At 70.8% G+C, this 113,876-nt stretch carries 100 protein-coding genes and 3 pseudogenes (2 of these 103 only partly in view); 58 read left to right on the top strand and 45 right to left on the bottom strand.

Annotated elements, in window-relative coordinates:
* From ACFW9O_RS00265 to ACFW9O_RS00300, 8 genes are all read left to right on the top strand, one after another.
* Positions 1-112: the 3' end of an amino acid ABC transporter permease gene (locus tag ACFW9O_RS00265; RefSeq protein WP_384603375.1), read on the top strand. 785 nt of this gene lie to the left of the window's left edge; the window shows 112 of its 897 coding nt (coding positions 786-897); its start codon lies beyond the left edge, outside the window; its stop codon occupies positions 110-112.
* Positions 113-153: 41 nt separating this feature from the next.
* Positions 154-906: an amino acid ABC transporter ATP-binding protein gene (locus ACFW9O_RS00270; RefSeq protein ID WP_384605186.1), complete on the top strand. Its 753-nt coding sequence runs from the start codon at positions 154-156 to the stop codon at positions 904-906.
* A gap of 105 nt (positions 907-1,011) precedes the next feature.
* Positions 1,012-1,986: an ABC transporter substrate-binding protein gene (locus tag ACFW9O_RS00275; RefSeq protein WP_384603378.1), complete on the top strand. Its 975-nt coding sequence runs from the start codon at positions 1,012-1,014 to the stop codon at positions 1,984-1,986.
* An 18-nt stretch (positions 1,987-2,004) separates the two neighbouring features.
* Positions 2,005-3,081, top strand: a complete 1,077-nt coding sequence (locus ACFW9O_RS00280; RefSeq protein WP_384603380.1) for an LLM class flavin-dependent oxidoreductase — start codon at positions 2,005-2,007, stop codon at positions 3,079-3,081.
* On the top strand, positions 3,078-4,367 hold the full coding sequence (locus tag ACFW9O_RS00285) for an NtaA/DmoA family FMN-dependent monooxygenase (protein WP_384603383.1): 1,290 nt from the start codon (positions 3,078-3,080) through the stop codon (positions 4,365-4,367). Before ACFW9O_RS00280 ends, ACFW9O_RS00285 begins: the two co-directional genes overlap by 4 nt.
* A gap of 4 nt (positions 4,368-4,371) precedes the next feature.
* Positions 4,372-5,178, top strand: coding sequence for a DUF1684 domain-containing protein (locus ACFW9O_RS00290; RefSeq protein WP_384603386.1), 807 nt, complete (start codon positions 4,372-4,374; stop codon positions 5,176-5,178).
* A 267-nt stretch (positions 5,179-5,445) separates the two neighbouring features.
* Positions 5,446-6,345, top strand: coding sequence for a S1 family peptidase (locus ACFW9O_RS00295; protein WP_384603388.1), 900 nt, complete (start codon positions 5,446-5,448; stop codon positions 6,343-6,345).
* Positions 6,346-6,530: 185 nt separating this feature from the next.
* Positions 6,531-7,010 (top strand): hypothetical protein, encoded by a 480-nt coding sequence (locus tag ACFW9O_RS00300; RefSeq protein WP_351171282.1) that lies wholly within the window; start codon positions 6,531-6,533, stop codon positions 7,008-7,010.
* A 12-nt stretch (positions 7,011-7,022) separates the two neighbouring features.
* Here ACFW9O_RS00300 and ACFW9O_RS00305 read toward each other — a convergent pair whose 3' ends face one another.
* Entirely contained in the window at positions 7,023-7,952 is a 930-nt protein-coding gene (locus tag ACFW9O_RS00305) for a DUF4231 domain-containing protein (protein WP_384603390.1), read from the bottom strand.
* 287 nt (positions 7,953-8,239) lie between these two features.
* Between ACFW9O_RS00305 and ACFW9O_RS00310 the strand changes: the two genes are divergently transcribed.
* The 5 genes from ACFW9O_RS00310 to fxsT all read left to right on the top strand — a co-directional run bounded on the left by ACFW9O_RS00310 (position 8,240) and on the right by fxsT (position 17,268).
* Positions 8,240-8,950 carry a hypothetical protein gene (locus ACFW9O_RS00310; RefSeq protein WP_384603392.1) on the top strand — a complete coding sequence of 237 codons (711 nt, stop codon included), beginning with the start codon at positions 8,240-8,242 and terminating at the stop codon, positions 8,948-8,950.
* Between the two features lie 412 nt (positions 8,951-9,362).
* Entirely contained in the window at positions 9,363-9,536 is a 174-nt protein-coding gene (locus ACFW9O_RS00315) for an FXSXX-COOH protein (RefSeq protein ID WP_351171290.1), read from the top strand.
* 55 nt (positions 9,537-9,591) lie between these two features.
* On the top strand, positions 9,592-11,841 hold the full coding sequence (gene fxsBH, locus ACFW9O_RS00320; RefSeq protein WP_384603395.1) for a radical SAM/SPASM protein FxsBH, inactivated beta-hydroxylase extension form: 2,250 nt from the start codon (positions 9,592-9,594) through the stop codon (positions 11,839-11,841).
* A gap of 148 nt (positions 11,842-11,989) precedes the next feature.
* Positions 11,990-13,336, top strand: a complete 1,347-nt coding sequence (gene fsxC, locus ACFW9O_RS00325; RefSeq protein ID WP_351171294.1) for an FxsC protein — start codon at positions 11,990-11,992, stop codon at positions 13,334-13,336.
* Positions 13,333-17,268: an FxSxx-COOH system tetratricopeptide repeat protein gene (gene fxsT / locus ACFW9O_RS00330; protein WP_384603397.1), complete on the top strand. Its 3,936-nt coding sequence runs from the start codon at positions 13,333-13,335 to the stop codon at positions 17,266-17,268. Before fsxC ends, fxsT begins: the two co-directional genes overlap by 4 nt.
* Positions 17,269-17,328: 60 nt before the next feature.
* Here fxsT and ACFW9O_RS00335 read toward each other — a convergent pair whose 3' ends face one another.
* On the bottom strand, positions 17,329-18,213 hold the full coding sequence (locus ACFW9O_RS00335) for an alpha/beta fold hydrolase (RefSeq protein WP_351171299.1): 885 nt from the start codon (positions 18,211-18,213) through the stop codon (positions 17,329-17,331).
* Between the two features lie 427 nt (positions 18,214-18,640).
* Between ACFW9O_RS00335 and ACFW9O_RS00340 the strand changes: the two genes are divergently transcribed.
* Positions 18,641-19,726, top strand: a complete 1,086-nt coding sequence (locus tag ACFW9O_RS00340) for a S1 family peptidase (protein ID WP_384603400.1) — start codon at positions 18,641-18,643, stop codon at positions 19,724-19,726.
* Positions 19,727-19,875: 149 nt separating this feature from the next.
* Here ACFW9O_RS00340 and ACFW9O_RS00345 read toward each other — a convergent pair whose 3' ends face one another.
* The 5 genes from ACFW9O_RS00345 to ACFW9O_RS00365 all read right to left on the bottom strand — a co-directional run bounded on the left by ACFW9O_RS00345 (position 19,876) and on the right by ACFW9O_RS00365 (position 24,560).
* Complete coding sequence (locus tag ACFW9O_RS00345; RefSeq protein WP_384603402.1) at positions 19,876-21,285, bottom strand: hypothetical protein; 1,410 nt, start codon at positions 21,283-21,285, stop codon at positions 19,876-19,878.
* Positions 21,282-21,635, bottom strand: coding sequence for a hypothetical protein (locus tag ACFW9O_RS00350; protein WP_384603403.1), 354 nt, complete (start codon positions 21,633-21,635; stop codon positions 21,282-21,284). The genes ACFW9O_RS00345 and ACFW9O_RS00350 overlap by 4 nt, the downstream gene beginning before the upstream one ends.
* 161 nt (positions 21,636-21,796) lie before the next feature.
* Complete coding sequence (locus ACFW9O_RS00355; protein WP_384603406.1) at positions 21,797-22,303, bottom strand: hypothetical protein; 507 nt, start codon at positions 22,301-22,303, stop codon at positions 21,797-21,799.
* Between the two features lie 469 nt (positions 22,304-22,772).
* Positions 22,773-23,267 (bottom strand): phospholipase, encoded by a 495-nt coding sequence (locus ACFW9O_RS00360; protein ID WP_384603408.1) that lies wholly within the window; start codon positions 23,265-23,267, stop codon positions 22,773-22,775.
* 252 nt (positions 23,268-23,519) lie between these two features.
* Positions 23,520-24,560, bottom strand: a complete 1,041-nt coding sequence (locus ACFW9O_RS00365; protein ID WP_384603411.1) for a DUF3533 domain-containing protein — start codon at positions 24,558-24,560, stop codon at positions 23,520-23,522.
* Positions 24,561-24,895: 335 nt separating this feature from the next.
* Here ACFW9O_RS00365 and ACFW9O_RS00370 point away from each other — a divergent pair, with 335 nt between their 5' ends.
* The 3 genes from ACFW9O_RS00370 to ACFW9O_RS00380 all read left to right on the top strand — a co-directional run bounded on the left by ACFW9O_RS00370 (position 24,896) and on the right by ACFW9O_RS00380 (position 30,400).
* Positions 24,896-28,351, top strand: coding sequence for a DNA polymerase III subunit alpha (locus ACFW9O_RS00370; protein ID WP_384603413.1), 3,456 nt, complete (start codon positions 24,896-24,898; stop codon positions 28,349-28,351).
* Positions 28,348-29,328: an ImpB/MucB/SamB family protein gene (locus ACFW9O_RS00375; protein WP_384603416.1), complete on the top strand. Its 981-nt coding sequence runs from the start codon at positions 28,348-28,350 to the stop codon at positions 29,326-29,328. The genes ACFW9O_RS00370 and ACFW9O_RS00375 overlap by 4 nt, the downstream gene beginning before the upstream one ends.
* A gap of 166 nt (positions 29,329-29,494) precedes the next feature.
* On the top strand, positions 29,495-30,400 hold the full coding sequence (locus ACFW9O_RS00380; RefSeq protein WP_351171328.1) for an alpha/beta fold hydrolase: 906 nt from the start codon (positions 29,495-29,497) through the stop codon (positions 30,398-30,400).
* 52 nt (positions 30,401-30,452) lie between these two features.
* Here ACFW9O_RS00380 and ACFW9O_RS00385 read toward each other — a convergent pair whose 3' ends face one another.
* The 4 genes from ACFW9O_RS00385 to ACFW9O_RS00400 all read right to left on the bottom strand — a co-directional run bounded on the left by ACFW9O_RS00385 (position 30,453) and on the right by ACFW9O_RS00400 (position 34,512).
* Entirely contained in the window at positions 30,453-31,490 is a 1,038-nt protein-coding gene (locus ACFW9O_RS00385; protein ID WP_384603419.1) for a lytic polysaccharide monooxygenase, read from the bottom strand.
* 356 nt (positions 31,491-31,846) lie between these two features.
* A complete protein-coding gene (locus ACFW9O_RS00390; RefSeq protein ID WP_384603422.1) occupies positions 31,847-32,008 on the bottom strand; it encodes a hypothetical protein in 162 nt (53 codons plus the stop codon).
* A 105-nt stretch (positions 32,009-32,113) separates the two neighbouring features.
* Positions 32,114-33,688, bottom strand: coding sequence for an alkaline phosphatase D family protein (locus ACFW9O_RS00395; RefSeq protein ID WP_384603424.1), 1,575 nt, complete (start codon positions 33,686-33,688; stop codon positions 32,114-32,116).
* Between the two features lie 125 nt (positions 33,689-33,813).
* Positions 33,814-34,512 carry a response regulator gene (locus ACFW9O_RS00400; protein ID WP_351179329.1) on the bottom strand — a complete coding sequence of 233 codons (699 nt, stop codon included), beginning with the start codon at positions 34,510-34,512 and terminating at the stop codon, positions 33,814-33,816.
* A 133-nt stretch (positions 34,513-34,645) separates the two neighbouring features.
* On the opposite strand from ACFW9O_RS00400, the gene ACFW9O_RS00405 reads away from it, so the two are divergent.
* From ACFW9O_RS00405 to ACFW9O_RS00420, 4 genes are read left to right on the top strand one after another with little or no spacing between them, the layout of a single operon-like run.
* Entirely contained in the window at positions 34,646-35,629 is a 984-nt protein-coding gene (locus ACFW9O_RS00405; protein WP_384603427.1) for a Bug family tripartite tricarboxylate transporter substrate binding protein, read from the top strand.
* A complete protein-coding gene (locus ACFW9O_RS00410; RefSeq protein WP_384603429.1) occupies positions 35,626-36,144 on the top strand; it encodes a tripartite tricarboxylate transporter TctB family protein in 519 nt (172 codons plus the stop codon). The genes ACFW9O_RS00405 and ACFW9O_RS00410 overlap by 4 nt, the downstream gene beginning before the upstream one ends.
* 3 nt (positions 36,145-36,147) lie before the next feature.
* Positions 36,148-37,656 carry a tripartite tricarboxylate transporter permease gene (locus ACFW9O_RS00415; RefSeq protein ID WP_384603432.1) on the top strand — a complete coding sequence of 503 codons (1,509 nt, stop codon included), beginning with the start codon at positions 36,148-36,150 and terminating at the stop codon, positions 37,654-37,656.
* 36 nt (positions 37,657-37,692) lie between these two features.
* Complete coding sequence (locus ACFW9O_RS00420; protein ID WP_384603435.1) at positions 37,693-39,171, top strand: trifunctional class I SAM-dependent methyltransferase/NUDIX hydrolase/VOC family protein; 1,479 nt, start codon at positions 37,693-37,695, stop codon at positions 39,169-39,171.
* A gap of 26 nt (positions 39,172-39,197) precedes the next feature.
* On the opposite strand, the gene ACFW9O_RS00425 is transcribed toward ACFW9O_RS00420, so the two are convergent.
* Positions 39,198-39,692 (bottom strand): DUF402 domain-containing protein, encoded by a 495-nt coding sequence (locus ACFW9O_RS00425; RefSeq protein ID WP_351179314.1) that lies wholly within the window; start codon positions 39,690-39,692, stop codon positions 39,198-39,200.
* On the bottom strand, positions 39,673-40,593 hold the full coding sequence (locus tag ACFW9O_RS00430; protein ID WP_384603439.1) for a GNAT family N-acetyltransferase: 921 nt from the start codon (positions 40,591-40,593) through the stop codon (positions 39,673-39,675). Before ACFW9O_RS00430 ends, ACFW9O_RS00425 begins: the two co-directional genes overlap by 20 nt.
* 68 nt (positions 40,594-40,661) lie before the next feature.
* On the opposite strand from ACFW9O_RS00430, the gene ACFW9O_RS00435 reads away from it, so the two are divergent.
* Positions 40,662-41,036 carry a GntR family transcriptional regulator gene (locus ACFW9O_RS00435; protein ID WP_351179308.1) on the top strand — a complete coding sequence of 125 codons (375 nt, stop codon included), beginning with the start codon at positions 40,662-40,664 and terminating at the stop codon, positions 41,034-41,036.
* 76 nt (positions 41,037-41,112) lie between these two features.
* On the opposite strand, the gene ACFW9O_RS00440 is transcribed toward ACFW9O_RS00435, so the two are convergent.
* From ACFW9O_RS00440 to ACFW9O_RS00465, 6 genes are all read right to left on the bottom strand, one after another.
* Complete coding sequence (locus tag ACFW9O_RS00440; RefSeq protein WP_384603442.1) at positions 41,113-42,207, bottom strand: DUF5925 domain-containing protein; 1,095 nt, start codon at positions 42,205-42,207, stop codon at positions 41,113-41,115.
* Positions 42,208-42,330: 123 nt separating this feature from the next.
* Entirely contained in the window at positions 42,331-44,175 is a 1,845-nt protein-coding gene (locus ACFW9O_RS00445) for a hypothetical protein (protein WP_384603444.1), read from the bottom strand.
* Positions 44,176-44,314: 139 nt separating this feature from the next.
* Positions 44,315-45,115 (bottom strand): polysaccharide deacetylase family protein, encoded by an 801-nt coding sequence (locus ACFW9O_RS00450; RefSeq protein ID WP_384605190.1) that lies wholly within the window; start codon positions 45,113-45,115, stop codon positions 44,315-44,317.
* A 20-nt stretch (positions 45,116-45,135) separates the two neighbouring features.
* The gene (locus ACFW9O_RS00455; protein ID WP_384603446.1) at positions 45,136-46,179 is read right to left on the bottom strand and encodes a glycosyltransferase; all 1,044 of its coding nucleotides are present in this window, start codon (positions 46,177-46,179) and stop codon (positions 45,136-45,138) included.
* Positions 46,176-46,946: a glycosyltransferase family 2 protein gene (locus ACFW9O_RS00460; protein WP_351177378.1), complete on the bottom strand. Its 771-nt coding sequence runs from the start codon at positions 46,944-46,946 to the stop codon at positions 46,176-46,178. The genes ACFW9O_RS00455 and ACFW9O_RS00460 overlap by 4 nt, the downstream gene beginning before the upstream one ends.
* A gap of 408 nt (positions 46,947-47,354) precedes the next feature.
* Positions 47,355-47,840 (bottom strand): hypothetical protein, encoded by a 486-nt coding sequence (locus ACFW9O_RS00465; protein WP_384603449.1) that lies wholly within the window; start codon positions 47,838-47,840, stop codon positions 47,355-47,357.
* Positions 47,841-47,929: 89 nt separating this feature from the next.
* Between ACFW9O_RS00465 and ACFW9O_RS00470 the strand changes: the two genes are divergently transcribed.
* Positions 47,930-48,739: an SGNH/GDSL hydrolase family protein gene (locus tag ACFW9O_RS00470; protein ID WP_384603452.1), complete on the top strand. Its 810-nt coding sequence runs from the start codon at positions 47,930-47,932 to the stop codon at positions 48,737-48,739.
* A gap of 213 nt (positions 48,740-48,952) precedes the next feature.
* Complete coding sequence (locus tag ACFW9O_RS00475) at positions 48,953-49,216, top strand: hypothetical protein (RefSeq protein WP_329212691.1); 264 nt, start codon at positions 48,953-48,955, stop codon at positions 49,214-49,216.
* An 11-nt stretch (positions 49,217-49,227) separates the two neighbouring features.
* Here the strand turns inward: ACFW9O_RS00475 and ACFW9O_RS00480 are convergent.
* The 3 genes and pseudogenes from ACFW9O_RS00480 to ACFW9O_RS00490 form a co-directional block, all read right to left on the bottom strand.
* A pseudogene (locus ACFW9O_RS00480) lies at positions 49,228-49,510 on the bottom strand (hypothetical protein); the annotation flags it as partial.
* 35 nt (positions 49,511-49,545) lie between these two features.
* Positions 49,546-50,376 (bottom strand): ABC transporter permease, encoded by an 831-nt coding sequence (locus ACFW9O_RS00485; RefSeq protein WP_384603455.1) that lies wholly within the window; start codon positions 50,374-50,376, stop codon positions 49,546-49,548.
* The gene (locus ACFW9O_RS00490; protein ID WP_351177363.1) at positions 50,373-51,341 is read right to left on the bottom strand and encodes an ATP-binding cassette domain-containing protein; all 969 of its coding nucleotides are present in this window, start codon (positions 51,339-51,341) and stop codon (positions 50,373-50,375) included. The genes ACFW9O_RS00485 and ACFW9O_RS00490 overlap by 4 nt, the downstream gene beginning before the upstream one ends.
* Before the next feature lie 63 nt (positions 51,342-51,404).
* On the opposite strand from ACFW9O_RS00490, the gene ACFW9O_RS00495 reads away from it, so the two are divergent.
* Positions 51,405-52,115, top strand: a complete 711-nt coding sequence (locus tag ACFW9O_RS00495) for a TetR/AcrR family transcriptional regulator C-terminal domain-containing protein (RefSeq protein WP_384603458.1) — start codon at positions 51,405-51,407, stop codon at positions 52,113-52,115.
* A gap of 40 nt (positions 52,116-52,155) precedes the next feature.
* Here the strand turns inward: ACFW9O_RS00495 and ACFW9O_RS00500 are convergent, their stop codons facing one another.
* From ACFW9O_RS00500 to hmgA, 3 genes are all read right to left on the bottom strand, one after another.
* Entirely contained in the window at positions 52,156-53,397 is a 1,242-nt protein-coding gene (locus tag ACFW9O_RS00500; protein ID WP_384603460.1) for a type ISP restriction/modification enzyme, read from the bottom strand.
* A gap of 70 nt (positions 53,398-53,467) precedes the next feature.
* Positions 53,468-54,244: a GntR family transcriptional regulator gene (locus tag ACFW9O_RS00505; RefSeq protein ID WP_384603462.1), complete on the bottom strand. Its 777-nt coding sequence runs from the start codon at positions 54,242-54,244 to the stop codon at positions 53,468-53,470.
* 43 nt (positions 54,245-54,287) lie between these two features.
* On the bottom strand, positions 54,288-55,607 hold the full coding sequence (hmgA, locus tag ACFW9O_RS00510; protein WP_384603465.1) for a homogentisate 1,2-dioxygenase: 1,320 nt from the start codon (positions 55,605-55,607) through the stop codon (positions 54,288-54,290).
* A 217-nt stretch (positions 55,608-55,824) separates the two neighbouring features.
* Between hmgA and ACFW9O_RS00515 the strand changes: the two genes are divergently transcribed.
* The 7 genes from ACFW9O_RS00515 to ACFW9O_RS00545 all read left to right on the top strand — a co-directional run bounded on the left by ACFW9O_RS00515 (position 55,825) and on the right by ACFW9O_RS00545 (position 65,713).
* The gene (locus ACFW9O_RS00515) at positions 55,825-56,472 is read left to right on the top strand and encodes a TetR/AcrR family transcriptional regulator (protein ID WP_384603468.1); all 648 of its coding nucleotides are present in this window, start codon (positions 55,825-55,827) and stop codon (positions 56,470-56,472) included.
* A gap of 138 nt (positions 56,473-56,610) precedes the next feature.
* Complete coding sequence (locus ACFW9O_RS00520; RefSeq protein WP_384603470.1) at positions 56,611-58,791, top strand: molybdopterin oxidoreductase family protein; 2,181 nt, start codon at positions 56,611-56,613, stop codon at positions 58,789-58,791.
* Positions 58,792-58,912: 121 nt separating this feature from the next.
* Positions 58,913-60,325 carry a CitMHS family transporter gene (locus ACFW9O_RS00525; protein ID WP_384603473.1) on the top strand — a complete coding sequence of 471 codons (1,413 nt, stop codon included), beginning with the start codon at positions 58,913-58,915 and terminating at the stop codon, positions 60,323-60,325.
* A complete protein-coding gene (locus ACFW9O_RS00530; RefSeq protein ID WP_384603475.1) occupies positions 60,325-61,584 on the top strand; it encodes an MFS transporter in 1,260 nt (419 codons plus the stop codon). Before ACFW9O_RS00525 ends, ACFW9O_RS00530 begins: the two co-directional genes overlap by 1 nt.
* 140 nt (positions 61,585-61,724) lie before the next feature.
* A complete protein-coding gene (locus ACFW9O_RS00535; RefSeq protein WP_384603477.1) occupies positions 61,725-63,062 on the top strand; it encodes an ABC transporter ATP-binding protein in 1,338 nt (445 codons plus the stop codon).
* A 146-nt stretch (positions 63,063-63,208) separates the two neighbouring features.
* Positions 63,209-64,603 (top strand): aldehyde dehydrogenase family protein, encoded by a 1,395-nt coding sequence (locus ACFW9O_RS00540; RefSeq protein ID WP_384603479.1) that lies wholly within the window; start codon positions 63,209-63,211, stop codon positions 64,601-64,603.
* Positions 64,604-64,633: 30 nt separating this feature from the next.
* A complete protein-coding gene (locus ACFW9O_RS00545) occupies positions 64,634-65,713 on the top strand; it encodes a zinc-binding dehydrogenase (protein ID WP_384603482.1) in 1,080 nt (359 codons plus the stop codon).
* Between the two features lie 22 nt (positions 65,714-65,735).
* Here ACFW9O_RS00545 and ACFW9O_RS00550 read toward each other — a convergent pair whose 3' ends face one another.
* The 3 genes from ACFW9O_RS00550 to ACFW9O_RS00560 are packed head-to-tail and all read right to left on the bottom strand — an operon-like array spanning position 65,736 to position 68,129.
* On the bottom strand, positions 65,736-66,683 hold the full coding sequence (locus ACFW9O_RS00550) for a DMT family transporter (protein WP_384603485.1): 948 nt from the start codon (positions 66,681-66,683) through the stop codon (positions 65,736-65,738).
* Positions 66,684-66,716: 33 nt separating this feature from the next.
* A complete protein-coding gene (locus ACFW9O_RS00555; RefSeq protein ID WP_384603488.1) occupies positions 66,717-67,439 on the bottom strand; it encodes an ArsR/SmtB family transcription factor in 723 nt (240 codons plus the stop codon).
* Positions 67,440-67,454: 15 nt separating this feature from the next.
* The gene (locus tag ACFW9O_RS00560; protein WP_384603491.1) at positions 67,455-68,129 is read right to left on the bottom strand and encodes a TetR/AcrR family transcriptional regulator; all 675 of its coding nucleotides are present in this window, start codon (positions 68,127-68,129) and stop codon (positions 67,455-67,457) included.
* A 65-nt stretch (positions 68,130-68,194) separates the two neighbouring features.
* On the opposite strand from ACFW9O_RS00560, the gene ACFW9O_RS00565 reads away from it, so the two are divergent.
* The 3 genes from ACFW9O_RS00565 to ACFW9O_RS00575 all read left to right on the top strand — a co-directional run bounded on the left by ACFW9O_RS00565 (position 68,195) and on the right by ACFW9O_RS00575 (position 70,406).
* Complete coding sequence (locus ACFW9O_RS00565; protein WP_384603494.1) at positions 68,195-69,346, top strand: acyl-CoA dehydrogenase family protein; 1,152 nt, start codon at positions 68,195-68,197, stop codon at positions 69,344-69,346.
* Positions 69,347-69,406: 60 nt separating this feature from the next.
* Positions 69,407-69,697 carry a YiaA/YiaB family inner membrane protein gene (locus ACFW9O_RS00570; RefSeq protein ID WP_329212709.1) on the top strand — a complete coding sequence of 97 codons (291 nt, stop codon included), beginning with the start codon at positions 69,407-69,409 and terminating at the stop codon, positions 69,695-69,697.
* An 85-nt stretch (positions 69,698-69,782) separates the two neighbouring features.
* Positions 69,783-70,406: a TetR/AcrR family transcriptional regulator gene (locus ACFW9O_RS00575; RefSeq protein ID WP_351168102.1), complete on the top strand. Its 624-nt coding sequence runs from the start codon at positions 69,783-69,785 to the stop codon at positions 70,404-70,406.
* A gap of 50 nt (positions 70,407-70,456) precedes the next feature.
* On the opposite strand, the gene ACFW9O_RS00580 is transcribed toward ACFW9O_RS00575, so the two are convergent.
* Positions 70,457-70,918, bottom strand: a complete 462-nt coding sequence (locus ACFW9O_RS00580) for a MaoC family dehydratase (protein ID WP_351168084.1) — start codon at positions 70,916-70,918, stop codon at positions 70,457-70,459.
* Between the two features lie 159 nt (positions 70,919-71,077).
* On the opposite strand from ACFW9O_RS00580, the gene soxR reads away from it, so the two are divergent.
* Positions 71,078-71,551, top strand: a complete 474-nt coding sequence (gene soxR, locus ACFW9O_RS00585; protein WP_384603498.1) for a redox-sensitive transcriptional activator SoxR — start codon at positions 71,078-71,080, stop codon at positions 71,549-71,551.
* Positions 71,552-71,612: 61 nt separating this feature from the next.
* On the opposite strand, the gene ACFW9O_RS00590 is transcribed toward soxR, so the two are convergent.
* Positions 71,613-72,224 carry a hypothetical protein gene (locus ACFW9O_RS00590; RefSeq protein ID WP_384603500.1) on the bottom strand — a complete coding sequence of 204 codons (612 nt, stop codon included), beginning with the start codon at positions 72,222-72,224 and terminating at the stop codon, positions 71,613-71,615.
* Positions 72,225-72,446: 222 nt separating this feature from the next.
* On the opposite strand from ACFW9O_RS00590, the gene ACFW9O_RS00595 reads away from it, so the two are divergent.
* Positions 72,447-75,275: a penicillin acylase family protein gene (locus ACFW9O_RS00595; RefSeq protein WP_384603503.1), complete on the top strand. Its 2,829-nt coding sequence runs from the start codon at positions 72,447-72,449 to the stop codon at positions 75,273-75,275.
* 74 nt (positions 75,276-75,349) lie between these two features.
* On the opposite strand, the gene ACFW9O_RS00600 is transcribed toward ACFW9O_RS00595, so the two are convergent.
* Positions 75,350-76,618 carry an exo-beta-N-acetylmuramidase NamZ domain-containing protein gene (locus tag ACFW9O_RS00600; RefSeq protein ID WP_384603506.1) on the bottom strand — a complete coding sequence of 423 codons (1,269 nt, stop codon included), beginning with the start codon at positions 76,616-76,618 and terminating at the stop codon, positions 75,350-75,352.
* Between the two features lie 172 nt (positions 76,619-76,790).
* Here ACFW9O_RS00600 and ACFW9O_RS00605 point away from each other — a divergent pair, with 172 nt between their 5' ends.
* The 3 genes from ACFW9O_RS00605 to ACFW9O_RS00615 are packed head-to-tail and all read left to right on the top strand — an operon-like array spanning position 76,791 to position 79,850.
* On the top strand, positions 76,791-77,555 hold the full coding sequence (locus ACFW9O_RS00605; RefSeq protein WP_384603509.1) for an SDR family oxidoreductase: 765 nt from the start codon (positions 76,791-76,793) through the stop codon (positions 77,553-77,555).
* The gene (locus ACFW9O_RS00610) at positions 77,552-79,219 is read left to right on the top strand and encodes an AMP-binding protein (protein ID WP_384603511.1); all 1,668 of its coding nucleotides are present in this window, start codon (positions 77,552-77,554) and stop codon (positions 79,217-79,219) included. Before ACFW9O_RS00605 ends, ACFW9O_RS00610 begins: the two co-directional genes overlap by 4 nt.
* Positions 79,220-79,256: 37 nt before the next feature.
* Complete coding sequence (locus tag ACFW9O_RS00615) at positions 79,257-79,850, top strand: TetR/AcrR family transcriptional regulator (RefSeq protein ID WP_351168070.1); 594 nt, start codon at positions 79,257-79,259, stop codon at positions 79,848-79,850.
* Between the two features lie 54 nt (positions 79,851-79,904).
* Here ACFW9O_RS00615 and ACFW9O_RS00620 read toward each other — a convergent pair whose 3' ends face one another.
* The gene (locus ACFW9O_RS00620; protein WP_384603514.1) at positions 79,905-80,615 is read right to left on the bottom strand and encodes a DUF6215 domain-containing protein; all 711 of its coding nucleotides are present in this window, start codon (positions 80,613-80,615) and stop codon (positions 79,905-79,907) included.
* 360 nt (positions 80,616-80,975) lie between these two features.
* Between ACFW9O_RS00620 and ACFW9O_RS00625 the strand changes: the two genes are divergently transcribed.
* Positions 80,976-82,310: a M28 family metallopeptidase gene (locus ACFW9O_RS00625; protein WP_351168066.1), complete on the top strand. Its 1,335-nt coding sequence runs from the start codon at positions 80,976-80,978 to the stop codon at positions 82,308-82,310.
* A gap of 82 nt (positions 82,311-82,392) precedes the next feature.
* On the opposite strand, the gene ACFW9O_RS00630 is transcribed toward ACFW9O_RS00625, so the two are convergent.
* Together ACFW9O_RS00630 and ACFW9O_RS00635 are read right to left on the bottom strand one after the other, a co-directional pair.
* Positions 82,393-83,607 carry an acyl-CoA dehydrogenase family protein gene (locus tag ACFW9O_RS00630; protein WP_351168064.1) on the bottom strand — a complete coding sequence of 405 codons (1,215 nt, stop codon included), beginning with the start codon at positions 83,605-83,607 and terminating at the stop codon, positions 82,393-82,395.
* 6 nt (positions 83,608-83,613) lie between these two features.
* Positions 83,614-84,636 (bottom strand): phosphotransferase family protein, encoded by a 1,023-nt coding sequence (locus ACFW9O_RS00635; protein WP_351168062.1) that lies wholly within the window; start codon positions 84,634-84,636, stop codon positions 83,614-83,616.
* Between the two features lie 140 nt (positions 84,637-84,776).
* Here ACFW9O_RS00635 and ACFW9O_RS00640 point away from each other — a divergent pair, with 140 nt between their 5' ends.
* On the top strand, positions 84,777-86,066 hold the full coding sequence (locus tag ACFW9O_RS00640; RefSeq protein ID WP_384603519.1) for a glucarate dehydratase family protein: 1,290 nt from the start codon (positions 84,777-84,779) through the stop codon (positions 86,064-86,066).
* Positions 86,067-86,094: 28 nt separating this feature from the next.
* On the opposite strand, the gene ACFW9O_RS00645 is transcribed toward ACFW9O_RS00640, so the two are convergent.
* Positions 86,095-86,436 carry a winged helix-turn-helix transcriptional regulator gene (locus tag ACFW9O_RS00645; RefSeq protein WP_384603521.1) on the bottom strand — a complete coding sequence of 114 codons (342 nt, stop codon included), beginning with the start codon at positions 86,434-86,436 and terminating at the stop codon, positions 86,095-86,097.
* Between the two features lie 102 nt (positions 86,437-86,538).
* Between ACFW9O_RS00645 and ACFW9O_RS00650 the strand changes: the two genes are divergently transcribed.
* Together ACFW9O_RS00650 and ACFW9O_RS00655 are read left to right on the top strand one after the other, a co-directional pair.
* Positions 86,539-87,177: an NADPH-dependent F420 reductase gene (locus ACFW9O_RS00650; protein WP_384603523.1), complete on the top strand. Its 639-nt coding sequence runs from the start codon at positions 86,539-86,541 to the stop codon at positions 87,175-87,177.
* A gap of 36 nt (positions 87,178-87,213) precedes the next feature.
* On the top strand, positions 87,214-88,149 hold the full coding sequence (locus tag ACFW9O_RS00655; RefSeq protein WP_384603526.1) for an NADP-dependent oxidoreductase: 936 nt from the start codon (positions 87,214-87,216) through the stop codon (positions 88,147-88,149).
* 59 nt (positions 88,150-88,208) lie between these two features.
* Here the strand turns inward: ACFW9O_RS00655 and ACFW9O_RS00660 are convergent, their stop codons facing one another.
* From ACFW9O_RS00660 to ACFW9O_RS00675, 4 genes and pseudogenes are all read right to left on the bottom strand, one after another.
* Positions 88,209-88,520, bottom strand: coding sequence for a DUF202 domain-containing protein (locus tag ACFW9O_RS00660; protein ID WP_384603528.1), 312 nt, complete (start codon positions 88,518-88,520; stop codon positions 88,209-88,211).
* Positions 88,517-88,900: a DUF202 domain-containing protein gene (locus ACFW9O_RS00665; RefSeq protein WP_351168100.1), complete on the bottom strand. Its 384-nt coding sequence runs from the start codon at positions 88,898-88,900 to the stop codon at positions 88,517-88,519. The genes ACFW9O_RS00660 and ACFW9O_RS00665 overlap by 4 nt, the downstream gene beginning before the upstream one ends.
* A gap of 17 nt (positions 88,901-88,917) precedes the next feature.
* Positions 88,918-89,444 (bottom strand): annotated as a pseudogene (locus ACFW9O_RS00670) (NUDIX hydrolase).
* The gene (locus tag ACFW9O_RS00675) at positions 89,431-90,348 is read right to left on the bottom strand and encodes a DMT family transporter (protein ID WP_384603529.1); all 918 of its coding nucleotides are present in this window, start codon (positions 90,346-90,348) and stop codon (positions 89,431-89,433) included. Before ACFW9O_RS00675 ends, ACFW9O_RS00670 begins: the two are co-directional and overlap by 14 nt.
* Before the next feature lie 142 nt (positions 90,349-90,490).
* On the opposite strand from ACFW9O_RS00675, the gene ACFW9O_RS00680 reads away from it, so the two are divergent.
* Entirely contained in the window at positions 90,491-92,146 is a 1,656-nt protein-coding gene (locus ACFW9O_RS00680; protein WP_384603531.1) for an FAD-binding dehydrogenase, read from the top strand.
* Positions 92,147-92,341: 195 nt separating this feature from the next.
* On the top strand, positions 92,342-93,574 hold the full coding sequence (locus tag ACFW9O_RS00685; protein WP_384603533.1) for a PQQ-binding-like beta-propeller repeat protein: 1,233 nt from the start codon (positions 92,342-92,344) through the stop codon (positions 93,572-93,574).
* Between the two features lie 78 nt (positions 93,575-93,652).
* Here the strand turns inward: ACFW9O_RS00685 and ACFW9O_RS00690 are convergent, their stop codons facing one another.
* Entirely contained in the window at positions 93,653-94,078 is a 426-nt protein-coding gene (locus tag ACFW9O_RS00690; protein ID WP_384603535.1) for an ASCH domain-containing protein, read from the bottom strand.
* A gap of 237 nt (positions 94,079-94,315) precedes the next feature.
* Between ACFW9O_RS00690 and ACFW9O_RS00695 the strand changes: the two genes are divergently transcribed.
* The 4 genes from ACFW9O_RS00695 to ACFW9O_RS00710 all read left to right on the top strand — a co-directional run bounded on the left by ACFW9O_RS00695 (position 94,316) and on the right by ACFW9O_RS00710 (position 98,335).
* On the top strand, positions 94,316-95,281 hold the full coding sequence (locus ACFW9O_RS00695; RefSeq protein ID WP_384603538.1) for a hypothetical protein: 966 nt from the start codon (positions 94,316-94,318) through the stop codon (positions 95,279-95,281).
* A 35-nt stretch (positions 95,282-95,316) separates the two neighbouring features.
* Entirely contained in the window at positions 95,317-96,888 is a 1,572-nt protein-coding gene (locus ACFW9O_RS00700) for an APC family permease (protein WP_384603540.1), read from the top strand.
* A 69-nt stretch (positions 96,889-96,957) separates the two neighbouring features.
* Positions 96,958-97,728 (top strand): molybdopterin-dependent oxidoreductase, encoded by a 771-nt coding sequence (locus ACFW9O_RS00705; protein ID WP_384603543.1) that lies wholly within the window; start codon positions 96,958-96,960, stop codon positions 97,726-97,728.
* Complete coding sequence (locus ACFW9O_RS00710) at positions 97,670-98,335, top strand: cytochrome b/b6 domain-containing protein (RefSeq protein WP_351168034.1); 666 nt, start codon at positions 97,670-97,672, stop codon at positions 98,333-98,335. The genes ACFW9O_RS00705 and ACFW9O_RS00710 overlap by 59 nt, the downstream gene beginning before the upstream one ends.
* Here ACFW9O_RS00710 and ACFW9O_RS00715 read toward each other — a convergent pair whose 3' ends face one another.
* Positions 98,336-99,733, bottom strand: coding sequence for a GntP family permease (locus tag ACFW9O_RS00715; protein WP_384603546.1), 1,398 nt, complete (start codon positions 99,731-99,733; stop codon positions 98,336-98,338).
* 8 nt (positions 99,734-99,741) lie between these two features.
* Positions 99,742-100,251 carry a gluconokinase gene (locus ACFW9O_RS00720; RefSeq protein ID WP_351168030.1) on the bottom strand — a complete coding sequence of 170 codons (510 nt, stop codon included), beginning with the start codon at positions 100,249-100,251 and terminating at the stop codon, positions 99,742-99,744.
* A 131-nt stretch (positions 100,252-100,382) separates the two neighbouring features.
* Between ACFW9O_RS00720 and ACFW9O_RS00725 the strand changes: the two genes are divergently transcribed.
* On the top strand, positions 100,383-101,084 hold the full coding sequence (locus ACFW9O_RS00725; RefSeq protein WP_384603548.1) for a FadR/GntR family transcriptional regulator: 702 nt from the start codon (positions 100,383-100,385) through the stop codon (positions 101,082-101,084).
* 9 nt (positions 101,085-101,093) lie between these two features.
* On the opposite strand, the gene ACFW9O_RS00730 is transcribed toward ACFW9O_RS00725, so the two are convergent.
* Positions 101,094-101,828: a TetR/AcrR family transcriptional regulator gene (locus ACFW9O_RS00730; RefSeq protein WP_351168026.1), complete on the bottom strand. Its 735-nt coding sequence runs from the start codon at positions 101,826-101,828 to the stop codon at positions 101,094-101,096.
* 52 nt (positions 101,829-101,880) lie between these two features.
* Between ACFW9O_RS00730 and ACFW9O_RS00735 the strand changes: the two genes are divergently transcribed.
* From ACFW9O_RS00735 to ACFW9O_RS00750, 4 genes are all read left to right on the top strand, one after another.
* A complete protein-coding gene (locus ACFW9O_RS00735) occupies positions 101,881-103,434 on the top strand; it encodes an APC family permease (RefSeq protein WP_384603552.1) in 1,554 nt (517 codons plus the stop codon).
* 49 nt (positions 103,435-103,483) lie between these two features.
* A complete protein-coding gene (locus ACFW9O_RS00740) occupies positions 103,484-105,127 on the top strand; it encodes an amidohydrolase (RefSeq protein ID WP_384603554.1) in 1,644 nt (547 codons plus the stop codon).
* A gap of 121 nt (positions 105,128-105,248) precedes the next feature.
* Positions 105,249-106,334, top strand: coding sequence for an S-(hydroxymethyl)mycothiol dehydrogenase (locus ACFW9O_RS00745; RefSeq protein ID WP_384603556.1), 1,086 nt, complete (start codon positions 105,249-105,251; stop codon positions 106,332-106,334).
* On the top strand, positions 106,334-106,963 hold the full coding sequence (locus ACFW9O_RS00750; RefSeq protein ID WP_384603558.1) for an MBL fold metallo-hydrolase: 630 nt from the start codon (positions 106,334-106,336) through the stop codon (positions 106,961-106,963). The genes ACFW9O_RS00745 and ACFW9O_RS00750 overlap by 1 nt, the downstream gene beginning before the upstream one ends.
* A 12-nt stretch (positions 106,964-106,975) precedes the next feature.
* Here ACFW9O_RS00750 and ACFW9O_RS00755 read toward each other — a convergent pair whose 3' ends face one another.
* Both ACFW9O_RS00755 and ACFW9O_RS00760 read right to left on the bottom strand, forming a co-directional pair.
* On the bottom strand, positions 106,976-107,914 hold the full coding sequence (locus tag ACFW9O_RS00755; protein ID WP_384603561.1) for an RluA family pseudouridine synthase: 939 nt from the start codon (positions 107,912-107,914) through the stop codon (positions 106,976-106,978).
* A gap of 91 nt (positions 107,915-108,005) precedes the next feature.
* Positions 108,006-109,217: pseudogene (locus tag ACFW9O_RS00760) on the bottom strand (immunoglobulin-like domain-containing protein); the annotation flags it as partial.
* A gap of 372 nt (positions 109,218-109,589) precedes the next feature.
* Here ACFW9O_RS00760 and ACFW9O_RS00765 point away from each other — a divergent pair.
* The 3 genes from ACFW9O_RS00765 to ACFW9O_RS00775 form a co-directional block, all read left to right on the top strand.
* Entirely contained in the window at positions 109,590-110,648 is a 1,059-nt protein-coding gene (locus ACFW9O_RS00765; RefSeq protein ID WP_384603564.1) for a rhamnogalacturonan acetylesterase, read from the top strand.
* A gap of 61 nt (positions 110,649-110,709) precedes the next feature.
* Entirely contained in the window at positions 110,710-111,720 is a 1,011-nt protein-coding gene (locus tag ACFW9O_RS00770) for a family 43 glycosylhydrolase (protein ID WP_384605193.1), read from the top strand.
* Positions 111,721-111,853: 133 nt separating this feature from the next.
* A protein-coding gene (locus ACFW9O_RS00775) for an alpha-L-arabinofuranosidase C-terminal domain-containing protein (RefSeq protein WP_384603567.1) crosses the window boundary here: on the top strand, positions 111,854-113,876 show its 5' portion. The gene runs 530 nt beyond the window's last position; 2,023 of the gene's 2,553 nt are visible here — the first part of the coding sequence; its start codon is at positions 111,854-111,856; its stop codon lies off the right edge, out of view.

Genomic DNA, 113,876 nt, shown 5'->3' on the forward strand with positions numbered 1-113,876 from the left:
GGTCGTGCCCCTGCTGATGGTCGCCACGGTCTGGTACATCCTCCTGACCACCGTGCTCTCCGTCCTCCAGCACTACGTCGAACGTCACTACGCCAAGGGGGCCGTGCGATGAGCGCACCCACAGATGTATCCACCGATGTACCCGCGGACGCCATGGTCGAGATCCGCGCCGTGCACAAGAGCTTCGGCTCACTCGAAGTGCTCCGCGGTATCGACCTGTCCGTACGGGCGGGAGAGGTGACCGTCGTCCTCGGTCCCTCCGGCTCGGGGAAGTCCACCCTGCTGCGCACCATCAACCATCTGGAGAAGGTCGACCAGGGCTGGATCAGCGTCGACGGCACCCTCGTCGGCTACCGCCGGTCCGGCAACAAGCTGTACGAGCTCCGCGAACGCGATGTCCTGCGCCAGCGCACCCAGATCGGCTTCGTCTTCCAGAACTTCAACCTCTTCCCGCACCTGACCGTCCTGGAGAACATCATCGAGGCCCCGGTCGCTGCACTCGGCCGCACCCGCAAGGACGCCGTCGCCGCTGCGGAGACCCTCCTCGCCCGGGTCGGGCTCGCCGACAAGTCGGGGGCGTACCCCAAGCAGCTCTCCGGCGGCCAGCAGCAGCGCGTCGCCATCGCCCGCGCGCTCGCTCTCGAACCGAAGCTGCTGCTCTTCGACGAGCCGACCTCCGCGCTCGACCCCGAACTCGTCGGCGAGGTCCTCGACGTCATCAAGGACCTGGCGCACCAGGGCACCACGATGATCGTCGTCACCCACGAGATCGGCTTCGCCCGTGAGGTCGCCGACACCGTCGTTTTCATGGACGAGGGGCGGATCGTCGAGCAGGGGAAGCCCGCCGACGTACTCGACCGCCCCGTCCAGGAGCGCACCCGCGCCTTCCTCTCCAAGGTCCTCTGAGCCATGTCCCGGCAGTCCCCGTCCCCGAAGTCCCTGTCCCCCCGGCCCCCGTCCCCGAAGTCCCTGGTTCCGCAGTCCGTGTCCCCGCAGTCAAGGAGCAGTCACGTGTCCGTCCGCCGCACCCTCGCCGTCGCCCTCGCCACTCTCACAGCCGCCGGTCTGCTCACCGCCTGCGGCAGCAGCGACGCCGCCACCGACGTGGTCCGTCCCGAGGGGGAGAAGGACACAGGGATCAACATCGGGCCCGACCAGAAGCGGATCAGGGGCGAGAAGGTCGACGCCATCGCCGCCAAGGTGCCCGCCGCCGTCCGTGAGCGCGGCACGCTCCGGCTCGGTGCGAGCGCCGACGCCTCACCCCCGCTCGGCTTCTACGCGACCGACGACAAGACCCGGATCGGCAGCGAGATCGACATAGCGACCCTGATCGCCGACACGCTCGGACTGAAGCCGCAGTTCGACGAGGTCTCCTGGGAGAACCTCTTCGTCGGCCTCGACAGCTCCAAGTTCGACGGCGTCCTGTCCAACGTCACCGTGACCGAGGAGCGCAAGGAGAAGTACGACTTCGCCACCTACCGGCTCGACAACATCGCCTTCGAGGCCAAGAAGGGCTCCGGCTGGAAGGTGAAGGGCCCCGAGGACGTGGCGGGGAAGACGATCTCCGTCGCCTCGGGCACCAACCAGGAGAAGATCCTCGTCGACTGGAGCGAGCAGAACGTCCGGGCCGGCCGGAAGCCGGTGGAGATCAAGTACTTCCAGAAGGACACCGACTACTACCTGGCCCTGCAGTCGGGCCGCATCGACGCCTACCTCGGCCCGAGCCCCTCGGCCAACTACCACGTCGCGGCGGCCGGCCAGTCCGAGATCGTCGGCACGCTCTCCGGCGGCGGCGACGGCGTCCAGGGGAAGATCGCCGTCACCACGAAGAAGGACAGCGGCCTGGTCGAGGCCTACGGCGCGGCGATCGACCACATCGTCCAGGACGGCTCCTACGCCCAGGTGCTGAAGCGCTGGGGGCTGTCCAACGAGGCCGTCGAGAAGTCGGAGATCAACCCGCCCGGCCTTCCCAAGACCAAGAACTGACCCCGAGAGGTCCCCGCAATGTCTGCCACCAGGCCACTCCATCTGGCCGCCGAGATCGGCGGTCCGCCGCGCTACGACGCCGCCTCCCACGTCGCGCTCGCCCGGCTCGCCGAGCAGGGCGCGCTCGACTTCGTCACCCTCGGCGACTCCTTCGCCCGGCCGGGCCCGGACGCGCTCGCCGTGCTCGCCCGGGTCGCCCCGGCCACCGCCCGGATCGGTCTCGTACCGACCGTCACCACCACACACACCGAGCCCTTCCACGTCTCGTCCGCCGTCGCCACTCTCGACTGGGTCAGCAAAGGCCGGGCCGGCTGGCACGCCGACGTGTCGACGACCGAGGCCGAGGCCCGGCTGTTCGGCCGCCGCGGTGCCGCACCCGCCGCCGCCCTGTGGCAGGAGGCCGGGGAGACGGCCGATGTCGGAGCCCGGCTGTGGGACAGCTGGGAGGACGACGCGGAGATCCGGGACGTCGCCACCGGCCGTTTCATCGACCGCGACAAGCTGCACTACGTCGACTTCGAGGGCAGCACCTTCTCCGTACGGGGCCCGGCCATCGTGCCCCGGCCGCCGCAGGGCAGGCCCGTCACCGTCTTCGACGGCACGGGCGGCCCGGCCCGGGAGTCCGCCGCGCGGTACGCCGACGTCGTGTACGTACGGGCCACCTCGCCCGAGCAGGCCGCTTCCCTTCGCACGGATGTGCGCCGCATCGCCGCGGCGCACGGCCGCGATCCCGACACCCTGCGGGTGCTGGTCGCCCTCACCGTCGACCTCGGGGACGCGGAGACGGCACCGGAACCGGGGCTGGAGAACGGTCCGCAGCTCGCCGGGCGGGGCACCTACTTCCGGGGCGGCCCGGTCGACCTCGCCGAACTCATCACCCAGTGGTACCGGGTCGGAGCCGTCGACGGTTTCCACCTCACCCCCATCACCCCCGAGCGCGACCTCGAAAGGATCGTCAACGGCACCGTGGCCCTGCTCCAGCACCGCAGCCTCTTCCGCACCTTCTACCCGGGGGGCACACTGCGCGAGCACCTCGGCCTGGCCCGCCCGGCCAACCGCTACGCGCACGCCAGGACTTCGGGGGCGACCTCATGAAGCAGATGCACCTCGCCGCCCACTTCCCCGGCGTCAACAGCACCACCGTGTGGACGGACCCCCGCTCCCGCAGTCAGATCGACTTCGCCTCCTTCGAGCACCTGGCCAGAACCGCGGAACGCGGCCGGTTCGACTTCTTCTTCCTCGCCGAAGGGCTGCGGCTGCGCGAGCACAACGGCCGGATCCACGACCTGGACGTGGTCGGCCGCCCGGAGTCCCTCACCGTCCTGAACGCCCTGGCCGCCGTCACCGACCGTCTGGGGCTCGCGGCCACGGTCAACGCCACCTTCAACGAGCCGTACGAACTCGCCCGCCGAATCGCCACGCTCGACCACCTCAGTGACGGGCGCGCCGCCTGGAACGTCGTGACCTCCTCCGACGCCTTCACCGGGGAGAACTTCCGCCGCGGCGGCTACCTCGACCGCGCGGACCGCTACACCCGCGCCGCCGAATTCGTCGCCACCGCCCGAGAGTTGTGGGACTCCTGGACCCCGGACGGGACCTCCCGTCCGTTCGCGCACTCCGGACAGCACTTCGAGGTCTCCGGAGAGTTCACCGTCCCGCGCTCCCCACAGGGACACCCGGTGGTCATCCAGGCCGGGGACTCCGACGAAGGCCGGGAGTTCGCCGCATCGGCCGCCGATGTCATCTTCACCCGGCACGGCACCCTGGAAGCGGGACGGATCTTCTACGCCGATGTCAAGGAACGGCTCGCGAAGTACGGCAGGCAGCCCGAAGACCTGAAGATCATGCCCGGAGTCACCGTCGTCCTCGGCGACACCGACGCCGAGGCGCAGCAGAACGCCGCCGAGATCCGCCGGCAGCAGGTCTCCCCGCAGAACGCCATTCTCGCCCTCGAACAGGTCTGGGGCCGCGACCTCTCCTCGTACGACCCGGACGGCCCCCTGCCCGACATCGAGCCGGATCCCGAGTCCGGGCTGGTGCAGGGCAGGGTCCGGGTCGCCGATCCGTCGGCCGTGGCCGCCAGGTGGCGTGCCCTGTCGGCAGCCAAGGGGCTGTCCATCCGCCAGACGGTCATCGAGTCCACGGCCCACCAGTCCTTCATCGGCTCACCGCGGTCGGTGGCCGCCGAACTGGAGAGGTTCGTCTCCACCGACGCGGCCGACGGCTTCATCCTCGTACCGCAACTCACACCGGGCGGCCTCGACGACTTCGTCGACCGGGTCGTCCCGCTCCTCCAGGAACGCGGAGCCTTTCGCTCCGAATACACCGGCTCCACCCTGCGGTCGCACCTCGGTCTGGCCGAGCCGGTATGGAAAGGTTGATCACATGAGTACGGACGTACAGCAGGGCAGCCAGGACTTCCAGGAGTGGCAGCGGTGGCACGAGGGGCGCATCGTCGCGGTGGCGGCACCGCACGGCCCGCTCTCCCTCACGGGCACCCACTGGCTCTCCGAACACCCCAACGGTCGAATTCCGGCCGTGCCGGGGGAGTGGCGTGAGGACGGCGACGAGGTGGTGCTCACCGCCGCCGCCGAGGACGGGCTGACCGTCGACGGAAAGCCGCTGGCCGGCGAGGTCCGTCTGGGCGCCGACCACGGGCCCATCGACGACTCCCGGGTGGCACAGGGCGAGCGCCGGCTGGTCGTCCTCAGCCGCGAAGGCCTTTGGGCGGTACGGGACTTCGACCCGCTGTCACCCGCACGGCAGGCCTTCCGCACCATCGACGCCACCCCGTACGACGCGCGCTGGTCGCTGGAGGGCACCTTCCGCCCGTACGGATCCGACCGGACCGTCCGGGTGGAGAACGCCGACGGGCGCGAGCGGGGGCTGGGGCTCGGCGGCGAGATCGCCTTCCGGCTGGACGGCGCGGAGCACACACTCCAGGTCGCGGTCGAGCCCGACGGCTCGCTCTGGGCCGTCTTCGCCGATGCCACCAGCGGAGACAGCAGCTACCGCTTCCGCTTCCTGCGGCCCGAGGCCCCGGACGCGGCCGGCAAGGTCAGGGTCGACCTCAACCGCGCGCTGCTGCCGCCCTGCGCCTTCGCCGACCACTTCATCTGCCCCTTCCCGCCGCCCGGCAACACGCTCGCGGTCGCGGTCCCGGCGGGGGAGCGGAACCGCATCGACGCCTGATCCGTCCCACCGGCGACGCAGCGCCCGGCCATCCGGCCCCGTCAGTCACAGAGCCGACGGGGCCGTCCCGGCGCGCGTCCGGCCGCGGCCGAAAGGCGCCCTTGCGCGGCGAGTTGACGCGCCCAATACTCCCGAGCAGCGCTTGTCAGGGGCACGGGGCATCCGGAATTCGAACGCCTTCGGGATGCGGACGCACCCGCTGACTGCGCCTCACGGGTCCGGCCACCCCACAGGCGGGCCCCCGATTCCCCTCGGGAGGAACGACAAGTGAGGATCAAGCGCACCACCCCCCGCAGCGGCACAGCGAGACGCAGCAGGATCATCGCCGTCTCCGCAGGCCTCGTCGCCGTCGCTGCACTCGCCGTCCCCGCGGCCAACGCCAACTCGACCGGGACGTTCAGCGCCAACCAGCTCACCGCCGCCCAGGACGCCGTACTCGGCGCCGACATCGCCGGTACCGCCTGGAACATCGACCCCGCGACCAAGCGCCTCGTCGTCACGGTGGACAGCACCGTCTCGCAGGCGGAGATCAACCGGATCAAGGAGTCCGCCGGAGCCAACGCGGGCGCCCTGGACATCGAACGCACCCCCGGAACGTTCAGCAAGCTGATCTCCGGCGGCGACGCCATCTACGCATCCAGCTGGCGCTGCTCCCTCGGCTTCAACGTCCGCAGTGGCAGTACCTACTACTTCCTGACGGCCGGGCACTGCACCGACGGCGCCGGGACCTGGTGGTCCAACTCGGGGCGCACCACCGTCCTCGGTACCACCTCGGGCTCCAGCTTCCCGACCAACGACTACGGCATCGTGCGGTACACCAACACCTCGGTCACCAAGTCGGGCACCGTGGGCAGCCAGGACATCACCAGTGCCGCCAACGCCACGGTCGGCATGTCCGTCACCCGCCGCGGCTCCACCACCGGCACCCACAGCGGTTCCGTCACCGGCCTCAACGCCACGGTCAACTACGGCGGCGGGGACATCGTCTACGGCATGATCCGCACCAACGTGTGCGCCGAGCCCGGCGACTCCGGCGGCCCGCTCTACTCGGGAACCCGGGCGATCGGTCTCACCTCGGGCGGCAGCGGCAACTGCAGCTCCGGCGGAACGACCTTCTTCCAGCCGGTCACCGAGGCGCTGAGCGCCTACGGCGTCAGCGTGTTCTGACAAGGCCCGGCACGGCCGTACCCCTGTGAGCCCCCGCCGATTCCCGGCGGGGGCTCCCCTTCGGTCCGCGGCTTTTGAGAGGATGTCAGGACGGTCGGTCGCAGAGGCACCACGGGGGCGGACGCTGCACCTGTCCGGAGGGATGCCCTCCGGGCCCCCACAGACTCCCAGGGGGTTCCAGGTCCGTGAAACGCATCGGAGTGACCGGTCACCGATCCATCCCCCAGGAGGCCTACGCGCACGTCCTGGAAGGGATGCGGGCGGCACTGTGCGGCCTCGAAGGCTCCACGGAGGCCCTCTCCAGCCTGGCGGTCGGAGCCGACCAGCTCTTCGCCGACCTCGCACTGGCCTGCGGTGCGGAGCTGACCGTGGTGATCCCCAGCGGGGACTACGAGGCGGGCTTCGCCGACGAGGCCGACCTCGCGCGCTACCGGATGCTCAAGGCCCGGGCGGCCCGCGAGGTCCGGCTGGACTACCCGCACTCCACCGACGAGGCCTACTACGCGGCGGGCGCCTACATCGCCGACCACTGCGACCGGCTGCTCGCGGTGTGGGACGGCCGTCCCGCACGCGGCCTGGGCGGCACCGGCGACATCGTGACGTACGCCCGGAGCCTCGGCCGGCCGGTCACGGTCATCTGGCGCGACGGCGTGGAGCGGGCCTGACCCGACGCGCGCTCACATCCGGTGGCGGACCAGCCAGTCCGTGTGCTCGGGGGAGACGATCCGCTCGGTCTCGAACACGGCGGCCGCCCACTGCCGCTCCGTCAGAGTGGTCTCCATCGCCGCCTGCATGTTCTCCAGATCGTCCTCCACCAGCGAGTGCGCGGAGACCAGCGGGTGGTGGCGGCGCATCTCGTTCCAGGCGAGACAGGCGGCAGCGGCGGCGGAGAGCGATCCCGTCAGCGCGAAGGACCCGGCCGTGCCGAACGCCTGCAGCAGGGCGAGGACCAGGGCGGGCAGTGTCAGTGCGGCGATCGTGCTCGACCAGACGAACGCACCGCGCCGGGAGACCAGCCGGCGCCTGCGGTACCAGCGCCGCTGCTCGATCAGCCGGTCCCGGATGTACGTCTCCTTGCGGACCGTGAACGCCTTGTCCCGTAACTCGCGCATGGACTCGGTGATGAGTCCGCCGCCCGCGTCCGTCATCTCCTCCCGGGGGTCGTCCCACCCCACCTTCCTCAGCTCCTGGAGGCCGTCCTCCAGCCGGTTGGCGAACACGGCCTCCGGATGGTGGGTGCCGGTGTCGAACGGCGAGCCGTGAACGGCGTAGCGCCAGCAGTTGGACTTGATGTACTCCGCTGCCGACCGGTTGAGCTGCCAGTGCGACTTGGCCTTGCGCCGTGAGGCGAGATACGTGGTGACCAGGACGCCCAGGTACGCCAGTACGGCCACGGAGTCGAGGAGCTGGAACGAGTCGCCGACCTCGACGTGCCAGGGCAGAGCGCCCGGGACGGTGCCGAGGACGAGCAGGATCAGCTGCCCGCGGGTGGTGTTGACCGCCTCCCGCTGGCGTGCGATGGCGATGGCGTCCGTGTGGTGGAAGAGCGCCGGAAGGTCCTCGCTCCGGAAGACCATGGACTGAAGTGGTCCGGGAATCGCCGTCATGTTCACCCCCGTGTGAAGTTGTGGATGTGCTCCGTCGGTCATACGGCCGGTCCGGCCGTGTGTGCTGCCCGGGGCTCAGGAGGGTGCACGGCCGAGGCCTGCCGGGGCCATGAGAGTAGGGTCGCCTCCCCGCAGACTGCAATGGTGCCTCCCGGCCGGCCCGTTCCCGAAGGGCGCTCTCGTTTGATCCGTCGCCCCATGAGAGGGTCTGACAACTGAGCATGTATACAGGCGAGTTGACCCGCAGTAGCGCGAACGGGGTCTCGTCTGCCACGGGGGGAGACAGTGTGAACAACGCAGGCCGTGGCCCTATGGGTCCGCCGTCCGAGGCGCAGCGCAGGGTCCGCCGGAGCCCCCTGCTCTTCACCGCGCCGCTGGTGCTGCTCGGGCTGCTGGTCCTCGTCCTGTTCTGGGAGGCGATCCGTGCCAACATGACGGCCGATGCGCGAACCCAGTGGCCGTGGCGCCTCCAGCTGCTCGAGATGGAGGCGCTGGGGAGCCTGCTGGCCGTCGCGGTCGGCGCCGTACTGGCCAGGGCCCAGTACGCCCGCACCGTTCGGCCCTATCTGGGCTGGCGGGGAGCCTGGGCCAAGGGTCTCCTCAAGGCGGATGCGCAGGCGTGGCGGGTGGGCATACTCAACGGCGGTCAGCACATCGCGGCGGTCGAGGCCTTCGACTGCCGGGTGGTGCTGGCGGGGGAGACCGAGTCCGGTGCCGCCTCGTGGGTCGACGTCTCCGAAGCCGTGGCCGAACTGACCGCGGCCGGACTGGTCGTGGCCGAGGACTTCCAGCTCGTCGAGTTCGGCAGGGGCTTCCCCCTGGTGGGGACCGGAAGCTACGAGACGGTCCTGGTGGGCGCCTTCTCACGGAGATTCGTCGAGAAGGTCGACGCGCTGTACGTACGCGTCCGTGTGACCGACGTGGTGGGCGACAGTCATGAGCGCATCGGCGACTGCATGAAGAGTGCGCGAGGTGTGGGCCACGCCCCGCTCGACTGATGGTCGTCCCCGCCGCGAGCGGCCGGGCAGACCGTTCACGCGCAGGATCGGTCACCCCGGACCACCGGACGGGTGAACGGGCCGGAAGTGAACACCTGTTGTCCTGGGAGTGTCCTGAAGTCGACGCCGGGAGTGCTCCCGGTCCGAGCGGGATCCGCGGAGCGACGGCCTCCGCGGCGTCCGCCGGAGCGGTCCCGGCCGCAGGTGCTTTGGCCTGCGGATTCATTCATCACCCAGGTGGGCGAACCCCGGCCGGCATTTCCTTCTCCGAAATGCTCCATTACCGCAAGGTTTCACGTCAGGGCGGCGTGTGAGAGGGGCCGGTTGGGAGTAAAGTCGTGCTGAATATGCGGACTCCGACGCCCGAGTCGTTGTCCGAAAACACCCCCTCCAAGGACCCTCAAGGACGGCCGTGAAGACCTACGAAACCTCCCCCTCCTCCGCTTCCGACCACGCGAAGAAGAGTCGTGTGGCACTTGCCGAGATCGATGCACGCAGCATCGAGGCATCCAGGAAGCTCGGCCGGGTATTCGGCACGCCCGTGGGTCGTCCTGTCCAGACGTCGAGCTTCAGCTCTGCGCTCTGAGCCAAGCTTCCGCTCCGAGCTCCGAGAGGGGTCCTGGCGTGGCTAGACTGGGAGAATGACAGGACCCCTGGTCCCTTTTCGCGAGATCGTGCTCAAGGTGCACAGCAGGTGCGATCTCGCGTGTGACCATTGCTATATCTATGAACACGCAGATCAGAGCTGGCGTACCCGCCCGAAAACGATCTCTGACGAAGCCATTTCATGGACAGCTCGACGACTGGCCGAGCATGCCTCGGCGCATGCGCTCGATTCGATGTCAGTGATCCTGCATGGAGGAGAGCCACTCCTGGCCGGACCCGCGCAACTGCGTCGTGTCTGCGAGGAGCTCACATCGGCGATGAACGGTGTCGCTGAGCTGGACCTCAGGATCCACACCAACGGTGTCCAGCTCAGCCCCCGCTACCTCGACCTCTTCGACGAGTTCCACGTCAGGGTCGGCATCTCGCTCGACGGCGATCGCACGGCGAACGACCGGCACCGCCGCTTCGCCAACGGGCGTACCAGCCATCCTCAGGTTCTCGCAGCCGTGGATCTGCTCCGTCAGGAGCGCTACCGCCACCTGGACCTCGGGCTCCTGTGCACCATCGACATCCGGAACGACCCGGTCGCCGTGTTCGACGCGCTCGCCGAGCTCGAACCGCCCCGTGTCGACTTCCTTCTGCCGCATGCCACCTGGGACGATCCCCCGCTGCGGCCGGACGGTTCGCCCACCGCCTACGCCGACTGGCTCCTCGCGGTCTTCGACCGCTGGCAGGAGCAGGATCCGGAACACCGGCTGCCGGTGCGCCTCTTCTCCTCGGTGCTCTCCACCCTGAGCGGCGGCCCCAGCCTCACCGAGTCCCTGGGCCTCGCGCCCACCGATCTCGTGGTCGTCGAGACCGATGGCCAGCTGGAGCAGGTGGATTCGCTCAAGAGCGCGTACGAGGGTGCGGCGGCCACCGGATTCGATGTCTTCTCGCACTCGTTCGACGACGTCGCCGCCCACCCCGGAGTGCGGGCGAGGCAGCTCGGGCTGGCGGGCGTCAGCGAGACGTGTCGCCGGTGCCCCGTCGTACGTTCGTGCGGTGGAGGCCTCTATACGCACCGCTACAGCTCGGCCACCGACTTCGACAACCCGTCCGTGTACTGCCATGACCTGGAAGCGCTGGTGCGTGGCATCGAGGCGCGTACCGCTCACCTCACGGTCCCCCCGGCGGTGACCGACCCGCAGGAACTGGCCGCCGAACAGCAGGACCTGACCCGCACCCTGCTCGCCGGGCTCCATGCCGAGCTGGACGGCCGCGGCGGGACGCGCTGGGACGAGGCCTGGGAGCTGGCAGCGGTGCTCGAGTCGTCCGAGGAGGGCGCCGCGGCGCTCGACCGGGTGCTGGCTCATCCGTACACGCGGACCTGGCTGCTGGACACGCTCGAAGGCCTGCACGCAGGACGGCCCGGAGCGGTCGACGACGCCTTGAGGTTCCCGGCCTATGCGGCGGCAGCCGCGGTACGGGCGGGTCTCCCCCTGGCGGCGGAGGTTCCGTACCGGGACGGCAGGCTCTATCTGCCCACGCTCGGCGAGCTGCGGACCGGTGGGGCCGGGCAGGCCGGCACGGTCCGGGTCTGCGCCACGGACGACGGGTTCGTGGCGCGGCCGGACAGCGGCGGGGCCGAGTGGCGGATCGTGACGGGCGGGCCGGATGACGAACCCGACTGGCTCCCGGTACGCCTTGTCGGCCGGGACCGCGCACCCCTCTTCGTGCTCGACGACCTCGACCCGTACCGGGACTGCTTCGGCGCTCCGGCCGCGCCCCGGCTCGGACAGGCCGAGGCCGAGGCGTGGGGCGCCGGCCTCGCGGAGGCATGGGCGCTGCTGGAGGCGTCGGCGCCCGCCACGGTCGCGGCTGCCCGGGGCGGTCCGACGACGCTGACCCCGCTCACCACGGGGCGCAGCGAGGAGCGGCGCCTCGGCCACGGCGCGATCGGCCTCCCCGTGGCGGGTGACGCGAAGGAGCTGGCGCCGGGACTGGTGCGCGGGCTCCGGCGGACCACGTTGCGGGCCATTCTCGACATTACCGAGCTCTATGCGTCGGACGGTGCCTGGGAACATCGCCTGCCATGGACGGAAGAATTGGTTCCGTTTTCCCGGCTGCTGGCCGACACCTATGAACGGGTGGCAATGGCCGCTCTTGATCCCCGTTACATGGAGGGTGTGGAACAGGCACTCGACATGATCGGGACAGCGGCCGAGCCAACGGTCGCGGGAAGGCGATTCGTCGGGGTACTCACGGAGGAGATGAAGGAAACACGGGACAAGTGGGCCGAATAGCCACAGGATTGCCGTGAATCACGAAGGCACCGGATGAACCTGGGTATGGATGACTGAAAAGCGGCGTTGATTGACCGAACGCCATGGGGGTGGAGCAAGGTCCGCTCCGGAATGATGAATTCGCTCGCACCCTCTCCACAGTCCTGGGATGCGGGTGCTCACACAGGACGGGGGTCGTGTGCACGCATCGACGCAGCAGCGAGCGGCGGACCATCGGCCGTACTTCTTTCTGAGTTACGCGCACACACCGGGGTACGGCGGTGGAACAGACCCCGATATGTGGGTCGAACGGCTTTTCCAAGATCTTTGTGGTCATGTGATGGCCATGACCGATCTGCCCGCGGGTGCGCCCGCGGGGTTCATGGACCGGGAGATACGTTCCGGTGAGGGCTGGTCGGAGCGTCTGGGCGGGGTGCTCGCCACCTGCCGTGTCTTCGTACCGCTGTTCTCGCCGCGCTATTTCGCCAGCGAGATGTGCGGCAAGGAGTGGTACGCCTTCGAGCAGCGTGCCATCCACCACCGCGCCCGCTCGAACCAGCCGGCCGAGGCGATCGTTCCGGCGCTCTGGGTTCCCGTGCCGCCCAACCAACTGCCCGGATCAGCTGAACGGTTACAGTTCAACCACCGTGATTTCGGGGACCGTTACGTCAGCGACGGGCTCTACGGGCTGATCAAACTCAGGCTCTTCGCCCAGGAATACGAACGGGCCGTCTACGAACTGGCCAAACGCATCGTCAGCGTCGCCGACACGGTCCAGATCGACACCGGAAGGCCGGTCGACTACCGCCTCGCTCCCAGCGCCTTCGGATCACCGAGCAGCGGAGTCGGAGCACCCCGGCCGATGCAGATCACCATCGCCGCTCCCACACGCCACGACCTGCCGTCGGGACGCAACCCGGACTACTACGGGGACAACCCGCACGACTGGAATCCGTACCATCCGGCCGCCGCGAAACCGCTGGCCTACGTCGCCGAGGAACTCGTCCGTTCCCTCAACTACCAGGCGGTCATCACCTCGTTCGACGAGGAATCCGGGCAGCTGGAGGGAAAACAGCCGCCCAGTACCCCGGAGATACTCCTGGTCGACCGCTGGGCCCTGCAGGACGAGGACCGGCGGCGCCGGCTCGCGGCCTTCGACGCCGAGAACCGGCCCTGGGTGACCATGGTCGTGCCGTGGTGCCGCGACGACCACCAGAGCAGAGCCGCCGAAGCCGAACTGACCGAGAAACTCGAGCAGACGATGCCCGCCAAGATGCGGCAGGGGCGGGCCTTCTGCCGGGTGGCGGCCAAAGGGGTACCCACCATGGAGGCGTTCGGACAGATCCTTCCCCAGGTGGTCGAGGTGGCCGCTCAGCAGTATCTGAGGCATGCCACGGTCTATCCGCCCGCGACCGGCGGACGGCACACCGAACGGACGCGACTGATGGGGCCCATGGGTAACACGCAGTTCATACCCGACATGCACGACCCTGCCACGGATGCGGAGGACGTATGACAGCCGGTCGTGACGGGCGCATCGTCACTTTCTACTCGTACAAGGGCGGCACGGGGCGCACCATGGCCCTGGCCAACACCGCCTGGATCCTCGCCGCCAACGGCAAGCGGGTGCTGGCCGTCGACTGGGACCTGGAAGCCCCCGGGCTCCACCGGTTCTTCCACCCCTTCCTCGACCCGTCGACGCTCGGTGCCACCACCGGTGTGATCGACCTGATCACCGAGTACGCCTGGGCCGCGACCAACCCCGCCCAGCGCGCGGACGACTGGCACCGCGACTACGCCCGCATCCAGCCGCACGCGGTCTCGCTCAACCCCGAGGCGCTCGGCTGGGAGTTCCCGCAGGGCGGCACCCTCGACTTCGTCTCCGCCGGCCGCCAGAACCGCGAGTACTCCGCGACCGTCTCCACCTTCGACTGGGACAACTTCTACGACCGGCTGGGCGGCGGGCACTTCTTCGACGCCCTGCGCGACGACATGAAGGCCAACTACGACTACGTCCTCATCGACAGCCGTACCGGCCTCAGCGACATCGCCGACATCTGCACCGTCCACCTCCCGGACGTGCTGGTCGACTGCTTCACCCTCAGCGACCAGTCCATCGACGGCGCGGCCTCTGTCGCCCGGCAGATCGCCGAGCGCTACACCGGCCGCCCCATCTCCATCTTCCCCGTCCCCATGCGGATCGACGAGGGCGAGAAGGAGAAGGCCGACGCGGGCAGGGCCCTGGCCCGGCTGAAGTTCGACCGGCTGCCCCGGGACCTCTCCGGCGACGAACTCACCGCCTACTGGGGTGCGGTGGAGATCCCCTACCGCCCCTACTACGCGTACGAGGAGACCCTCGCCACCTTCGGCGACGAGGCCGGCCTCAGCAACTCGCTCCTGTCCGCCTTCGAACGGCTGACCGCGGTCGTCACCGCCCAGGAGATCACCTCGATGCCGCCGGTGGGCGAGGAGGTGCGGCTGCGCATCCGCGACGCCTTCACCCGGCGCCGCCCCGCCATGCCGGCCGATCTCTTCCTCAGCTACGTGGCGGAGAACCGCATGTGGGCCGACTGGATCGAATCGGTCCTCACCCGGGCCGGATTCCGGGTGGTCCCGCGCGACGTGTCCGCCGACCCCGCCACCGTGGACGCCCCGCACAGCATGCCCGAGGCCGCGGCCCGTACCGTCGTGCTGCTCTCCAGCGCCTACCTCAAGTCCCAGCGGGCCGTCGACCTGTGGACCCGGGCGGTCTCCGAGGATCCCGGCGGCGGGCGGCGTCAGCTGCTGCCGCTCAGGGTCACCGATGTGCGCCTCTCGACGCCGTACATCGACCGCAATCCGGTCGACCTGTTCCGGCTGGACGAGGTCCACGCCACCACCGCCCTGATGCGCGCCCTGGACAGGCCGGTCCAGCTCGGCGACGGAGTGTCGCCCGGCCCCCGCTTCCCCGGTACCGTGCCGAGGATCTGGAACGCACCGCCCCGCAACCCCGGCTTCACCGGCCGCTCACTGGTCCTGGAGCGGATGCGGGACCAGCTCGGCGGCGGCATGGCCGTCGTGCTGCCGCAGCCGCAGACGCTGTACGGGCTCGGCGGCGTCGGCAAGACGCAGGTGGCACTGGAGTACGTGCACCGCTTCATGGCGGACTACGACCTGGTGTGGTGGATATCGTCCGAGCAGTCCGACGACGTGGTGGCCAGCCTCGCCGAACTCGCCGTCCGGCTCGGGGCCCAGGGCGGCGACGACATGGCCACGGCCTCGCAGGAGGCCGTGGACCTGCTGCGGCGCGGTGTGCCCTCGGACCGCTGGCTGCTGGTCTTCGACAACGCGGACGACCCCGAGCGGCTCAGGCGCTACTTCCCGCAGGGCGGCTCCGGCCACATCCTGGTCACCTCGAGGAACCAGGCATGGTCCCAGCACGGGGACGCGCTGCCCGTCGACGTCTTCCTGCGGGAGGAGTCGATCGAACACCTCCAGCGCCGCGCCCCGGGGCTGAGCGTGGAGGACGCCGCCCAGGTGGCCACCGCCGTCGGTGACCTGCCCCTGGCCGTCGAACAGGCCGCGGCCTGGATCGCGGAGACCGCCACCCCCATCGGGACCTACCTGGAACAGCTGGCCCGCCAGGCCCCCCAGGTCCTGGCCCTCAACCAGCCCGCGGGTTACCCGGAGCCCGTCGCGGCCACCTGGAACATCTCCATCGAACGCCTCAAGGAGCGTTCGCCCGCAGCGGTGCGGCTTCTCCAGCTCTGTGCCTTCTTCGCCCCGGAGCCGATCTCCGCGGACCTCCTCTACAGCAAGGAGATGATCGAGGCGCTGAAGCCGTACGACTCCTCGCTCCAGGAGAAGCTGGTCCTGGGCCGGGTCATCCGGGAGATCGGCCGGTTCGCCCTCGCCAAGGTCGACCAGGTCTCCAACTCGATCCAGGTCCACCGCCTCGTACAGGCCGTCATCAAGGCCCAGCTCAGCGAGGAGGAGCAGCGCGAGGCCCGACATGTCGTGCACCGGATCCTGGCCGGCGCCCGGCCCGACAGCGACGAGCCGATCGACAACCCGGAGACCTGGTCCCGCTTCGCCTCGATCTGGCCGCACCTCGGCCCGTCCGACGCGCGCAACTGCAAGGAGCCGGAGACCCGCAGGCTGCTGATCGACCGTGTGCGCTACCTGTGGAAGCGCGGAGACGTCAGGACCGCGGCCACGCTCGGCGACGAACTGCGCGAGACCTGGCTGGAGATGCTGGGGGAACAGGATCTGCAGTACCTGTACCTCTGCTTCCACATCTCCAACATCCTGCGCACCCGCGGCCGGTACGTGGAGGCGAAGGAGCTCGACGAGTTCACGCTCGAGCGGCAGCGGGAGGTGCTGGGGGCGGAGCACCCGCACACGTACATGACCACCAGCAGTCTGGCCATCGACCTGGGACTGCTCGGTGACTACGGCAAGGCGATCGAACTGGCGACCAAGGCCCATGAGGGCTTCGGGCAGATCTTCCACGAACGGCACCCCAGGACACTGGCGGCGGCCAACAACCTGGCACTGAACCTGCGGAGCATCGGGCAGTACGCCCGGGCCAGGGAGATCGACCAGGACTGCTACGACCTGCGGTCCGAGGTGCTGGGGCAGGAGCACCCGCACAGCCTGTCCTCCGCCATGAACCTGGCACGCGACCTGCGCGAGGTCGGACGGTACGAGGACTCCGTCAGTCTGCTCAGCCGCACCTACGACAGCTTCAAGTCCACGCTCGGCCGGACCTATCCGACCACTCTGAGCGTCGCGAAGAGCCTCGCGGTCTCGCTGCGCAGGGCCGGGCAGCTGGAGGACGCCCGCAGGCTGACGGTGGCCACCCGCGCCAGGTACCGGGGCAAGTACACCTCGGCCAACCCCGAATCGCTGGCCTGCGACCTCAACCTGGCGGCGGACCTGTTCGCGGCAGGGGAGGCTGTCGAGGCGAGGAACACCGCCCAGGAGGTCGTCGACCAGTACATGAAGGTGCCGGGGGAGCAGCACCCGTACACCCTGGCCGCACAGAACAACCTCGGTGTGTACCTCTTGGGGTCCGGTGCGTCGGAGGAGTCGGAGAGGCTGCTGACGCGGGTGGTCGCCTCGATGCGCGACGTGTTCGGCCGCGAGCACCCGAACACCCTGTTCTGCGTCATGAACCTGGCCAACGCGACGGCCGAACGCGGCGACCTCGAGCTCGTGCTGGAGACGGAGCGCAAGGTCTCCGGTCAGCTCAGGGAGGTCCTCGGGGCGCACCACCCGGAGACCCTGGCCATGACCTCCAACCTCGCGGTCACCCTCGATGCGATGGGGCGCAAGGACGAGGCACTGGGGCTGCGGGCGGAGACGGGCGAGGAGCTGGCGCGCCAGCTCGGCGACGATCACCCGCTGACCCGGATAGCGCGGGACGAGACCAGGTTCCTGCGCGAACTGGAACCGATGTCGGTGTGACCGTGCCTGCTACGGCCCGGGGTGCGATGTCCGTACGGACACCGCACCCCGGGCCGCTGGTCAGCAGACCGGCGCCTCCCGGTCGTCCAGCAGCCAGTTGAGCACCTCGGGGAGCACGGACAGCGCGTCGAAGTGCGCTGCCGCGGGTTCCATCACGGCGGTGACGCCCGGGATCTGTTCCGCGAGCCAGCGGGAGTGGCCGACGGGTGAGAACACGTCCTTCTCGCCGTGCCACAGCATCACGGGGCCCTTGATGTCGGCCGGGTCGAAGCCCCACGGCCGGCAGAACGCGATCGCGTCGTCGATCCAGCCGTACGCCGATGTGCGCAGCCCCTCGCGGTAGTTGGCGAGGAGCATCGTACGGATCCCGGCGTCGTTGACCACGATCCGGTCGGAGTCGGTCAGCTCCCGGCGCAGGTCGTCCAGGAGCCGGACCGGGTCCTGCCGGATCTCCGCCGAGCGGCTGATGAAGGACTCCGCCAGCCCGTCCGGATCGGCCGCGGCCGCGGAGTACGCGAGGACGTTCGACGCGGCCATCCCCTCGAACCAGTCGAGGCCCTCGGCGTCCCAGGGAGCCAGACCGACCAGTGCGGCGGTACGGGTGACCCGCTCGGGCATCATTGCCGCGCACGCCAGGGCGTGCGGCGCGCCGCCGGACCGGCCGACCACGGCGAAGCGCTCCAGGCCGAGCGAGTCGGCGATCGCGCGTACGTCCTCGACGACATCCACCACCCGGCGTCCCGCCAGCCGGTCGGAACCGCCGTACCCCGGCCGGTCGTAGGCGATCAGCTGCATCTTGCGCTGGTACAGGACCATCCCGCGGGGAGCGGGACCGAGCCGGCTGCCCGGCATTCCGTGCAGGAGAAAGACCGGTCTGCCGCGCGGATCCCCCTGACGCTCGACCATCAGATGCCGCCCGTCCGCCACGCGCACCCGACTGCGCACCCCGCCGCCTCCGCTCGGTCACCCCGCCCGGTCCGGACAACAAGTGCCCGGTGTGTGCTGCCAGTTCGATGATGACCCATGAAGGGCACCACCGGGACTCCTTGACGGAAGGAACCCGGGTTTTGCCCGGTTCCGTCTCGCACCGCATCCGGACGGGCGACCCCAGCATCCGGACTCGCAAGAGCGAAAACAGGACAGGACTAGTCCTCACCCGCTGCCGACAGCCGATGGCACGCGGTGTTCGCATATGGAACCGACGTGGTCCGACCTCCCGGTTGTGAACGGGTCAGGAGCGAAGCGTCGTTGTCGTGTGTGCGTCCTGAAGTCGACCTTGTGTGCTATCAACCGCATCGGAATAGTGGGCGCCCCATCCTCCGTGTTCCGGACCCCCCACTGGTCCGTACCACGGCCCCACAGGAGGTCGAAGTTGAAGCACCGACGCATATCCAGGAAGCGCGCGGCCATGGCGGGATCGGCCGTCGTCGCCCTGGTTGCAGCAGGAGTCACCTTCCAGACTGCGAACGCCAGTGACGACGTGCCCCAGTTCACGGCACGGACACTGACAGCGAACGCGGCCGGAAATCTCGCCACGACCCTGGACAGGACCCTGGGCGGCGACACGGCCGGCGCGTACTACGACGCCAAGGCGAAGAACCTGGTCGTGAACGTCCTCGACGAGGCCGCCGCGGAGCAGGTGCGCCAGGCGGGCGGCAAGGCCAGAGTCGTACAGAACTCGCTCACCGAGCTGACGTCGGCCCGGCAGACCCTCACCGCCAAGGCCACCATCCCCGGCACCTCCTGGGCGGTCGACCCCGTCAGCAACAAGGTGGTCGTCACCGCCGACCGTACCGTCGAGGGCGCGGCCTGGGACAAGCTCAGCGCCGTGGTCGAGGGCCTCGGCGGCAAGGCGGAACTCAACAAGTCCGCAGGGGAGTTCAAGCCCCTCATCGCGGGCGGCGACGCAATCTGGGGCGGCGGCGGACGCTGCTCGCTCGGCTTCAACGTGGTCAAGGGCGGCGAGCCGTACTTCCTGACCGCCGGACACTGCACCGAGTCCATCACCAGCTGGTCGGACTCGCAGGGCGGCGCGGAGATCGGTGCCAACGAGGGCTCCAGCTTCCCGGACAACGACTACGGCCTGGTCAAGTACACCGCGGACGTGCCGCACCCCAGCGAGGTGAACCTCTACAACGGCTCCACCCAGCCGATCACCAAGGCGGGCGAGGCCACCGTCGGCATGTCGGTGACCCGCAGCGGCTCCACCACCCAGGTGCACGACGGTGAGGTCACCGCACTGGACGCCACGGTCAACTACGGCAACGGCGACATCGTCAACGGGCTCATCCAGACGACGGTCTGCGCCGAGCCTGGCGACAGCGGCGGCTCGCTCTTCTCGGGCGACACCGCCATCGGCCTGACCTCGGGCGGCAGTGGCGACTGCTCCTCGGGCGGCGAGACCTTCTTCCAGCCGGTCCCGGAGGCGCTGTCCGCCTTCGGAGCGGAGATCGGCTGACCTTCGGTTCGTAAGTCGCGGGCCCGATCCCTCACCCCACGTGAGGCGAGCGGGCCCGTTGCCGTGCCCGGCGGGGTTTCGGGTGGGTCGGGTGATCAGCAACCGAGTGAGACCGACCGGTACGGCGTCGGTGGTGCGCATTCGAGGGTCTAAGCCAGGTGTGGGGCAGCCAACGTCGCTGCCGCCAAGGCGTACCCATCCGTTCGCTCGCTCTCCACGCCCTGAGCCTTGAAGGCCTGTCTCAGGCTGTCCATGAGGGTGAAGAACAGGAGTGGCTTCGCCGAGTCGCAGAGCGGAGCGATGCCGGCCTTGCGTACGCCCCAGAGGCGCAGCGCCTCCGCAGGGTTTCCGCCGACGGCAAGGCGTGCGGCCTCGCCCAACCAGACCCCGGAATGCCGGCTCTCGCTCTCCAGCAGGGCAAGGTGCCAGGACTCCGGGCGGCACTGCCACGCGTCGAGATGGGCAACTGCGAGTATCTTCACGTGGGGCAACGGGGTGTAGACCGGCGGTGTGCCGGCCAACTCCCAGGAGAACGGCTGGGCTCCCTCAGAGATGGTCGAGGCCGCTTCCGTCGCGGCCAGCGGCGTGCTGAGGAAGATTCTGGCGAACTGCTGCTCCCGTTCACCGACCTGGTCGAGAAGCAGCGCAGACCGGACACGGGCGGACGGATGAGTGCAGCCTCGGCGGATGAACAGCGCTCGCTCCGTCAGGTGCACGGCCAGCATGGCGATCAAGGCGCCCAGGAGGGAGAAGGTCGCAGCGTGGGCAGCCTCGGCATGGCCGGTGAGTTCCTGTTCGATCAGCCGCTTGCCGGCACGGTAAGCGAATAGATCCGCCTCCAGTTCCCTGGCCTGGTTGTCCGAACAGACCGGAATGTGTTCGTCAGGTGAGAAGCCGCTCACGGCGGACTGATGCCCCAGTGCATGGTGGGCTATTTCGTGCCCGATGATGAACTGGCTGGCCTGGAGGTAGAGGAACGCGGCGTTCTCCTCGGCCTCGAGGTCCAGCCGCAGGCCCAGTTTCGCCGCCAACGCGTACACCCGCTGGTTCGTGCAGTAGTAGCGCAGCAGGCCGGTGAGCACGGCCGGATCCCCGCCCATGTTTCCTGCTCTTGCCGCCCGTACGCTCGCGCGAAAAGGCCCGGAGGCGAGCTGGGTCAGGGAGATCGAGATGTACCGGGCGTAGTGGGAGCACAGGGTGAGGGTCGCGTCGGCGACATTGACCAGCCCTGAACCGTCGGAGAACGGTGTCATCTGTGCCGAGACGTCTTCCCTGAGGGTCTTCACGACGCGGACGGAGGCGAGGCGTTCCGTACTCGCACCGAGATCGGCCATGGCAGCTTTCAGCTGCTCTGTCACCAACTCCTCGGGCGCGGTCATCATGTCCCCGTACTTGCCGGCCCACTCGCTCTGCTGCCAGGCGGCTTTGGCGGCTTCGAGCTGTTGGAGGCCCTCCTCGTCCCCGAGCTCACGCATCCGCTTCATCATTTCGCCGAGCTGCACTTCGCGGTCGGCCCGGAGCAGCTCGTACTTGCGGTCCGCCATCGTCTTGCGGATCACGACGGAGCCGGTGACGTGCGGCAGAAGGCGCCGAGACCTACCCGTGCGACCAGGACGGCGATCAGTGCGGCTGTGGTGGGGTCGTCATCCAGGTCGGTGAGCAGCTCGTGGATGGTGAACGCGTCGATCAGCCTGTCCGATCCCGTGGTCCCCAGCAGACCTTGCGTCTTCTCGTGATGGCAGATCTTCCGCTGCAGTTCATTGTGCTTGTTGGCGAACCACTGTTTCCCGAAGCGACGGTGGTTCTCCTGATCCTCGGGGGAGAGCCCCAGGCCCTCGCCCAGCAGCTCCGCCCCGAGCAGGGAGTAGAGCTCTTCGTCGGATTTATCCCAGTAGGCCTCGACAGTCACCTTGTCTCATCCTTTGCGCTGGATTCCGGTTATCGGATGGTCCGACCGACTCCTGCATCTTAGGGACCCCGCCACTCCAGGAGGGGGAGAACGGAATACATGGGGACTACTGCGCTCGCTCCCCAGCCCAACGTGAGGTGTCAGTGGCGAACGCGCCCGGTTCACGAGTGGGGCGGTGTCGAGATGCCGAGGTCCTGACGCATGGCGAGCTGCATCGCCGTGATCGCGTCCCACATCTGGATCAGGAAGGTGTGGGCTTCCTGCCACTTCTGCTGGTCGTGCGCACCGTCCTCGGCCAGCGACTCCATGAGCTTCTTGGCCTCTGCGAGTGCCACGCGGACCGCTTGGCAGGGCTGCAGGACGTTGTCGGGGACGAGCATCTGAGCCTGGGCGTAGGTGTCCTGGAACTCGGCTCGGACCAACTCTGTCGCGGGGTTCGTGTCCGCTCCGGAACGCATCGCGTAGAGGTCTTCCATCATGTGGAACCGATATCGCCGGGCACCGGAGTTCAGCGCGACGTAGGTGTCGCGCCGGCGTTCCAGGTTGGCCTGGGCGTCGTCGATGTGCCGCTTGGTCCGGTCGGAGTGCTGCTGCAGCTCGAACTCCTGACGGCGCGAGCGTGAGCTGACCCACGCGGTGGTGATCGGGGCCAGTAGGGTGCCGGCCACGCCTACCACCGCAACCAGTAACGCTATTACCCCAGTGCTCACTTCTCCCCCTGAAACGGCGTGGCCCACATCAGCCGGAAAGCCCCGTAGGTTGGCGCGGCGGCCTGATGGCAGGCGAACCGCCACCACGGAGCCGACCTTCGGTGAAGGAACACACTCAGGCGTCCAGGACGGGCAGTCAAGGCTGCCTGCCGATCAGCAGCCGGCCGCGTGAGGGATCGCGTACGCCGCCGCCCGAACCGTCGCCCCCGGGGCACTGGACGGAAACAGGCCCACGCCGCCTACGCGAACCCACCGAGGGAGCTACCACCCCGCCTTGCGCCGAAAGCCGGCGGAGGCGACACCGATGTGTGACGTGGCGGCCCGACATGGCTGGGGTTGATTCGCTCCGGCTGGTGACCGTGCTTCGAGCGTCGGCCCGATCCGGGGCCGGGCCGCAATGCGCGAGCCCGGTCCGGATCGGCGACCGTCAGGCGGCCTGGGGGAGTCTGCCGCCCGCCTCGGCCGGTGCGACGCCGAAGATGTCCACGGCGTGGTAATACGTCCAGGCCGTGGCGTTGCACGAAGTCAGCGTCGCGCCGGAGTAGGCGGCACACACACGCTTGAGGTCGGAGTAGAACGCGGAGTCGATGCGGGACTTGTTGGCGGTGAACGTGCCGGCGGCCTTGTAGTTCCGGTAGCCGAAGTCGTGGCGGGCGCACGCCGTTTGGAAGGGGAAGCCGAACGGGTTGTCGGGGGAGGTGCTGCAGTAGTCCGTCCCCCAGTCGAAGCCGTACGCGGCCCATGCGCCCTGGTTGTTGCGGGCGGCGTTCCAGGCGTTGTAACTGGAGGCGCTCGTCTGGGTCCAGGAGCTGAGGACCTGGGGCTTGTCCGAAGGGGCGGCCGAAGCGGATACGGCGGGTATCAGGGCAAGCGGGAGCGACAGGGCGACTGCGGCGATCAGAGTGGCGAAGCGGCGACGCATGAGCAACCTCCGTGGGATGAAAGGGAGTTGTGGTGGCTGTGCTCCTCGCGGGTCGCACGAGGCCGCTCCAGAATGACGCCATGTACCTGCCATGCCTAGCTGTTTGGCCGACCGGACGCCAAGAGTTGGCGTGCCGGTCGAGCAGCAGTCACGGGGGACTACCGGGCGGAGGGGGACGCGCCGCGGCGGGCTGCCGAGGAGCTTCGGCGCGGAGGAGTGCTCCGGCCGCTCCGCACGTGATCGCGCACAGCCTCAGACGACGTTCGAGCCGCCGTGGCCCGTCGCCGCTCTCGTCGCCTCGTCCGGCTTGCGCCGCATCGCGGTCAGCAGGGTGACGACCGTGCCGGCGACCGCCCAGGCCGAGAGCACCAGCAGGGGGCCGGTGACCGCGTTGCCCTTGAAGTACGCGATCGAGCGGGCCACCCAGGTTCCCGCGCCCGGCGGCAGGGCGGGGCCGATCGCGCGCCAGAAGTCCGGCAGCATCGGCAGCGGGAAGGCGCCGCCTGCGCTCGGGTTGCCCGCGATCACGATGATCAGTACGGCCAGGCCGATGCCGACGATGCCGGTGAGCGCCTCCAGGGCGAGTGTGGTCATGCCGACCGAGAAGACGACCAGGGCGCCGAGCCCGGACAGCGCCCAGACGCTGCCCGGGAGTGCGCCGAGCACCGGTCCGACGATGACCGCGCCGCCGATCCCGCCCGCGATCGAGTACAGCGCCATGACTCCGGTGCGGATGAGCGCGCGCTGCCTGTTGGCGGGCCTGGTGCCCGCGCTGATCGCCAGGATCGAAGCGCAGAGGTAGCCGCCGACGCACCAGCCCACGACCAGGTAGAAGGACGACAGGCCGTCGAAGTCCTCCGGGGAGGCCGGGGCCACGTCCACGGCTCGCACCGTGCGCTGCCGGGGCTCCTCCGCCCTGGCGATGATCCTGACCAGGCTGTCCGCCAGTACGGTGCCGCCGCCGGAGGCGACGAGGACGGTGTCCGTCCGGCCGGTGGGGCTGACGAGCAGGGCGCCGTCGATGTCGCGGTTCATGATCTGCCTGCGGGCCTCGGCCGCGTCGCTCACCGCGCGCGGGTCCAGCGGGCCGCCCGGGAGGTCGTCCAGCTGGGTGACGAGCTGCCCGGACACCTGCTGTGGGGCCACGACGCCGAAGGGGACGTCCGTCGGGTCGGGCTTGTGCAGTGCCCCGACGTACGACGCGATGAACAGCAGCTGCAACCCGAGCACGCCGATGACGAGCAGTGCGGCCCGTGTGGTGACGGCGTTCTTCACTTCACCCGCGAAAGTCATGCCCCCACGGTCCGGGCGGTCCGCCGTTCACGCAGGCGGGGCGGGGCTGAATGGCCCAGGGAGGCGGAGTGGCGGACACGGGCGCCGACGGTGACGAAGCTCTCGCCCCGAAGGAATGTGTGCGGCTCGGAGACCGAATTGAGCCAACCCTCCTGCCGGGCAAAGGAGGTGACGGTGAGACAGGTGTTCCGGGCATGCCAACAGCACCTCGTAATCCGTTCATGCGTTCGAATCATGTCGCCGACCTGGGGTGATGGAGCTAAGGTAATCGAACGAGCGTACGATAGACGTATCGGGTAAATGGGTTAAATGGGGTGAAGTGATGGAGGTGCGACATGGCGGGCTTCGCCCATCTGCACGTCGCGTCCGGTTACTCGGTCCGCTACGGCGCATCCCATCCCGAGCACCTCGTCCGGAGGGCCGCCGAGCGCGGTATGGCGGCGGTCGCGCTCACCGACCGGGACACGGTCACCGGGGCCGTACGGTTCGCGCGGGCCTGCGCGAAATCCGGCGTCCGGCCGGTCTTCGGTGTCGACCTGGCGGTCGAGGCCATCGCACCACCGCCCCCGGCACAGCGGCGTCGCACCCCGGCACGCGGCGGCGCGCACGTCGTCGAGCCGCCGCTGCGGTTCGTGCTGCTCGCGCAGAACCGGGCCGGATGGGCGCGGCTGTGCCGCATCACGTCGGCCGCGCACGCCGGCACCGCGTCCGGCGCGGCACCCGTGACGGTGCCGTGGGAGGCGCTGCGCGAGCACGGCGGCCCCGGTCTGATCGTGCTGCTCGGGCCGCTCTCCGAGCCGGTACGGGCACTGGCGGCAGGCCGGGAGGACGTCGCCGTGAAGCTGCTGGCGCCGTGGCAGGAGATCTTCGGGGACGGGGTCCGGCTGGAGGCCGTCGCGCAGAAGCGTTCCGGCCTCGGCCCCGGATCGCTTCGCCTGGCCGCCCGCACCCTGACGCTGGCCGACCGCACCCGCACCACCGCTGTGCTGTCGAACGCCGTCCGCTACGCCGACCCGGACCAGCACCGCCTCGCCGACGTCCTGGACGCCGCGCGGCTGCTGCGCCCGATCGACCGGCGCCGCCTGGACAGCGGGCAGCGCTGGCTCAAGGGCGAGGGCGCGATGGCGGGCATCGCACGGATGATCGCCGAGTGCGCCGGAGCCGACCCCCGGCGGGCCGGCCGCCTGCTGGCGGACACCGCCGCCACCGCCGCCTCCTGTGCCGTCGACCCCGTGGCGGACCTCGGGCTGGGAACGCCGCACTTCCCGGAACCGGAGGTGCTCGGCGCCGGGACCCGGGCGGGCGGAGCGTCGCAGTTGCTGCGCACACAGTGCGAGACGGGTATGGCCCGACGCGGCCTGGACCGGGACCGGGCGGCGCTCGACCGGCTGGACGAGGAACTCGGCGTGATCGCGGAACTGAAGTACGACTCGTACTTCCTCGCCGTCGGCCAGGTCGTCACCGACATCCGGGCGAAGGGCATCCGAGTCGCCGCCCGCGGCTCGGGCGCAGGGTCGATGGTCTGCCACGCGCTCGGCATCGCCACCGCCAACCCGCTCGACCACCACCTGCTGTTCGAACGCTTCCTCAGCGTGCGACGGGCGTCCCTGCCGGACATCGACATCGACGTGGAGTCCGCCAGGAGGCTGGAGTGCTACGACGCGATCTTCGACCGGTTCGGCAAGGAACGGGTGGCGGTCACCGCGATGCCCGAGACCTACCGGGCCCGCCGCGCCCTGCGCGACACCGGCCTGGCCCTGGGGATCGCGCCCGCAGAGGTCGACCGGATCGCCAAGAGCTTCCCGCACCTGCGGGCCTGTGACATCACCGGCGCGCTCGCCGAGCTGCCCGAACTGCGGCAACTGGCGGCCGAGGCGGACCGGTACGGACCGCTGTGGGAGCTCGCCGAGGGCCTCGACTCCCTGGTCCACGGCATGGCCATGCACCCCTGCGGCGTGGTCATCAGCAACGCGACACTCCTGGACCGGCTGCCGGTGCAGCCCACCCCGCAGGGCGACTACCCGATGGCGATGGCGGCGAAGGAGGAGATCGAGGCGCTGGGCAACATCAAGCTCGACGTCCTGGGCGTGCGGATGCAGTCCGCGATGGCCCACGCCGTCACCGAGATCGAACGCACCACCGGCAACCACATCGACCTCGACGACCCGCAGCAGGTGCCGCTCGACGACGTCTTCGCGTTCAAGCTCATCCAGGAGAGCCAGACCCTGGGCCTGTTCCAGCTCGAGTCACCCGGCCAGCAGGACCTGCTGTCCAGGCTGCAGCCCCGCGATCCGCAGGACGTCATCGCCGACATCAGCCTCTTCCGTCCCGGACCGGTCGCAGGCGGCATGCCCGAGCGGTACATCGCCGCACGTCACGGCGGTACACCGCACTACGCCCACCCGGACCTCGAACCCGTACTCGCCGACACCTACGGCGTGACCATCTGGCACGAGCAGATCATCGAGACGCTGTCCGTGCTGACGGGCTGCGACCGCGCACTGGCCGAGATCGCCCGGCGGGCACTCGGCGACAAGAACCGGCTGCCCGGGATCAAGGACTGGTTCCACCGTCAGGCACGCGCCCGCGGGTACCGCGCGGAGGTCCTCGACGAGGTGTGGGGGACCGTCGAGGCCTTCGGCGCCTACGGCTTCTGCCGGGCCCATGCGGTCGCCTTCGCCGTACCGGCCCTGCAGAGCGCCTGGCTCAAGGCGCACTACCCGGCGTTCCTGCTGGCGGGCCTCCTCGAACACGATCCCGGGATGTGGCCCAAGCGCGTCCTCGTCGCCGACGCCCGCCGCCGCGGAGTGCCGGTCCTGTCCGTCGACATCAACCACTCCAAGGTGGAGCACACCGTGGAGCGGACCGACACGGAGCAGTGGGGGGTACGTCTCGCACTGTCCGCGGTGCACGGCATCAGCAAGGAGGAGTGCGCACGGATCGAGGAGGGCCAGCCGTACGGATCACTGTCGGACTTCTGGCAGCGGGCCCGCCCCGGCCGGCCGGTCGCCGAACGCCTCGCGGAGATCGGTGCCCTGACCTGCCTCCACGACGGCCGCCTCACGCGGCGCGACCTGCTGCTGCAGATCGCCGAACTCCACCGGGCCTCCCGCACCCGGTCCGCGGGCAAGGGCCAGCTGCCCTTCGACGCGGACGTGGCCGGCGGAGCGGAGCCGAGCGGCCTTCCGGAGATGACCGGGCGCGAAGCCCTGAGCGCGGAGCTGGGCACACTCGGCATCGATGTCTCCAGGCACCTGATGGAGCACCACCACCGCCTGCTGCGCGAGATCGGCGCGACCGACGCCGCCCACCTGGCCGGACTGCGCGCCGGTCAGCAGGTCCTCGTCGCCGGTGTACGGGCCTCCACCCAGACCCCGCCCATCGCCAGCGGCAAGCGCATCATCTTCGTCACCCTGGAGGACGGTGCGGGACTGGTGGACCTGGCGTTCTTCGAGGACTCCCACCCGGCCTGCGCGCACACCGTCTTCCACAGCGGACTGCTGCTGGTCCGCGGCACGGTCCAGGTGCGCGGCACCCGCCGTACCGTCGTCGGCACCATGGCCTGGGACCTGGACGAGATCGCCGCGGCCCGCCGCGACAACGGCCCCGAGGCCGCGCTCGCCCTGCTCGGCGCCGACCGTCCGCAACCGACTCCCGCACAGCCGCGGCGCACCCTGGTCAACGGCACCACGGGCGCCCGGCTGCACCCGTACGCCGACCTGCAGCCCGCCGGCAGCCGTACGGCCGACCTGAAGAAGTTCGGCTACACCAGTCCGGGGAGCGCGGGATGACCACTCGTCAGCGGCACATCGCCCACCTCCATCTGCACGAGGCGCTCACCGAGACCCAGTACGCCGATGTAATCGAACTGGTGTCTGGTATCACGCCTCACGTCCAGGCTGTTCCGCCCGACGCCGTTCAACTGGACCTCGCCTCGGCGCTCCGGTACTTCGACATGTCCCCCTACGACGTGGTCCAGTTGGCGAAGATCAGGATGAAGGCCCTGTACGGCATCGACAGCAGCGCCGGCCTCGCGGGCAACCGCATGCTGGCGGCCATGGCGGCCGACGCGTCCGCGCCCGGGCACACCACCTGGGTCCCTGCCGAGCGGGCCGCCGAATGGCTGTACCCCCGCCCGGTCACCGCGCTGCCGGGGATCGGCCGCGCCACGGCGTCGACGCTGAGCAGATACGGCTTGCACACCGTCGGCCAGGTCGCCGACGTGCCTCCGGCGACTCTGCAGCGCCTTCTCGGCGCCGGTCAGGCGCGGTTGCTGGCCGAACGTGCCCGCGGTCACGACCCCCGTCCGGTCGTCCCCATGGAGCCGGCGGCGTACCTGGTCGACGATCTCGTGCTCGACCGGGACTGCCTCGATCCGGCACGGCATCACCGATCCGTCCTGGGACTCGCCGACCGGATCGGCCGGCGCCTGCGCGGTGAGGGTCAGGTCGCCGGCCGAATCACCCTCACGGTGCGCTACGCCGACCGCAGTTCCACCACCCGCATGCACAAGCTGCCGGAACCCACCAACCACTCGCCCGCCCTCGTCGCGGCCGCCCTGGGCCTGCTGACCGCCCTCGGGCTGCAGCGCGCACGAGTCCGCGCCTTCGCCGTCCGCGCCGACGACCTGCTGCCGGCCGGCGGTGCCTACCGCCAGCTCTCCCTGGACCGCCAAGACGCCCGGGCCCGTGCCGCCGAAGCCGCCGCGGACCGGGCGCGCCGGCGCTTCGGGGCGGCGGCCGTGCGGCCGGCGGCCCTGGCCGACTGACCGTGTGGGCTGCCGGAATTTCTTTACCGACGCGTAACTTCCCTCACTACCTTACTCGTGCGTAATTTGGCATGAGCACATAGAAACGCCAGCACATTCAGCTTGTGGTCCGGGCCACAGGGCGCACAGACATCGCAACTCCCTTGAGCCGCAAGGAGACCACTCGATGCTGCCCTGGACCCGTGCCCCGCGTACCCCACGCGCGCGCCGACCCCTCACCGCACTCCTCCTCGCCGTCGCCGTACTCGCCACCCCCATGGCGACCGCGACCGCAGCCACCCCCACGGAAGCCGTCTCCACGTCCGCCGCGTCCTCCCGTGGCTGGAACGACTACTCCTGCAAGCCCTCCGCAGCCCATCCCCGCCCCGTCGTCCTGGTCCACGGAACCTTCGGGAACTCGATCGACAACTGGCTCGTCCTCGCGCCGTACCTCGTCAACCGGGGCTACTGCGTCTTCTCGCTCGACTACGGCCAGCTCCCGGGCGTGCCGTTCTTCAACGGCCTCGGCCCCATCGACAAGTCGGCCGAGCAGCTCAAGGTGTTCGTCGACAAGGTGCTCGGCGCCACCGGTGCACCCAAGGCCGACCTCGTCGGCCACTCCCAGGGCGGCATGATGCCCAACTACTACCTGAAGTTCCTCGGCGGCGCCGCCAAGGTGAACGCCCTGGTCGGGATCGCCCCCTCCAACCACGGCACCACACTCCTCGGCCTGACCAAGCTCCTGCCGTACTTCCCCGGCATCGAGGACCTGCTCACCATGAACACCCCCGGCCTCGCCGACCAGGTCGCCGGATCCGCCTTCATCACCAAGCTCAACGCGGGCGGCGACACCGTGCCCGGTGTCCGCTACACCGTCATCGCGACCCAGTACGACGAGGTCGTGACCCCGTACCGCACGCAGTACCTGAGTGGCCCGAACGTACGCAATGTCCTGCTCCAGAACCTGTGTGCGCTCGACCTGTCCGAACACGTCGCGATCGGGACCATCGACCGCATCGCCTTCCACGAGGTCGAGAACGCGCTCGACCCGGCGCACGCCACCCCGACGGACTGTCTGTCGGTGATCGGCTGAGCGGGCCGGTCCCCCGCGCGGTGCGGCCGCGCGGGGGACCGGCCATGAGCGGTCAGCCGCGGTGGGAGCCGGTGGCTGCCCGGCGGCGGACCGAGGCGAACAGGGCGCTCGCGCCGATCGCCAGCGCGGCGGCTCCGCCGATCGCCAGGTACGTGGTGCTGCCGCTGCCACCGGTCTCGGCGAGAGTCTCGTCCGCGGCGCCGGCCGGAGCGGCGGCGGCGCTGTTCGGCTCCGGAGCGTTGGCCCCGTCCTCGTTCGCGTCCTCGCTCCTGCCCCCGTCGGCCGGGGCCGCCTCGGTGACCTTCGCGCCCGTCGCGGCGTCGCTGTCACCGTGCCCGTCGTGCTCGACGGACGACTTGTCGGCGCCCTCGTCGATGTCCTGGTCGGACGGGGCGGAGGCGGTCGGGGCCGGGACGGCGGCTACGGAACCGCTGCCGGTTCCCTGACCGCCGAAGACCACGTCGGAACAGGCGTAGAACGCCTCGGGGGAGTCCGAACGCTGCCAGACGGTGTACACCAACTGCCGTCCCGTGGCCTGCGGCACGGTGCCGTCGAAGACGTACGACCCGTTCTCCAGCTTCGGGTCGGTCGCCTCGGCGAACGGCTTCTCCTGGAGGTCCGACCACTTCAGCGGCTGCGAGGGGTCGTAGCCGGCCTTGGTGAGGTACAGCTCGAAGGAACCCTTGTGCGGCGCGGTCGCCCGGAACCGGAAGGTGTGGCTGCCCGCCTTCATCGGGGTGGACGGCCAGTCCGCGCGCGGCAGGTCGAGCCCCTTGAACTTGTCGTTGCCCGCGCTGCACAGCTTGCCGTCCGGGATCAGCTCACGGTGCTTGCCCGCCGCGTTGGCGATGTTCACACCGTTCCAGTCGTACAGCGCCTGGGTGCCGCCCTCCGCGACCGCCGCCTGGCACGCCGCGGACTTCGGGTTCTCCGGCCCCTCCGCGAAACAGGCCGAGACCCGGCTCACCGGGTCGGTCAGCGAACCGTGGGCGGCCGCCGGGGCGGCGGAGAGCCCGGTCAGCGCGAGCGGAGCGATGCCGAGCGCGACGATCGGGGCGAGCCTGCGGCGAGCGGTCTTGATGGCGGCCATGGTGGCGGTTCTCCTTCGACGGACGCGTCTGTGAGGGGACGGCACAGGGCCGAACGCCGGTGCGGCCCCCCGTACGAATGCCGCACCGACGGAACGGACCCCGTCCCGGTGATCAGCAAACTAGCCGCCGTCCAGGGCGGATCCGGCCGTGGAAAGCCGCAGGTGGCCATCGTTATGGCGGGCTTAAGGGACCGCTAAGCCTCTCGTCAGGGTGGCGTGCGGCGCGCCCTTTCGGAGCCCCTTGGGCAGGCGGTCTCACTGTGCCGCTGTGTGGGGTTGCGGAACTCCGGCGCCGCCGACGGGAGCCGTTCGCTCGGCATGTGCATCGCCTGCGACGACGGTGCCTGGCTGAACGCTCAGAGGCCGTCCAGCACGTTGTTGACCAGGTCCACGACCCGGTACTTCACCTGGTGCCACCGGTTGCAGTACCGCTTCGGCCGCCACCGACGGCCCTGCTTGATCGGCCGTTTGCACCACTTGCACGGCTTGCGCCGCATCGTGACGTCCAGTCCCCCCATACCGCGACCCTAACTCCCGGCCGGTCCGTCCTGTCGCGTCGGACGGACCGGCCGGGTCCCGGTGGTGCCGTGATGGAATTGCGTGACGGTGCCGATGACCGCAGGTCAGATCTGGACGCCGGGCACCTTGTCCTCCACGACCACGCTCGCACGCGTACTGATCGGCGCGTCCGGCTTCGTCACGAAGGGCAGGACGCGGAAGTCGCTCGTCCACCGCTCACGGTCCAGCGTGACCCGGACGTAACCGCGCTGGCTGTTGAAGAACTTCATGTGCGGGTTCGCCGCGAGGAACGTCTCGCCCTGCGCCGTCATGTCCGCGCCGTCGCCGCCGCTCGTGACCGAGGTGCCCACGAACTCCGAACCGACAGTCGCCGAGGCCGGATCGGTGTAGTCGCGCTTCAGGTCCCACGCGTAGTTCTGGTGCCGGTCGCCCGTGATGACGACCAGGTTGCGCACCCCGCGGGTGTCGGCCTCGGCCAGCAGCCGGTTGCGCTCGGTGACATAGCCGTCCCACGGGTCCATCCAGACCGTCGTGCCGGGGCCCGGGTCCTGGTCGGTCTGGCCCATGGGGGCCTGGTTGCCGAGGATCTGCCAGCGGGCGGACGAGCGGCTGAAGCCCTTGAGGACCCAGTCCCGCTGCCGGGCGCCGAGCAGGGTCCGTGCCGGGTCGAAGCGCTCGGCGCAGTCCGCGGACGTGCCGTCGCCGCACGGCTGGTCGTCACGGTACTGGCGGGTGTCGAGCATGGTGAAGTCGGCGAGGCGCCCGTAGGAGAGCCTGCGGTACATCTGTACGTCGGGGCCCTTGGGAAGCTGGGTGCGGCGCAGCGGCGCGTGCTCGTACAGGGCCTGGAACGCGTCGGCACGGCGCTTCAGGAAGGTCTCGGGGTTCTCGTTGTTCTCGGAGACCTCGTCGGCCCAGTTGTTCTCCACCTCGTGGTCGTCGAAGGTCATGATCCACGGGAAGTTGGCGTGCGCCTCGCGCAGCGGGGCCTCGGACTTGTAGAGGCCGTACTGCAGCCGGTAGCGCGCCAGGTCGAGGGTCTCCGTGTGGAACCTGGGGTCGGTGGTCACACCCCGTTTGTTCGTCTTGACGCCCGACTCGTACAGGTAGTCACCGAGGTGCACCACCAGGTCCAGGTCCTCCTGCGCCATGTGGTGGTACGCCGTGAAGTAGCCGTCCTGCCACGCCTGGCAGGACGCGAAGGCGAACCTCAGCCGGCGCGGGGAGTCCCAGGGCGCCGGGGCGGTGCGCGTACGTCCGACGGGGGAGACGGCGGTGCCGGCCCGGAAGCGGAACCAGTACACGCGGTCGGGGGCGAGGCCGTTGACCTCGGGGTGCACGGAGTGTGCCAGTTCAGGGGTCGCGATCACGCTGCCGCGCCGTACGACCCGGCGGAACCGCTCGTCGAGCGCCACCTCGTACTGGACACGGACGGGTGTGGCCGGCATGCCGCCGAGGCCGTCCTGGGCGAACGGGTCGGGCGCGAGACGCGTCCAGAGCACGACCCCGTCCGACGTGGGATCGCCCGAGGCGACACCCAGGGTGAACGGGTCACCCTTCAGGGCGGGCGCGGCGAACGCGGACTGTGCGTCCCACGCCCCCGTACCGAGCATCAGCGCGGCGGCTGCGGCCCCGCCGAATCCGAACATCTGCCTGCGGGACACGGACATCGCGACCACGGGTCCTCCTCGGTTGATCTGCGCCAACCTCGGACACGCTGCCGGGAGTTGATGTCATGCTCACACGCAATGTATGGCCGGGGGCCGAGCGATGCGTGAACAGGACATCTATTACGGTGAGCGGCTCAGGACACCGCCCTGTAGCGCCGCTCCGGCCGCCCCGTACCCCCGTACCGCAACGACACCTCGGCCCGCCCCGTCTCCGCGAAGTACTCGAGGTAGCGGCGTGCGCTGACGCGGGACAGGGCACCGGCCTCCGCGCACTCGGAGGCCGACAGGCCCGCTGGGTGGTCCCGCAGAATGCGCTCCACCAGGTCCGCGGTGTGCCCCGCGAGGCCCTTGGGGAGTTCGCGGGACCCCGGGGGACGGGTGCCGAAGATGCGGTCCACGTCCTCCTGGCGGGCTTCCTGACGGGACTCGTCGAGTGCGCTCAGGCGATTGCGCAGCGCCGCCACGTGCTGCAGCTGCTCCTGCAGCGCCGAGCGGTGGAACGGCTTGATCAGGTAGTGCAGCGCGCCCGCCCTCAGGGCCGCCCTGACCACTCCCGCATCGCGGGCCGCCGTGATGAAGAGCGCGTCCGCGCTGTGGGCGTCCGCGTTCCGCTCCTCCGCCGCGCGCAGCTCCCGCAGCACGTTGATCCCGTCCATATCGGGCAGATAGATGTCGAGCAGGACCAGGTCGGGCCGCAGCCGACGGGCCGCGCGCAGGGCCTCGGCGCCGCTGTGGGCCACGCCGACGACCGTAAAACCGTCCATCGCGGACACATAGCGGCTGTGCAGCTTCGCGACCATGAAGTCGTCGTCCACCACCAGCACTTTCGTCACGCCCGACACCGTAGGTCGCGACCACAACGACCACAACGTCCATTGGTTCCGTAACGGCGACAGCTGGTTGAGGCACGGGCAACATGTGGGCCACCTCACACCCGTCCACGCATGGCTCGAAAGGCGGCACCCGGTGCGATTGCGCACTCCACTCGCCCTGTTCGGGGCGGCGCTGCTGGTGGTCGCGGGGCCACCGCTGCTCTCCACGGGCAGCGGCTCCGACACCGGTACGCAGATTCCCGGACTGCGCTTCATGGTTCCCAACACACCCGGCGGCGGTTACGACATCACGGCGCGCACCGCCGCCAAGAACGCCGAGGACGCCGGCCTCACCCACAGCATCGAGGTGTTCAACCTGCCCGGCGCGGGCGGCACCGTCGGGGTGACCCGGCTGGCCGGCGAGCACGGCAACGGCAAGCTCGCCATGTCCATGGGTCTCGGCGTCGTGGGCGCCGTCCACACCAACAAGTCGCCCAAGACCCTGGCCGACACGACCCCGATCGCCCGGCTCACCGAGGAGCAGGACATCGTCGTCGTCGCCAAGGACTCCCCGTACAGGACCATCGACCAGCTGATCACCGCCTGGAAGAAGGATCCGGGGAAGGTTCCCGTCGGCGGCGGCTCCTCGCCCGGCGGGCCCGACCATCTGGCACCCATGCTGATGGCGAAGGCCGCCGGGATAGCCCCCAAGCAGGTCAACTACATCCCCTTCGACGGCGGCGGCGAACTGCTCGCCTCGATCCTCGGCAACAAGGTCGGCTTCGGTGTCTCCGGGGTCGGCGAGTACCTCGACCAGATCAAGGCCGGCGAGCTGCGGCTGCTCGCCGTGACCGGACCCGAGCGCGTACCGGGACTCGACGCGCCCACTCTCCGTGAGGCAGGGCTGGACACCGACTTCACCAACTGGCGCGGCATCGTCGCCCCGCCGGGCCTCTCCGACGCCGAACGCGACAAGCTCGTCGCACTCCTGCGGGAACTGCACGACTCGAAGCAGTGGCAGGACTCCATGAAGAAGAACGGCTGGGACGACGCGTTCCTCACCGGTGACGCCTTCGGTGACTTCCTGGAGGCCCAGGACGTCCGTGTCGCCACCGTCCTGAAGGAGCTGGGACTGTGACGACACCCCCTCCCACCACCGCACGCTCCTGGCTGCGCGAGCACTCCGAACTCGGTGTCTGCGTCCTGCTGCTCGTGCTGGGCGCCCTCGTCCTCACCGACGCCCTCACCATGGACGTGGACATCACCCAGCGCGGGCCCGTCGGCCCCAAGACCGTCCCGGTCGTGGTCGGCGCCGGACTCCTCGTCGTCGCCGTGCTTCTCGCCGTGGACGTCCTTCGCGGCGGTCGCGGTGAGGCGGAAGCAGGCGAGGACGTCGATCTCGCCGAACCGGCCGATTGGCGCACCGTCGCCCTGCTCACCGGGGTCTTCCTCGCCTTCGCCGTCCTCATAGGCCCGCTCGGCTTCCCCATCTCCGGCGCCCTGCTCTTCTGGGGCTCCGCGTACGCACTCGGCAGCCGCCACTACGACCGGGATCCGCTGATCGCGGCCGGGCTCTCGCTCGTGACCTACTTCGTCTTCGACAACCTGCTCGGGGTACCCCTGCCGGGCGGCCCGCTGATGGGGGTGCTCTGACCGATGGATTCCCTCAACTCCCTCATCGACGGCTTCGGCACGGCGCTCACGCCGGTCAACCTGCTCTGGGCCGCCGTCGGCGTCCTGCTCGGCACGGCGATCGGTGTGCTCCCCGGCATCGGTCCCGCCATGGCCGTGGCGCTCCTGCTGCCCGTCACGTACGGACTCGAACCGACCGGCGCGTTCATCATGTTCGCCGGGATCTACTACGGCGCGATGTTCGGCGGCTCCACCACCTCGATCCTCCTCAACACCCCCGGGGAGAGCGCGGCGGTCGTCGCCGCGATCGAAGGCAACCCCATGGCGAAGGCCGGACGCGGCGCGCAGGCCCTCGCCGCCGCCGCCATCGGCCACTTCAGCGGCGGCATGATCGGCACGATCCTGCTGGTCCTCCTCGCTCCGACCGTCGCCTCGCTCGCCGTCGACATCGGTGCACCGGACTACTTCGCCATCATGGTGCTGGCCTTCATAGCCGTCACCTCCGTCCTCGGCTCCTCCCGGATCCGCGGCCTGGCCTCGCTCCTCATCGGTCTCACCATTGGCCTCGTCGGCCTGGACCGCATGACCGGCCAGCAGCGGCTCACCTTCGGCTCGCTCCAACTGGCCGACGGCATCGACGTGGTGATCGTCGCGGTCGGGCTCTTCGCCATCGGAGAGGCCCTCTGGGTCGCCGCCCACCTGCGCCGCTCCACGGGGAAGCCGATCCCCGTCGGACGCCCCTGGCTCAGGAAGGAGGACGTCCGGCGCACCTGGAAGTCCTGGCTGCGCGGGCCCCTCATCGGGTTCCCGTTCGGCGCGATCCCCGCAGGCGGTGCGGAGATCCCCACCTTCCTCTCGTACGTCACGGAGAAGCGGCTCTCCAAGCACCGCGACCAGTTCGGCAAGGGCGCCATCGAGGGCGTCGCCGGCCCGGAGTCGGCGGCATCCGCCTCCGCCGCCGGGACCCTCGTGTCCATGCTCACCCTCGGCCTGCCCACCACCGCGGTCGCCGCGGTGATGCTGGCCGCCTTCCAGCAGTACGGAATCCAGCCGGGACCGCTGCTGTTCGAGCGTGAACCCGAGCTGGTCTGGGGCCTGATCGCCTCGCTTTTCGTCGGCATGGTGCTGCTGCTCGCGCTCAACCTTCCGCTGGCACCCGTGTGGGCCAAGCTGCTGCGGATCCCGCGTCCCTACCTCTACGCGGGCATCCTGTTCTTCGCGGCCGTCGGTGCCTACGCGGTCGGCGGCGAGGCGGTCGACCTGGTGATCCTGCTGGTGATCGGGATGATCGGTTTCGGAATGCGGAGGTACGGACTGCCGGTGCTCCCCGCGATCATCGCCGTCATCCTCGGCCCGGCCGCCGAACAGCAGTTGCGGCGAGCACTGCAGATCAGCGACGGCAGCGCCACCGGTCTGGTCAACACCCCGTTCTCCGTGACGGTGTACGCGGTCGTCCTGCTCATCCTGGTGTGGCCGCTGGTGAGGAAGCCGGTGACGAGGCTGCTGGTGAGGCGCCGGGCGGCGCAGAAGTAGCGGGTGCTGTCGGCGGCGGCTGAGAGGATTGCGGGTATGACCACGATCGACTGGGACGCCGCCGCCGACTCGTTCGACGAGGAGCCCGACCACGGGCTCCTCGATCCCGCGATACGACACGCATGGGCGCAGCGGCTGGAGAGCTGGCTGCCCACGGCGCGCTCCGAGGTGCTCGATCTCGGGTGCGGTACGGGAAGCCTGGCGCTCCTCGTCGCCGGGCAGGGGCACCGGGTCACCGCCGTCGACCGCTCGCCGCGCATGGCCGAGCAGGCGCGGGCCAAGCTCGCAGGTACCGGCACCGAGGTGCTCGTGGGTGACGCGGGGCAACCCCCCGTCGGCAAGCAGCGGTTCGACGTGATCCTGGCCCGGCACATGGTGTGGCTGCTGCCCGACCCCGCAGCGGCCCTGCACCACTGGTTCACGCTGCTGAAACCGGCCGGCAGGCTGGTGCTGATCGAAGGCGTGTGGGGCGGCGTGGGACTCTCCGCGGCCCGTCTCACCGAACTGCTCGCCCCGCACACGGAGCGCATCCACCACGAGCCGCTCTCCGGCGACGCCCGGCTCTGGGGCAGGGAGGTCGACGACGAGCGGTACGCCCTGGTGGCCCGCGCCGAGCCGGCACACCGGCACACGGAGGTCGTCGACGTCCATCTGATCCTGCGCCGCGGACCCGATGTACTCCTCGCCCGGCGGGCCGGCACGGGATACGCGGACGGGCTGCTCCACGCGCCCTCCGGCCATGCGGAGGACGGCGAGGACGTCCGGGAGGCGGTGATCAGGGAGACGGCCGAGGAGATCGGCGTCGTCCTGGATCCGGACGAGCTGCGGGTGGCCCTGGTCATGCAGCACCGGGGGCCCGGCGGCAGTCCCAGGATGGGCTGGTTCTTCGAGGCGGAGTACGACCCGGCCAGGCCGCCCCGCAACGCCGAGCCGGAGAAGTGCTCCGAGCTCGGCTGGTACCCGCTGGACTCGCTGCCGGACGACATGGTGGCGTACTGCCGTGCCGGACTCGACGGGTACCTGGCCGAGGAGCGCTTCCTGGTCCACTGGCACGAGGACGGCGACCCGGTCGCGTACGCACCGGACGCGGTACGGCGCGCCGTACCGCTGCCGGTCTCCGTCGCCCCCACCGGCCGTGTCCACCACATCGAGCTGTGGGTGCCCGATCTGGCGGCGGCCGAGGCGGAGTGGGGCTGGCTGCTGGGCGAACTGGGCCATGTCCCGTACCAGCGCTGGGCGCAGGGCCTCAGCTGGCGGCGCGGCGGGAGCTACGTGGTGGTCGCGCAGTCACCGGACCTGTCCGACGACACGCACGACAGGCTGCGCCCCGGCCTGAACCACCTGGCCTTCCACGTCCGGGACCGCGCCACGCTCGACGCACTGGTGGCACGCGCACCCGGGCACGGCTGGCGGCTGCTCTTCCCGGACCGCCATCCGTACGCGGGCGGCAGCGGGCACTACGCGGCGTATCTGGAGAACGCCGCCGGGTACGAGGTGGAGCTGGTCGCTCCCTGATCCGGGCCCGATCCGAACGGAAGGCTCTAGCGGAGGAGTTCCGCCAGGCCACCGGTGCGGGCCAGCTGTTCCAGTTCGTCCAGCGCCCGCACGGCCTCCTCGGCCGCCACCGGGTCCCGGCCGGCCAGGCCGCTCTCCTCGAACTCGTCCTCGTCCAGCCGCAGCACGGACGAACCGTCCGCCGACACCCACAGGTCCAGATCCAGGTCCTCGACCAAGAGTTCGGCGTCCCGCAGGACGGCGGGCCTGGTGATGTCGCAGTACCAGCCCTTGAGCTCCCCGCCGCCGGTACGGACCTCCTTCACCGCGAACCACCGGTCGCGCCAGTAGTGCTCGGTGAAGACGTCGCCCGGCTCGAACCGTACGAAGCCGAAGTCCCGGGTGTGCGGGGCCGCCCAGGGGGCCCGGACCGTGATGCGGGTGCTGTCGTCCCGGACGAGGTCCGCCGGGTACCGGATCTTGGTGCTGCCCGCCTTGACCAGGGTGACGAACAGGGCGTTCTCAGGTGAGACGGTGGACATGCCGTACCTCCGTGGCGCAGATCTCGTAGCCGAACCATGTGTTGATCGCCAGCATCGGGCCGTTCCCGGCGTCGTTGCCGGTGTAGGCGTCCGTGTACCCGGCGGCCCGCGCCCGGTGCAGCGAGTCGTTCTTCGCGAGCTTCGCCAGACCCCGGCCGCGGAAGGCGCGCCGGGTGCCGGTCATGCCGGACCAGTAGCGGGTCAGCCCGTCAGTCTCAGCCACGCTGAACGCCGCGACCGCGCCGTCCACCACCACGACCGAGGTGAGCCCGTGGTCGAAGCCGGGGCGGCGCCACGTCGTCCTCAGCCAGTCCTCGTAGTCCGTGAGTTCGGACGGGGTGTCGCTCGGCTCGTCCAGGGTCGTCTCGGCATCGGCCTCGAACAACGGGCGTGGATCGTCCGCGAAGTCGGCAGCACTGAGCAACTCCACGCCGGCCGGGGCCTTCTGGAGCGGCGGCAGCGTGCTGTTCGCCAGATCGAGATGGAGGAAGTGAGCCGGACGGCTCGCCACATAGCCGCGCTTCCCGGCGAACGCGCGGTTGGCCGGTGCGTCGAGCACCCAGGTGTGGACGGCGACCGCGCCGACGCCTGCCAGATACTCCTCGCCGGTCCGCACCAGGAGCGAACCCGCCCCGCGCCCCACCTTGTCCGGATGGGTGTACGGATTGCAGAAGCCCTGGCCCGGCTCCGGGGTCTCGTAGGCGATGCCCACCTGCGCGGTCCCGATGACCTCGCCGTCCTCCTCGGCGACCAGCAGCCGGAACCGCTTGTCGGGATGAGCGTCGGCCAGGTCGCGCAGGACCTGTTCCGGAGTGGTCACCATGTAGGGCAGAGCGGCACGCCGCACCCGCACCCAGGCCTCCGCGTCGGCGGGCAGGAAGTCACGAACGATCACGGTCATGCGCCGGACGGTACCTACGGCCGGGGCCGGTCGCCTCCTATTTTCCGGCGGTGCGGGAGAATCGGCCCGTGACCCTGACGATCGCCATTGATCCGGATTCCGCCACCGCCCCGTACGAGCAGCTGCGCACCCAGCTGTCCGAGCAGGCCAGGTCCGGCGCCCTGCCCGTCGGCTACCGGCTGCCGACCGTACGCGGCCTCGCCGAGGAACTGGGCCTCGCCGCCAACACCGTCGCCAAGGCCTACCGTGCGCTGGAGGCCGACGGAGTGATCGAGACCCGCGGCCGTAACGGCACGTTCATCGCCGCCGCGGGTGACGCCGCGGCGCGGAAGGCCGCGACGGCGGCGCAGGAGTACGCCGACCGGGCCAGGCGCCTCGGCCTGTCACGGGCCGAGGCACTCTCGCTGGCCGAGGACGCCGTGCGGGCCGCCTACGGGCAGTGAACCCAGGAGCCCCTGAGCCGCAGGGGCTCGGAGACATGGGGGCCCGGAGACGTGAGGGCCCGGAGACGTGGGGCCCTCAGAGGTACAGGCCCTCGTCCGCCCTCGCGTCCTGCTTCGGCACGGAGGGGGGAACGCTGCCGCGCCGCAGCGAGTACAGCTCGGCGAGCGTCGCACCCTCCCGGCCCAGGCCCTCCTCCGTACCCAGCCAGGACACCGACTCCGCCCGGGTCAGCGAGCCCACCTCGATCCGGGCCAGGCAGCGGCCCGGCCTGACGACCGCCGGGTGCAGCCGCTCCAGGTCCTCGTTGGTCGTCACCCCCACCAGGACGTTGCGCCCCTGGCCCAGCAGACCGTCCGTCAGGTTCAGCAGCCGGGACAGCGCCTGGCCCGCCGTGTGCTTGGCCTCGCCGCGGATCAGCTCGTCGCAGTCCTCCAGGAGCAGCAGCCGCCACCGGCCCTTCGCCGAACCGTCGTCCTCACCGATCGCGATGTCCATCAGATAGCCGACGTCGTTGAAGAGCCGCTCCGGATCCAGCACACAGTCGACCTGGCACCAGTCGCGCCACGACCGGGCCAGCGTGCGCAGTGCTGAGGTCTTGCCGGTGCCCGGGGGCCCGTGCAGCAGGAGCAGCCGGCCGGAGATGTCGTCCGGGGTGACCTTCATCAGCCGGTCCATGGCATCGGCCACCGGAGCCGTGTAGTTGGTGCGGACCTCGTCCCACGTCCCGGCGGCGATCTGCCGGGTGGTGCGGTGCGGGCCGCGCCGCGGGGACACGTACCAGAAGCCCATCGTCACGTTCTCGGGCTGGGGCTCCGGTTCGTCCTTCGCACCGTCCGTCGCCTGCTCCAGCACCTTCTCCGCCAGTTCGGGGCTGGTGGCCGTGACCGTCACGTCCGCGCCCCGGTTCCACCGCGAGATCAGCAGGGTCCACCCGTCGCCCTCGGCGAGCGTGGCGCTGCGGTCGTCGTCCCGGGCTGCCCGCAGCACCTTGGCCGCCGGTGGCAGCAGGGTCGCCCCCGACTTCACACGATCGAGGGAGGAACTGTGCGAGTACGGCTGCTCGCCCGTCGCGAAGCGCCCGAGGAACAGCGCGTCGACGACGTCCGACGGCGAATCGCTGTCGTCGACGGTGAGCCGGATCGGCAGAGCGGACTCAGGGTTGGCAGACATGGCGCCCATGATCCGGCACGGCGGCACCCCGTGCACCCAGGTTTCGCGAGCTGCTCCCGGCCGGTGCGCACGGCACTCCGGCGCGGCCTCCCCCGAGGTCAGCGCGGCGCACGCACCTCGCGGTCACCCGTCGCGACCGGGCCCGGGGTGGGCCGCCACCCGGACCGTCCCGCGCAGCGCGTACAGAGGCGCGTCGTCGTTCGACAGGACGCGCACCAGATCGGGCCGGGCGTCGAGACTGCGGACCAGCCGCCGCTCCCACGACGCGGAGTGCCCCGCGGTGAGCCGCAGGTACTCCGCCTGACGGTGACCGGCCATCAGATACGCGTGCGGGCCCGCCTCCCGCAGCGCGGCGACCAGCCCGCCCACCAGGACCGGATCGCGGGGCGCGGCCGTCGGACGCAGGATGCCGGGGGAGAGGGCGGGCCCGGCCCCGGCCCCGCTGCCGTCACTCAGCCACAACAGCCGCCCCGGTCCGCCGGGAAGCCCCTCCACGTACGCGACAGCTTCGGCCTCACCGGGGGTGACCCGTTCGAACGGGGCGTCGCCGCCGTGAACCACGAGGAAGCCGCCGGTCAGCGTGAGCCCCGCGAGGAGCGCGCCGACCGGGGCCGCGCTCGTCCGGCCGCGCTCCCGCCCGCCCGCCGTGGTCGCGGTCCCGGCACGCGGGAACAGCGCGAGGGCGGCCAGCAGAGCGGTCCCGGGCAGCGCGCACGCGAACATCTGTGCCGCCACGGCCTCGTCCATCGGACGGAGGAGGAGGACCGTGGCCGGCGCGAGGGCGACGACGAGCAACGTACGTTCCGAGTGGCCGTGGCTGTGCCGACGCCACCATCCGCACCAGGCCAGCAGGAGGACCGCGGCGGCCGGCACCACCCCGGCCGGCAACAGCAGCTGCCGTGCGGAACCGCCCTCGGTCCCCGGTGCCCCGGCCGGCGGACGGAACACCCTCAGCTGCTCGCCGGAGAACACGGCCCACCCCACGGTCAGGAGCGCGAGCAGCACCAGCGGCCCGTACATCCGCGAACGGCGTGCCAGGACGAGTCCGGCGAGGACGGCCAGCATGAACAGGGCAGTCGGCGCATCGGTGACCAGCGCGGCGGCGAACACGGCGACGACTACGGCCGGAACGGCGGTCCTCGGGCGGAGCCCTTCCCCACTCGACTCGGCCTCGGCCGGCGGAGGTTCGCCCGGCAGCCGCTCGTGCTCCTCCGGCTCCGTTGTCCGGGGAACCCGGATCCGGACCAGCACCAGCGCCACGAACGACAGATGGAGGAGATGGGCGATGCCCTCGGCGGCGCTGCCGTCGGGGACCGCCCAGGAGCTCAGCACGAAGATCCACGCACCCGTCCACGGAGCCCGCCAGCCCGCCCGGACCTGCCGCATCATCAGCAACAGGGGCCCCAGCGCCAGCAGATGGACGGCCGCCGGCCACCACCGGGCGAGCGTCGCGGCGTCCGCCGGGGTTCCCGTCGTGAACTCCGCCAGGACCTCCACCGCCCCGGACGGCGCGGACGCGGCCCCCGACGCGGCCTGCAGGCCGTGCAGGGAGAACAGGGTGGCGAGCAGCACGGCCGTCAGCAGCGCGCGGTGCGGCCGGTCGAGCCGGAGGAGCGAAGCGAAGGCCAGCACGAGCAGCCCGGCCCCCAGGAAGGTCGTCGCGGGCAGTACGGAGACGAGGCCCAGGTCTCCCATCCTGTCCAGCTCCCTGTCCCCGAGGGAGCGCAACGGCAGCCAGAACAGAGCCAGTGCGGCGGCCAGCAGCAGCCCGATGCCGAGCTCGGGTCCGAGCGGCAGGGGGAGCGCGGGTCTACGGCGCGGGGCAGCGGTGACGTCCGCAACGGAATCCGTGAAGAAGCCCGGACCGGCGGACGCGGTCGGGGACGGGAGTGACGTGGGCGAACTCGGTACGGTGGCGGCCTGCGGCAGCGGTGTTCTCAGCGCCCAGGCGGGCCGGTGCTCGGTCATCCCTGTTCTCTCCTGCTCTCTCCTGTGCCGATGGGTGCCGGCGAGCGGCGACGGATGTCCCTGGGCAGTGCGAGGAGCGGGCAGCCGGACTCACCGGACGGGCGCCGTTGCCCGTCCGGTGAGTCCGGCCGTCCTTGGATCAGACCGGTCCTGAAGCCGGTCCCTGAGCCGGTGCGGAGCCGCCGAACCGGCGGCGCACCCGGCGCACGCCGCGTACGACCGCGAAGCCCTTCGTGAGGGTCCGGTCCACGGCGAAGGTGCGGGCGACCGCCCGGCCCTCGACCAGTCGTGCGAACTCGGCGGTACCGGTGCTGCGGCGGACCGTCACCCGCTCCAGGGCGTACGGCCCCTGCCGACGGTGTGCCAGGGCGTTGCCCACGGCGAGTGACTGGGCGAAGCCCGCCGCCCGCACCGCCTGCCGCACCCGGCGGCTGGAGTAGCCGTAGGGATAGGCGAAGGAGGCCGGGCGAGCGCCCAGTTCACCGGCGACGATCTCCCGGCAGCGCACGGTCTCGGCCCGCAGCCGCGCGTCGTCGAGCTGGTCGAGCTGCGGATGGGTGTGGCTGTGGCCGCCGATCTCCACGCCCGCCGCCGCGAGTTCCCGTACCTGCCCCCAGTCGAGCATGGTGTCCGGGGCGCCGCCCTCGTCGTACGCACCGCGCAGCCAGCCGGTGGAGACGAAGACGGTGGCGGCGAAGCCGTGTTCGGCGAGCACCGGCAGGGCGTGCCGGTGCACCCCCTCGTAACCGTCGTCGAAGGTGATCAGCACGGGCCGGGACGGCAGGGGCCGCCCGGAGCGCCAGCCCTCGCCGAGCGCCGCCGTGGTGAGCGGGGTGAAGCCTCGCCCGGCGAGGATCTCCATCTGCGCCCGGAACGCGCCGGGCGACACGGAGAGTCCGTACGCGGCGGCGGCCGGACGGTGCCCCACTGCGTGGTACATCAGGATCGGCACGGCCACGCTCACGACGGCTCACCCCGCACGTCCGGGCCCGGTGCCCAGGCGTCCTCCGCGTCCGGGCGCCGTTCGACGGCCGGTACGGAGAACGCCGCCCCGCCGCCCCGCGACCGGACGCTCCCCACGGCGTAGCCGCCCGCGGCGGCCAGCACACCGGTCACGACGGCGCCGGCCCGCCCGGCGCCTCCCGACCTGCCGAGCAACGCGTCCCGCACACCCCGTACCACCCCGGCCGGAAGCACCCGGGTGGTGTAGCGGCGCTCGGACTCGAGTCCCTTGCCCGCGCCGACGCTCCGGGACACGAGTGCCTTGGAGAGCCCCTCGGCGTAGCAGCGGGTACGGAAGTAGCGGAACCGCTCCCGTACCGCGGGGACCTTGTGGTGGATCACCGCGCGGTCGTCGATCAGCAGGACCGCGCGGGGCAGCGCGCGGGCCAGCCGGATGCAGAGTTCCGTCTCCTCACCGCCCAGCGGCCGCTTGTCGCCGTCCCGCCCGATGCCGGTGGCGAAGCCGCCCGCGGCGTCGAACGCCGTGCGCCGGAACGACGCGTTGCCCCCGAGGACGTTGCGGACCCGGACCGTGCCGGGCGGCAGCCCCCTGTACGTACACCCGACGACCCAGTCGAACTCCTCGGGAAACCAGGCAGGCCTGCGGCCCGACGACCAGGCGGGCACGGTCCGCCCGCCGACGGCCATCACCCGCGGATCGTCGTAGCCCTTGTCGAAGTGGCGCAGCCAGTCCTCCTCGGCCACGGCGTCGTCGTCGAGGAACGCGACGATCTCCCCGCGGGCCGCGGCGATGCCGGTGTTGCGGCCGGCCGAGAGGCCGCGGGGGCCCGCGTTCGCGAGCACCCGCACCGCCCCGGACCGCCCCGGCTGCCCGTACTCCTTGCCCAGCCGCTCCAGCAGCGCCGGGTTGTGGTCCACCACCAGCAGGATCTCCCGGGCAGGCAGGGACTGCGCGTGCACCGAGCCGACGGCCGCGAGGATGTCCTCCCAGCGGTCCTCGGTGTACACGCAGATGACCACGGAGAAGTCGCGCAGGTTCACAGCACCTGTCCCCGGCCGATGACCGCGGGCACGGCGGCCGCCCGGCGCCCGCCGCGGCGCACGCGCTTCTCCCTGAGGATCACCTTGAGCACACGGATCCCGTCACGCACGGCACTGAGGTTGCTCACGCCGTGGATGCGGTTGTACTCGTGACTCGGGACCTCCTGGACCCTGAGCCCGGCCTTGACCACCCGGATGTTCATCAGCGTCTCGATCTCGAAGCCCGTGCAGTCCAGGGTGATCCTGTCCAGGCAGTGCTTCCAGAAGGCGTTGTAGCCGTAGCAGAGGTCGGTGTAGCGGGCCCCGAACTTGCGGTTGACGACGGTGCACAGCGCCCAGTTGCCGAACTTGCGGACCGGCGTCATGTCGTCCGTGCCGCCCCCGTTGGCGAAGCGGGAGCCCTTGGCGAAGTCGGCGCCGCCGACCAGGGCCGAGACGTAGCTGACGATCTCCTCGCCGTCCGCGGAACCGTCCGCGTCGACCATCACGATGATCTCACCGGTGCAGGCGGCGAAGCCGCTGATCAGGGCGTCACCCTTGCCCTTGCCGACCTGCTTGACGACCACGACGTCAGGGCGCAGTTCACGGGCCACCCTGATCGTGTCGTCGGTGGAATTCCCGTCCACGAGCACGACTTCATGAATCCAGTCGGGCAGGGTCTTGAACACATAGGGAAGATTCTCCGCCTCGTTCATGGCGGGGATCACGACACTTACCGGCGGCGCTATCGCGAGATGGGAAGAGATCGGTCGGTATTCGCTCTCCATTCGAGCGACTTCGGTCTCTTCGGCGGTCGATCTGATCGAGGAAGGCAGGACTGAACTCATGAGTCTTTTCCCTCTCGTCCGGTGGACGGCCCGCCCCCGGGCAGTCCGGATAAAGGTCCGGTTCGAAAGGGGGGTTCTCACCCCGGCCATGACGGCATGGCACTCCGAGCTGGCTGGATGAGCTGGCACAACTGGCCGCACGGCGGCCGACTCGACTGAGTACGGCCGCTGGGCACGGCACCCCCCTACCGCGCCCCGCCCGGTATCCATCGCGGCTGCCTGAGCCCTCCCCTGGAGCCGCCTTGCGTGATGGACCGTTGCGGGTGGATGTACGACGGTATTAACGAGTGGAACTATATGGCAAGACCTCCTATGAGGTCTCGCTTTTTCCGGTTTTTTGCCTGACTGTCACGCTCGCGTGCGGAATTGTGACTTCCTATTGCTCGGGTCTTTCCGGGCCTTCGGAATCCGGGACGACAGGAAAATGATCAGCGCGGCGACTGAAATGATCAGAACGGAATTCCGCGCTGACCTGCTGTCCAGTGCGGTCAGCGCCTGCGCCGCCAGGAGATTGACGGCGAGGGACCCCGAGACCGAGACGACCAGCCGGCCCGTGCGGTCCATGCCGGCCAGCCACGCGGAGAGCGCGGCGGCCGGGGTTGCGAAGAGGTGAAAGAGCGCGAAAGGGGCGCGCAATGCTGAGTCGAAGTCGCTGAGTGCCAGCGCTGCGCCCACCCCCGCCACCGCCACGGCGGCACCTGCCGCAACAGGCAGCACATCTGTCCGAACTGACCCTGTCTCACTACTGATGATCCGCATTGGCGACTTTGCCCCCCAGCGCGCCGGATGCCGGATTTCAATGTGACGTAACGCCAGGAGGGCGTCAAGAAGCACTTGCTGAATGGTCTTGGCATGAACACTTCCGGAATCGCGGCCGTGACTGCTACCACGGAGTAGGCAGAGATCCTGCCCAAGGAGGTTCCATGAAAATGTCCAGACTCGTGGCGTTCTCGTCCTCTCTCCTGCTCGGTACCGTTCTCGCTCTGACAGGGGCCGGTGTCGCCAACGCCGATGAATCCGCGGCCGCGGTCGACTACGTGGCTCTCGGCGACTCGTACTCCTCCGGCGTGGGCGCCGGCAGCTACGACAGCGCGAGCGGCAACTGCAAGCGCAGCACCCGGGCCTACCCCGCTCTCTGGGCCGCCGCCAACGCGCCCGCCTCGTTCTCCTTCACCGCGTGCTCGGGAGCGCGTACGGCCGATGTCACGGCCGGTCAGCTCGGGCCCGTCAACTCCTCGACCGACCTCGTCTCGATCTCCATCGGCGGCAATGACGCGGGCTTCGCCGACGTCATGACCACCTGCGTCCTGCAGTCCGAGTCCACCTGCCTGAGCCGGATCGCCACCGCCCGCTCCTTCGTCGACTCGACCCTGCCCGGACGGCTCGACACCGTGTACTCGGCGATCAGCGCCAAGGCACCCGCCGCCCGTGTCGTCGTCCTCGGCTATCCCCGCTTCTACAAGCTCGGCGGCAGCTGCCTCGCAGGTCTCAGCGAGAAGGAACGCGCCGCCATCAACAGCGCTGCCGACTACCTCAACGCGGCCACCGCCAAGCGGGCCGCCGACCACGGCTTCACCTTCGGTGACGTCACGTCCACCTTCACCAACCACGAGATCTGCTCGGGCAGTGCCTGGCTGCACAGTGTGAACTGGCTCAACATCGGCGAGTCCTACCACCCCACCGCCGCCGGGCAGTCGGGCGGCTACCTGCCGGTCTTCAACTCGGCGGCCTGACCGGTCCGTAGTCGCGCGGCGCAACCGGCCCGGCCGTACAGCCGGGGAGGAGACCCCGTTCTCCAGGGTCTCCTCCATCCGCGGCATTCGGTGACCGCCCGTCAACCTCCGTATACATGTACGTAATCCTCCAACCGGGATACGCGAGTGTCATCGCGGGGCGATAGGGTTAACCTGCCCGGGCCGGGTGCCCTCGTACGGGTGGGGAGTGACATGGAACAGATAACGGTGCGCAGCAGGGCGCGTGTACCTGCCATTACATGTGGGAGCAGTGCGACCAGTTCGCGCCTCGACCGCCATCTCGCAGTGCTGGGCGGCCCCGCCGTTCCGCAGCGTGAGTCCGCGGAAGCGACGCTGCTGATGCTCGAGCTCACCTCGCGCGACGCCGCGCACACCCGCAGGAGCAGGAGCGCGCGTGTCTCGCTCTTCGCGCCGCTGCGGCGACTGCGCCGTTCGCTCTTCGGCAGCCGCCGCTGACCGACGGCCTGTCACGACCGGTCCGGCCCACCGCTCAGGGCCGTGCCCACGATCACTCCGTCCCGGCGCAGTGCTGCTGTCTGCTCGTCCGTCATCCCCAGGACCCGCAGCGTTGCGTCGGTGTGTTCCCCCAGCGCCGGTACGGCACCCATCGGCGTCTCCCGCCCCGCCCGGCAGTGTGATCTGCGCCGTGTCCGGCCCGGCGAGCGCCTCCGTGCCGGTCAGCCGCGCGAGAGCCTGCCCCACGACCGCGTCGGTCCGCTCCCGGTTCGCCATCCGGGCGGTGTTCGTCGCGGGGCCCCGTCCGCCCGCTCACGGGCGCTCGTGTTTCAGTGCGTGCCGCGTGCGTACCGGCGCACGGTCAGCGGGACGAACACGGCGAGCAGGACGGCCGCCCAGGCCAGCGTCCCCGCCACCGGGTGCGCGACCGGCCAGGCGGCACCCTCGGCCGGGGCCGCGTTGCCGAAGAGGTCGCGGGTGGCCGAGGCGAGGGCACTGATCGGGTTCCACTCGGCGACGGTGCGCAGCCAGCCCGGCATGCCGTCCGTCGGGATGTACGCGCTGGAGAGCAGCGGCAGGATGAAGGTGGCGCTGCCCAGCTGGCCCGCGGCCTCCTCGTTGCGGATGAGCAGGCCCAGCCAGTAGCCCGCCCAGGACGTGGCGAACCGGAAGAGCAGCAGCAGCCCGTACGCCCCGAGCGCGGCGGCCGGGCCGCCCTCGATCCGCCAGCCCGCCGCGAGTCCGACGAGCATCAGCGGGATCATGCCGACGGCCGTGGTCAGCACCTCGGCTCCGGTCGAGCCGAGCGGTACCGCGGCCCGGCTCATCGGCAGCGTGCGGAAGCGGTCCATCACCCCGCGGTCGCAGTCCTGGGCCGCCTGGAACATGCCGGTCATGAGGCCGTTGGCCGCCGTTGCGGCGAGGAGGCCCGGCACCAGGAAGGAGCGGTACTCCTGCCCCGGGACCGCCAGTGCGCTGCCGAACACGTAGCCGAAGAACAGCAGCATCGTGATCGGCATGGTCTGGGTCAGGATCAGCACGCCGGGCGCGGCCTTGATCTTCTGCAGATGGCGGCCCACCATGGCCAGGCCGTCGGCCGCCAGGGAGCCTGTGAGGGCGGGCGCCTGGATCCGCTCGTGGACCGGGGTCGTCGTGCTCATGCTGCCGGCTCCTTCGGTGCGCGGACGTCGCCGCGGTCGGTCAGTCGGAGAAAGGCCTCGTCGAGGGTGGGTGGGCGCAGGCTCGCATCGATCACCGGGACACCCGCGGCGTCCAGTTCGCGGACGATGCGCGGCAGGGTGAGCGTGGCGTCGGACGCGACGACGCCGATGGTGCGGTGCTCGTGGTCGAGCGTCGGTTCGGCGCCGGTCAGCTGGTCGAGCACCGCCGCCGCGGCTCCGAGCGCCGACTCGTGGGCGACGACGACCTCCGCGTAACTGCCGATGAGGGACTTGAGTTCGGCCGGAGTGCCCCGGTGGGCGGCGCGGCCCCGGTCGATCAGCACGATGTCGTCGGCGAGCTGGTCGGCCTCCTCCAGGTACTGCGTGGTCAGCAGGACGGTGGTGCCGCGCCCCGCCAGTTCGCGTACCGCCTCCCAGATCTGGTTGCGGCTGTGCGGGTCGAGCCCGGTCGTCGGCTCGTCGAGGAAGAGCACCTGCGGGCGGGTGAGGAGTCCGGCGGCGAGGTCGAGGCGGCGGCGCATGCCGCCCGAGTAGGTGCGGGCGGGGCGGTCGGCCGCCTCGGTCAGCCCGAAGCGTTCGAGGAGCTCGTCGGCGCGCGAGCGGCCCGCGGGGCCCCGGAGGCGGAGCAGCCGTGCGAAGAGGCGGAGATTCTGCCGCCCGGAGAGCTCGCCGTCGATGGAGGTGCTCTGCCCCGTGACTCCGATGGCCGCGCGCACGGCGGCGGCCTCGCGGACCACGTCGTGACCGGCGACCCGCGCGCTGCCGCCGTCCGGGCTCGTCAGTGTGGTGAGCACCCGGACAGCGGTGCTCTTTCCCGCGCCGTTCGGCCCCAGCACACCGCAGACGGAGCCCTCGGCGACGGCGAGATCGAGCCCGCGCAGGGCGTGGACGTCTCCGTAGTGCTTCTCCAGACCTTCACTAAGTACAGCGTACGTAGTTGTCATGGGCCTACCGTAGCGCACTACGTACGGTGTACGTAACTACGATGGTGAAAGAGGTGATGACCGATGGCGGGGCGACCCCCTGTACCCGAAGTGATCTGGGCGCGCCCCGAGCGGGCGGGCCGCGGGCCCAAGCCCGCTTTCAGCCGTGCGGACATCGCGGCAGCCGCCGTGCGTATCGCCGACGCCGAGGGCCTGGACGCGGTGTCGATGCGCAAGGTGGCCGCGGAGCTGGGCTGCGGCACGATGTCGCTCTACAACTACGTGCCGCGCAAGGAGGATCTGTACGAGCTGATGCTCGACGCGGTCAGTGGCGGGTACGACCTGCCGGAGAAGCCGTCCGGCGACTGGCGTGCCGACATGACGGCGCTCGCGCACCAGGCCCGCGCGATGATGCACCGCCACACCTGGGTGCCCCGGCTGATGTCACCGGTCTACGGATTCAGCCCGAACGTACTGGCCTACATGGAGTACACGCTGAGCATCCTGGACGGGCTCGATGCCCGGTTCGGCGAGAAGATGGAACTCATCGCCATGGTCAACGGCGTGGTCACCACCTACACGGCCAACGAGATCGCCACGGCCGAACGCAGCCGCTCGCTGCCCTGGACCGAGGAACAGGAGCACGCGGCCCGCACCAACTATCTGCTCAGCCAGATCATGACCGGCAAGTACCCGCGCCTGGCAGCCGGGTTCGCCGAGGACTCCGGGCCGATCGATCTGGAGGGCGTCTTCGACCGGGCGCTGGGCCGGGTGCTGGACTCCTTCGAGCGGTAGCCGCCTGCCGGGGCGGGGCGGGGCGGGGCGGGGCGCGGGGTCACAGCAGCGCGAACTGCCCCTCCGGCCCTTCCTCGTGGTGGTCGAGGACCGAGGCGGGCCGCCGGGCCGTCGCGGGGGCCGGCACCACCCCGGCCGCCCGCAGCGCGTCGCGGGTGAGAGCGGGCTCCGCCGAGAGCCGCTTCCACAACGTCTCCTGCGCGGAACGCAGTTCACCCAGCAGGGCGAGGACGGTGATCAGTTCGAGCAGCTCGGACGTCCACTCCTGCGGCCAGTCGCGCGGGCGCAGTGCCTCCAGGCCGTCCCGCCCGTCCTGGGCCGTGCGGCGCTCGAACCAGAGCTCCAGCATCCGCACGCCGCTCACCCGGAACTCCCACGCCCCGGCCGGAACGGGTGAGACGCGCCCCTCGCCCGGCCCTTCGCCGAGCGTGAGCACCTCGTCCTCGGGGTCGTAGCGCAGCGCGGACGGCCGGGGCGGTATCGAGGCCCGCACATAGGGCCTGCGCCCGCCCGGCAGCCGGGGACGCTGACCGCCGCGCGCCCCGCGCAGCTGCAGGCGCAGCAGCTCCCGGCCGAGCTGCACACCCTCGGCCCACAGGGTGCCGTCGGCGGGCAGCGGCACGAGACATCCGGCGGGGGAGGGGCGGGCGGCGGCAAGGGCCCAGGCGAGGACGGACTCCGGGCCGGCCGCGGCCCCGTACCTGGCGCCCAGCAGACCGGGCAGGCCCGGCGCGAGATTGGGCTCCCGGCCGCCGGGACGCCGGTAGAGCGGCCGGATCCGGCCCGGACGGCCCGCGGGGGAGTGCCCGTCCGGCAGCAGCGCCGTCACGGACAGGGCGGGCCCGGTGTCCTGCGGTACGTAGCCGTGCTCGACGGCGAAGACCTGGTGCCCGTCGGCGACCCGCCACAGTTCCGGGCGGGCCGCGTCGAGCAGCCGCTGGTCGGGGATCAGCCACTGCTCGTCGAAGGGGCCGTGCAGGATCCGTACCGGGTCGGGGTACGGGCCGGGGTCCCGGGCGAACCGGCCCGTCGCGGTGGTGCGGCCCGGCAGCGCCGCGGCCGGGGTCAGGGGGCTGCGCGAGCGGCTGGACCGGAACAGCCGTTCCTGCTCGGCGCCCTCGGCCCGTACCAGCAGGTCCCAACGGGCCCTGAGGGAGGCCGCGTCCGGCGCGGTCACCCAGGGGCGGCCCGTTCTCAGGGGCCGCACCGACCAGGGCATGAGGTCGTCGAGCAGCGGGATCCCCTCGGCCCCGCCGGCTCCGGCCGCCACCCGTGCTGCCACCGTGTCGTCCTCCCCGTCGCCACGTCCGCCGACCGTGGCATCGTAACGGCGGGCGGTCGGGGCGGGGTGGTCAGTGCGCTTCCACCGTCACGGAGAAGGAGAAGCGGTCCCCCCGGTACCGGATCCGCGCCACGTCCACCACCCGCCCGTCGTCGTCGTACGTCACGCCCGTGTAGTGCAGGATCGGGCTGAGCAGCGGGACCTGGAGCAGCTCAGCCGTCGCCGGGTCGGCGAGACGGGCCTCGACCGTGTCCGTGATCCGGGAGATCCGCACGCCGACCGCGTCGCGCAGTACCTTCGTCATCGGCCAGCGCTCGAGATCGGCCACGTCGATCCTCGCCGCGATGTCGGGACGCACCGCGTTCTCCGCCCAGTTGGTGGGCTCGCCCGTCCCGTCGTCGCAGCGCAGCCGCCGGTAGTCGACCACCTCGGAGCAGTCGGGGAAGAACTCGGCGAGATCGCACGGCACGGGAGTGGCGCCATGGCCGAGGACGGTGGTCCGCTCACCCGACTGCTGGGCGACGATGGCGTCGATCGAACCCAGCAGCCGGACCGGTGAGACCCGCCGGGCGCGCGGCTCGATGAACGTGCCCCGCCGCCGGTGCCTGCTGATCAGGCCTTCCGTCTCCAGCTCCTTGAGCGCCTGGCGCATGGTCAGGACGCTGACGCCGTAGTGCGCGGCGAGCTGCTCCTCGGTGGGCAGCCGCGGCGAGGCGTCCTGGGGGCGGCCCAGTATCGAGGCCCGCAGCGACTGCGAGACCTGGTACCACAGGGGCAGCTTCCGGTTCAGCACGAGGGAGTCGGGGGCGAAGGCGGGGGTGTGATTCACCTCGTTCACGTGGTTCATCCGGTTCACCTGGACTCTCTGGGCAGTGGCCGGTTTCGGGGTTTCACGGCCGGAAGTTGCGGCTCAGACCCTGCCACACGTCGTCGTACCCGTGCTGCAGATGGTCCGCGGCAGCGGCCTGCGCGGTCGCCGTGACCGGCCAGCGGGTCTCGAACATGAACGCCAGTCCGTCGTCGATCTTCTGCGGCTTCAGCTCCGCGGCGCTCGCCCGGTCGAAGGTCTCACGGTCCGGCCCGTGTGCCGACATCATGTTGTGGAGCGAGCCGCCGCCGGGCACGAAACCGCCCGCCTTCGCGTCGTACGCGCCCTCGATGAGCCCCATGTACTCGCTCATCACGTTGCGGTGGAAGTACGGCGGGCGGAAGGTGTCCTCGCCGACCAGCCAGCGCGGGGCGAAGACGACGAAGTCGACTCCGGCCAGGCCCGGCGTGTCGGACGGTGAGGTCAGCACGGTGAAGATCGACGGATCCGGGTGGTCGAAGCTGATGCTGCCGAGGACGTTGAAGCGGCGCAGGTCGTAGACGTACGGGCTGTGGTTGCCGTGCCAGGCGACGACGTCGAGCGGGGAGTGGCCGTACGTCGCCGACCAGAGGTTCCCGCAGAACTTGTTGACGACCTCGACCGGTCCCTCACGGTCCTCGAACGCCGCGACGGGCGCGAGGAAGTCCCGCGCGGCCGCCAGGCCGTTGGCGCCGATCGGGCCCAGGTCGGGGAGGACGAACGGCTGCCCGTAGTTCTCGCAGACGTACCCGCGGGCGGTGGCGTCCAGGAGCTCGACGCGGAAGCGGACACCGCGCGGGACGAGCACCACATGGCCGGGTTCGGCGCGCAGCAGTCCCAGTTCGGTACGGACCAGGAGGCCGCCGCGCTCGGGCACGATCAGGAGCTCGCCGTCGGAGTCGCTGAACACCCTGTCCGTCATGGAGGAGTTCGCGCTGTAGAGGTGGATGGCCATTCCGGTGCGCTGCGTCGCGTCGCCGTTGCCGCCCAGCGTCCACAGCCCGGCCAGGAAGTCCGTACCCGGCGCCGGCTCGGGGAGCGGGTCCCAGCGCAGCCGGTTGGGATCCGGAACCGCTTCGGCGAAGGGAGCGGTGCGCACGGCGCCGTTGTCGACGCGGACGAACGGGGGATGGGCCGCCGAGGGGCGGATCCGGTAGAGCCAGGAGCGGCGGTTGTGTGCGCGGGGTTCGGTGAAGGCCGAGCCGCTCAGCTGCTCCGCGTACAGCCCGAGGGGTGCGCGCTGCGGTGAGTTCCGGCCGTGCGGAAGCGCTCCCGGGACGGCCTCCGAGCCGTGCTCGTTGCCGAAACCGGCGCTGTACGTGAGAGTCTCCGCCGTCTTCCTGGCCTGTTCGGTGCCACTCATCATGCGCTCCCGTGGGAAGAGGAATCCATGGATCCCCCGACGAAGAATCCTATGGACAACCGTAGGAATCGAAACGCCGCCCGTCAACGGCATACGGGGACCGCTGTGCCGTGTCCGTGACGGCCGACGCGGTAACGCGGTCGGGGGCGGGTGTGGCCAGGGGGTGCCGAGGGCCGGGCGGGGCCGTCTCGGCGGGTCTCGGGGGCACGCACGGTGGATGAACACCCGGCCGGACCCACGGCATCATGGAGCCGTGCCCCATGCGAACACGAACCTCCGGCGCGCCCCCGTGCAGCAGCGCAGTGCCGACCGCCTCGCCCGGATCCTCGACGCCTGCGCCGCGCTCCTCGACGAGACCGGCTACGAACAGCTCTCCACCCGGGCGGTGGCCGACCGTGCCGGTGTGCCCATCGGATCCGTCTACCGGTTCTTCTCCAACAAGCGCGGGCTGGTCGACGCACTGGCCGAGCGCAATCTGGACCTCTACGCCGAGCGCATCGTGGCCCGCCTCGCGGACATCCCCACCGAGGACTGGCGGAGCGCCATCGACGCCGTACTCGACGAGTACCTGGCGATGAAGCGCTCGGTCCCCGGCTTCGCCCTCGTCGACTTCGGCCCTCCGGAACCGGCCGGCGACCCGCTCGACGAGTCGAACCGCAGGGTCGCGGGCCGGCTGGCCTCCCTGCTCTCCGGCCACCTCGGCCGCGACCCCGACACCGATCTGCTCCGGACGGTACTGGTCTGCGTCGAGGCCGCCGACGCGGTGCTCCAACTCGCCTTCCACGCCGACCCGTCGGGCGACCCGGCCCTGATAGGGGAGACCCGCGTGCTGATCCAGGCCTATCTCGCGCGGGTCCTCGAATGACAGGTGGCGCCAACACCTCGCCAGCATCCGTACCGGTCGGTATGCTCGACCCGGCCGGGAGCTCGCACCCGCTGTGCGGTCCGCGGCCCGACGGCGCATGCCCGTGCGCCACCGCTGTCGCCGCCCCGGGGAGGGCCCATGTCCCACGATTCCCGCACCGCTCTGCGTATCTGCCCGCTCTGCGAAGCCACCTGCGGACTCACCCTCACCATCGAGGGAACGACGGTCACCGGCGCCCGCGGCGACCGTGACGACGTCCTGAGCCAGGGCTTCATCTGCCCCAAGGGCGCGTCCTTCGGAGGTCTGGACGCCGACCCCGACCGGCTGCGCACCCCTCTCGTGCGCACGGACGGTGTCCTGCGGGAGGCGACCTGGACCGAGGCCTTCGACATGATCGCCGCGAGGATCCCGGCCCTGACCGAGGAGTACGGCAAGCAGTCGGTCGGTGTCGTCCTCGGCAACCCCAACGTGCACACGATGGCCGGCGGGCTCTATCCGCAACTGCTGCTCTCCACGCTCGGCACCCGCAACGTCTTCACCGCGAGCACCCTCGACCAGATGCCCAAGCACGTCTCCAGCGGCCTGCTCTTCGGCGATGCCAACGCCATCGCCGTACCCGACCTGGACCGCACCGCGCACCTGCTGCTGATAGGCGCCAATCCGCTCGAGTCCAACGGGAGCCTGTGTACCGCCCCCGACTTCCCGGGCAAGCTCAAGGCGCTGCGCAAACGCGGCGGCACCCTCACCGTCATCGACCCGCGCCGCACCCGCACCGCCCGCCTCGCGGACCGGCATGTGGCGATCCGCCCCGGGGCCGACGCCCTGCTGCTCGCGGCGCTCACCCAGGTCCTGCTCGAGGAGAAGCTCGCGGACCCCGGCGCGCTGGCCGAGCACCTCGACGGTTACGACGAACTCGCCGAGGCCATCGAGGACTTCACGCCCGAAGCGGTGGCAGCCGCCTGCGACATCGACGCCGGCACCATCCGTGCGATCGCCCGAGAACTGGCCGCCGCCCCCGCCGCGGCCGTCTACGGGCGCATCGGCAGCTGCACCGTCGAACACGGCACCCTGGCGAGCTGGCTGGTCGACGTACTCAACATCCTCACGGGGAATCTCGACCGCCCCGGCGGCGCACTCTTCCCCCTCTCCGCCACCGCCCGCGCACCCCGTGCCGCCGCTCCCGGCAAGGGCTTCGCGCTCGGCCGCTGGGCGAGCCGTGTCTCCGGGCACCCCGAGGCCAAGGGCGAACTCCCCGTCGTCGCGCTCGCCGAGGAGATCGAGACCCCGGGGGAGGGGCGGATCCGCGCACTTATCGTCGTGGCGGGCAACCCGGTGCTCTCCGCGCCCGACGGCGACCGGCTCGACCGGGCGCTCGCCGAGGGCCTCGACTTCATGGTCAGCGTCGACCCGTACCTCAACGAGACCTCACGCCACGCGGACGTCGTGCTGCCGCCGCCACCGCCCTCGCAGAGCGCCCACTTCGACTTCGCCCTCAACGCCCTCGCCGTGCACAACCAGGTCCGCTACACCCGTGCGCCCGTCCCGCTGGAGGACGACCGCATGGCCGAGACCGAGATCCTCGCCCGGCTCGTCCTCGCCGTCGGCGGTATGCACGGCGCACCGCCCGAGACGGTCGACGACATGGCCATCGCCGCCACCCTCACCCGGGCCGGCCTCCCGGAGGAGTTCGCCGCCGAGCTGACGGGCCGTACCGGCGCGGAGCGTCGCCTCGACCTGATGCTGCGCCTGGGCCCGTACGACCTCACGCTGGAGGGGCTCCTCGCGCACCCGCACGGCATCGACCTCGGTCCGCTGAAGCCCCGCGTCCCGCAGCTGCTCAGGACCCGCAGCGGCCGCATCGAGCTGTTCCCCGCCCCCATCGCCGCCGACCTGCCACGGCTGCGGGAGGCGCTGGACGAACGGCCCACGGGCCTCGTCCTCGTCGGCCGACGCCATCTGCGCTCCAACAACAGCTGGATGCACAACGTCTCCTCCCTCCGCGGCGGCTCTAACGTCTGCACCCTGCAGATCCACCCCGACGACGCCGCCCGCATCGGGCTCGCCGACGGTGCCACGGCACGCATCACCGCGGCGGGCGGGGAGGTCGAGGCGCCCGCCGAGGTCACCGACGCGGTACGGACCGGAGTCGTCAGCCTTCCGCACGGCTGGGGGCACAGCCGCCCGGGCACGCGCATGTCCGTCGCCGAGACCGGGCCGGGAGTCAACGTGAATCAGCTGCTCGACGGCACCCTCCTGGACCCGCTGTCCGGCACCGCTGTGCTCAACGCCGTCCCGGTGTCCGTAACGCCGACGCTCTGACCTGGGGTTTTGCTCGTATTGCTCACACGTCAACATCTTGTTAACAGCCCGACGGGACACCTAACGTCATCCGAACCGCCGAGACCGGTGAGAGTTCAAAGGTGAACGTTAGGTATCCCACATGCTGACAATCCTCGGATTTGCCATGATCGCGACCTTCCTGGTCCTGATCATGATGAAGAAGATGTCGCCGATCGCGGCGCTGGTCCTGATCCCCGCACTCTTCTGCGTAGCCGTCGGGCAGGGTGCGAAGCTCGGCGACTACGTCATCGAAGGCGTCGGCACCCTCGCGCCGACCGCGGCGATGCTGATGTTCGCCATCGTCTACTTCGGCGTGATGATCGACGTCGGCCTCTTCGATCCCGTCGTCCGGGGCATCCTGCGATTCTGCAAGGCCGACCCGATGCGGATCGTCATCGGCACGGCGGTGCTCGCCGCGATCGTCTCGCTGGACGGAGACGGCTCCACCACCTTCATGATCACTGTCTCGGCCATGTACCCGCTCTACAAGCGGCTGAAGATGAGCCTGGTCGTGATGACCGGTGTCGCCGCCACGGCGAACGGTGTCATGAACACCTTGCCCTGGGGCGGCCCCACCGCCCGCGCGGCCACCGCGCTCAAGCTGGACGCGGCCGACATCTTCGTCCCGATGATCCCGGCACTCGCCGTCGGACTGCTCGCCGTCATCCTCTTGGCGTGCGTCCTGGGCCGTCGCGAACGCAAGCGCCTGGGCACGCTCACTCTCGACGAGGTGCTCGTACGGGAACCCGAGACCGTGCTCGTGGGCGCGGGCGGCGGCGGTGACCGGCCGGCGAAGGGCACGCCCTCCGCGGGCGGTGGCGACGCCCTCGACGGTGAGGACGCCACGGACACCGAGGACGGCGACGAGGACTTCAAGGGGCTCGACCCCAACAGGTCCACCCTGCGCCCCCGGCTCTACTGGTTCAATGCCGGCCTCACGGTCGCCCTGCTGGCGGCCATGATCCTGGAACTGATGCCGATCCCGGTTCTCTTCCTCCTGGGCGCGGCCCTCGCCCTCACGGTCAACTTCCCCCACATGCCCGACCAGCGGGCCCGTATCGCGGCCCACGCCGACAACGTGCTCAACGTCTCCGGCATGGTCTTCGCGGCGGCCGTCTTCACCGGCGTGCTCACCGGCACCGGTATGGTCGATCACATGGCCGACTGGCTGGTCGGCGCCATCCCCGACGCGATGGGGCCGCACATGGCCGTCGTCACCGGCGTACTGAGCCTCCCTCTCACGTACTTCATGTCCAACGACGGCTTCTACTTCGGAGTCCTGCCCGTGCTCGCCGAGGCCGGTGCCGCCCACGGCGTCTCCTCGCTGGAGATCGCCCGGGCCTCCCTGGTGGGCCAGCCCCTGCACATGTCGTCCCCGCTCGTGCCCGCGGTGTACGTGCTGGTCGGCATGGCGAAGGTCGAGTTCGGCGACCACACGAAGTTCACCGTCAAATGGGCCGTGCTCACCTCGCTGGTGGTCCTCGGCGCCGGAATCCTCTTCGGCATCATCTGATGCCTCCCGAACAACGGCCCGGCAGGGGCTGGCTGCTGCGCCTCGTCATCGCCTTCGCCTTCGCCCAGGGAGCGGTGTCGATGGCGCGGCCCGCCGTCTCCTACCGGGCCCTCTCGCTCGGTGCGGACGAGAGCGCGATCGGCGTCATCACCGGCGTGTACGCGCTCCTTCCGCTCTTCGCCGCCGTACCGCTGGGCCGCAGGACCGACCACGGCCGCTGCGCCCCCCTGCTGCCGCTCGGGGTCGTACTGATCGGCGGAGGCTGTGCCCTCAGCGGCACGGCCGGTTCCCTCCCGGCCCTGGCGGCCTGGAGCGGACTCATGGGCCTCGGCCACCTCTGCTTCGTGATCGGTGCCCAGTCACTCGTCGCACGGCAGTCGGCGCCCGCCGAACAGGACCGCAACTTCGGCCACTTCACGATCGGTGCCTCCCTCGGCCAGCTCATCGGCCCGATCGCCGCCGGCTACCTCATCTCGGAGCGGGACGGCGCCATGGCCCGTACCAGCGCCCTCGCCCTCCTCGTCTCGGCAGCCGTCGCGGTCGTCTCCTTCACCGCGCTGTGGCGCATCGAGCACCGGACGGCCGGCGGCTCCCCCTCGGAGACGGCACAGAAAGTGCCCGTCGGCCGGATCCTGCGTACCCGTGGCGTCCCGGCCGGCATCTTCATCAGCCTCGCCGTGCTCTCCGCCACCGACATCCTCACCGCCTACCTGCCGGTCGTCGGCGAACAACGCGGCATCGCACCCGCCACGGTCGGACTGCTGCTGAGCCTCCGGGCCGCCGCGACCATCGCCTGCCGGCTGGTGATGACACCGATGCTGCGGATCCTCGGCCGGAACGCGCTGCTCACCACGACCTGCCTGCTCGGGGGCCTGATCTGCGCGGGCATCGCGCTGCCCGTCCCTGTCCCGGTGCTTGCCGTGATGCTCGCCCTGCTCGGCTTCTGCCTGGGAGTGGGCCAGCCCCTGTCGATGACCACCGTCGTCCGCGCCGCCCCCGCGAAGGCGCGCTCCACCGCGCTGGCCCTCCGGCTGACCGGGAACCGCCTCGGCCAGGTGGCCGCCCCCGCGACGGCGGGCCTGACCGCGGGAATCGCGGGCAGCGCCGCACCGTTCGTGATGCTGGGCGTGCTGCTCGTCGGGGCCGCGGGGCTCGGTCTGCGCGGCGGCCGGACGCAGACTTCGGACATACCTCCCGCCCCTTCCACCCCACCTGTCCCGGCGACCGAGCACCCTTGCGCAAACCGGAACCCCATCTGACACATCCGGCCTGCTCCGCCACTTCGCAGACTTAACTGCTTAACCTGCGCACGAGTCATTCCCACACCCCGTCCAGTGGGCTAACTTCGGCCACGCAGCCGCTCCCCACGTGCAGCCCACCCACCTCCCCGGGCGGAACCATGACTCGTGCCATCTCCTTGCGCAGCGTCAGTAAGACGTACGGACGGGCTCCGCGTGCCGTCGACAACTTCTCGCTGTCCGTCGACCCGGGCGAGTTCGTCGTGCTGCTGGGGCCCTCCGGCTGCGGCAAGTCGACCGTGCTCCGCATGATCGCGGGCCTGGAGGAGATCTCCGAGGGGGAGCTGCTGCTCGACGGCGAGCCCGCGAACCACGTGTCGCCCCGCGAACGCGGCATGGCGATGGTCTTCCAGAACTTCGCGCTCTACCCGAACATGACCAACCGCGCCAACATCGGCTTCCCGCTGAAGCTGGAGAACCCGCGCAGGGACAACAGCGAGCGCGTCGAGGCCACGGCCAGGATGCTCGGCATCGAAAGCGTGCTCGACCGCTACCCGGGTCAGCTCTCCGGCGGCGAACGCCAGCGGGTCGCGATGGGCCGGGCCATCTCGCGCCATCCCTCCGCCTTCCTGATGGACGAGCCGCTGTCCAACCTGGACGCGAAGCTGCGCAACCACCTGCGGGCCGAGATCTCCCAGCTCACCCGGGAACTGGGCGTCACCACCGTGTACGTCACGCACGACCAGGCCGAGGCGATGTCGCTCGGCGACCGGGTGGCGGTGATGCGCGGCGGGGTGCTCCAGCAGGTCAGCACGCCGCGCGAGGTCTACGCGACACCCGAGAACGTGTTCGTCGCCGCGTTCATCGGCACCCCCCGGATCAATCTGCTCCAGGCCGTCGTCCACGCCCCGCTCGAGGGGCGCATGTCCATCGACCTCGGGCGGCAGCGCCTGCCGCTGCCCGAACCGCTCAGCCCCGACCACCAGCTGCTCCGCATCCAGCAGGGACGCCGGATCATCGTCGGCCTGCGTTCCGAGGCCGTGCGGATCGCCCCGCCCAGCCATGCCCGCCGCGGCGAGGTCGCGCTCAGCGGCATCGTCGAGCACGTCGAGTACCAGGGGCACGAGGCGCTCGTCCACCTCAACACGGGTTCACAGCCCGCGGTCGTGCCCGACCTGGAGTCGGCCCGCCAGCAGTCGCCCCCACGCCGCCGCCGCGCACCCGGTGGCGGGATCGGCGTACTGGAACGACTGAAGCAGCGCGCCACGGGATCCGTCGCCGTACTCGACAAGCCGGACGGGGAACCGTACGTCGTGCGCAGCCCCGACCGGCCTGCCGTCACGGCGAGCGACCTCGTGGTGCGCACCGGCCCCGACATGCGGCTGCGGGCCGGCGGGCAGGTTCCGCTCCTCGTCGACCTGGCGCATCTGTACGTCTTCGACCACTCGGGGCGCCGGATCTGCCCCCTGCCCAAGGTCATTCCGGGACTCGACGTGTGACTGCCGGCCGCGGCCGTGCGTGACCTGTGTCTCCAGCCGTTCCCTGGCGCCGAAAAACTAACAGCGCTAGTTTGGGGCCGGGACGGCATCCGTCCGTACGACGCACGGCTACGGCGGCAGGCACAGCAAGCCCGGGAGGAACAGCCATGAAGGCGCATGACGGGATGTACATCGGCGGGGAGTGGCGGCCCGCCGCGGGCCGGGACACGATCGCGGTCGTGAATCCGGCGGACGAGCAGGTCATCGGCCACGTCCCGGCGGGCAACGCCGAGGACGTCGACGCCGCGGTACGCGCCGCACGCGCCGCGTTCCCCGGCTGGGCGGCCACCCCGCCCGCCGAGCGCGCCGCACGGATCGCCGCCCTGCGCGACGTGCTCGCCGCCCGCAAGGACGAGATCGCCGAGACCGTCACCGCGGAACTGGGCTCGCCGCTGCCGCTGTCCCAGATGGTGCACGCGGGCGTACCGGTGCTGGTCGCCGGCTCGTACGCCGAACTGGCCGCCTCCTACTCCTTCGAGGAGAAGCTCGGCAACTCCACCGTCCTGCTGGAGCCCGTCGGCGTCGTCGGGGCGATCACCCCCTGGAACTACCCGCTCCACCAGATCGTCGCCAAGGTGGCCCCCGCGCTCGCGGCCGGCTGCACCGTCGTGCTCAAGCCCGCCGAGGACACCCCGCTCACCGCCCAGCTCTTCGCCGAGGTCACCCAGGAGGCAGGACTTCCCGCAGGTGTCTTCAACCTGGTCACCGGCCTCGGCCCGGTCGCAGGACAGGCACTCGCCGAGCACGCGGACGTCGACCTCGTCTCCTTCACCGGGTCCACGGCCGTCGGCAGGAGGATCGGTGCCACGGCGGGCGCGGCGGTCAAGCGCGTCGCCCTGGAGCTCGGCGGCAAGTCCGCCAACGTCATCCTCCCCGGCGCCGATCTCGCCAAGGCGGTCAACGTCGGCGTCGCCAACGTGATGTCCAACTCGGGCCAGACGTGCAGCGCGTGGACCCGGATGCTGGTCGACGGCGAGCGGTACGAGGAGGCCGTGGCTCTCGCCGCGGCGGCCGTGGCGAAGTACGTACCCGGGGAGCGGGTCGGCCCTGTCGTCAACGCCAAGCAGCAGGCCCGGGTGCGCGGATACATCGAGAAGGGCATCGAGGAAGGCGCCCGCCTCGTCGCAGGAGGGCCCGAGGCGCCCAAGGAGCAGGGGTACTACGTCAGCCCCACCGTGTTCGCCGACGTCACGCCCGGTATGACCATCGCGCGCGAGGAGATCTTCGGCCCGGTGCTCTCGATCCTGCGGTACCAGGACGTGGACGACGCCCTGCGGATCGCCAACGACACCGTGTACGGGCTGGCCGGGGCGGTCTGGGCCGCCGACGACGCCGAGGCCGTCGCCTTCGCCCGCCGCATGGACACCGGTCAGGTGGACATCAACGGCGGCCGCTTCAACCCGCTGGCTCCGTTCGGCGGTTACAAGCAGTCGGGAGTGGGGCGCGAGCTCGGCCCGCACGGCCTCGCCGAGTACCTGCAGACCAAGTCCCTCCAGTTCTGAGACCTTTACCGACCGTCAAGGAGTCTGTTCGTGGTCCGCGCCGCCGTACTGCCCGCCGTCGGAGCTCCCCTGGAGATCACCGACATCGAACTTCCCGAGCCCGGCCCCGGCCAGGTGAGCATCTCGCTCGCCGCCGCCGGCGTCTGCCACTCGGACCTGTCCCTGACGAACGGCACCATGCGGCTGCCCGTCCCCGCCGTCCTCGGCCACGAGGGCGCCGGTACCGTCCTGTCCGTCGGTGAAGGGGTGGCCGACATCGCCCCCGGCGACGCGGTCGTCCTCAACTGGGCGCCGTCCTGCGGCAGCTGCTTCCACTGCGGCATCGGTGAGGTCTGGCTCTGCGCCGACGCGCTGAAGGGCGCGGCCAACGTCCACGCCCGCACGGCCGACGGCACGGAGCTCCACCCGGGGCTGAACGTCGCGGCGTTCGCGCAGGAGACCGTCGTCGCGGCGAACTGCGTGCTGCCCGCCCCGGCCGGCATCCCGCTCACCGACGCCGCGCTGCTCGGCTGCGCGGTCCTGACCGGATACGGCGCGGTGCACCACTCCGCCCGGGTCCGCGAGGGCGAGAGCGTCGTCGTCTTCGGGGTCGGCGGGGTCGGCCTCGCCGTCCTGCAGGCCGCGCGGATCGCCGGGGCATCGAAGATCATCGCGGTCGATGTCTCACCGGAGAAGGAGGAGCTCGCCCGCAAGGCGGGTGCCACCGACTACGTCATCGCCTCCGACACCACCCCGCGCGCGATCCGCAAGCTCACCGGCGGCCAGGGCGCGGACGTGGCCGTGGAGTGCGTGGGACGGCCCGCCACGATCCGCGGGGCCTGGGAGTCCACCCGCCGCGGCGGCCGCACCACGGTGGTCGGCATCGGCGGCAAGGACCAGGTGGTGTCCTTCAACGCCCTGGAGATCTTCCACTGGGGCCGCTCGCTCACGGGCTGTGTGTACGGGAACAGCGACCCGGCCCGCGACCTGCCGGTGCTCGCCGAACACATCCGTGCCGGACGGTTCGACCTCTCCATGCTGGTGACGGAGCGGATCGCCCTGGACGGCATTCCGGCGGCCTTCGAGAACATGATCGCGGGCAAGGGCGGCCGGGCGCTCGTCGTCTTCTAGAAGCTCCCGCCGGCGGCCCGGGTCAGGGAACCCGGGCCGCCGGCTCCTCCCGGGGCTCCGCCCGGCGCGCCCGGGTGCGGGAGACCCCCACTCCGGCCAGGCAGAGCAGCCCGCCCGCCACGGTGAGCAGCGCGGGTACCTCGTCGAGCAGCAGCCACGACATCAGCACCACCAGGGCGGGGACCGCGTACGTCGTCGCGCCCATCCGGCCCGCGGTGGTACGCGCCAGCGCGTAGGCCCAGGTGGTGAAGGCCAGCGCCGTCGGGAAGACGCCCAGGTAGACCATGTTCAGCGTGGCGGCGACCGGCGCGTCGGCCGCCTCCGAGATCAGCACCCCGGTGAACGGCAGACAGGCGACCGTACCGATCAGACAGCCGAACGTGGTGATCTGCAGCGCGGATCCGTGCCGCAGGGCGGGCTTCTGGCTGACCACACCGCCCGCGTACGCCACCGCGGCCACGAGGCAGAGGACCACTCCGAGCACCGAGGAACTCCCGTGCCCGGACATGGAGAGACCGACCACCGCGGCCCCCGCGAACGACACGGCCATGCCCGCGAGCAGCCGGCGCGGCAGCCCCTCGCCGAGCAGCCCGGCGCCCAGCAGCGCGATCAGGATCGGGCCGATGTTCACCACCATCGCGGCGGTGCCCGCATCGACCTGCTGCTCACCCCAGTTGAGCGCCACCATGTAGAGCCCGAACCACAGCAGTCCCGATCCCACGATGCCGGGCCATGCCGCCCGGGACGGCAGCCCTTCCCGGCGTACGAGCAGGATCGCCCCGAGCGTCAGCGTCCCCGCGAGGAGCCGGCCCAGTGCCAGGGCTCCCGGTGAGTACGCCTCGCCCGCGCTGCGGATGGAGACGAAGGCGGAGGCCCACAGGACCACCGTGGTGGACGCGGCGGCGAGGGCCCGCCAGTCGCGCCCCGGAGCGTTCGGCGCAGCACGGCGCGATGTCGGTGTCGTCGTCATGGCCCAGACAGTAGGCCCGGGACGCTTCGGCACCTACCGAATAGTCTCCGCCTCGATCCCGAGCAGCTCCGACAGGGCGCGCTCCCCGTCCGGTGTGGCCTTCACCGCGCGGCCGGACCCGATGCGTACGCACCATCCCGCCCGCAGCGCGTGACCGCACAGCGCGGCCCCGGCGGCCCCCGCGAGGTGCGGCCGGCGCTCCGTCCAGTCCAGGCACTCCCGTACGAGCGGCCGTCGTCCGCCGCGTTCCAGGACGATTCCCAGCGCCGCGAACCAGTCGAGTCCGTCGTCGGTGAGGGCGAACCCGGTGTCCTGGCGCAGCAGCCCCCGAGCGGTCATCGCGTCCGTGACCGTGATGCCGAGCCGCCCGGCGAGATGGTCGTAGCAGGTGCGTCCCCTGGCCAGCGCGCTGCTGATGCCCGCCGCGCGCAGGGTGCGTGGACGCTCCTCGTCACGGTCGGGAAGGGCGTGGGCGGCCAGCTCCTCGACGAGGCGGGCGGTGCGGCTGCCGGCGAGCCGCACGTAGCGGTGGCGGCCCTGGCGCTCCTGCGTCAGCAGCCCGCCCGCGACCAGCTTCCCCAGGTGCTCGCTCGCCGTCGAAGGGGCCACCGAGGCATGCCGGGCCAGCTCGCCCGCCGTCCAGGCGCGGCCGTCGAGCAGGGCGAGACAGAAGGCGGCGCGGGTCTCGTCGGCGAGCAGCGAGGCCAGGGCGGCGAGGTGGGCGGCGGCCGGACCGTGCGGTGTCATGCGAGCCATACGGTCCAGGATGCGTCAGCGACCGTTCGGCGAGTGCCGAAGAGTGCCGCTCGGCGCGGTCTGCTCGTACTGCAGCGCGAGCCCGTCCAGCAGGGCCCGCAGGCCCGTCTCGAAGGCGCCCTCGTCGACCTGCTGGCGGCGGTCGGCCAGCAGGTGGGCCTGACCGAGGTGGGGGTAGTCCGCGGGGTCGTACGCCGTTTCGTCGTCGACGAATCCGCGGGCGAAGGAGCCGAGCGCCGAGCCGGTGATGAAGTAGCGCATCAGCGCGCCGATGTAGGTCGCCTGGGTGGGCGGCCAGCCGGCCCGGACCATCGCGCCGAAGACGGCGTCGGCAACCCGCAGGCCGGCGGGCCTGCGGCCGGGTCCCTGGGCCAGCACCGGAACGATGTGCGGGTGCGCGGCGAGTGCCGCGCGGTAGGAGACGGCCCAGTCGTGCAGGGCGGCCGGCCAGTCGCGGGGGTCGGCCTCCTCGAACATCGACAGGTCGACCTTCGCGGACACGGCGTCGGCCACCGCGTCGAGGATCTCGTCCTTGTTGCGGAAGTGGTTGTAGAGCGAGGGTCCGCTGACCCCCAGCTCGGCCGCGAGCCGGCGGGTCGAGACCGCGTCGAGCCCCTCGGCGTCGACGAGCGCGCTCGCCGCCTCGACGATGCGGTCTCTGCTCAGGAGGGGCTTGCGCGGTCGGGCCATGCGGCACATAGTAGGGCCTGCAAACATAAAACTAGCAGTGCTAATTAAAAGTGGGGTGTCGCAGGATGAACCTGGAGCTGAGCGAGGAGCAGGCAGCCGTCCGGGAGCTCGCCGAGAACTTCGTCGCACGGGAGATCACCCCGCATGTCGTCGAGTGGGACCGTGCCGAGAGCGTCGACAAGTCGATCGTGAAGAAGCTGGGCTCCCTGGGCTTCCTCGGGCTGACCGTCCCCGAGGAGTACGGCGGCTCGGGAGGCGACCACCTTGCGTACTGCCTGGTGACCGAGGAGCTCGGGCGCGGCGACTCGTCCGTGCGCGGCATCGTGTCCGTCTCGCTCGGCCTGGTCGCCAAGACCATCGCTTCCTGGGGCAGCGAGGAGCAGAAGCGGCAGTGGCTGCCGAAGCTCACCGCCGGTGAGGCCGTGGGCTGCTTCGGCCTCACCGAGCCCGGTACCGGCTCCGACGCGGGGAACCTCACGACGAAGGCCGTGCGCGACGGCGACGACTACGTGATCAACGGCTCCAAGATGTTCATCACCAACGGCACCTGGGCCGATGTGGTGCTGCTCTTCGCCCGGACCGGCGACACCCCCGGCCACCGGGGCATCTCCGCCTTCCTGGTGCCGGCCGACAGCCCCGGCCTGACCCGGCGCACCGTCCACGGCAAGCTCGGCCTGCGCGGCCAGGCGACGGCCGAGATCGTGCTGGAGGACGTCCGCGTTCCCGCCGCCACGCTCCTGGGGCCGGAGGGCAAGGGCTTCTCGATCGCCATGTCCGCCCTGGCGAAGGGCCGGATGTCGGTCGCGGCCGGCTGCGTAGGCATCGCGCAGGCCGCCCTCGACGCCGCCGTACGGTACGCGGGCGAGCGTGAGCAGTTCGGGAAGTCCATCGCGAGCTACCAGCTCGTCCAGGAGCTGATCAGCGACATCTCCGTGGACGTCGACGCGGCGCGCATGCTGACCTGGCGCGTCGCCGACCTCGTCGACCGCGGCCAGGACTTCGCCACGGCCGCGTCCACGGCGAAGCTCTTCGCCTCCGAGGCGGCCGTCCGCGCCGCCAACAACGCCCTCCAGGTGTTCGGCGGCTACGGGTACATCGACGAGTATCCGGTGGGCAAGCTGGTCAGGGACGCCCGCGTGATGACCCTCTACGAGGGCACCAGCCAGATCCAGAAGCTGATCATCGGCCGCGCGCTGACGGGTGTCTCCGCCTTCTGAGTGCCGGACTGAGTACGACGACGGATGTGCCGGACGCCGCCGCGCCGGATGCTGTGCGACATGAGTGAGACAACATCGGTCAAGCAGCAGAGCACCGCCGCCTTCTACGGCCAGGCCGTCCTCTCCTTCGGAGTGGCCATGGGCGCGGTGGCCCTCGGCATCTTCTTCCTCGACGCCGACGCCTGGGTGAGGGCCTTCCTCGCCATCGGCGTCCTCTACCTCGTCACTTCGTGCTTCACTCTGGCCAAGGTCATCAGGGACCGTCAGGAGGCGGGGCAGATCATCAGCCGCGTCGACCAGGCCAGGCTGGAGAAGATCCTCGCCGAGCACGACCCCTTCCAGAAGCTCTGACGGTCCCATTCGCCGGCGACCCCTAAGCGCTTGCTCAGGATCGAGGTATGGTGTGCGTCCTGCAGAGGGAGAGGGGCACGTGACCATGAGCACGGCGGAGCAGACCGACGGTGACGAGACACCGTGGAGTGAGGTCACGCCCGAGGCGGCCCGGCGACTCCTCGTCGCCGCCGTCGAGGCCTTCGCCGAACGCGGGTACCACGCGACCACCACCCGGGACATCGCGGGGCGGGCCGGGATGAGCCCGGCCGCGCTGTACATCCACTACAAGACGAAGGAAGAGCTGCTCCACCGGATCAGCAGGATCGGTCACGACCGGGCCCTGCTCCTCCTGGAGACGGCTGCCGACAGGGACGGCACGGCGACCGAGAGGCTCGCCGGCGCCGTACAGGCCTTCGTCCGCTGGCACGCCGAGCGCCACACCACGGCCCGGGTCGTCCAGTACGAACTCGAGGCGCTCGGCGACGAGCACCGGGTGGAGATCGTCGAACTGCGCAGGAAGAGCGACGCCGCGGTGCGCCGGATCATCAGCGACGGCGTCCGGGCGGGGGAGTTCGACGTTCCCGACGTCCCGGGCACCACGCTGGCCGTGCTCTCGCTCTGCATCGACGTGGCCCGCTGGTTCAACGCACAGGGGAGCCGGACGCCCGACGAGGTCGGCACGCTCTACGCCGACCTCGTCCTGCGGATGGTGGGGGCGCAGAAGTAGCGCCCGTGCGCCGGGCGGGCCCTCGAGCCCGCCCGGCGCACGTGTGCGGCTCAGAAGTAGAAGCGCGAAACCGCCTCCGCGACACAGGCCGGCTTGTCGCCGCCCTCGCGCTCGATGGTGACGAGGGTGGTCACCTGCACACCGCCGCCCACCTCCTCGACGTTCTTGAGCACACCCGTCGCGCGCAGCCGCGAGCCCACCGGCACGGTCGAGGGGAAGCGGACCTTGTTGCTGCCGTAGTTGATGCCCATCTTCACGCCCTCGACCCGCATGATCTGCGGTACGAACGCGGGCAGCAGCGAGAGCGTCAGATAGCCGTGGGCGATCGTCGTGCCGAAGGGGCCGGTGGCGGCACGCTCCGGATCCACATGGATCCACTGGTGGTCACCGGTGGCCTCGGCGAACTGGTCGATCCTCTTCTGCTCGATCTCCAGCCAATCGCTGTGACCGAGCTCCTCGCCCACCCCGTCCCGCAGCTCCTGTGCGGACGTGAAGATCTTCGGCTCTGCCATGTTCCTGGTCCCTGCCTTCCGGCTGTCTGCCGTCGTCCCCGAACGAATGTCTAAGCGCTTGCTCAGCATGGTTGGGCAGTGCGTCCCTGTCAACGACGGACCGGCCAGGTTTTCGAAGCGGGCGGCAGGGTTCGAGGCGGGACCAGTAGGGTTCGGGGAGTGCCACAGATCCCGCAGACACTTCACGAACTCACGGTCGGCCAGCTTTCCGCACGCAGCGGCGCCGCCGTGTCGGCCCTGCACTTCTACGAGTCCAAGGGCCTGATCACCAGCAGCCGCACCAGCGGCAACCAGCGTCGCTACACCAGGGACGCCCTGCGCCGGGTCGCGTTCGTGCGCGCGGCGCAGCGGGTCGGTATCCCGCTCGCCACCATCAGGCAGGCGCTCGCCGAGCTCCCGGAGGAGCGCACGCCGAACCGGGAGGACTGGGCGCGGCTGTCCGAGGCGTGGCGCTCGGAGCTGGATGAGCGCATCAAGCAGCTGGGGCGGCTGCGGGACCATCTCACCGACTGCATCGGCTGCGGATGCCTGTCGCTGGAGACGTGTGTGCTGTCCAACCCCGACGATGTGTCCGGCGAACGGATCACGGGGTCGCGCCTGATGCCCGAGCGCAAGGCGGCGGACGACTCCTAGCCCTGCCGGCTCCGGAAACGGACGACGCGGGGTGCGCGCAGGCGAGCGCCCCCCGCGCGCTTCAGGCCGCCGAGGCCAGATCCCTCGGCCGCATCCCCCTGGCCCTGGCCAGTGCTCCCGGGGTCAGTACGGGGCGGGGAACGACGATGCCGCACCCGGTGCAGACCGGGCCCGACCATGGTTCCCGGTCCAGGTCCTGCCGCCAGACGATGCCGGTCGCCGTGCAGACCGGGCAGGCCACGCCCGGCTCCGCGCCCAGGGCGGCGATCAGGCGCCCCAGCACGTCGGCGAGCGGTGCGGCGGGATGGACCCCCGGGTTGTCGCACGGGGCGATGCCGTTGCCGCCCCAGGTCCGCCGGTGCCAGTCGTCGAACGCGCCCGGCCGGCGCAGTCCGTCGTGCTTCTCACGTCGCCGCCGTTCGGCGAACCCCGTCTCGTACGCGAGCCAGACGTCCCGCGCCTCCTCCAGCTCCTCCAGCGCACCGATCAGGCGCACCGGGTCGGGAGCCCGGTCCTCGGGTTCGATCCCGTGCCGGGCGCACAGGTGATCCCAGGTGGCCCGGTGGCCGTAAGGGGCGAATCGTTCCAGGCATTTGCGCAGCGAGTACCGCCGCAATGCCAGATCGCCCCGCGGATCGCGGACCTGTCTCGCAAGACTCCGGAAACCGGCCATGACACTGCCACCTCCGTCGGTCGTACTTCGGCGTCAAGGGATGGACGTACGACTGCCCGTTTCGGCTCCATCGAAAGGTGAAAAGTGTCCACTACCTGAGATGGCCCATATAGGCGGCGTGGCGACGGGTGTGTTGATTCGGAAAAAGTGACTGATGTTCATCTTACTGACGGGGGGTACCGCCAGTAACCTCCGGCGCATCGGCCATCCGGAGGAGCACGCATGCCCCCACGCACCCGCACGCTCAGAGCCGCCACAGTCGCGGCCGTTCTCGCCCTCGGTACGTCCCTGCTCGCCTCGGCCCCCCAGGCCGGCGCGGCCCAGCCGGAACCCGTCGCTGTCACCGATCACTGCCAGGGGCAGTGCGCGGACATCCTGCCACCCGGTGAGAACGGCAACGCCACCCTCGTCGAGATCCTCGGCAACAAGGCGTTCGGCACCCACCCGGCTCACAGCGACGACCAGCTCGACCGCTACAACGGCCTGGTGGCGGGGCATACGAGCCTCACCGACCAGAAACTGACCGACTTCTTCAACGACGCCTCCTTCGGGGTCGCCGCGGACCAGGTCGAGTCCGTCACGAAGCCGCGCGAGGACGTCACCATCACCCGCGACAAGAAGAGCGGCGTTCCGCACATCAAGGGCACCACCCGCTACGGCACCGAGTTCGGCGCCGGATTCGCGGCGGGGCAGGACCGCCTCTGGCTGATGGACCTCTTCCGGCACATCGGGCGCGGCGAGCTGACCTCCTTCGCCGGGGGCGCACTCGCCAACCAGGGCCTGGAACAGCAGTTCTGGCCGCAGGCCCCGTACACCGAGGCGGACCTCGAGGCCCAGGTCGAATGGATCAGGACCACCGAGGGCCCACGCGGTGAGCAGGCGATGGCCGATGCCCAGGCCTACATCGACGGCATCAACGCCTACCGGGTGAAGTCGAAGAACGGCCGCTACTTCCCGGGCGAGTACGTCCTCACCGGAAAGATCGACTCGATCACCAACATAGGCGAGATCCAGCCGTTCAAACTGACCGACCTGATCTCCATCGCCTCGGTCGTCGGCGGACAGTTCGGCGGGGGAGGAGGCGGCGAGGTGCAGGCCGCGCTCTCGCTGCTCGCCGCCCAGCAGAAGTACGGCGTCGAGGAGGGGACCAGGGTCTGGGAGTCGTTCCGCCAGCGCAACGACCCCGAGGCCGTCCTCACCGTCCACGACGGCACCTCGTTCCCGTACGCGGGCAAGCCCGACGAGGCCCGCGGTACCGCCCTTCCCGACGCGGGCTCGGTCACACCCGAACCCCTGATCTACGACCGCACCGGTTCGGCGGGCACCAACGCGAAGGCACCGGTCAAGGCCCCGGCCGCCCTCAAGCCGCTGCAGGGTATGTACGACGACGGTGTCATCCCGCAGGGGTCGCTCCCCGGAACCGGCGGCGGCGCCCAGAAGCGCGGCATGTCCAACGCCCTCCTGGTGTCCGGCAAGCACACGGCGAGCGGCAACCCGATCGCCGTGATGGGCCCCCAGACCGGCTACTTCGCCCCCCAGCTGATGATGCTGCAGGAGCTCCAGGGCCCCGGCATCAGCGCCCGCGGCGTCTCCTTCGCCGGCGTCGGCATGTACGTCCAGATGGGCCGCGGGCAGGACTACGCCTGGAGCGCCACATCGGCCGCCCAGGACATCACCGACACCTACGCCGTCGAGCTCTGCGAACCGAACGGCTCCACGCCCTCCAAGGGCTCCACGCACTACCGCAACGACGGCGCCTGCGCCCCGATGGAGAAGCTGGAGCGCACCAACTCCTGGAAGCCCACGGTCGCCGACTCCACCGCCAAGGGCTCCTACCGGATGCAGGTGTGGCGCACGGACCACGGCATCGTCACCCACCGTGCCACGGTGGACGGCAAGCCGGTCGCGTACACCTCGCTGCGCACCACCTACCGCCACGAAGCCGACTCGATCATCGGCTTCCAGCTCTTCAACGACCCGGCGTACATCACCGACGCGGCCTCGTTCCAGCAGGCGGCCCATCACATCGACTACGCCTTCAACTGGTTCTACGCGGACTCGCGCACCGCGGCCTTCTACAACAGCGGCATGAACCCGGTGCGCGCGGCCGGAGTCGACCCGGCGCTTCCGGTCAAGGCCGAGAAGGCGTACGAGTGGCAGGGCTACGACCCGGCCGCCAACACCACGGACTACACCCCGTTCGCCGAGCACCCGCGGTCCAGCGGCCAGGACTACTACATCTCCTGGAACAACCGCCAGGCCAAGGACTACGCCACCGCCGCGTTCGGCTTCGGCGCGGTGCACCGGGGCGATCTGCTCGACGACCGGGTGGCGGAACTGGTCGAGGACGGCGGAGTGACCCGCGCCTCCCTCACCCGCGCCATGGCGGAGGCCGCCGTCACGGACCTGCGGGGCGAGCAGCTGCTGCCCGAGCTCCTGAAGGTGCTGCGCTCCCAGCCGGTCACCGATCCCGCGCTCAACGCGGTGGTGCAGCAGCTGGACTCATGGCGCGCGGCGGGATCGCAGCGCAAGGAGACCGGTCCGGGATCGCACACCTACACGCACGCGGACGCGGTACGGATCATGGACGCCTGGTGGCCGAAACTCATCGAGGCGGAATTCCGGCCCGGTCTGGGTGACGGCCTCTACGCGGCGCTGACCGCGAACCTCGCCACGGACGAGTCCCCGGCCGCGAGCCACGGGCCGAGCGGGGCGCACAGCGGTTCCGCGTTCCAGTACGGCTGGTGGGGCTTCGCCGACAAGGACCTGCGACAGGTCCTCGGACAGCCCGTCAAGGGACCGCTGGCGAAGACGTACTGCGGCAACGGCGACCTGAGCACCTGCCGTCAGGCGCTGCTCACCACGCTGAAGCAGGCGGCTGCCGAGCCCGCGACGGCGGTCTACCCCGGGGACGACAGCTGCGGGGCGGGTGAGCAGTGGTGCACCGACGCGATCGTCCACCGCGCGCTCGGCGGGATCACGCACAAGACGATCCACTGGCAGAACCGGCCGACGTACCAGCAGGTCGTGGAGTTCCCCTCCCACCGCTGACCTGGACTCCTCAAGCGCCGGACGGGCATGTCGAGCCCGTCCGGCGCTCGATGACAAGGCGGGTGCCCCGCCACTCACCGGTACTGGAGATACCTCTTGCGCTTGGCCCGGAACGCCGCCAGATCGGCGTTCCACGCCCCCACCACCTCATCGGTGTCCGCACCGGCGTCGATCATCGTGCGGACCCGGGTGTTGCCGGTGAGCTTGTCGATCCAGTTGTCCGGGCGCCACGCGAACCCGCTCCACGTCCGCTTCGCCGTCACCAGCAGCGCGATGCCGGTGCGTACCGGGTCGAAGACCTCCCGGTCCTGGACGTGCACCTGGACCCCGCCCACCGTCTTCCCCTGGAACTTGGAGAACGTCGGCGCGAAGTAGGCCTCACGGAAGGCCACCCCGGGCAGCTCCAGCGCGTTCGCCGCCGCCGCCCACCGGTGGTCGATCCCCTCCGCCCCGAGCAGTTCGAACGGCCTGGTCGTGCCGCGGCCCTCGGACAGGTTCGTTCCCTCGAACAGGCACGTCCCCGAGTAGACCAGTGCCGTCTCCGGCGTCGGCATGTTGGGGCTCGGCGGCACCCACGGCAGTCCCGTCACGTCGAAGAAGTCCGAACGCCGCCACCCCGACATCTTCACGATGTCCAGCTCCGCCGGCCGCGCCGCCAGGAACTCCCCGTTGAAGAGCAGCGCCAGCTCGGCGACCGTCATCCCGTGCGCCTGGGAGATCTCCCTGCGCCCCACGAACGTCGCGAAGGCAGGGTCGAGCACGGGCCCCAGCGCCGCCCGCCCGGTCACCGGGTTCGGCCGGTCGAGGACCACGAACCGCTTGCCGGCGAGGGCCGCCGCCTCCATGCAGTCGTACAGGGTCCAGATGTACGTGTAGAAGCGGGCGCCCGCGTCCTGGATGTCGAAGACGACCGTGTCCACACCGGACGCCGTGAAGATGTCCGCGAGCGGCTGGCCGCTCTTGAGGTAGGTGTCGTAGACCGGCAGCCCCGTCGCCGGGTCGTCGTAGCGTCCCTCCGAGCCGCCGGCCTGCGCGGTCCCCCGGAAGCCGTGCTCCGGTCCGAAGACGGCGGTCAGATTCACCCGCTCGTCCGGGTGCATCACATCGACGATGTGCCGTACGTCCGCCGCGATCCCGGTCGGATTGGTGACGACACCGACCTTCTCTCCCGCGAGCAGCCGGTACCCGTCGGCGGCCAGACGTTCGAAGCCGGTACGGACCCCGGTGCGCCCGGCGCCGTGCCCCCGGCCCGCGGCCGAGGCCGTACCGGGCCCGGCCGCGGTGGCCGCGACAGCACCCATCGCTCCGCCGACGGCGAGCAAACCACGTCTGGACAGGCTCATTCCGCTACCTCCATGATCGCGCCGACTGTCATGGCCACGCACGCTAGCGCGGGCGCGGGCCGCACGGAACGGCCCTGACTGGGCAGATTCCCAGTCCTGCCCGGGACCCCTTCCCTGATCACGTACCGACTGGTTAGTCTGCCGGGGAAGACGGCTGAGAGAGGCGGGACCGATGAGTACGGTGCAGGGCGCTGGCGTAGTGGTGACCGGAGCCGGAGGCGGTATCGGAGCCGCTCTGGCCCGCAGATTCGCCGCCGAGGGTGCACGGGTCGTCGTCAACGATCTCGACATCGACCGGATCAAGGCGCTCGCCGAGGAGATCGGCGGGACCGCCGTCGCGGGTGACGCCTCGGGGATCGTGGACGCGGCCCGGGACGCGCTCGACGGCACGGTGGACATCTACTGCGCCAACGCCGGCCTGGCATCCGGCGGAGACGCCTTCGCCGACGAGGACGTCTGGGCAGCGGCCTGGGACGTCAACGTGATGTCGCACGTCCGCGCGGCCAGGGCGCTGCTGCCGGACTGGCTGGAGCGCGGCAGCGGCCGTTTCGTCTCCACCGCGTCCGCGGCCGGTCTGCTGACGATGATCGGCGCGGCCCCGTACAGCGTCACCAAGCACGGGGCGGTGGCCTTCGCCGAGTGGCTCGCGCTCACCTACCGCCACCGCGGCATCAAGGTCCACGCGATCTGCCCGCAGGGCGTGCGTACGGACATGCTCACCGCCTCGGGCACCGCGGGCGACCTCGTACTCGCACCCACCGCGATCGAGCCGGAGGCCGTCGCCGACGCCCTGTTCGACGCCATGGAGCAGGACCGCTTCCTGGTCCTGCCGCACCCGGAGGTGGCCGGGTACTACCGGGCCCGCGCCAAGGACCCCGACCACTGGATCGGCAGCATGAACCACTTGCAGCAGAAGTGGGAGGGGGCCGGCGCATGACCGAGTCGATCTACGCGGCAAAGCCCTGGACCGCCCTGCTCAGCGAGGCCCAGCGGGCCCCCGTCCACCCGGCCGAGACCCTGGTGCACGCCTTCCGCGCAGCCGTCGGGCGGGCCCCCGAGCACCCGGCCCTCGCCTACTTCGACGGCCGCCTCGGCTACCGCGAGACCGATGAGCTCTCCGACTCCGTGGCCGGACACCTCGCCGCCGAAGGGCTCCGGCGCGGCGACCGTGTGGCGATCATGCTGCAGAACACCCCGCACTTCGTTCTCGCGCTGCTGGGAGCCTGGAAGGCCGGCGCGACCGTCGTCCCGCTGAACCCGATGTACAAGTCCGGCGAGGTCGGCCACGTACTGAAGGACGCGGCGGTGACCGCGCTGATCTGCTCGGACCGGGCCTGGGAGTCCTACCTGCGGGACGTCGCAGAGGCCGCGCCGGACGTGAAGATCGCCGTCACCGCCTGCGAGCGCGACCTGCAGACGGCCGACGACCCCCGGGTGCTCGGCTTCGAGCGGCTGCCCGCCCCCGGCCCCGACGACTGGGCGGCGGACCTGGTGGCTGTGGCCCGCCGGGGCCTCGCCGCCCCCGACGGCCGCGAGCTCACCGCCGCCGACGTGGCGCTGATCAGCTACACCTCCGGGACGAGCGGTACCCCCAAGGGCGCCATGAACTCCCACGGCAACATCATGGTGAACGCGGAGCGGCAGCGAACCGGCCACCCCGTCGCCGAGGGCGCCGCCTACTTCGCCCTCGCCCCGCTCTTCCACATCACCGGCATGGTGTGCCAGCTCGCGGCCTGCGTCGCCAACGCGGGCACCCTGGTCCTCGCCTACCGCTTCGAGGCGAGCGTCGTCCTGGAAGCCTTCGCCGAGCACCGCCCCGCCTACACCGTCGGCCCCTCGACCGCCTTCATGGCGCTCGCCGCGCACCCCGGGGCCACCCGCGAGCACTTCGCCTCCTTCAAGGTGATCTCCTCGGGCGGTGCGCCGCTGCCGCCCGCGCTCGTGGAGAAGTTCCGCGACGGCTTCGGCCCGTACATCCGCAACGGTTACGGCCTCACCGAGTGCACGGCGCCCTGCGCCGCCGTACCGCCGGAGCACGAGGCACCCGTCGATCCGGCGTCCGGGACCCTGTCCGTCGGCGTCCCCGGACCCGACACGGTGGTCAGGATCATCGACGAGAACGGAGACGACGTCCCCTTCGGTGAACAGGGCGAGATAGCCGTGCGCGGGCCGCAGGTCGTCTCCGGCTACTGGAACCTCCCCGAGGCGACCGAGGCGGCCTTCCCCGGCGGGGAACTGCGCACCGGCGACATCGGCTTCATGGACGCGGCCGGCTGGCTCTACGTCGTCGACCGCAAGAAGGACATGATCAACGCCTCCGGCTTCAAGGTCTGGCCCCGTGAGGTCGAGGACGTCCTCTACACCCACCCCGCGGTACGCGAGGCGGCGGTCGTGGGAGTCCCCGACACCTACCGCGGGGAGACCGTGCGGGCCTACGTCAGCCTGCGCCCGGGGGCCGAGACGGAGCCCGGCGAGCTGAGCGCGTACTGCAAGGAAAGACTCGCCGCGTACAAGTACCCGCGCGAAGTGGAGATCCTGACGGAACTCCCGAAGACCGCAAGTGGGAAGATCCTCAGGCGGGAACTGCGTTCTCCCCGGTAGAACGCTTCACGCACAGACGAAAGGGCAGGTGGCGGCAATGGCCAAGGCGACGGACGGGAACGGTACGCCCGTCCCTCAACGGCTGCTGGCCGCCGCCACCCGGCTCTTCGCCGAGCGTGGCTACGACCGCACCTCGGTCCAGGAGATCGTCGAGGCGGCGGGTGTCACCAAAGGCGCCCTCTACCACTATTTCGGCTCCAAGGAGGACCTCCTCCAGGAGGTCTACGCCCGGGTCCTTCGACTCCAGCAGGAGCGGCTCGACGCGTACGCGAACGCCGAGGCGCCGATCGAGCAGCGGCTGCGCGACGCGGCGGCGGACGTGGTCGTCACGACCATCGAGAACCTCGACGACGCCTCGATCTTCTTCCGCTCGATGCACCACCTGAGCCCGGAGAAGAACAAACAGGTACGGATGGAGCGGCGCCGCTACCACGAGGGCTTCCGGGCGCTCGTCGAGGAGGGGCAGCGCAGCGGGGTGTTCTCCTCGGCGACCCCGGCCGACCTGGTGGTCGACTACCACTTCGGTTCGGTCCACCACCTGTCCACGTGGTACAGCCCGGACGGCCCCCTCAGTCAGCAGGAGGTCGCCGACCACCTGGCCGACCTGCTGCTGAGGGCACTGCGCCCCTGACGGCCGGAGCCGTCGGACGCGGCCTGCCGTGCGCCGGGGCGCCGCCGGAGGCCGTCAGCCGGCGGCGGCCCACCGCGGGACCGTCGGCAGGACCGTCTCGGCGACGCCGAGCAGCACCCCGTCGTCCGGCGTCATGCCGTCCGCACGCCACACGGCCATCTCGTAGGACCCGCCGCTGTCCTTCGCGTCCTGGGCCACGCTCAGGACGCGGGCCGGGGCACCGGGACCGCTGTCGGAGTCGCTGCCGTCGAGGCGGAAGCTGATGCTGATGGTGCGCTGCGAGTAGAGGACCGCCGGGCGGCCCAGAAACGTCTCCTGCCGGGCATCGGCGCCCAGGAGCGCCGCGGACCCGTCCACCGGAAGGCCGTCGTAGGTGGCCGACAGCGTCACGGTGTAGGTCTCGAACTCGATCTGGGCCGAGGGGGTGTCGATCTCCTTCGCGCCGGACAGGTCGAGGGAGCCGCCGTTGCCGCTGGCCGACTTCACGGTCTCCCCGGGTGTGCCCAGCACGTCAGCCAGGCCGGGACGGTTCAGCGCCTCGCACAGCTGCGCCCCGGAGACGCGCCAGGGTGCCTTCCCGGGTTTTCCCGTCGCCTTCTCGGGCTCCCCGCCCGAGCATCTGGCAGGCGGCGGCACGCTGTCCGCGGACGACGTCTCCTGGACCGTCCACAGGCCCACCCCCAGTGCCCCCACCATTACCACCGCCGTGACGGCCTGCCCCCACGCGCCCGCACCCTTCGTGGGCGCGCCTGTTACGTCTGCCATGTCCCCCGCCTGTCATGATCACCCCATATGTGCCCGGGGACCATATCCCGTGATCATCGGGCGGGCAAGCGGGACGGCCGCGGCCCCGGCGCCAACTCCGTTCCTGCGCGCGGGGATCGGCATCCGCCTGCGGCGCGACGGTGTCCTCGCGCTTCCGTACGGCAGCCTGACCGCCTCCTCTGTCCGCCGCCTCTGTCCGGTGAGCGAACGGGGCTGTCCGGATTCAGCTCTTGACGGTACGCGGCCATCTCGCTGACCATCGGTCACGCACATCGCACCACCAGCTCCTGGACCCGGCCGTGCACGGCCGGGTACCCCCCGCACGTTCCGTCAGTCCCCGAACGGAATCCGGAGCCTTCGATGAGCCCAGCCAGATACAGACCCGTGTCCGCATCCGCCCTCGCCGTCGTGGCCCTGCTCGCGACGGCCGCCCCCGCGGTACAGGCGGCGCCCGCCTCCTCCGCACCGGCCGCCCCCGCCGCGGTGGCCGCGGCGCCCGACATACCCCTCGCCAACGTCAAGGCGCACCTCACCCAGCTCCAGTCGATCGCCACCGCCAACGGCGGCAACCGGGCCCACGGCCGGACCGGCTACAAGGCGTCCATCGACTATGTGAAGGCCAAGCTGGACGCGGCCGGATACACCACGGCACTCCAGCAGTTCACCTCCGGCGGAGCCACCGGGTACAACCTCGTCGCCGACTGGCCGGGAGGGGATCCGAACCAGGTCCTCATGGCCGGCTCCCACCTCGACTCGGTGACCTCGGGTGCGGGCATCAACGACAACGGCTCCGGTTCGGCGGCCGTACTCGAAACCGCCCTCGCCGTCTCGCGGGCGCAGCTCGCACCCGACAAGCACCTGCGCTTCGCCTGGTGGGGTGCCGAGGAGCTGGGGCTCGTCGGCTCGAAGTACTACGTGAACAACCTCGCCGCCACCGAGCGTGCCAAGCTCGACGGATATCTCAACTTCGACATGATCGGCTCGCCCAACGCCGGCTACTTCGTCTACGACGACGACCCGGTCATCGAGCAGACCTTCAAGAGCTACTTCGCCGGTCTGTCGGTGCCCACCGAGATAGAGACCGAGGGCGACGGCCGCTCCGACCACGCCCCGTTCAAGAGCGCGGGCGTGCCCGTCGGCGGCCTGTTCACCGGGGCGAGCAACACGAAGAGCAGCGCCCAGGCCACGAAGTGGGGCGGCACGGCGGGACAGTCCTTCGACCGCTGCTACCACTCGTCCTGCGACACCACGGCCAACATCAACGACACGGCCCTGGACCGCAACAGCGACGCGGTGGCCCACGCGATCTGGACCCTGTCCGCAGGCACCGTCGAACCGCCCACGGGCGAGGGCGTGTTCACCAGCACCACCGATGTCGCCGTACCGGACGCGGGGGCCGCCGTGACCTCCTCCATCGCGGTCACCGGCCGTACCGGCAACGCTCCCGGCGCACTTCAGGTGGGCGTGGACATCAAGCACACCTGGCGCGGTGACCTCGTCGTCGATCTGCTCGCGCCGGACGGCACCGCGTACCGGCTGAAGAGCGCGAGCGGCAGCGACTCGGCAGACAACGTGATCGCGACCTACACCGTCAACGCGTCGAGCGAGACCGCGAACGGCACCTGGAAGCTCCAGGTGCGGGACACGGCCTCGCAGGACACCGGCTACATCGACAGCTGGAAGCTCACCTTCTGAACTCCTTCGGCGGTGCGGTCAGTAGGAGCGGGCCGCACCGCCGTCGGTCAGGGGCCGGAGCCCCGGACTCGGAACTCGGAGCTCAGAGGTACTTCTTGATCTCGCGCCGGGCGAGCGACCGCTGGTGCACCTCGTCCGGCCCGTCCGCCAGGCGCAGCGTCCGTGCCGAGGCCCACAGTTCGGCCAGCGGGAAGTCCTGGCTCACGCCGCCGGCACCGTACAGCTGCACCGCCTGGTCGAGAATGCCGACGACCGCGCGCGGCGTGGCGATCTTGATCGACTGGATCTCGGTGTGCGCCCCGCGGTTGCCCACCGTGTCCATCAGCCAGGCCGTCTTCAGGACGAGCAGCCGCAGCTGCTCCACCGTCACCCGGGCGTCCGCGATCCAGTTCTGCACGACGCCCTGCTGGGCGAGCGGCTTGCCGAAGGCCGTACGGGACACGGCGCGCCTGCACATCAGCTCGATCGCGCGCTCGGCCATCCCGATCAGCCGCATGCAGTGGTGGATACGGCCCGGGCCCAGCCGCGCCTGGGCGATGGCGAAGCCGCCGCCCTCCTCGCCGATCAGATGCGCGGCGGGCACCCGCACATCGGTGAACACGACCTCGGCGTGGCCGCCGTGGGAGTGGTCCTCGTAGCCGTACACCTGCATCGCGCGGCGCACCTCCAGGCCGGGGGTGTCGCGCGGGACGAGGATCATGGACTGCTGGCGGCGGATGTCCTCGCCGTCCGGGTCGGTCTTGCCCATCACGATGAAGACGGCGCAATCCGGGTTCATCGCCCCGGAGATGTACCACTTGCGCCCGTTGATGACGTAGTCGTCGCCGTCCCGCACGATCCGCGTCTCGATGTTCGTCGCGTCCGACGAGGCCACCTCGGGCTCCGTCATCGCGAACGCCGAGCGGATCTCGCCGGCGAGCAGCGGCTCCAGCCACTGCTTCTTCTGCTCGTCCGTGGCGAACTGGAAGAGCACCTCCATGTTCCCGGTGTCCGGGGCCGCGCAGTTCAGCGCGGTCGGAGCCAGATGCGGGCTGCGCCCGGTGATCTCGGCGAGCGGGGCGTACTGGAGGTTCGTCAGCCCGGCGCCGTACTCCGCGTCCGGGAGGAAGAGGTTCCACAGACCCTGCCTGCGCGCCTCCGCCTTGAGGTCCTCCACGATCTGCGGGGTGTCCCACGGCGAGGCGAGCCGGGCGCGCTGCTCCTCGGCGACCGCCTCGGCCGGGTACACGTACTCGTCCATGAAGGCCAGCAGCTTGGTGCGCAGCTCCTCGGTACGGGCGTCGAATGCGAAGTCCATGGGTGATCAGCCTTCCTGGAGGGTGGTGAGGCCGTGCGCGATGAAGACGGGGACGAGGTCGCCGATGCGGTCGAAGCCCGGGCCGACGGTCTGGCCGAGGGTGTAGCGGTAGTGGATGCCCTCGAGGATCACGGCGAGCTTGAACCACGCGAAGGCCGTGTACCAGGAGATGCCGGAGGTGTCCCGGCCGGAGCGTGCGGCGTAGCGCTCGATCAGCTCGGCGGGAGTGGGGTGACCGGCCGCACCGCTGGTGGTGGACACCGGGGAGGCGGGCAGGTCGAGGTCGGAGCTGTACATCACGAGCAGGCCGAGGTCGGTCAGCGGGTCGCCGAGCGTGGACATCTCCCAGTCCAGGACGGCCTTGATCCGGTCGTCCTCCCCGATCAGTACGTTGTCCAGGCGGTAGTCGCCGTGCACGACGGTGGGTGCGGGGGAGGCGGGCAGCGCCCGGCCGAGCGCGGCGTGCAGCTCGTCGATGCCGGGCAGCTCGCGGTTGCGGGAGGCGTCCAGCTGCTTGCCCCAGCGCCGCAGCTGGCGGTCCAGGAAACCCTCGGGGCGCCCGAAGTCGCCGAGACCGACGGCCTCGGGGTCGACGGCGTGCAGGTCGACGAGCGTGTCGACGAGTCCGAGTACGGCGGCGCGGGTGCGCTCGGGGCCGAGGGGAGCGAGCTGCTCGGCGGTGCGGTACGGGGTTCCCTCGACGTACTCCATGACGTAGAACGACGCGCCGATGACCGACTCGTCCTCGCACAGCAGTACCGGCTCGGGCACCGGCACGGCGGTCGGATGCAGGGCGCTGATCACCCGGTGCTCGCGCTTCATGTCGTGCGCGGTGGCCAGTACGTGGCCCAGCGGGGGTCTGCGGACGACCCACCGGCCCGTGCCGTCGGTGACGATGTAGGTCAGGTTGGAGCGCCCGCCCTCGATCAGCCGGCCTTCGAGCGGTCCGTTCACCAGCCCGGGCCGCTCGCGGTCGAGGAACCCACGCAGCAGGCCGAGGTCGAGACCTGGCGGATGGACTGGGCTCATGGGCGCACCTCCGGGACGGTTGAACGATCGGCACCATGATGCCGACCAGTCGGTATGTCGTCCAGTGAACTCCCGGAATCAAGTGGACGATCTTGGCTCCCGGTCTGGCATTCAGTCGTATCCCTGAATAGGGTTCACGTATGGATACAGCATTGTTGATCGACGACGTCCGGCTGACCCCGATCCTCATCGCCGATCCGCCGCTGCTGAACACCCAGGGCGTCCACCAGCCGTACACCCCGCGGCTCATCGTGGAGGTCGTCACACGCGGCGGTGTGACCGGAGTGGGGGAGACCTACGGTGACGGCACCTACCTCGAACTGGCCGAACCGCTGGCCCGTGCCCTCCCCGGCCGCCCGGTCAGCGACCTGAACGGCCTCTTCGCCCTGGCCGACGAGGTGTGCGGCGACTCACGCGCCGCCGACGGGCGGGTCGACGCGGGAGGGCTGCGTGGGGTGCAGACCGCCGACAAGCTGCGGCTCTCCGTCGTCTCCGGATTCGAGGTCGCCTGCCTGGACGCGCTCGGCAAGACCCTCGGGCTGCCCGTGCACGCACTGCTCGGCGGCAAGGTCCGCGACAGCGTCGAGTACAGCGCGTACCTCTTCTACCGCTGGGCCGCCCACCCCGCGGGCGGCGAACAGGACGACTGGGGCGCGGCCCTGGACCCCGCCGGAGTCGTCGCCCAGGCACGGCGCTTCTCCCGCGAGCACGGGTTCACCTCCTTCAAGCTCAAGGGCGGAGTCTTCGAGCCCGACCAGGAGATCGCCGCCGTCCGCGCGCTCGCCGAGGCCTTCCCGGGACAGCCGCTGAGGCTGGACCCCAACGGGGCCTGGTCCGTCGAGACCTCGCTGTACGTCGCCGATCAGCTCAAGGGCGTACTCGAATACCTGGAGGACCCGGCGAGCGGCACAGCGGCGATGGCGGAGGTCTCCGCCGGGACGGACCTCCCACTCGCCACGAACATGTGTGTCACCACCCTCGCGGAAGTCCCCGAGGCCTTCGCCCGTGACGCGGTCCAGGTGATCCTCTCCGACCACCACTACTGGGGCGGCCTGCACCGTACGCGTGAACTGGCCGGGATCTGCCGCACCTTCGGCGTGGGACTCTCCATGCACTCCAACACCCACCTCGGCATCAGCCTCGCCGCGATGACCCACGTCGCCGCCACTGTGCCCAACCTCGACTACGCCTGCGACAGCCACTACCCCTGGCAGACCGAGGACGTCATCACGGCCCGCCACACCTTCGAGGGCGGACACCTCGCCGTCTCCGACGCCCCCGGACTCGGTGTCGAACTCGACCGTGACCGGCTGGCCGCGCTCCACCGGCGCTGGCTCGACGACGACGGCGCGATGCGCGCACGCGACGACGCGGCGGCGATGCGCAAGGCCGACCCGGAGTGGGTGACCCCGCCGATCCCGCGCTGGTGAGGCCGGTGAGGCTCCAGGGCGGAAGGCCCTAGTCCTCCCAGCCCTGCGCCGCCACGAACGCGTCCCCGTACCGGGCCGACCAGCGGCCCAGCGCCTCGATCGGTTCGAGCAGTGTCCGGCCGAGCGCTGTCAGCGCGTACTCCACGCGTGGCGGCGCCTCGGCGTACGCGCACCGCTCGACCAGCCCGTACCCCTCCAGCCGGCGCAGCGTCTCGGTCAGCACCTTGGCGCTGATGCCGCCGATCTCCGCCCGCAGTTCACGTGGCCGGCGCGGGCCCTCGGCCAGTGCGTACAGGATGACGGGATTCCAGGTGTTCGCCAGCAGATCGAAGCCGAGCCTGGCCCTGCAGTCCGCGAGCAGCCGGTCCACGGTTCCCCCTCCCCGGCCCGTCGGGCACCGAACGGTGCGTAACGGATCTCCTAGCGTTCCGACAGGACGACGCTACGCGAACAGCGGCCACGGGAGACGGACATGCGGATCGGCATCATCGGTACGGGAAACATGGCGGAAGCCCTCGGCACCCAGTGGGGGAGAGCCGGGCACGACGTCCTCTTCGGCGGCCGGTCACCCGACCGTGCCCGTGCCCTCGCCGGCCGTACCGGCCAGAGCGCGGGCACGGTCACCGAGGCGGCGGCCTTCGGCGACGCGATCCTGCTCGCCGTGCCCTACGACGCCGTGGCCGGTGTCCTCGGCGGCCTCGGCGCCGCGGACGGCGCCCTGAGGGACCGGCTGCTGATCGACTGCACCAACGCCGTCGGGCCCGGATTCAGGCTCACCACGGACGGGGGCCCGGGCGCCGCCCGTACGATCGCCGACTCCACCGGGGCGCGGGTCGTCAAGGCGTTCAACCACCTCCCGGACTCCGTGTGGCGGCTCACCCCGCCCGCCTTCGCCGACGGGCCGGTCACCGTCCCGCTGTGCGGGGACGACGAGCAGGCCCTGGAGGCGGTAGGGGTCCTGGTGCGGGCCCTGGGATGCGTACCGCTGACCGTGGGCGGGCTCGACCGGGCCGGGTATCTCGAGACGACGACCGCCTTTCTCATCGGGCTCTGGCACCGCGGCCATGACCCGCGCACACTGCTGCCGCCCTTCCACGCCGCCACAGCCTGAGTTGCGGGGACCCTGACCTGCGCCGATCGTCGGAGGATGAAGGCGATCAGCTACAGCAGCTACGGTCCGGCCGATGTCCTGGAGTACGGCGACCGGCCCGACCCCAAGGTCGGCCCGGACTCGGTCCTGGTGAAGGTGCGGGCCGCGGCCGTCAACCCCGTCGACTGGAAGGCGCGCGAGGGCTACCTCCAGTCGGCGCTGGAAGCCGTCTTCCCGGTCATTCCCGGCTGGGACGTCTCCGGAGTCGTCGTCCAACCGGGTGCCGCCGTCGACGAGTTCTCCGTGGGCGACGAGGTCATCGGCTACGTGCGCGAGGACTTCCTCTCGCGCGGGACCCTCGCCGAATACGTCGCCGCACCCGTGCGGACCCTCGCCCGCAAGCCCCTGAACCTGAGCTTCGAGGAGGCCGCGGGCCTCCCCCTGTGCGGACTCACCGCCTACCAGGTGCTCCACCGCACCCTGGAGGTCCGGGACGGCGAGACGGTCCTCGTCCACGCCGCCGCCGGAGGAGTCGGCTCGTTCGCCGTCCAGCTCGCCCGGCACGCGGGCTGCCGGGTCATCGGCACGGCGGGCCCCCACAACCACGAGTACGTGCGTCAGCTCGGCGCCGAACCCGTGGAGTACGGCGACGGGCTCGCCGACCGGCTGAGGGCCCTGGCCCCCGAAGGCATCGACGCCGCGTTCGACACCGTCGGCGGGGAAGCCCTGCGGGTCTCCGCCGAGACGCTCGCCCCCGACGGCAGGCTCGCCTCCATCGCGGACGCGGAGGTCTTCTCCTACGGCGGCCGTTACGCCTTCGTGCGTCCCGACGCCCAGGACCTCGCGCAGATCGCGGAGCTGGCCGAGCAGGGCGTCATCACCGTCCACGTCGACCAGGTCTTCACCCTGGAGCAGGCAGCGGACGCCTACCGGCTCAACGAGCAGGGGCGCACCCGCGGCAAGATCGTCGTCACCGTGGACTGGGAGAGCTGAGACCGCCCGCGGGAGAACCGGGACCGCCCGTGCCGGAAGAACCGAGACCGTCCGTCGGCTCAGAACAGCATGGCGGCGGCGAACGCCGCGATCGCGACCGTGCACGCCGCTGCCGTCAGCGCGTCGCGCGGCGGCAGCGCCGCCGGCGCGGTGGATCCCAGGCCCGCCACCCGGCGTTGCGCCACCCGCAGGAACCCCAGCCAGGCCAGCAGGCTCAGCGCCACGGCGATCACCCCCGCCGCGTCGGCCCCGCCGTGCAGGGCCTGCCTGACCGCGAGCAGGGCCACCACCGTGCAGGACAACGTCGTACGCCGCCAGGCCAGCCTCGTCCGTTCCGGCTGCAGCCCCGGATCGCGCTCCGCCGCGGTCACCGGCCCTCCCAGCCGAACAGGACCACCACCACCATCGCCAGGGCGACCACGGCGACGACCATGCTCAGGAGGGCCGGGAAGCGGGACACCGGCAGATCCTCACCGCGCCGCATCGCCCGCTCGCACCGCACCCAGTGATTCACCGCGCGCAGGGCGCACAGGACACCGGCAACGAGCAGCCCGAGGGCCAGGCCCGCACGGAGGCCCCAGCTCAGACCGGGCAGGAACTGGTCGACGGCGAAACCACCGCCGATCAGCGCGAGAGCCGTCCGGAGCCACGCGAGGAACGTGCGCTCGTTGGCGAGCGAGAAGCGGTAGTCCGGGGTGTCGCCCTCCGCGCGGATCTGCTGCGGCGCGAACCACAGCCGCAGGCCCTGCATGACGTCGCCGCGGCGGCTCACGAGGTGGACCCCGCTTCCCCGGCCCTGAACTCCCGCAGGCGGTGGTAGGTCTCCAGCCCGTCCGGAACCCACAGCCAGTCGCCGAGCCGCCGCTCCAGTTCCGCATCGGTCAGGAACGTGTGCCAGGCGACCTCCTCCACCTGCGGATTCACCGGCAGCTCGCACCGCACCCGGTACACGGAGGACCACCAGCTGTGCTCGGCGCTCGTGTAGAGGAACTTGAACAGGGGCTCGGGGCGGGGCAGATCCGGCACCCCCAGCTCCTCCCCGGCCTCCCGCAGCGCAGCCTCGTCGTAGGACTCGCCCGCGCCCACGACCCCGCCGACGAACATGTCGTAGTGCGAGGGGAAGACCGACTCGTCGCCGTCCTGCGGTGCACGAAGAGCCGCCCCCCGGCGTCTCTGGCCTCGATGAAGACGCAGCGGTGGCGCAGGCCCCGCGCGGTCGCCTCGCCACGTGGCGCCTGCCCGACGACCTCGTCGTTCTCGTCGACGATGTCCAGGATCTCGTCATCCGGAGTCATGCTGCTCATCCAACATCACCCGGTCGGCAGCAGTGGACCCGTGCCTGCCCTTCCCCTCCGGCATCGCCGGATGGAGCCCGAGCAGCACGATCCCCGCCACGATCGCCGCGAGCCCGGCAGCCTGCCACGCCAGGGCGCCCGCGTCGGTGCGCACCTGATCGCCCAGGAACCCGATTCCGCACGCGATCCCGGCCAGCGGCTGCGCGGCCGTCAGCGCGGGCAGCGACATCCGCAACGGCCCCGCCTCGAACGCGCTCTGGACCAGGATCAGACCGGTCACCCCGATCACGACGATCGCGTACGGATGCCAGCCCGTCATCAGTGCCGACCAGCCACCCTCGTCCAGCCGCTCCCCGCAGAGCCTGGTCAGGGCGTCCTGCAATCCGTACAGCAGTCCGGCCGCCAGCCCGAGCAGCACGGGCGTTCCGGGGGTCCGCGGGTGCCTGGCCGAGGCGGTCAGGACCACCGCGAGCCCGGCGACCGTCCCGATCACCAGCCACTGCCGCAGCGGATCCGCGGTCGCCTCACCGCCTTCCGGCTGGCCGGCCAGCAGGAAGGCGGTGACGCCGCCCGCCAGCAGACAGAGCCCGCCCCAGCCCTGCCGTCCGAGTGACTGCCCGGTGCGGTGGCGCGACAGTGCCATCGCGAAGACCAGATTGGTCGCCAGCAGCGGCTCGACGAGCGACACCTCGCCCTGCCCGAGCGCCAGCGCCCCGAGGACCATGCCGCAGACCATCAGGCCGATCCCGGCGAGCCAGCTCGGCACCTGCATCAGGTCGAGCAGCAGCCGGGGCGACAGGAAGTCGCTCAGGGGCGCACGTCGGGCGGCGTCCTGCTGGAGGACGAACCCGAAGCCCAGACAGCACGCGGCACCGACGGAGAGCAGGAGAACCAGCACCGACACGGATCCGACGATAGCCCCGCGGACCCGCGGGAGCGGTGAGGGCGGCGCCGACCGGGCGGTTGACGTGGAAGCGGCCGGTACCGAAGATCTGACGCACAAGTAACTTCGTGCACCGCACGGCATCGCCCCGAAGGATGGAACCATGGCGTACGACGCTGATGTGATCGTGATCGGGGCCGGACTCGCGGGTCTCGTGGCCACCGCCGAGCTCGTCGACGCGGGCCGGACGGTGATCCTGCTGGACCAGGAACCCGAACAGTCCATAGGCGGCCAGGCGCACTGGTCCTTCGGCGGCCTCTTCCTCGTCGACTCGCCCGAGCAGCGCCGGCTGCGCATCAAGGACAGCCACGAGCTGGCCCTCCAGGACTGGTACGGCACGGCGGGCTTCGACCGCAAGGAGGACCACTGGCCGCGCAAGTGGGCCGAGGCGTACGTCGACTTCGCGGCCGGTGAGAAGCGGTCCTGGCTGCACGACCAGGGGCTGCGGTTCTTCCCCGTCGTCGGCTGGGCCGAACGGGGCGGGTACGACGCGAACGGCCACGGCAACTCCGTCCCGCGCTTCCACATCACCTGGGGCACCGGGCCCGGTGTCGTCGCCCCCTTCGAGCGGCGGGTGCGCGAAGGCGTCGCGAAGGGCCTCGTCCAGCTGCGGTTCCGCCACCGGGTCACCGGCCTCGGCCGCTCGGCCGGGGCCATCGACACCGTCACCGGCGAGCTCCTCGACGCGAGCGGCGCCGAGCGGGGCACGGCCAGCAGCCGCGAGGTCACCGGCGCCTTCGAGCTGAAGGCGCAGGCCGTGATCGTCACCTCGGGCGGCATCGGCGGCAACCACGACCTCGTACGCGCCCAGTGGCCCGAGCGGCTCGGCACCCCGCCCGAGAAGCTGCTCTCCGGGGTACCCGCCCACGTCGACGGGCTGATGGTGGGCATCACCGAGGAGGCCGGCGCCCATCACATCAACCGCGACCGGATGTGGCACTACACCGAGGGCATCGAGAACTGGAACCCGATCTGGGCCAAGCACGGCATCCGGATCCTGCCCGGCCCGTCCTCCCTCTGGCTGGACGCCCGCGGGAAGCGGCTGCCGGTCCCGCTCTTTCCCGGTTTCGACACGCTGGGCACCCTCGAACACATCATGAAGTCCGGGTACGGATACACCTGGTTCGTCCTCGACCAGAAGATCATCGGGAAGGAGTTCGCGCTCTCCGGCTCCGAGCAGAACCCCGACCTGACCGGAAAGTCGGTCCGCGACGTGATCGGCAGGGCGCGCGCCGACGTCCCCGCACCGGTCAGGGCGTTCATGGACAAGGGCGTCGACTTCGTCGTCGAGAAGGACCTCGGCGCTCTGGTCCGCGGGATGAACGCACTGACCGACGAGCCGCTGATCGACGAGGACGATCTGCGCCGCGAGATCACCGCCCGCGACCGGGAGGTCGCCAACCCCTTCACCAAGGACCTCCAGATCACGGCGATCAACGGCGCCCGCTCCTACCTGGGCGACAGGCTGATCCGTACGGCCAAGCCGCACCGCATCCTCGACCCCGGAGCGGGTCCGCTGATCGCCGTCCGGCTCAACATCCTCACCCGCAAGTCCCTGGGGGGCCTGGAGACGGACCTGTCCTCCCGTGTCCTGACGGCGGACGGCACCCCGCTGTCCGGTGTGTACGCGGCGGGTGAGGCGGCCGGCTTCGGCGGTGGGGGAGTCCACGGCTACCGCTCGCTGGAGGGCACGTTCCTCGGCGGCTGCATCTTCTCGGGCCGCGCGGCGGGCCGGGCGGCTGCCGAGGCGACCGGCTGAGGCGACCGGCCGGGGCGTCCGGCCGGCGCGACCACCGGGCGGACGGCCCGCCGGGCGATCTGTGACGGGGCGACGGGAGCTTCACGGCCCTGTCCCGATTCCGTACCGTCCGGCGGGCGGCCGAAATCCGACGGCTAGCCTGACGGCGCCGGAGCGTCCACGGGGGCGTCGGAACAGCGGACGGAAGCAGGAACAATGGTGGTCGGACGTGGCGGGTACGCGATGTCGCGCAGGCACATACTCAGGCTGGCGGGGACGGGACTGGGCCTGGCCGTGGTCGGCGCCGGGGCTGTCGGTTGCGGTCCCGAGGGGGAGGCGGTCGAGCCGGGAGGCAGTCCGACGCCGGGCGGGGGCAAGAACGGTGACCCCTTCACGACCCCGCCGCCGGGCACCGCACCCGAGCCGCTGTGGCAGCAGAACGCGGCGAACAGCAACCTGGCCGGCGACGGCGCGCTCGCGGTGGCCGGCGACGTGGTCCTGGTGTCGGGTGACCCGCTGGTCGGACGCGACGCGGTCACCGGCGAACAGAAGTGGTCCCGCGCCGGTGTCACCACACCCGGCGCCGAACTCGTCCTCGGCGGCGGGACGCTGTACCTCGCGAGCGGCGAGTACGACGGTGACGTCGTGGGCCTGGATCCGGCAACCGGCAAAGAGACCTGGCGGAGCCGGCTGGGCAAGAAGTACGAGCAGCCGCGCCCGATCGCGGCGGACGACCGCCATGTGTACGTCCTCGCCGGCATCCTGGAGAAGGACTTCACGTCGCCCGACAACGTGATTGCCGCGATCGACACCGCCTCCGGCAGGATCGTCTGGCGTGAGAAGCGTGACTCGGGTACCGAGGAGTACGGCATCACCGCCGCGACCGTGGGCAACCGCCTCGTCTACACGGACTACCGGGAGAACGTGACCGTCCGCGACACGACGACGGGCCGGCAGGTGTGGACCAAGAAGATCAGCCGGTCCAACCACCGCCGCTTCGCCGTGCACGGGGAACTGGTGATCGTGGCGGACGGACAGCGCCTGCGGGCGTTCGCGCTGGCCGACGGCAAGGAGAGCTGGTCCCTCGCGGCGAGCGAGTACAGCACCTTCAGCGACCCGCACGTCCTGGACGGGGTGCTCTACGCCTCCGACACCGCCCGCAGCCTGCGTGCGGTGGATCCCGCGACGGGCAAGCAGATCTGGCACAACGAGGACCTGCGGGACACGGCCACGCAGGCTTGGCAGTTCGCCAAGGTGAACAACACCCTGTACGGCGCGACCGAGTTCGACAAGGACGGGGGCGTGCACGCCTTCGACGCGACGACCGGGAAGCTGCGCTGGACCTACAACGACAGAACCGGCGACATCCAGCAGTGGTACGTGGTGGCGGCGGGCAAGCGGCTGGCCGTGATGCACGGCAAGAAGCTCTACGCGCTCCCCGCCGTGTGACCCCGCCTCCCGGTCCGGGTTCCCGCCGCGTCCGCGCGCCGGGCCGGGCCGGGCGGCGTCACCCCGGCCGCCACCCCGTCACTCCCACCGCTCCACCACTCGGAACCTTTCCACGACGATCTGCGTGTCGTCGTCCACGGTGAACTCAGGGTCCCCCAGGGCTTCCCGCATCTCCTCGCTGTGCCAGAACGCCTCGTGCCCCGCCCGCCACCGGGCGACCGACGTGTACCCCTCGCCCTCGTCGAGTGCGTGCTGAAGGCCGACCGAGCCCAGGGCCACCACCCGAACCTCCGTCAGCTCCACGACGGCGACCTCCCGTCCCCGGGAGTCGATCAGCGCGGACCGCTCACCCACCGGCGGAAGGTCCTCCTTCTCCACCTCGTACTCCGCGAGCAGCCCCGATGTCGACACCTTCTCGCCGGAGAGCACGGCCGCCACCAGCCGGTCGCGCAGTGGTCCGGGGAAGGCGAGGAGGAAGGGTTTGAGCGGTTCACGGTTCTCCATGACGGCAGTGTGGCACGCGTCACCCCAGCCGTTCCGTGTCTCCGCCGTCCCCGCGACGAGCTGCGCGAATGGTTCAGACCACACCCCCTCAACGTCAACTGCATGGTTCACGCATGCAGTTGTGAAAGGGCCGCCCTTGACGTGGAGCCTTACCTACCGCTTTGCTGTGCGCGATCGTTTGCTCGCACACAGCGTCGAACCACCTCGCACACCGCGCCGAAAAAAGGAAGCCTGCGGATGTCCCCGCCTCCGCCGCCCCTGGGCCGCGCCCGCCGCAAGGGCGGTCGCTCGGACCACGCTTTCGACCCGGCTCTCGACGACAGTGAACTGATCGACGTACGAGGTCAGTTCGCCCAGGGCCGGTGGGCCAGGGCCCGCGCCCTCCTCGTCGCCACCGACACCGACTGGGACCGCCGCGGCCACCGTGTGCTCGCACTCGCCGCCACCCCGTCCGCGGCCGGCTGGGCACGCGAGTGGCTGCTCGCCGAACCGGACAGCCCCGACGCCGCCACCCTCCTCGCCTGCGCCACCGTCACCAGGGCCCTGAGCGCCAAGTCCGGTGCCGGAGAACGGGAAAAGGCCCGCGAAGCCTGCCTGGGCGCTGCCCGGCTCGACCCCGCGGACCCGACCCCGTGGCTGGGCCTGATGCTGCTCGACCGCACGTACGGCACCCGTGAGGAGACCGCCAGGCAGTTCGAGGCGATCCGGTCCCGCCACCCCGAGCACCACCAGGCGCATCACCTGATGACGGCCCTGCTGGCCGAGACCGATCCGGAGGGCGGCGACCCGCTCCACGAGGTGTACGACTTCGCCGCATGGGCGGCCGAACAGGCCCCGGCCGACTCGCCGCTTGCCGTACTCCCCGTCGTCGCGCACGCCGAGCGCTACCGCGTCCTGGCCGCGGCGGGCAGCGTGTCCGACGACCCGGCGGGCTCTGGGCACTGGACCGGCCGCCGGGCCAGACAGGTGATGAAGGCCGCCTTCGACTGGTGGCTGGAATGGGAGCGCGAGGACCACCCCCGCCACCACATCGACCTCAACTTCCTCGCCCACGCCAAGATCTGCGAGGGCCGCCCCGCCGAGGCTGCCGCGCTCTTCCACCGCATCGGCCCCCACGCGACCGCGGCCCCCTGGTCGTACTCCGGCCGCGATCCGTACCCCGCATTTCTTGCCGCGCGCACCTACGCGCTCGGTACCCCGTGATGCACGTTGCTCTCAACGAAGGGACCAACCCCGCCATGTCGACGGGCAGAACAGATACGACCGGGACCGGAACGGCCGCGACGAACGGCGACACCGGCGGGATCAACACCTACAAGGGGGAGGACCGCGCCCTGCGCGCCGACCGCCTCGGCACCCCCGGACTGCTGCTCTCGGTCCTGGCGGCCAGCGCCCCGCTGATGGTCGTCGCGGGGGTGATGCCCACGGTCTTCGGTGTGATGGGCATCGTCGGGCAGCCGCTGCTCTACGTCGTCCTCGGCATCGTCCTCATGCTGTTCAGCGTCGGCTACGCGGAGATGAGCCGGCACGTCCACAACGCCGGTGCGTTCTACGCCTACATCGCCCGCGGTCTCGGCCCGACTGCCGGCGCGGGCGCCTCGCTCGTCGCGCTGGTCGCGTACAGCGCCATGCAGGTCGGCATCTACGGCATCCTCGGCTTCGAGGTCTCCGGCCTCTTCGCCACCTACCTCGACATCGACATGCCCTGGTGGCTTCCCGCCCTCGTCTCCGTGGCCGTCGTCGGTGTCCTCGGCTGGCTGAAGATCGACCTCAACGCCAAGGTGCTCGGCGTCCTGCTGGTCATCGAGTGCGCCCTGGTCGTGATCTTCGACATCGCCGCCGTGAGCAAGCCCGGCCCCGAGGGCCTGTCCTTCCACGCGTTCAACCCCGACACCCTCACCGGCGCGGGGCTGGGCACGGCGCTCTGCTTCTGCATCGCCGCGTTCGTAGGCTTCGAGCAGGCCCCCGTGTACGCGGAGGAGACCAGCCGGCCGCAGGTCGTCGTGTCCCGGGTCATGTTCCTGGCCGTCGGCTACGCCGCCCTGTTCCTCGCGGTGAGCTCCTGGGCGCTGACCGTCGCCGCGGGCCCCGGCTCCATCTCGGACACCTCCCTCAAGGAGGGCCCGGGCATGCTCTTCGGTCTGACCGAGGAGAGGCTCGGCGCCACGTTCACGGACGTGCTGCACGTCCTCTTCGTCACGGGCATGTTCGCCGCGCTGCTCAGCTTCCACAACGTGGTCGCCCGCTACGCCTTCGCGATGGGCCGGGAGGGACTGCTTCCGGCGGGCTTCGGCCGGACCAGCAAGACCAGCGGCGCGCCCGCCACCGGCTCGCTGCTCCAGTCCGTGATCTCCGTCGTGATCGTGCTGGCCTTCGCCCTCACGGACGACAACCCGGTCGGCGACCCCACGGCGCCCGTCCTGCAGCTGTTCACGTGGATGGGCAACGTCGGCGCGCTCGGAGTGATCCTGCTGATGGCGGCGGCTTCCTTCGCCGTGATCGCCTTCTTCGTACGCCGCGGTGCGGGCCGCGCCCAGGCCCCCCGGCTCGTGGCCTCCGGCCTCGCCGGCATCGCACTGCTGGCCATCGCGGTGTTCACCGTCCGGGACTTCGACGTACTGGTCGGCTCGGGCCCCGGCTCCGTACTCAACTGGCTGCTGCCCGGAGTCATCGGCGTCGCCCTCGTCGGCGGCCTGGTGTACGGGGCGGTGCTGCGCTCCACGAAGCCCGAGGTGCACGCCAGGATCGGCCTCGGCAACGAGGCGTTCCAGCTGGAGAAGGCCGCGGAGAGCACGACGGCCCCCCGGTAGTTCTTACCGGGTGGTGACGAACACCCGCGGCCCCTGGTGACGGACGGCCGCGGGTGTTCGAATGGGCGGGTGAACAGTCGCCCTCCCGACAGTGAAGACCCTCCCGGCAGCGAAGACTCTCCTGACGGCAGCCGTGCCGAAGGCGCCCCCGTCGGCCGCCGCCTCGTCCTGGCCATGCTCGGCCTGGGCGTCGCCGGGGTGGCCGCCGCCCCCGTGCTCCAGCGGGGCCTGGAGACCGGGCTCGGAGCGGTCGCGGACAAGGACCCCACCGGGCTGACCGGCCTCCTGCCCAACGGCGGCGGTTTCCGCTACTACTCCGTCGCCACGTCCGTACCCGAGAAGACCGCCGCCGACTACCGCCTCACCGTGGACGGCCTGGTCGACCGCCCCGCCACCTACACGCTGGACTCCCTGAAGGCGCTCCCGCAGAGCCGCCTGGTGCGCGATGTCCAGTGCGTCACCGGCTGGCGCGTCCCCGAGACCCCGTTCGAGGGGGTCAGGCTGTCCGCACTGCTGGACGCGGCAGGAGTACGCCCCGGCGCGAAGGCGGTCCGCTTCACCTGCTTCGACGGCGCCTACAGCGAGAGCCTCACCCTGGAACAGGCCCGGCGCGCAGACGTCCTGGTCGCGCTGCGCATGCAGGACAAGCCGGTCACCCACTCGCACGGCGGCCCGGTCCGTCTCTACGTGGCACCGATGTACTTCTACAAATCGGCGAAATGGCTCTCCGGGATCACCGTCACCGACGCCGTGCGCCCCGGCTACTGGGAGGAGCTCGGCTATGACGTCGACGCCTGGGTGGGCCGGTCCAACGGCCGGGACGACGCCCCCACCGTCTGAACACCCCACGAGGATCCGCCGCTTCACCCGCACCGAGCGCTGGGTGCACCGCACCACCGCCTGGCTGACGCTGCTGTGCGTGGCCACCGCGGCCTTTCTGTACATCCCCCAGCTCGCCGAACTCGTCGGCCGCCGCCACCTCGTGGTCACCGTCCACGAATGGTCCGGGCTGCTCGTCCCCGTACCGCTGCTTGCCGGGCTGGTCTCCCGGGCGCTGCGCGCCGACCTCTCCCGGCTCAACCGGTTCGGACCGCACGACCGGCAGTGGCTGAAGGCCGCTCTGCGCCGTGACCGCACGCCCGGCGCCCGGCCGGCCGGGAAGTTCAACGCGGGCCAGAAGCTCTACGCCGCCTGGATCGCCGGCGCCGTGCTCGTGATGCTCGGCACCGGCCTGCTGATGTGGTTCACGGACCTCGCCCCGCTGGTGTGGCGCACGGGCGCGACCTTCGTGCACGACTGGCTGGCCCTCGCGATCGGCATCGTCCTGGCCGGACATACGGCAATGGCGCTCGCCGACCCGGAGGCACGCCGTGGCATGCGCACCGGGTCGGTCGAGCGCCCTTGGGCCCGCTCCGAACACCCGCTGTGGCGGGATCCGGAGGAGTAGCTACAGGACCAGCGACAGCAGCAGGATGAAGCCGAGCGAGACGACGGAGATGATGGTCTCCATCACCGACCAGGTCTTGATCGTCTGACCGACGTCCATACCGAAGTACTCCTTCACCAGCCAGAACCCCGCGTCGTTGACGTGGCTGAAGAAGAGCGAGCCCGCACCGACGGCGAGGACGAGCAGAGCCGCTTCCGGGGTGGACATGCCGGCCGCCAGCGGAGCGACGAGGCCGGCCGCCGAGATGGTGGCCACGGTCGCCGAACCCGTCGCCAGGCGGATCGCGACGGCGATCAGCCAGCCGAGCAGCAGGGCGGGTATCGACCAGTTCTCGGAGAACTCGAGGATCATCTGGCCCACACCGGCGTCGATGAGGGTCGTCTTGAAGCCGCCGCCGGCACCGACGATCATCAGCACCCCGGCGATCGGGGCGAGCGACTTCTCGACGGTCGTGGAGAGCCGCGCCTTGGTGAATCCGGCGGCCCGGCCCAGCGTGAACATGCCGACGATCACCGCGGCGAGCAGGGCGATCAGCGGCGAACCGATCACATCGGTGACCCGCTGGACGTGGTTCTCCGGGTTGTCCACCACGATGTCGACGAGGGCCTTGGCCAGCATCAGGACGACGGGCAGCAGCACGGTGGCCAGGGTGGCCCCGAAGCCCGGGCGGCGGTCCAGGTCCTCCGAGGGGCGCTCGGGGATCATCTTCTCCGGCGCCTGGATGTCCACCCAGCGGGCGGCGTACCGGGAGAAGACCGGGCCCGCGATGATCACGGTCGGGATGGCGACGAGGACACCCAGCGCGAGGGTGACGCCCAGGTTGGCGTCGAGCGCGTCGATGGCGACCAGCGGGCCGGGGTGCGGCGGGATCAGGCCGTGCATCACCGAGAGTCCGGCGAGCGCGGGGATACCGATCCGCATCAGGGAGTAGTTGCCGCGCTTGGCGACCAGCAGCACCACCGGGATCAGCAGCACGATGCCGACCTCGAAGAACAGCGGCAGACCGATGATCGAGGCGATCAGGACCATCGCCCAGGGCATGGCGCGTCCGCTCGCCTTCGCGAGAATCGTGTCGACGATCTGGTCGGCGCCGCCCGAGTCGGCCAGCAGCTTGCCCAGGATCGCGCCGAGCGCGATCAGCACACCGACACTGGCGACGGTGGCGCCGAGGCCCGTGGAGAAGCTGGTGATCGTCTTGTCCAGCGGGGCACCGGCGAAGACGCCGAGCGCCAGCGAACCGATGGTCAGCGCCAGGAAGGCGTGCACCTTGAACTTGGTGATGAGTACGACGATGACGGCGATGCCTGCCAGGACGGCGATGCCCAGCTGGGCGTTGCCGGCCGAGGTGATCGGCTCGACGGCATCCGCTGCCAGCATCTCGACGCTGAGACTGCTCACGGTGATCCTTAGAAGGCGAGCCGGCGCAGCGCGGCGACGGCCCGGTCGGTTATTTCTTCGGGGGTGCCGGACACGTCCACTGCCACGCCCGCCTCGTCCTCCTGCAGTTCCTGCAGGGTCGCGAACTGGGAGTCGAGCAGTGCGGTCGGCATGAAGTGGCCCTTGCGGTCCGCCATCCGGCGCTCGATGAGAGCCCGGTCGCCGGTCAGATGGAGGAAGACGGCACCCGGGGCCTCGGCGCGCAGCCGGTCACGGTAGACACGCTTGAGCGCGGAGCTGCTGACGACGCCGCCGAGCCCCGCCCGGCCGTGTGCCCACCGGCCGATGGCGTCCAGCCACGGCCAGCGGTCGTTGTCGTCCAGCGGGGTACCCGCCGACATCTTGGCGATGTTGGCCGGCGGGTGGAAGTCGTCGCCCTCGGCGTAGGGAACGCCGAGTTCGGCGGCGAGCAGGGGGCCGATCGTGGTCTTGCCGGTCCCTGCTACGCCCATCACCACGACGACGTGGGGGGTGCTCATTGGTGCCTCGCTGTCTTCTTCGACATCGGTCCGTCGCGCTACTGAAACCCATTACATACGACTTATTCAAGTAGCTGTGACATAAACGTCGTACTTAATGTTCCCGCGGGCCGCCCCGTAGGCTTGTGGGCATGACCACACAGAGCCAGGGGCTGCATACACATGTGCTGGACACCCTGGGTCTGGAGATCGCCGCCGGGGACTTCCCGCCCGGCCGGGTCCTGCGCACCGACGAGCTGGCGCAGCGCTTCGAGGTGTCCCGCACCGTCGTACGCGAAGTGATCCGCGTCCTGGAGTCCATGCACCTGGTCGAGTCCCGCCGTCGCGTCGGCGTGACCGTGCGGCCCACCGAGGAGTGGAACGTCTACGACCCCCAGGTCATCCGCTGGCGGCTGGCCGGCTCCGACCGCCCCCGGCAGCTGCGCTCCCTCACCGTGCTGAGGTCGGCAGTCGAACCCGTCGCCGCCGGACTCGCCGCCCGGCACGCCACCGCCGAGCAGTGCGCCGCCCTCACCGAATGCGCGCTCGGCATGGTCGCCACCTCGCGCGGCCAGCAGCTGGAGGGCTATCTGCGGCACGACATCGCGTTCCACCGCATCGTGCTCAACGCCTCCGGGAATGAGATGTTCGCACGGCTCGGCGACGTCGTCGCCGAGGTCCTGGCCGGCCGTACCCACCACCAGGTGATGTTCGAGGACCCCGACCCCGCCGCCGTCACCCTCCATGTACGCCTGGCCGAAGCGGTCCGCGAGGGGGACGCGGCAGCCGCGGAACGCCTGACGAAGGAGATCGCGGTGGGCGCCCTCCACGAACTGGACGTACTCGCGCCCTGAGCTCCGCCCTCAGTCGCCCGGCGGGCACGGTCCTTGACGCACGTGCGCCAACCGCCCCGCAGCGGCCGCGAGCACCATCTCCAGTGCCGCCGGGTACCCACTGCGGTCCATCTCCGCGACCAGCACCCCCGACGTCGCCGCGATGTGCGGATGGGTCTCGGCCGGCACCCGCGCGTACGTCTCCCGCCACGCCCGCGCCTCCAGCTCGCGAGCCCGCGCCGGAAGTGCCAGCGTCGACGCGTCCAGAGCGGCGAACGACAGCGTCTGGTCGACGAACACGTGGTAGATCCGCACCGCTTCCGCGTCCGGGAACCCCGCCCCGCGCAGCACGCCGAGAATCGCGTCCACCGACCGGATCTCGTGCCTGCGGCCCGTCACCCGGGCGCAGGCCAGCATCGCCGCCTGCGGATGCGCCATGTAGTCGGCGTGCATCCTCAGCCCGAGCGCCCGCAGGTCGGCCCGCCAGTCACCGGTGGGACGCCAGCTGTTGAGCGTACGGCCGATCAACTCGTCGGCCACCGCGAGCAACAGCTCGTCGGTGTCCTTGAAGTACCGGTAGACGGCACTCGGATCACACCCCAGCGCGGCACCGAGCCGCCGAACCGTCAGCGCCGCGGCCCCGTGCTCCCCGATCAGCCGGAGCGTCGTCTCCACGATCAGCTGCTCGGACAGGACCGTGCCCCCCTTGGTGGGGCGTCTGCGCCGACGCGCACCCTCCGGCACCACCCGCTCGCTCGCTCCCATGGGGCGCACCTTATGACAACGGCGTTGACGTGTGAACCCGCCGGAGAGTTCGATGTGCCGCCATCGGGGCCGAACGGCGCCCCTCGGCGAAGGAGTGACCGTGAAGGCCTCACGAACCCCGTACGGCAGCGACCCACCCGCCCCACAGCCCCCGGACACCCTGAGGAAGAGCCTCGGTGTCGTCGACGGTGTGGCCATCGCCGCCTCCTCCACGGCGGCCACCACCAGCATCGGCATCGGCCTCGGTGTCACCGCGGGCGCCGTCGGCCTGCACCTGCCGATCATCATGCTGCTCGCCTTCCTGCCGATCCTCGGGATCGCGAGCGCCTACTCACGGCTCAACAGGGTCGAGCCGAACATGGGGAGCGGCTACGTATGGGTCGGCCGCTCCCTCAGCCCCTGGCTGGGCTTCCTCACCGGCTGGATCGGCATCGTCTCCACCGTCGTCTTCCTCTCGTACACCACGACCGTCACCGGCTCCGCCCTCCTGCAACTCGCGGGCGAGGGCGGCCTGCACGAGTTCGCGGGCCTCCGGCTCGACCCCGATTCCACGGCGCAGGCGACCGCTCTCGGCATCGTCGTCCTGGTGGCCGTCACCTTCACCGCGATCACCGGACTCCGGTCCGCCGCCACTTTCCAGAAGTACCTGCTCGTCTTCGAGTACGTCGTCCTGCTCGGCTTCTGCGGATACGGGCTCGTCGCGGGACCGCAACCGTTCAGCCTGGACTGGCTCAACCCGTTCACCATCCCGTCGGGACAGCAGCTCGCCCAGGGGCTCCTGCTCTCCGTCTTCTGCTACTGGGGCTTCGAGTCCTCGTTCAGCGTCACCGAGGAGGTCCGCGACCCCGAGGACGCCTCCAGGGCCGGGCTCATCACCCTCTTCACCATGCTCGGCCTCTTCCTGCTCGGCTCCTTCGCCTTCCAACGCGTCCTCTCCCTCGACGAGCTGACCGCGCACGGAGCCCAGGGGCTCACCTACTTCGGTGAACGGCTCGCCGACCAGCCTCTCGCCGCACTCCCGCTGATCGCCCTGACGTTCTCCGCGATCGCGTCCCTCCAGTCGGGGGTGATACCCACCGTCCGCGGCATGTTCGCGATGGGCCGCGACCGCACGCTCGGCCCGCTCTGGACCAAGGTCAGCCCCCGCTACGGGACTCCGGCGGCCGGAACCGTCGCCATCGGCTGCGTCGCCGCCGCCGTGGCCGTCCTCTCCCTGGTCATCCCGAAGGTCGGCGACCTCGTCCTGGCCTCCGTCAACGCGATCGGCGTCGTCGTGTCCCTCTACTACGCGCTGACCGCCCTGGCGGCCGCCGCCCGATTCCGCGGCGCCCTGCGCGAGAGCCTGTCCGAGGCCCTGCGTGCCGTGATCCTCCCCGTCCTCAGTGCCGTCGTCCTGCTCGGCCTCGGGGGCTACCTGTGCTGGACCTTCTACACCTCCGCCGACCACTTCGAGATCAGCCCGGAGAACGGCTGGTTCATGCTCTTCTGCCCCGCCGCCATGCTGCTGACCGGCGTGATCGCGGCGGCCTGGGCCAAGTGGGTAAGGAAATCCCCCTACTTCGTCACCGGCCGCTCCACCGCGCCCACCGTCCCCGAAACGGCCTGACGGCGCACGACACCACCCGCCCCGCAGACGGAACGAAACGGAACACCCCATGCACCGCACCCCCGCCGACCTCGTCCTCACCGGCGGCCCCGTCCTCACGATGGACGCGGCCCGCACCCGCGCCACCACCCTCGCCGTCACCGGCGACCGGATCACGGCCGTCGGCCACGACGAGGTCCGCGAACTCATAGGCCCTAAGACGGAGGTCGTCGACCTCGCCGGCCGCCTGCTCGTCCCCGGCTTCCAGGACGCCCACATCCACCCGGTCACCGCCGGACTGGAGATGGCCCGGTGCGACCTCACGGACGCCCGTACGGCACCGGCCACCGTCGCCGCCGTACGCGCCTACGCCGACAGCCACCCCGACCGTGAATGGATCACCGGCGGCGGCTGGTCCATGGACGCCTTCGAGGGCGGCGCCCCGACCAGGGACCTGCTCGACACCGCCGTACCCGACCGCCCCGCCTACCTCGTCAACCGTGACCACCACGGCGCCTGGGTCAACACCCGCGCCCTCGAACGCGCCGGCATCACGCGGGACACCCCCGAACCCGCAGACGGGCGCATCGAGCGTGACAGGAGGGGCGAGCCCACCGGCCTCCTCCAGGAAGGAGCCATGGACCTGGTCGCCCGCCTCACCCCGCGTTCCACCCCGGCCGACCGGCTTGCCGCGCTGCTGCGGGCCCAACGGATCCTCCACGGGTACGGCATCACCGCCTGGCAGGACGCGATCGTCGGTTCCTACGGCTCGATGGACGACGTCGCAGACGCCTACCTCACCGCCGCCCGCGACGGATCGCTCACCGCCCGGGTCGTCGGCGCACTCTGGTGGGACCGCGAACGCGGCGCCGAGCAGATACCCGAACTGGTCGCGAGGCGGACGGAACTGAGCGCAGGCCCGTTCCGCGCCGGATCCGTCAAGATGATGCTGGACGGGGTCGCCGAGACCGGCACGGCCGCCCTCCTCACCCCGTACCTCGACGCCTGCGGCTGCGCCACCACGAACACCGGCACAGGCTTCATCGACCCCGTCGAGCTGCGCAGGTACGTCACCGCACTCGACGCCCTCGGTTTCCAGGCCCACTTCCACGCCCTGGGGGACCGTGCCGTTCGCGAGGCCCTGGACGCCGTGGAGGCCGCCCGCGCCGTCAACGGACGCACCGACACCCGCCCCCACCTCGCCCACCTCCAGGTCGTCCACCCCGACGACATCCCCCGGTTCCGGGAGCTCGGCGCCACGGCCAACATCCAGCCGCTGTGGGCCGCCCACGAACCGCAGATGGACGAGCTGACCATCCCCTTCCTCGGCGCCGGGAGGGCCGCCCTCCAGTACCCGTTCGGAGCCCTCCTGCGATCCGGCGCCACCGTCGCCGCGGGCAGCGACTGGCCGGTCAGCAGCGCCGATCCGCTGCACGGCATCCACACCGCGGTCAACCGGATCACACCGGACGGCGAAGGCCCGGCCTTCCTCCCCGAACAGCGCATCACGCTCACGGCCGCCATCGCCGCCTACACGGCGGGATCCGCTCATGTGAACCACCTCGACGACACCGGCTCACTCCGCGCCGGAGCCCTCGCCGACCTGGTGGTCCTGGACCGCGACCCGTACGCGAACCCGTCCGACGAGATCGGCCGGACACGTGTGCTGCGGACCTACGTCGGCGGCCGGAAGGTACACGACTCCGAAGCCTGACACCGAACCTCCTCCGTGGAACGCAACGCCCCGGAGGTGCCGACGCGGCACCCTCCGGGGCGTACGGTTGTCCGTGATCAACCTTCGCAGGAGCCCCACTCGGAAACAGGGAGACCACGGTATGGCGCAGCAGGTGCAAGGGGTCATCGCACCGGGGAAGAACGAGCCGGTACGGGTCGAGACCATCGTGATCCCGGACCCCGGGCCCGGCGAGGCAGTCGTGAAGATCCAGGCGTGCGGCGTCTGCCACACCGACCTGCACTACAAGCAGGGCGGCATCAACGACGACTTCCCCTTCCTCCTCGGCCACGAGGCCGCGGGCATCGTGGAGTCCGTGGGCGAGGGCGTCACCGACGTCGCGCCCGGCGACTTCGTCGTCCTCAACTGGCGTGCGGTGTGCGGACAGTGCCGCGCCTGTCTGCGCGGCCGCCCCTGGTACTGCTTCGACACCCACAACGCGAAGCAGAAGATGACCCTGCTGGACGGCACCGAACTCTCCCCGGCACTCGGGATCGGCGCCTTCGCCGAGAAGACCCTCGTCGCGGCCGGCCAGTGCACCAAGGTCGACCCCGAGGTCTCCCCGGCCGTCGCCGGACTGCTCGGCTGCGGTGTCATGGCGGGCATCGGCGCCGCCATCAACACCGGCCAGGTCGGCCGGGGCGACTCCGTCGCCGTCATCGGCTGCGGCGGCGTCGGCGACGCGGCCGTCGTGGGCGCCCGGCTCGCCGGCGCGGCGAAGATCATCGCGGTCGACATCGACGACCGCAAGCTGGAGACGGCGAAGAAGATGGGCGCCACCCACACCGTCAACTCACGCTCCGACGACCCCGTCGAGGCGATCCGCGCACTGACCGGCGGCAACGGCGCGGACGTCGTCATCGAGGCCGTCGGCCGCCCGGAGACGTACAAGCAGGCCTTCTACGCCCGCGACCTCGCCGGCACCGTCGTCCTCGTCGGCGTCCCCACCCCGGAGATGCAGCTCGAACTCCCGCTGCTCGACGTGTTCGGGCGCGGCGGCTCGCTCAAGTCCTCCTGGTACGGGGACTGCCTGCCCTCGCGCGACTTCCCGATGCTCATCGACCTGCACCAGCAGGGCCGCATCGACCTCGGCGCGTTCGTCACCGAGACGATCGGACTCGGCGACATCGAACAGGCCTTCGCCCGCATGCACGACGGTGACGTCCTGCGTTCGGTGGTGGTGTTCTGATGACCGCCCGCATCGACCACCTGGTCACCTCCGGCACCTTCGCCCTCGACGGCGGTGAGTGGGACGTCGACAACAACGTCTGGATCATCGGCGACGAGACCGAGGCGGTCGTCATCGACGCCGCCCACGACGCCCTCGCGATCGAGGCCGCGCTCGGCGGCCGTACGCTGCGCGCCATCATCTGCACCCACGCGCACAACGACCACATCGACGCGGCCCCCGCCCTCGCCGACGCGACCGGCGCACCGATCCTCCTGCACCCCGACGACCTCCCGCTGTGGAAGCAGACCCACCCGCACCGCACCCCCGACGCCGAACTGGCCGACGGCCAGGAGCTGGAGATCGCCGGAACACGCCTGGCGGTCCTGCACACCCCGGGCCACGCACCGGGCGCTGTCTGCCTCTACGCCCCGGACCTGGCCACCGTCTTCACCGGTGACACCCTGTTCCACGGCGGGCCCGGGGCCACCGGACGGTCCTTCTCCGACTTCCCGACGATCGTCGACTCGATCAGGGACAGGCTGCTCGGACTCCCGCCCGAGACCGTCGTGCGTACCGGACACGGGGACTCCACCACGATCGGCGGCGAGGCCCCGCACCTGGACGAATGGATCGCCCGCGGCCACTGACCCGGCCGGGGTTCACCGGTCCGGCCACGCGGTGAGCCGCAGGCCGCTCTCGAAGCGGTGCGGTACGCCCGTGACCGGGTCGGTGAACTCCAGCACCCTGGCCAGCAGTTGCAGGGGTCGCGTGTAGTCGTCGTGGTCCTGCTCCGGCACCACCACCGGATAGACGGGATCGTGGACGAGCGGCAGCCCCAGCGCGTTCATATGGACGCGGAGCTGATGGGTGCGCCCGGTGGCGGGCAGCAGCCGGTAGCGGCCGAATCCGCCCCGGTGCTCCAGGAGCTCGATCCGGCTCTCGCTGTTCGCCTCGCCCGGCTCCTCGCGCGCGGCGATGACCCCGCGCTCCTTGACGATCCGGCTGCGCACGGTGCGGGGGAGTGCCACACGCGGGTCGTACGGTGCCACGGCCTCGTACTCCTTGCGCACCAGCCGGTCCCGGAACAGCGTCTGGTACGCCCCCCGCTCCCCGGGCCGTACGACGAACAGGACGAGCCCCGCCGTCAGCCGGTCGAGCCGGTGGGCGGGCTGCAGCGCCGGCAGATCCAGCTCCCTGCGCAACCGGGCCACCGCCGTCTCGGTGATGTGCCGGCCGCGCGGAGTCGTGGCGAGGAAGTGCGGCTTGTCCGCGACGACGAGGTGCTCGTCGCGGTACACCACACCGACGGGGAACGGCACCGGGTCCTCCGGCGCGAAGTCCCGGTGGAACCAGAGGTACCGGCCCGGTGTGTACGGCTCGTCGCCACGCACCGCACCGCCGTCGGCCCCGACGAACAGCCCTTCGGCGAGCATCGCCTCCACCCGCTGCGCCCCGACCGCCCCCGCGAACCGGTCCATCAGATGGTCCCGGACACATCCCCAGACCCCGTCCGGGTCCTCCGGCAGCCTCACCCGCACCGGATCGATGCCGTCCCGCTGGGGCAGGGGGGCGGCGGGGGGCTTCGCCCGTCCTCTCATCGCGTCGGTCCTTGTCATGGGTGGGGCCTGGTGGGGGCCTGGAGGGGCCTGGAGGACTGCCCATCATGGCACCGCCCGGCCGTCAGGAGCCGAGCAGCCGCTCGTACTCCTCCTGCGTGACCGGAAGCACCGTGCCGTGCCGGGCGCCCGCCGGGAGTGCGTAGTCCGCGGACATCGTCCACCTGCCCGAGTCGAGGTCGTCCGTCTCGAACGGAACGTAGCCGCGCCCGCCGAACTCGTCGATGAGGAGGTACCACTTCTCCTCGGTGTTGGACCTGAAGACCGCGGGGCCCTCGCCCCGGTCGACCGAGCCCTTGCCGATGCAGTCGGCCACGAAGCCGTACGCACGGGATGTGAGGTCCCGCGACTTCTCCGCCGTGATGAACTTGGAGCACGGGGTGTCCGACGACGGGTTCCGCTCGTCCTTGGTGAAGCGGTAGTAACTGCCGTCGTGGCGGATGACCGTCGAGTCGATCACCGAGTACCCGGGGTCGTGCCACACCTCCGGCTCGGTGAAGGTGCGGAAGTCGCGCGTCGTCGCGTACAGCATCTTGTTGTAGGTGCTGCCGGTGTGGTCCGGGTCGTCCGCCGCGTAGATCTTCGAGGCCCAGAAGACGACGTACGAGCCGAGCTTCTCGTCGTAGTACGCCTCCGGGGCCCAGGTGTTGCCGGCAGTGTCGGGCGCGACCTCCACCAGGCGCCGGTCGGTCCAGTTCACCAGGTCCGTGGACTCCCAGACCATGACCGACCTGCTGCCGGTGCGCTGGACCTGGTCCCAGCTGCCGCCCGCGCCGCCGTACATCCGCAGGTCGGTGGCGATCTGGTAGAACCTGTCGCCCTCCGGCGAGCGGATGACGAACGGGTCGCGGAGCCCCTTGGTGCCCAGGTCCGAAGTGAGCACCGGCTCGCCGCCGTTCAGCTCCTGCCAGTGCAGCGGGTCGTCGCCACGGCTGAGCGACATCCGTATCTGCTCGCCGTCCTCGGTGCCCTCGCCCGTGAAGTAACTCATGGCGTAGCCGGTGTACGTCCGCTCCTGCGGCAGTTCGGGCACGGCGGCGGTGAAGGTACGGCGCGCCGCCGCCCTGCCCCGGGTGACCACGGCGGTGAGTTCCACGCTCGTCGGTCCCGCACCGGGCTCCGGGCGGTGCACGACGCCGGTCGCGTCGATGACCCGGGGCCGGTGGGACCTCCACGTGACGGTGGTGCCGTGGGCTCCTGCGGCGGGCAGCGTCAGATTGCCGCGCACGTCGTCGAGGTTGTGCACCCTGAGCGCGGCCGCGGCTTGCGCGGTGGCAGTCACGTCGCTGATCCGCGCGGGTCCGGCGTGGGCGGGGCCGCTGCCGGGGAACGCGAGCAGGCCGACGACGAGGGACAGGAGAGGCAGCAGAGGGGCAAGGGCTCTTCTCGCGGGGTGCGGACGCATGTCTCTCCCGAAGTTGTTCGGAATATCGGACGCTGTTCGTCAAATCGGACCGACGCTAGGGGTGTCGAGGACCTTCGTCAAGGGTCGTGGACGAATTCGCACGCCCTGTAGAAAGCGCTTGCCGACGCGCGTAGGGTCCTGCCCGCTGAATCCATTCAATCCGCTGACGCCCAACCCTGTGCCAACCAGCCCTTGTCTCAACCAGCCCTGTGTCACCGAACCCGGAATCACTCGACCCGGAGGAGCCTCGCCATGCGCCGAGCCGGAACCGTCCTGCTGACCGCCTGCGCCGCCGCTGCCGCCCTGACCGCCCTGGCGGTCACTCCCGCGGTGGCCCGGGGCGGCACCGCCGCCGGGCCGGAAGGCCTGGACCGCTGCACCGGCACGGCCCCGGTCGTCTGTCACTTCGACGTCACCCCGGGCACGTACCGGGTCCGGATCCTTCTCGGAGGTGCGGAGGCCGGCTCGACGACGGTCACCGCCGAGACGCGAAGAGCTGTGCTCGCCGAGACGCCGAACGCCGCCGGTGAGACCGTACGCCGCAACTTCACGGTGGATGTGCGCGAGCCGGAGGGCGAGCCCACGGGGCCGGCCGGCAGCCCCGGGCTGGACCTCGCCTTCGGCGGCACGGCACCGCGGCTCGCGGCACTCCGGGTCGAGCGGGTCCGCACGCCCCAGATCCTCCTCGCGGGTGACTCCACCGTCTGCGACCAGCCCGGCGAGCCCTACTCGGGCTGGGGGCAGCAGCTCCCGCAGTACCTCACGGACCGGCTCTCCGTCGCCAACTACGCCGACTCCGGGGAGAGCTCGCAGACCTTCCGGGACAACCCGGCCCTGTTCCCCGCCCTCCGGGCCCGTATCCACCGCGGCGACCTCGTCCTCGTCCAGCTCGCCCACAACGACAAGCAGACCGACCGCGCCACCTACCGGGCCAACCTCACCGCGATGATCGAGGACGTACGCGCCGAGGGTGGCCGGCCCGTGCTCGTCACCCCGATCGTCCGCCGCTGGTTCAACACGGACGGCACGCTCGACAACGGCACCGCGCTGATCGTCAACGGCCTGGGCGTGGACCTGCCCGCCGAGGTGCGCGCCCTCGCCGCCGAGCAGGACACCCCGCTCGTCGACCTCACCGCCCTGACCAGGGCGCGGGTCGAGGAGCTCGGCCCCGAGGCCTCCAAAGCCCTCTACCTCTACGACGAGAAGCGCGACAACACCCACACCTCCACGCGCGGCGCCACCGAGTACGCCGCGCTCGTCCTCGGTGAACTGCGCGCCCAACAGCTCCTTGCGCCGCGCGCGGTCCGGTGACCCCGCACCCCGACGAAAGGCGATCGCCGTGAACCATGCCGAAGTGCCCGGCCGCAGGGCCATGCTCAGGGGAGTCCTGGGCGCGGGAGCCCTCACCGCCGTACCCGGCGTCGCCCACGCCGCGGCGCCGCGCGCCCCGTACCGCAATCCGCTGGTCGAGCAACGCGCCGACCCGCACATCACCCGGCACACCGACGGCCGCTACTCCTTCACCGCCAGTGCCCCCGAGTACGACCGGATCATCCTGCGTTCCTCCCGAACCCTGCGCGGCCTGAGCACCGCCGAGGAAGCGGTGATCTGGACCCGGCACACCACCGGGGACATGGCCGCCCACATCTGGGCGCCGGAACTCCACCGCATCGGCGGCAAGTGGTACGTCTACTTCGCCTCGGCGCCCGCGGACGACGTCTGGAGGATACGGATCTGGGTGCTGGAGAACGCGAGCGCCGATCCCTTCCGCGGCACCTGGACCGAGAAGGGGCAGCTCACCACGGCCTGGGACACGTTCTCGCTCGACGCCCACACCTTCACCCACCGCGGAGACCGCTACCTCGTCTGGGCCCAGCACGAGCCCGGCCTGGACAGCAACACCGGGCTCTTCCTCTCCCGGATGGCCGGCCCGTGGAAGCTGACCGGGCCCCAGATCCGCCTCAGCACGCCCGAGTACGACTGGGAGCGCGTCGGCTTCGAGGTCAACGAAGGAGCCGCGGTGATCAAGCGGAACGGCCGCGTCTTCATGACGTACTCGGCGAGCGCGACCGATGCCAACTACTGCATGGGCCTCCTCACCGCGGACGCCCGCAGCGACCTGATGGACCCGGCCTCCTGGATCAAGTCCCCGGAGCCCGTGTTCACCAGCAGCGAGGAAACGGGTCAGTACGGCCCGGGCCACAACTCCTTCACCGTGGCCGAGGACGGACGCACCGACGTGCTCGTCTACCACGCACGGCCGTACCGGGAGATCACCGGCGACCCGCTGCACGACCCCAACCGGCACACCCGGATCCAGCGGCTGGCCTGGAAGGCGGACGGCACACCGGACTTCGGCATCCCGGTGGCCGACTCCGAGTGACATCCGGAACCGGCCCCGCCCACCGGTGCCGGGAGCCGTCCGAGGCATTGACGCGCCCCATGTCCCTGCCTATCTTGCGTTCGAAGTTCTGGGCAACGTCCGATATATCGAACAGTGAACCCCTGGAGCATCCATGCCGTACCCGCATCCGTGGCCCCGGCTCACCGTCCCCGTCGTCGCGCTCCTCCTCGGAACGCTGGTGGCCGCGCCCGCCCGCGCCGACGACATCGCACCGGTGGCCGAGCCGACCGACTACTCCCTCACCGTGCACCCGGACCGCACCGGCCCCACCATCGACGACACGATGTACGGGGTCTTCTACGAAGACATCAACCACGCGGCCGACGGAGGGCTCTACGCCGAACTCGTCCAGAACAGATCCTTCGAGTACGACCGTGCCGACAACGCCGCGTACTCGTCCATGACCGCCTGGAGTCCGACCGCGGTGTCCGGCGGCACAGGGCAGGCCCTGACCGTGGACGACGACGGCCGTCTGAACGAACGCAACCGCCGGTACCTGCGCCTCGACCTCGACGGCGGCGCGGGCGGACAGGCCGGTTTCGGAGTGACCAACTCGGGTTACAACGAGGGCCTGCGCATACGCGGGGGTGAGCGCTACGACTTCTCCGTCTGGGCGCGCACCGACCGGGCCGAGGGCACCGCGCTGACCGTCGGAGCGACCTCCGCGGACGGCACCGCACTCACCGCACCGCTGCGCATCACCGTGCGCGGAGACCGCTGGGCGAAGTACACGGGCACCCTCACCGCCCGCACAGCGGCCGCGGACGGCCGGCTCACCGTGACGGCCGGCGGCAGCGGCACCGTACGGCTCGACATGATCTCCCTCTTCCCCCGGGACACCTACAAGGGACGGGCGAACGGCCTCCGCAAGGACCTCGCGGAGAAGACGGCCGCACTGGAACCCGGCTTCCTGCGTTTCCCCGGCGGGTGCCTCGTCAACACGGGAAGCCATGAGGCGTACGAGGCGCCGGGCTGGGAGCGCAAGCGCTCCTACCAGTGGAAGGACACCATCGGCCCGGTCGAGCAGCGTCCCGTCAACGCCAACTTCTGGGGCTACAACCAGACCTACGGCCTCGGCTACTACGAGTACTTCCAGTTCGCCGAGGACATCGGCGCGACGGCGCTGCCCGTCGTGCCCGCACTGGTCACCGGCTGCGGCCAGAACAAGGCGACCGACGACCCCGAACTGCTGCGACGGCACATCCAGGACACGCTCGACCTGATCGAGTTCGCCAACGGCCCGGCCGGCTCCACCTGGGGCGCCAAGCGCGCCGCCATGGGCCACCGCGCGCCGTTCGGACTCACCCACCTGGAGGTCGGCAACGAGGAGAACCTCCCGGACGAGTTCTTCACCCGCTTCACCGAGTTCCGCGAGGCCATCGAGGCCAGGTACCCGGACATCACCGTGGTCAGCAACTCCGGCCCGGACGACAGCGGCACCGCCTTCGACCGCGCCTGGCAGCTCAACCGCGACGCGGACGTCGCCATGGTCGACGAGCACTACTACAACAGCCCGCAGTGGTTCCTCGAGAACAACGCCCGTTACGACACCTACGACCGCAACGGCCCGAAGGTGTTCCTCGGCGAATACGCCTCGCTCGACAACCGCTTCTCCAACGCCCTCGCCGAAGCCGCCTTCATGACCGGCCTCGAACGCAACGCGGATGTCGTGAAGCTCGCCTCCTACGCCCCCCTGCTCGCCGACACGAACGACGCGCAGTGGCGCCCGGACATGATCTGGTTCGACAACGAGAAGTCATGGGGGTCGGCGAACTACGAGGTGCAGAAGCTCTTCATGAACAACGTCGGCGACCGGGTCGTGCCGAGCACCGCGTCCACCACACCCGCGGTCTCCGCACCGATCACCGGCGCCGTCGGGCTGTCGACCTGGGCGACCGGTGCCGCGTACGACGACGTCGAGGTCACCGGCGAGGACGGCACCCGGCTGCTCAGCGACGACTTCTCGGCCGGCGACACGCAGTGGACGAAGGCGGCGGGCCGCGGCGCCTGGGCCGTAGAGGACGGCGCGTACGTCCAGTCCGACGAGAGCGCGGAGAACACCCTGGTCACGGCCGGTGACACCGGCTGGCAGAACTACGACCTGCGGGTCAGGGCGACGAAGAAGGCTGGCAGGG

Origin of the sequence: Streptomyces sp. NPDC059499, from assembly GCF_042749285.1 — a bacterium.
Classification (GTDB): domain Bacteria; phylum Actinomycetota; class Actinomycetes; order Streptomycetales; family Streptomycetaceae; genus Streptomyces.

Coding starts and splice junctions, on each gene's coding strand:
- ACFW9O_RS00270 (WP_384605186.1), top strand. CDS start 154: ATGGTCGAGATCCGCGCCGTGCACAAGAGCTTCGGCTCACTCGAAGTG.
- ACFW9O_RS00280 (WP_384603380.1), top strand. CDS start 2,005: ATGTCTGCCACCAGGCCACTCCATCTGGCCGCCGAGATCGGCGGTCCG.
- ACFW9O_RS00285 (WP_384603383.1), top strand. CDS start 3,078: ATGAAGCAGATGCACCTCGCCGCCCACTTCCCCGGCGTCAACAGCACC.
- ACFW9O_RS00290 (WP_384603386.1), top strand. CDS start 4,372: ATGAGTACGGACGTACAGCAGGGCAGCCAGGACTTCCAGGAGTGGCAG.
- ACFW9O_RS00305 (WP_384603390.1), bottom strand. CDS start 7,952: ATGACGGCGATTCCCGGACCACTTCAGTCCATGGTCTTCCGGAGCGAG.
- fxsBH (WP_384603395.1), top strand. CDS start 9,592: ATGACAGGACCCCTGGTCCCTTTTCGCGAGATCGTGCTCAAGGTGCAC.
- fsxC (WP_351171294.1), top strand. CDS start 11,990: ATGCGGGTGCTCACACAGGACGGGGGTCGTGTGCACGCATCGACGCAG.
- fxsT (WP_384603397.1), top strand. CDS start 13,333: ATGACAGCCGGTCGTGACGGGCGCATCGTCACTTTCTACTCGTACAAG.
- ACFW9O_RS00360 (WP_384603408.1), bottom strand. CDS start 23,267: ATGCGTCGCCGCTTCGCCACTCTGATCGCCGCAGTCGCCCTGTCGCTC.
- ACFW9O_RS00365 (WP_384603411.1), bottom strand. CDS start 24,560: ATGACTTTCGCGGGTGAAGTGAAGAACGCCGTCACCACACGGGCCGCA.
- ACFW9O_RS00370 (WP_384603413.1), top strand. CDS start 24,896: ATGGCGGGCTTCGCCCATCTGCACGTCGCGTCCGGTTACTCGGTCCGC.
- ACFW9O_RS00375 (WP_384603416.1), top strand. CDS start 28,348: ATGACCACTCGTCAGCGGCACATCGCCCACCTCCATCTGCACGAGGCG.
- ACFW9O_RS00380 (WP_351171328.1), top strand. CDS start 29,495: ATGCTGCCCTGGACCCGTGCCCCGCGTACCCCACGCGCGCGCCGACCC.
- ACFW9O_RS00385 (WP_384603419.1), bottom strand. CDS start 31,490: ATGGCCGCCATCAAGACCGCTCGCCGCAGGCTCGCCCCGATCGTCGCG.
- ACFW9O_RS00390 (WP_384603422.1), bottom strand. CDS start 32,008: ATGGGGGGACTGGACGTCACGATGCGGCGCAAGCCGTGCAAGTGGTGC.
- ACFW9O_RS00415 (WP_384603432.1), top strand. CDS start 36,148: ATGGATTCCCTCAACTCCCTCATCGACGGCTTCGGCACGGCGCTCACG.
- ACFW9O_RS00420 (WP_384603435.1), top strand. CDS start 37,693: ATGACCACGATCGACTGGGACGCCGCCGCCGACTCGTTCGACGAGGAG.
- ACFW9O_RS00425 (WP_351179314.1), bottom strand. CDS start 39,692: ATGTCCACCGTCTCACCTGAGAACGCCCTGTTCGTCACCCTGGTCAAG.
- ACFW9O_RS00430 (WP_384603439.1), bottom strand. CDS start 40,593: ATGACCGTGATCGTTCGTGACTTCCTGCCCGCCGACGCGGAGGCCTGG.
- ACFW9O_RS00440 (WP_384603442.1), bottom strand. CDS start 42,207: ATGTCTGCCAACCCTGAGTCCGCTCTGCCGATCCGGCTCACCGTCGAC.
- ACFW9O_RS00445 (WP_384603444.1), bottom strand. CDS start 44,175: ATGACCGAGCACCGGCCCGCCTGGGCGCTGAGAACACCGCTGCCGCAG.
- ACFW9O_RS00450 (WP_384605190.1), bottom strand. CDS start 45,115: ATGTACCACGCAGTGGGGCACCGTCCGGCCGCCGCCGCGTACGGACTC.
- ACFW9O_RS00460 (WP_351177378.1), bottom strand. CDS start 46,946: ATGGAGAGCGAATACCGACCGATCTCTTCCCATCTCGCGATAGCGCCG.
- ACFW9O_RS00470 (WP_384603452.1), top strand. CDS start 47,930: ATGAAAATGTCCAGACTCGTGGCGTTCTCGTCCTCTCTCCTGCTCGGT.
- ACFW9O_RS00475 (WP_329212691.1), top strand. CDS start 48,953: ATGGAACAGATAACGGTGCGCAGCAGGGCGCGTGTACCTGCCATTACA.
- ACFW9O_RS00485 (WP_384603455.1), bottom strand. CDS start 50,376: ATGAGCACGACGACCCCGGTCCACGAGCGGATCCAGGCGCCCGCCCTC.
- ACFW9O_RS00490 (WP_351177363.1), bottom strand. CDS start 51,341: ATGACAACTACGTACGCTGTACTTAGTGAAGGTCTGGAGAAGCACTAC.
- ACFW9O_RS00495 (WP_384603458.1), top strand. CDS start 51,405: ATGGCGGGGCGACCCCCTGTACCCGAAGTGATCTGGGCGCGCCCCGAG.
- ACFW9O_RS00505 (WP_384603462.1), bottom strand. CDS start 54,244: ATGAACCACGTGAACGAGGTGAATCACACCCCCGCCTTCGCCCCCGAC.
- hmgA (WP_384603465.1), bottom strand. CDS start 55,607: ATGAGTGGCACCGAACAGGCCAGGAAGACGGCGGAGACTCTCACGTAC.
- ACFW9O_RS00515 (WP_384603468.1), top strand. CDS start 55,825: ATGAACACCCGGCCGGACCCACGGCATCATGGAGCCGTGCCCCATGCG.
- ACFW9O_RS00520 (WP_384603470.1), top strand. CDS start 56,611: ATGTCCCACGATTCCCGCACCGCTCTGCGTATCTGCCCGCTCTGCGAA.
- ACFW9O_RS00525 (WP_384603473.1), top strand. CDS start 58,913: ATGCTGACAATCCTCGGATTTGCCATGATCGCGACCTTCCTGGTCCTG.
- ACFW9O_RS00530 (WP_384603475.1), top strand. CDS start 60,325: ATGCCTCCCGAACAACGGCCCGGCAGGGGCTGGCTGCTGCGCCTCGTC.
- ACFW9O_RS00535 (WP_384603477.1), top strand. CDS start 61,725: ATGACTCGTGCCATCTCCTTGCGCAGCGTCAGTAAGACGTACGGACGG.
- ACFW9O_RS00540 (WP_384603479.1), top strand. CDS start 63,209: ATGAAGGCGCATGACGGGATGTACATCGGCGGGGAGTGGCGGCCCGCC.
- ACFW9O_RS00550 (WP_384603485.1), bottom strand. CDS start 66,683: ATGACGACGACACCGACATCGCGCCGTGCTGCGCCGAACGCTCCGGGG.
- ACFW9O_RS00555 (WP_384603488.1), bottom strand. CDS start 67,439: ATGGCTCGCATGACACCGCACGGTCCGGCCGCCGCCCACCTCGCCGCC.
- ACFW9O_RS00560 (WP_384603491.1), bottom strand. CDS start 68,129: ATGGCCCGACCGCGCAAGCCCCTCCTGAGCAGAGACCGCATCGTCGAG.
- ACFW9O_RS00565 (WP_384603494.1), top strand. CDS start 68,195: ATGAACCTGGAGCTGAGCGAGGAGCAGGCAGCCGTCCGGGAGCTCGCC.
- ACFW9O_RS00570 (WP_329212709.1), top strand. CDS start 69,407: ATGAGTGAGACAACATCGGTCAAGCAGCAGAGCACCGCCGCCTTCTAC.
- ACFW9O_RS00575 (WP_351168102.1), top strand. CDS start 69,783: ATGAGCACGGCGGAGCAGACCGACGGTGACGAGACACCGTGGAGTGAG.
- ACFW9O_RS00580 (WP_351168084.1), bottom strand. CDS start 70,918: ATGGCAGAGCCGAAGATCTTCACGTCCGCACAGGAGCTGCGGGACGGG.
- ACFW9O_RS00590 (WP_384603500.1), bottom strand. CDS start 72,224: ATGGCCGGTTTCCGGAGTCTTGCGAGACAGGTCCGCGATCCGCGGGGC.
- ACFW9O_RS00595 (WP_384603503.1), top strand. CDS start 72,447: ATGCCCCCACGCACCCGCACGCTCAGAGCCGCCACAGTCGCGGCCGTT.
- ACFW9O_RS00600 (WP_384603506.1), bottom strand. CDS start 76,618: ATGAGCCTGTCCAGACGTGGTTTGCTCGCCGTCGGCGGAGCGATGGGT.
- ACFW9O_RS00605 (WP_384603509.1), top strand. CDS start 76,791: ATGAGTACGGTGCAGGGCGCTGGCGTAGTGGTGACCGGAGCCGGAGGC.
- ACFW9O_RS00610 (WP_384603511.1), top strand. CDS start 77,552: ATGACCGAGTCGATCTACGCGGCAAAGCCCTGGACCGCCCTGCTCAGC.
- ACFW9O_RS00615 (WP_351168070.1), top strand. CDS start 79,257: ATGGCCAAGGCGACGGACGGGAACGGTACGCCCGTCCCTCAACGGCTG.
- ACFW9O_RS00620 (WP_384603514.1), bottom strand. CDS start 80,615: ATGGCAGACGTAACAGGCGCGCCCACGAAGGGTGCGGGCGCGTGGGGG.
- ACFW9O_RS00625 (WP_351168066.1), top strand. CDS start 80,976: ATGAGCCCAGCCAGATACAGACCCGTGTCCGCATCCGCCCTCGCCGTC.
- ACFW9O_RS00630 (WP_351168064.1), bottom strand. CDS start 83,607: ATGGACTTCGCATTCGACGCCCGTACCGAGGAGCTGCGCACCAAGCTG.
- ACFW9O_RS00635 (WP_351168062.1), bottom strand. CDS start 84,636: ATGAGCCCAGTCCATCCGCCAGGTCTCGACCTCGGCCTGCTGCGTGGG.
- ACFW9O_RS00640 (WP_384603519.1), top strand. CDS start 84,777: ATGGATACAGCATTGTTGATCGACGACGTCCGGCTGACCCCGATCCTC.
- ACFW9O_RS00650 (WP_384603523.1), top strand. CDS start 86,539: ATGCGGATCGGCATCATCGGTACGGGAAACATGGCGGAAGCCCTCGGC.
- ACFW9O_RS00655 (WP_384603526.1), top strand. CDS start 87,214: ATGAAGGCGATCAGCTACAGCAGCTACGGTCCGGCCGATGTCCTGGAG.
- ACFW9O_RS00665 (WP_351168100.1), bottom strand. CDS start 88,900: ATGCAGGGCCTGCGGCTGTGGTTCGCGCCGCAGCAGATCCGCGCGGAG.
- ACFW9O_RS00680 (WP_384603531.1), top strand. CDS start 90,491: ATGGCGTACGACGCTGATGTGATCGTGATCGGGGCCGGACTCGCGGGT.
- ACFW9O_RS00685 (WP_384603533.1), top strand. CDS start 92,342: ATGGTGGTCGGACGTGGCGGGTACGCGATGTCGCGCAGGCACATACTC.
- ACFW9O_RS00690 (WP_384603535.1), bottom strand. CDS start 94,078: ATGGAGAACCGTGAACCGCTCAAACCCTTCCTCCTCGCCTTCCCCGGA.
- ACFW9O_RS00695 (WP_384603538.1), top strand. CDS start 94,316: ATGTCCCCGCCTCCGCCGCCCCTGGGCCGCGCCCGCCGCAAGGGCGGT.
- ACFW9O_RS00700 (WP_384603540.1), top strand. CDS start 95,317: ATGTCGACGGGCAGAACAGATACGACCGGGACCGGAACGGCCGCGACG.
- ACFW9O_RS00710 (WP_351168034.1), top strand. CDS start 97,670: ATGACGTCGACGCCTGGGTGGGCCGGTCCAACGGCCGGGACGACGCCC.
- ACFW9O_RS00720 (WP_351168030.1), bottom strand. CDS start 100,251: ATGAGCACCCCCCACGTCGTCGTGGTGATGGGCGTAGCAGGGACCGGC.
- ACFW9O_RS00725 (WP_384603548.1), top strand. CDS start 100,383: ATGACCACACAGAGCCAGGGGCTGCATACACATGTGCTGGACACCCTG.
- ACFW9O_RS00730 (WP_351168026.1), bottom strand. CDS start 101,828: ATGGGAGCGAGCGAGCGGGTGGTGCCGGAGGGTGCGCGTCGGCGCAGA.
- ACFW9O_RS00735 (WP_384603552.1), top strand. CDS start 101,881: ATGTGCCGCCATCGGGGCCGAACGGCGCCCCTCGGCGAAGGAGTGACC.
- ACFW9O_RS00740 (WP_384603554.1), top strand. CDS start 103,484: ATGCACCGCACCCCCGCCGACCTCGTCCTCACCGGCGGCCCCGTCCTC.
- ACFW9O_RS00745 (WP_384603556.1), top strand. CDS start 105,249: ATGGCGCAGCAGGTGCAAGGGGTCATCGCACCGGGGAAGAACGAGCCG.
- ACFW9O_RS00750 (WP_384603558.1), top strand. CDS start 106,334: ATGACCGCCCGCATCGACCACCTGGTCACCTCCGGCACCTTCGCCCTC.
- ACFW9O_RS00755 (WP_384603561.1), bottom strand. CDS start 107,914: ATGAGAGGACGGGCGAAGCCCCCCGCCGCCCCCCTGCCCCAGCGGGAC.
- ACFW9O_RS00765 (WP_384603564.1), top strand. CDS start 109,590: ATGCGCCGAGCCGGAACCGTCCTGCTGACCGCCTGCGCCGCCGCTGCC.
- ACFW9O_RS00770 (WP_384605193.1), top strand. CDS start 110,710: ATGCTCAGGGGAGTCCTGGGCGCGGGAGCCCTCACCGCCGTACCCGGC.